The organism is Pseudomonas lalucatii (assembly GCF_018398425.1).
Classification (GTDB): domain Bacteria; phylum Pseudomonadota; class Gammaproteobacteria; order Pseudomonadales; family Pseudomonadaceae; genus Aquipseudomonas; species Aquipseudomonas lalucatii.
In genome coordinates this window covers 1-114,589 of sequence record NZ_JADPMV010000002.1, presented here as the reverse complement: position 1 = coordinate 114,589, position 114,589 = coordinate 1, and the positions used below count along the sequence as shown (strand labels likewise).

Sequence of the window (114,589 nt, the reverse complement as noted above, 5' to 3'; positions counted from 1 at the left end):
AGCAGCCCGAGCCCGTCGCTGCCCCTGTCGCACCGGCTCCGGTGGTCGAGGCTCCCGCTGCTCCGGCATCGACGGCCGAGCTGCCGGCAGCAGCGCCGGCGGTGGAGGAGCAACCGCAGCTCGGTACCCTGGACGATCTGTTGGCCAACCCCATGTTGCTGGGCGCCGCCGGTGGCGGCGCCTTGCTGGTGTTGCTGGTCGGCCTGATGATGCTGTCGCGGCGTAACGCGCAGAAGGAAGCGGAGCTGCAGGCCAGTCAGGCAGCCGCGAGTGATGAGAATATTTTCGACCAGGATATGCAGCAGGCGGCCGAAGGGTTCGAGGCGTTTCCCGATATGCCGGACGACGAGCCGAGCGCGGCTCCTGCTGAGCAGCGTGTCACCGCGCAGACCGCCGATGCCTTGGGCGAGGCGGATATCTATATCGCCTACGGGCGCTTCAATCAGGCTGCCGAGCTGTTGGCCAATGCGATCAACGACGAGCCGCAGCGTGGGGATCTGCGGCTCAAGTTGATGGAAGTCTACGCCGAGCTGGGTGATCGCGAGGGTTTCGCCCGCCAGGAAGGCGAGCTGCGTGAAATTGGCGGCGCCGCTGCCGAGGTCGATCAGCTCAAGGTCCGTTACCCGGCCATGGCCGCCTTCGCCGGCGCCGCCGTGGCGGCTACTGCCGCCGCTGGCGCCGATGACGAGCTGGACAGCTTCAGTCTCGACGACCTGACCCTTGAGGAGCCGACCGAGGCTTCTTCCATGGGCGACCTGGATGACGAATTCGATCTGAGTCTGGATGACCTGGAAAGCGAGCTCGACCGCGATCTGCAGGCGGCAGCCTTGGGGGATCAGTCTGGGGAGCAGGAGGCGTTGTCCCTGGATCTCGAACTGGATGTCGAGTCCCCGGCAGGGCCGGTGGCCGGTGACGACGATGACCTGGGCTTCGACCTGAGCCTGGATGATGCGACCGAGGAGCCACTCCAGCTGGGCGGTGAGCTGGCCGACTTCAGCCTGGACCTGGAAGCCGGGGGCGAGGCCGCGACAGCCGAAGAAGAGGAGTTCCTCCTCGGTCTTGGCGAAGAGGAGCCTGTCCCGGCGCCTGCAGCCGATGCGCTCGGCGATCTGCTAGGGGATCTTCCGGAGGCGGATGGCGAGAGCGAACTCGACTTGCCGGCCGACTTCGATTTGTCCCTGGATGACGAGCAGGTGGAGAGCCGTTCCGACGACTTCGCCGCGCAGCTCGACGAGGTGACGGCCGAGCTGGATCAGTTGTCGGCCAGCCTGGGACAGCCCGCCGAGTCCGCCGAAGCAGCCGATTCCGAGCCTCCGGCGCCGCTGGCGGATCTGGAGGAGGACGATGATTTCGACTTTCTGTCCGGCACCGATGAGACAGCGACCAAGCTCGATCTGGCTCGCGCCTATATCGACATGGGCGACGCCGAGGGTGCCCGCGACATTCTCGATGAGGTGGTCGCCGAGGGGGACGAAGGTCAGCAACAGGAAGCGCGAGAGTTGATCGCCAAATTGGTTTGATACATGTCTGACGCATTACCCGCAGCGGCAGCCGACTCGGCTGCCGTTGGCATTTTCAAGATCGCCCTGGGCGTCGAGTACAAGGGATCGCGCTATCGCGGCTTCCAGCGTCAGCGCGCCGGGGTGCCGTCGATCCAGGCGGCCCTGGAGAAGGCCCTGTCCAAGGTGGCCGGCGGCGCGCCGGTGACCCTGAGCTGCGCCGGTCGCACCGACGCCCTGGTGCATGCCAGTGCCCAGGTGGTGCATTTCGACACCACTGTCTCGCGCTCCATGCATTCCTGGGTCATGGGGGCGAATATGAACTTGCCCGCGGATATCAGCGTGACCTGGGCCAAGCTCATGCCGGCGCATTTCGATGCACGTTTCTGTGCCATGGCCCGGCGCTACCGCTATGTGATCTACAACGATCAGATCCGCCCGGCGCATATGGCCGAAGAGGTCACCTGGAATCATCGGCCGCTGGACATCGAGCCGATGCGCGAAGCGGCCAGGGCGCTGGTGGGCACCCATGACTTCAGCGCCTTTCGCGCGCGCCAGTGCCAGGCCAAGTCGCCGGTGAAGACGGTGCATCATCTGCAGCTGCTCGAGCATGGTCGTTTCATCGTGCTGGATATCCGTGCCAATGCATTCCTGCATCACATGGTGCGTAACATCGCCGGCGTGCTGATGGCCATAGGTGCCGGGGAACGGCCGGTGGAGTGGGCGGCCGAGGTGCTCGAGAGTCGGGTGCGACGCACCGGCGGCGTTACCGCCCACCCCTATGGGCTGTATCTGGTGCAGGTCGACTACCCGGAGGAGTTCGAGCTCCCCAGGCGTTATCTCGGGCCACATTTCCTGTCCGGTTTGCCGGATGTGGCGGCTGACGCCCAGGCAGTCATTTGCTAGCATCGATGCTTTGTCGGAGGTCTCGCCCGTTGCCAGTCGTTCGCAGCAAGATCTGTGGGATTACCCGCATAGAGGATGCACTGATCGCCGCCGAAGCCGGTGCGGACGCAATCGGCCTGGTGTTCTATGCCAAGAGCCCGCGCGCGGTCAGCGTGGCGCAGGCGCGGGCGATCATCGCGGCGCTGCCGCCCTTCGTGACCACCGTGGGCCTGTTCGTCGATGCCGGCTCGGCCGCGTTGAGCGAGGTACTCGGCGCGGTGCCGCTGGACCTGCTGCAGTTTCATGGCGATGAGCCGGCGTCCTTCTGCGAGGCCGTGGGGCGCCCCTATATCAAGGCCCTGCGGGTCAGGCCGGGGGATGATATCGCGGCGCGAATAGCGCCTTACGCCGGTGCCGCGGGGATTTTGCTGGACACCTACGTGGCGGGGGTGCCTGGCGGTACTGGCGAGGCGTTCGACTGGTCCCTGGTGCCCCATGATCTGGCCAAGCCGGTCGTCCTGGCGGGTGGCCTGACTCCGGCGAACGTGGCCGGGGCCATTGCCCAGGTCAAGCCCTATGGGGTCGACGTCAGCGGCGGGGTGGAGGCGGCCAAGGGCATCAAGGATGCCGACAAGGTTCGCGCCTTTGTGCGTGCGGTCAGGGGCGCCTGAGTCGATTGCACCGTTGATGTGACGGCACTGCAGGGTCGGCCGTCCATAGCCCTGTTGCAGGTGTTGTAATGAGCGCCTTTGGCGGTCGAGGTTGGCTGGCGGGTATTGGTGTATCGCCGACGGTCGTTGCTGGCTGTCGGGAGCAGGCGCCGGCCGCTGTCTGGATCGCATCCGTGAATTCGCTTGGGTATGCCGCAAAGGCCTTGTGCCACAGGCATGTTCGAGCCCACTGCTTTGGAGAGTGAAGAGCATGAGCAACTGGTTGGTAGACAAACTGATCCCATCGATCATGCGTTCCGAGGTCAAGAAGAGTTCGGTGCCCGAGGGGCTCTGGCACAAGTGCCGCTCCTGCGATGCGGTGCTGTACAAGCCCGAGTTGGAAAAGACCCTGGATGTCTGCCCCAAGTGCAACCATCACATGCGCATCGATGCACGCGTGCGCCTGGATATCTTCCTGGATGCCGAGGGTCGCGAGGAGATCGGTGCCGATCTGGAACCGGTCGATCGCCTGAAATTCCGCGATAGCAAGAAGTACAAGGACCGCCTGGTGTCGGCGCAGAAGCAGACCGGCGAGAAGGATGCGCTGGTTGCCATGCGCGGCACCCTGGAAAAGATGCCGGTGGTGGCCTGCGCCTTCGAGTTCTCCTTCATGGGCGGCTCCATGGGGGCGATCGTCGGCGAGCGTTTCGTGCGTGCGGCCAATGTGGCCCTGGAGCAGCGTTGCCCGCTGGTCTGTTTCTCCGCCTCCGGCGGTGCGCGCATGCAGGAGGCGCTGATCTCCCTGATGCAGATGGCCAAGACGTCGGCGGCGCTGGCGCGTCTGCGCGAGGAGGGCATTCCGTTCATCTCCGTGCTGACCGACCCGGTCTATGGTGGCGTGTCCGCCAGCCTGGCGATGCTCGGCGATGTGATCGTCGCCGAGCCGCGGGCCCTGATCGGCTTCGCCGGTCCGCGGGTGATCGAGCAGACGGTGCGCGAGAAGCTGCCGGAAGGCTTCCAGCGCAGCGAGTTCCTCCTCGAGCATGGCGCCATCGACATGATCATCCCGCGCGCCGAGCTGCGTCCGCGCCTGGCTCGACTGCTCGCACAGCTGATGCGCTTGCCGTCCCCGGCTGCCCTTCCGGCCACGGCATGACCGAGCGCAGCCTGGCCGACTGGCTGGCCTATCTGGAGCAGCTGCACCCCTCGGCGATCGACATGGGGCTGGAGCGTTCCAGGGCGGTGGCGCAGCGCCTGGCCCTGGCCAAGCCGGCGCCTCTGGTGATTACCGTCACCGGCACCAACGGCAAGGGATCTACCTGCGCCTTCCTCGCGGCCCTGCTGCGGGAGCAGGGGCTGCGGGTCGGGGTGTACAGCTCGCCGCACCTGCTGCGCTACAACGAGCGGGTACAGATCACCGGCGACGAAGCCAGCGATGCTGCGCTCTGCGAGGCCTTCGCCGCGGTAGAGGCGGCGCGCGGCGAGATCTCCCTGACCTATTTCGAGATGGGTACGCTGGCGGCCTTCTGGCTGTTCCAGCGGGCGGTCCTGGATGCCGTGGTGCTGGAGGTGGGGCTGGGCGGGCGGCTCGATGCGGTCAACCTGGTCGATGCCGACCTGGCCCTGGTCACCAGCATCGGGTTGGATCATGCCGACTGGCTCGGCGACACCCGTGAGTCGGTCGCCTTCGAAAAGGCCGGAATCTTTCGTGCCGGAAAACCGGCCCTGTGCGGCGATCCGCAGCCACCGCAACCCCTCTTGGATCGGGTGGCGCTGCTGGCGGCCCCGTTCTTCCTGCGGGGGCGCGATTACGACCTCAGTGTCGGCGCCGAGCATTGGGCCTGGTCCGGGCTGAACCGCCGTGGCGAACGGCTGCAGCTCGAGCGGCTACCGCTACTGGACCTGCCGATGGAGAATGCCGCCCTGGCGTTGCAAGCGTTCGCCCTGCTGGACCTGCCCTGGCAGACCGAGCGGATTGCCGGCGCCCTGGGGCGGACCCGGGTCACCGGGCGCCTGGACCGGCGAGTGCTGAATTGGCGGGGCAAACCACTGACGTTGCTGCTGGATGTTGGGCATAATCCCCATGCCGCCGAGTACCTGGCGCAACGATTGGCGGCCCGGCCAGCGCCTGGCCGGCGCCTGGCGGTGTTCGGTCTGCTGGCTGACAAGGACTTGGCAGGGGTGGTGACGCCGCTATTGGGCGAGATTGCGCACTGGGCGGTGACGCCGCTAGCCACCGCCCGTAGCCGCCCGGTTGCCGAGCTGGAAGCGCAATTGCGCAATGGCGCCGCGTCGGTGAGTGCCCATGCCGACGTGCAGTCGGCGCTGCTGGCGCAGTGCGAGCGCGCCGCTGCGGGGGATGAAATCCTCTTGTTCGGTTCTTTTTACTGCGTGGCCGAGGCCCTGGACTGGCTGGCCCGCCATGCCACGGGGGAAGTGCAGGATGGCTTTGCTGGATAAGGGGCTGAAACAGCGGATGGTCGGTGCCCTGGTGCTGCTGGCGCTGGCGGTGATCTTCCTGCCGATGCTGTTGTCGCGCCAGGACGAGCTGCGCCAGGTGGTGGTCGACGCCCCGGCCATGCCCGAGGCACCGGCCATGCCGCAGATCGAGATGCAGCCGGTCGGCGTGCCGGAGCCGCAGGTCCTGCCGGAAGAGCCGGTGCCGGAACAGGCAGAAGTACAGGGCTCCGGCGATCCGGTCGCCGTCGCGGCGCCGGCCGCGGAGCCCGAGGCTGTGGTGGCGCCCCCCGCGCCGCCTGCCGCCACGAAGGCGCCGGCCCCTGCCGGTCGCCTGGATGCCAACGGCTTGCCGCTCAGTTGGTCGGTGCAGCTGGCCAGCCTGTCCAGTCGCAGTGGTGCCGAGAATCTGCAGAAGACCCTGCGCAGCCAGGGCTACAACGCCTATATCCGCAGCGTGGATGGCATGAACCGGGTGTTCGTCGGTCCGCTGATCGAGCGCGCCGAGGCCGACCGCCTGCGCGATCAACTCAAGCGCCAGCACAAGCTCAACGGTTTCGTCGTGCGCTTTCAGCCGGAGCGCAGTTGATCCGCGGCTTACCCGAAGGCATGGGCTCTGCTAAAATGCAGCGCCTTTTGCGTCGGTAGCTGAATCGTGGCATTTACCTGGGTCGATTGGGCGATCATCGCCATCATCGCCGTATCGAGTCTGATCAGTCTGAGCCGAGGCTTCGTCAAGGAAGCCCTGTCGTTGCTCACCTGGATCGTTGCCGGCGTCGTCGCCTGGATGTTCGGCGGCGCCTTGTCGCAGCACCTCACGGAATTCATCGAAACCCCGTCGGCGCGCGTGATCGCCGCCTGTGCCTTCCTGTTTGTCGTCACCCTGATGGTGGGGGCGCTGGTCAATTACCTGATCGGTGAACTGATCCGGGTCACCGGCCTGTCCGGCACCGACCGCTTTCTCGGCATGGTGTTCGGTGCCGCCCGGGGCGGCCTGCTGGTCGTGGTGCTGGTCGGCCTGCTCAGCCTGGCGCCGGTGCAGCAGGACCCATGGTGGCGGCAATCGGCACTGTTGCCACACTTTCTAATGGTTGCGGACTGGTCGAAGAACCTCATCCTCGGGGTGTCCAGCGAGTGGCTGGCCAACGGCATCGACGCTCCGGCGCAGTTGCCGTTCAAAGAAGAGCTCTTGCAGCCTAGATTGCCGTAAGAGCCTTCAGAATCAGCGTGTTTCACTAAGTAGGGGTTGCGTCACATGTGTGGCATTGTCGGTATCGTCGGTAAATCGAACGTCAATCAGGCGCTGTATGACGGGCTCACCGTTCTCCAGCACCGCGGCCAGGATGCTGCCGGTATTGTCACCAGTCATGATGGACGGCTGTTCCTGCGCAAGGACAACGGCCTGGTGCGCGATGTCTTCCAGCAGCGCCATATGCAGCGCCTGGTCGGCCACATGGGCATCGGTCATGTGCGCTACCCGACCGCCGGCAGCTCCAGCTCCGCCGAGGCGCAGCCGTTCTACGTCAACTCGCCCTACGGCATCACCCTGGCGCACAACGGCAACCTGACCAACGTCGAGCAGCTGGCCAAGGAAATCTACGAGTCCGACCTGCGCCATGTGAACACCAATTCCGACTCGGAAGTGCTGCTCAACGTGTTCGCCCACGAGTTGGCCCAGCGCGGCCAGTTGCAGCCGACCGAGGAAGACGTGTTCGCCGCGGTCAGCGACGTTCACAAGCGCTGCCGTGGCGGTTACGCGGTGGTGGCGATGATCACCGGCTACGGCATCGTCGGCTTCCGCGACCCCAACGGCATCCGCCCGATCGTCTTCGGCCAGCGTCACACCGACGAGGGCGTCGAATACATGATCGCCTCCGAGAGCGTGTCCCTGGACGTGCTCGGCTTCACCCTGATCCGCGACCTGGCGCCGGGCGAGGCGGTGTACATCACCGAGGACGGCAAGCTGTTCACCCGCCAGTGCGCGGAGAACCCGCGCTATTCGCCGTGCATCTTCGAGCACGTCTACCTGGCGCGACCGGACTCGATCATGGACGGCATCTCGGTGTACAAGGCGCGCCTGCGCATGGGCGAGAAGCTGGCCGAGAAGATCCAGCGCGAGCGTCCCGGGCACGACATCGACGTGGTCATCCCGATCCCCGATACCAGCCGCACCTCGGCGCTGGAGCTGGCCAACCACCTGGGCGTGAAGTTTCGCGAGGGTTTCGTCAAGAACCGCTATATCGGTCGGACCTTCATCATGCCCGGCCAGGCCGCGCGCAAGAAGTCGGTGCGACAGAAGCTCAACGCCATCGAGCTGGAGTTCCGCGGCAAGAACGTGATGCTGGTGGACGACTCCATCGTGCGCGGCACCACCTGCAAGCAGATCATCCAGATGGCCCGCGAGGCCGGCGCGAAGAACGTCTACTTCTGTTCGGCGGCGCCGGCGGTGCGCTATCCCAACGTCTACGGCATCGACATGCCCAGTGCCCATGAGCTGATCGCCCACAACCGCACCACCGAGGAAGTCTGCGAGCTTATCGGCGCCGACTGGCTGGTGTATCAGGACCTGCCGGACCTGATCGAGGCCGTCAGCGGTAGCAAGAAGATCAAGATCGACAACTTCGACTGTGCGGTATTCGACGGCAAGTACGTCACCGGCGATGTCGACGAGGCCTACCTGGACAAGATCGAGCAGGCGCGCAACGACGCCACCAAGGCCAAGTCCCAGGCGGTCAGCGCGATCATCGACCTGTACAATAACTAAGTCGCGACACGCCAGGCTTGGCTTCGGCGGCGGAATCGAGGTGAGGGTCATGACGCAAGAGTGGCAAGCCGGGCGGCTGGACAGCGATCTTGAAGGTGTCGGTTTCGACACCCTGGCGGTGCGCGCCGGCCAGCATCGCACGCCGGAGGGCGAACACAGCGAGGCGTTGTTCCCCACCTCCAGCTACGTGTTCCGCACCGCCGCCGATGCGGCGGCGCGTTTCGCCGGCGAGGTGCCGGGCAATGTCTATTCGCGCTACACCAATCCCACGGTGCGCGCCTTCGAGGAGCGCATCGCCGCGCTCGAGGGGGCCGAGCAGGCGGTCGCCACGGCCTCCGGCATGTCGGCGATCCTGGCCATCGTCATGAGCCTGTGCAGCGGCGGCGACCATGTGCTGGTGTCGCGCAGCGTGTTCGGCTCGACCATCAGCCTGTTCGAGAAGTACCTCAAGCGCTTCGGCGTCGAGGTGGACTATGTGGCGCTGTCCGACCTGGATGCCTGGCAGGCGGCGTGCCGCCCCACGACCAAGCTGCTGTTCGTCGAGTCACCGTCCAACCCCCTGGCCGAGCTGGTGGATATCGACGCCCTGGCGCAGATCGCCCACGCGCATGGCGCGCTGCTGGCGGTGGACAACTGCTTCTGCACCCCGGCGCTGCAGCAGCCGCTGAAGCTGGGGGCGGATGTGGTGATGCATTCGGCGACCAAGTACATCGACGGCCAAGGCCGTGGCATGGGCGGCGTGGTGGCCGGCAGGGCGGAGTTGATGAAGGAGGTCGTCGGCTTCCTGCGTACCGCCGGGCCGACCCTGAGCCCGTTCAACGCCTGGATCTTCCTCAAGGGCCTGGAGACCCTGCGGGTACGCATGCAGGCCCACTGCGCCAGCGCCCAGCAGCTGGCCGAATGGCTCGAGCAGCAGGCGGGTGTGGAGCACGTGTATTACGCCGGGCTGCCCAGCCACCCGCAACACGAACTGGCCCGCCGCCAGCAGCGCGCCTTCGGGGCGGTGGTCAGCTTCGAGGTCGCCGGAGGCAAGGAGGCGGCCTGGCGTTTCATCGACGCCACGCGGGTGATCTCCATCACCACCAACCTGGGCGACACCAAGACCACCATCGCTCACCCGGCCACTACCTCCCACGGCCGCCTGTCGCCGGCCGAGCGGGCCAACGCCGGCATCCGCGACAACCTGATCCGCGTGGCGGTGGGCCTGGAAGACCTCGCCGATCTCAAGGCCGATCTGGCCCGCGGGCTGGCGGCGCTCTAGCCTGCACGCCGCTGTCTTCGCGAGATAAAAAAGCCTCGGCATTTGCCGAGGCTTTTTTCGTAGGGGGGGCGCTATTCGCGCAGGTCGACCGCCGGCGCCGTCGCGCGGTCGAACAGCTGGACCGGGTCGCGGGGCAGCTCGCCGGCCTGGTAGTCGTCGCGGATATCCCTGAGCACGCGGATGTCGCCGTACTTCTTGCCGGACAGGGCAGCCAGGCCGGCTGCGTCGCGGATCACGCTGGGGCGCAGGAACACCATCAGGTTGCGTTTGATGTGGGTGTCCTTGTTGGAGCGGAACAGGCGGCCGAGGAAGGGGATGTCGCCGAGCAGCGGCACCTTGGAGTCGGTTTGCGTGATGTCGTCCTGGATCAGGCCGCCGAGCACGATGACCTGGCCGTCTTCGGCGAGGATGGTGCTCTTGATCGAGCGCTTGTTGGTGATCAGGTCGACGGCGTTGACCCCCTGGGTGGTCGGCGCGATCGAGGAGATTTCCTGTTCGATCTCCAGGCGCAGGCTGGCGCCCTCGTTGATGTGCGGGGTGACCCTGAGGGTGACGCCGATATCCTTGCGTTCGATGGTGGTGAAGGGGTTGTCGGCACCGGAGGCGCTGGTGGTGAAGGAGCCGGTCTGGAACGGCACGTTCTGCCCGACCAGGATCTCCGCCTCTTGGTTGTCCAGGGTCAGCAGGCTGGGAGTCGACAACAGGTTGCTCTTGGTATTGGCCGACAGCGCGGTGACCAGCACGCCGAAGCGGTCGCTGCCCAGGCCGATGATCGCGCCGTCGGGCAGGTTGTTGAGGATAGGATTGTCGACGTTGTTCTTCTGGTCCTGAATGGCCTGCAGCACGGTGCCGACCGACAGGCCGGTGTTGCCGAAATTGACCCCGCCGAGGCCGCCCTTGTCGCCGCGGGCATCCAGCGCCCACTGCACGCCGAGGGCGTCGCTGATGTCGCCGGAGACCTCGACAATGGCGGCTTCCACCATCACCTGGGCGCGGGGTACATCGAGCTGGCGGACGATGTCCTCCAGGGTCGCCACCAGGTCCGGTTCGGCCAGCAGCACCAGGGCGTTGAGGCTCTCGTCGGCGCGGATCAGGGTGTTCTGCGGCTTGCCGCCGGTTTCCCCATCCTCCTGGTTCTTCAGGCCCTCGGAGATGTCGCCGAGGGTCTCGGCCAGGGCCTTGGCGTCGTTGTGCCGCAGGCGGATGACCCGGGTATTGGCCGAGCGGCTGGTGGGCGTGTCCAGCGATTGGGCCAGGGACACCAGCTTGGCCCGGGCCGCCGGAGGGCCGAGGAGAATCAGGCGGTTGGTGCGCGCGTCGGCGATCACCTGGATGCCGGAGGCGCCCTTGGCCTGGCCCCGGTCCAGGGCGCTGTTGAGTACCTCGGCGGCGTCCATCACCCAGGCGTGCTGCAGGTTGAGCACGCTGTAGTCGCGTTCGCCCTTCTGGTCCAGCTGGCGCAGCAGGTCCTCGATGCGCGCGATGTTGGCGCTGCGGTCGCTGATGATGATGGCATTGGCCGAGGTCACCGCGGCTAGGTGGCCATACTGCGGCACCAGCGGACGCAGCAGGGGGATCAGCTCGGTCGCCGAGCCGTGCTGCACCTGGATCAGGCGGGTCTCCAGGCGGTCCGGGGCGACGCGGCCGAGTCCCGCCTCGGCCTTGGCCTCGGCGTTGGGTACGATGCGCGCCTGCTCGCCCTGGGTGATGACGCTGAAGCCGTGGGTGGCCATCACTGAGAGAAACAGCTGGTAGACCTCGCTGAGGCTCAGCGGCGTGCTCGATACGACGCTGACCTGGCCCTTGACCCGTGGGTCGACGACGAAGGTCTGCCCGGTGATCTGCGCGACCTGGTCGATGAACTCGCGGATATCGGCGCCTTTCAGGTTGATGGTCCAGCTTTCTTCCTGCTGTCCGGTCGACGGTGTCGCCGCGCTGTTGGCTGCGCTGAGGGGCAACGGGCCGAAGGCCAGGCCGGCGGCGAGCAGGGCGAAGGTGAGTCGCGAGAAAATCGGGGACATCGGTTCATTCGCCTTCTGTGGTCTGATCGGTGATTTCGGCGTCCGGCGGCAGGGTGCCTGCCGCTTCCATCTGCTCGCGCAGGGCATCCATGCGCTCGCGCAGCTGTTCGAGGTTGCCGACCTCCAGCTCGTCGAGCTGATCGAGGTTGTCCGGCGGCGCTTCGCTCGAGACGTAGCTCGAGCCATCGTTGCCGGATTGGCTGTGGGGGAAGGTCAGGCTTTCCCGGCGGCCGTTGCGCAGCAGCTCGACGCGGTCGGCATAGACCGCGTGCAGGCGCACGCCGTTGGTCACTTCGCTGTCGACGCCGTAACGCTGCGCCTCGCCGCCGTCCTGGCGGATGATGGCACTGGAGCGCTGCGGGTCGCTGTGCACGAAGCTGCCCAGCAGGGTGAGGCGCAGGCTGGTGGCGGGGGGCGGCGCATCGTCGTCCACCGCGCTGCGGCCGAACAGCAGCTCCAGGCCCTGGGCGAGGGCAGCGGGGGCGTGGCGGGGAGAGTCGAGGGCGTCGATGCCCGGTGGCGTGCGCATCAGGCGCAGCCAGTCCGCGGTTTGCCAGGCCAGGCTGATGCTCATGGCCAAAAGGATGGCAAGGCCGGCCAGGGTGGTGGCGTGTCGATCCATCCAGCGTCGAGCAGCCGTCAGGGGCAAGGGCATCACTCCATGAGTATTCTTGTTCTGGGGTGCGTGTCGCGCACCGATGATAGACAGTTCGCAGGCATTTGACAGTCCCCCGTCGGGGTGGTGTATCCCGCTGCCGCGATGTGCTAAAGATAGCCTAATGTGTCCGTACTACAGCGGAAACTCATCACCATTAACCGACGGAACCGCGGCTGCATAATGGTCAGGAACGACCATGATACGTGCGTCACGTTACCGCCTAAGGTTCGTCCAGGATGAACGCTTTGCTCAATGACGCGCCCCTGCGCCGTCTGCCGTTCAGCTTCGCCAAGCGCCACGGCGTGGTGCTGTTGGCCGAGGCCGACCCGCCCTGTCTGGCCCACCGGCCGGGCGCCGAGTTGGTGGCGTTGGCCGAGGCGCAACGCTTCGTCGGCCGTCAGCTGGCGCTGCGCGCGCTGTCGCAGGAGGCCTTCGAGCAGGCGCTGGGCAAGGCCTATCAGCATGACTCGGCATCCATGCAATTGGCCGAGGACATCGGCGGCAGCCTGGACTTGGCGGCCCTGGCCGAACAGGTACCGGAGACCGAGGACCTGCTGGAGCAGGAAGACGACGCGCCGATCATCCGCCTGATCAACGCCATTCTCGGCGAGGCGATCAAGGAAAATGCCTCGGACATTCACCTGGAAACCTTCGAGCGGCGCCTGGTGGTGCGTTTTCGCGTCGACGGCATCCTGCGCGAGGTCCTCGAGCCCAAGCGTGAACTGGCGGCGTTACTGGTGTCGCGGATCAAGGTCATGGCGCGCCTGGACATCGCCGAGAAACGCGTGCCTCAGGATGGGCGGATCTCCCTGAAGGTCGGTGGCCGCGAAGTGGACATTCGCGTTTCCACCCTGCCTTCGGCCAACGGCGAGCGCGTGGTCCTGCGCCTGCTGGACAAGCAGGCCGGGCGCCTGACCCTGGAGCATCTGGGCATGAGCGCGCGCGATCGCCAGCTGATGGAGGAGACCGTGCGCAGGCCCCACGGCATCCTCCTGGTCACCGGTCCCACGGGCTCGGGCAAGACCACTACGCTGTATGCCAGCCTGGTCAGCCTCAACGACCGCACGCGCAACATCCTCACGGTGGAAGACCCGATCGAGTACAACCTCGAGGGCATCGGCCAGACCCAGGTCAACACCAAGGTCGACATGACCTTCGCCCGCGGCTTGCGCGCCATTCTGCGCCAGGACCCGGACGTGGTGATGGTCGGCGAGATCCGCGACAAGGAAACCGCCGAGATCGCCGTGCAGGCTTCCCTGACCGGCCACCTGGTGCTCTCGACCCTGCATACCAACAGCGCGATCGGCGCCATCACCCGCCTGGTGGACATGGGCGTCGAACCCTTCCTGCTGTCGTCCTCGCTGCTTGGTGTGCTGGCCCAGCGACTGGTGCGCGTGCTCTGTCCGCAGTGCAAGGAGGCCTACCGGGCCGATGCCGCCGAATGCGCCAAGCTCGGCGTGACGCCGGAGCCGCCGCTCACCCTGCACCGCGCGCGTGGATGCGGCGCCTGCCACCAGCAGGGTTATCGAGGCCGAACCGGAATCTACGAGCTGGTGGTGTTCGACGATCACCTGCGCACCCTGATCCACAACGTCGCCTCCGAGCAGGACATGGCCCGGCATGCCCGCACGCTGGGGCCGAGTATCCGCGAAGATGGCCGGCGCAAGGTGCTGGAGGGGGTCACCAGCCTGGAAGAAGTGCTGCGCGTGACCCTGGAAGAGTAATGGCGGCCTTCGAATACCTCGCCCTCGACCGCAAGGGGCGCCAGCAGAAAGGCGTGCTGGAGGCCGACAGTGCCCGGCAGGTGCGTCAGTTGCTGCGCGAACGTCAATTGGCGCCCCTGGAGGTGACGGCCACGCGCACCCGCGAGCAGGCCGGCGGCGGACACTTCAGCTTCGTCCGCGGCCTCTCGGCTCGCGACCTGGCCTTGCTGACCCGCCAGCTGGCCACCCTGATCCAGGCGGCCCTGCCGGTCGAGGAGGCGCTGCGCGCCGCCGCGGCCCAGGCCAGTGCGCCGCGGATCCAGGGCATGCTGCTGGCGGTGCGCGCCCGGGTGCTGGAGGGCCACGGCCTGGCCGACAGCCTGAAGGAATTTCCCGCGGCCTTCCCCGAGCTGTACCGCGCCACGGTGGCGGCCGGCGAGCACGCCGGCCACCTCGGCCCGGTGCTCGAGCAACTGGCCGACTACACCGAGCAGCGCCAGCAGTCGCGGCAGAAGATCCAGCTGGCGCTGCTCTATCCGTTGATCCTGATGTGTGCCTCGCTGTTGATCGTCGGCTTCCTGCTCGGCTACGTGGTGCCGGATGTGGTGCGGGTATTCGTCGATTCCGGGCAGACCCTGCCGGCCCTGACCCGCGGCCTGATCGCCCTGAGCGACTGGGTCAAGGGCTGGGCCTGGCTGGTGCTGATCCTGCTGGCGCTGGGCTTCTTCGCCTTGCGCTGGGCGCTGCGCGACGAGGCGGTGAAGCTGCGCTGGCATGCCCTGCTGCTGCGCCTGCCATTGTTCGGGCGGTTGATCCGCGCCACCGACTGCGCCCGCTTCGCCTCGACCCTGGCGATCCTCACCCGCAGCGGCGTGCCCCTGGTGGAGGCCCTGGCGATCGGCGCCGAGGTGATCGCCAACCGGGTGATCCGTGCCCAGGTGGTGGTGGCGGCGCAGAAGGTCCGCGAGGGCGGCAGCCTGACGCGGGCGCTGGAGGCGAGCGGGCAGTTCCCACCGATGATGCTGCATATGATCGCCAGCGGCGAGCGCTCCGGCGAGCTGGACCAGATGCTCGCGCGCACGGCGCGCAATCAGGAGAGCGATCTGGGGGCCCAGGTGGCGCTGCTGGTCGGGTTGTTCGAGCCGTTCATGCTGGTCTTCATGGGGGCGGTGGTGCTGGTCATAGTCTTGGCCATCCTGCTGCCGATTCTCTCTCTCAATCAGTTGGTGGGGTAAGCAGGTGAACAAGCGTCAGGCAGGTTTTACGCTGATCGAAATCATGGTGGTGGTGGTGATCCTCGGGATTCTCGCCGCCCTGGTGGTGCCGCAGGTGATGAGCCGGCCGGACCAGGCCAAGGTCACCGCGGCACAGAACGATATCCGCGCCATCGGCGCCGCGCTGGACATGTACAAGCTGGACAACCACAGCTACCCGAGCACCCAGCAGGGGCTCGAGGCCCTGGTGCAGAAGCCTTCCGGCAACCCGCCGGCGAAGAACTGGAGCAAGGATGGCTACCTCAAGCGCCTGCCGGTCGATCCCTGGGGCAACGTCTATCAGTACCTGGCGCCAGGTACCAAGGGGGCCTTCGATCTCTATTCCCTGGGGCGCGACGGCAAGCAGGGCGGCAGCGACCTGGATGCCGACATCGGCAACTGGGATCTCTGATGAGGCGCCGCTGAGCCATGTCGGCCGGCCGCGCTGCCGTGCCCCTGTGCTGCGCCAGGCGCGGCGCGGCGCGCGGTTTCACCCTGGTCGAGTTGCTGGTGGTGCTGGTGATCCTCGGCGTATTGATCGCGCTGGCGGTGCTCGGTAGCGGCGTCGCCGGACCGGGGCGGGAGCTGCATGGCGAGGCCGAGCGCCTGGCCGGGCTGATCGGTGTGCTGGCGGAGGAGGCCGTGCTGGACAACCGTGAGTATGGCGTGCATCTGACGGCCGGTGCCTACCAGGTGCTGCGCTACGATCCGGCCCTGCGCCGTTGGCAGCCGCTGCCGGGCAAGCCGCATGACCTGCCGTCCTGGGCCGAGCTGAGTGTCGAACTCGAGGGCGAGGCGCTGCGCTTGCCGCAACCGGTCGCCGAGCAGGGGCGCCAGGCGAGCCCCACCCCGCAACTGCTGATGCTCTCCAGCGGCGAGCTCAGCCCGTTTCGCCTGCAGCTGCGCGAGCGCCGCCGGGACGGCCTGAGCCTGTGGCTGTCGAGCGATGGCTTTCAGTTGCCCCGGGTGGAACTGGATGGCGCCAAGGGGCGTTCCAGATGAGGCGCTCGGCGGGTTTCACCCTGCTCGAAGTCCTGGTCGCCCTGGCCATCTTCGCGCTGGTCGCGGCCAGCGTGCTGAGCGCCAGTAGCCGCAGCCTGCAGACCGCCTCGCGGCTCGAGGACAAGACCCTGGCGATGTGGATCGCCGACAACCGCCTGACCGAGCTGCAGCTGGCCGACGAGCCGGTCGCCGATGGGCGCGACGCGGGTGAGCTGCAGTTTGCCGGGCGTCGCTGGCAGTGGCAGAGCGAGGTCCGGCCGACCAGCGAGCCGAGCATGCGCCGGGTCACCCTGTGGGTGGCGCCGCTTGCCCAGCGGCGCGCCAGCGCCGATCTGCGCGAGCGGGCCCTGGTCAGCCTCAGCGGTTTTCTCGGGGCGGCGCGATGAGGCGGACGCAAGGTTTCACCCTGCTCGAGCTGCTGATCGCCATCGCGATCTTCGCCCTGCTCGCGCTCGCCACCTACCGCATGCTCGACAGCGTGCTGCAGACCGACAGCACGACCCGGGCCCATGAGTTGCAATTGCGTGAGCTGGTGCGGGCCATGGCCGCGTTCGAGCGCGACCTGCTGCAGGTGATCGCGCGGCCGGCACGCGACCCCTTCGGTGAGGCGCGACCGGCCCTGCTCGGCGAGGACCTCGGCGGTGTGGCGGTGGAGCTGAGTCGCGCCGGTTGGCGCAATCCCCTGGGACGTGCGCGTGCCGGTGTGCAGCGGGTGCGTTGGCAGCTGAGCGGCGAGCAGTGGCAGCGCAGGTACTGGAACGTGCTGGATCAGGCCCAGGACAGTCAGGCCCAGGTGCAGCAAGCGCTGCACGGCGTGACGCGCCTGCAGCTCCGTTACCTGCACGGCGACGGCGGCTGGCGCGACAGCTGGCCGCCGGCGGAAGGCCGTGGCGAGGAGGCTCTCGCGGCGCTGCCGCGGGCGGTCGAACTGGTGCTCGAGCACCGGCGCTATGGCGAGCTGCGGCGCCTGCTGCGCCTGCCGGACGTGTTGCCGCAGCGCCAGGCACCGCCAAGCCAGGACGGGGCGGCGGAAGAGGCGCCCGACGTGCAGAAGGAGGCCAGCCAATGACGGCCCAGCGCGGCGTGGCGCTGATTACCATGCTGCTGGTGGTGGCGGTGGTGACCGTGGTCTGTGCCGGGCTGATCGCCCGCCAGCAGCTGGCCATTCGCAGCAGCGCCAATCAGCTGCATGTGCGCCAGGCCTGGCACTACGCCCTGGGGGGCGAGACCCTGGCCCAGGCGCTGCTGCGTCGCGACCTGCAGCAGGGCAATCCGCGGGCGCCGGTGGATCATCTCGGCGAAGCCTGGGCCCAGCCCATGGCCCCGTTCGCCCTGGACGAGGGTGGCGAGCTGCAGGTAAGCATCATCGATCCGACCGGGCGCTTCAATCTCAACAGTCTGGTGCGCAAGGGGCAGGCCAACGAGGCGGCCCTGGCACAGTTTCGTCGCCTGTTGCGCGGCCTGCAGATCGACAAGCCCTACGCCGAGCGCTTGCTCGACTGGCTGGATGCCGACCAGGAGCCGCACGGTGGCTTCGGCGCCGAGGACAATCAGTACCTGTTGTCCCAGCCGGCCTATCGTGCAGCCAATCGCGCACTCAGCGATGTCTCCGAGCTGCGCCTGCTGCTGGAGATGAGCGAGGCCGACTACCGGCGCCTGCTGCCTTTCGTCAGTGCCTTGCCGGCGGACGCGACCCTGAACGTCAACACCGCCAGTGCCCCGGTGCTGGCGAGCCTGGCCGACGGCTTGCCGCTCGCCACCGCCGAGGCGCTGGTGGCGGCCCGGGGGCGCCAGGGCTATGCCGATGTAGCCAGTTTCACCGCCCAGCTGCCGGGCTTGCAGGTGCAGAGCCAGGGGCTGGCGGTCGGTAGTCAATACTTTCAGGTGGTCAGTGAAGTCAGCGTGGGCGATCGGCGCCAGTCGCTGCGCAGTACCGTGCAGCGTGCCAGCGATGGTCGCGTCTATGTCCTAGCCCGTGATTTGGGGCAGGGCGGCATGCCGCCCGTGCCCGTCGAGGAAGTCGAGCCATGAGTCAGACGTACGTGTTTTTACCGCCGGCGGCCTGTGCCGAGGTCGACGCCGAGCTGTTGGTGCAGCGGGTCCATGGGGAGCGCCGCGAGCCGATGCCGTTCGCCCGGGTGATGGCCGCGAAGGACGAATCCTGGACTCTTGTACTGCCGGTCGAGGCGGTGACCGCCTGCGCCGTACAGCTGCCGACCCAGAAGGCCCGCTGGCTGCGCCAGGCCCTGCCGTTTGCGGTCGAGGAGCTGCTGGCCGAGGATGTCGAGCAGTTTCACCTGGCGTTGGGCGAGCCGCTGGCCGATGGGCGTCATCGGGTATTCGCGGTGCGCCGCCGCTGGTTGGCGGACTGGCTGGCACTCTGCAAGACGCCGCCGCAGGCGATTGCCGTGGATGCGGATCTGCTGCCGCGCGAAGGCACCCAGCTGCTGCCGTTGGGCGGGCGTTGTCTGGTCGGCGGAGTGGAGGTCGCGCGCCTGGCGCTCAACGCCGAGGACTGGCCGACATTGGCGCCCCTGTGTCCGCGCCCGCATGTCGCCTATCGCGTGCCCAGGCAGCCGGAGCTGGAGTCGGCGGACCAGTGCCCTGAGGTGAGAGACCCCTATGTCTGGTTGGCGCGACAGGCGGTCGTCAGCAACCTTGCCCAAGGCGAGTTTGCCCCTGCCGGAGCAGGTGGGCGGTGGCAGCGATGCTGGCCACTGCTGGGGCTGGTCGGCCTGTGGCTGGTGCTGCAATGGGGCTTCAATCTGGCCCAGGGCTGGCACCTGCAGAAGCAGGCGGACATCTATGCCGAGGCTAGCGAGGCGTTGTACCGCGAACTGTTCCCGGAAGATCGCAAGCTGATCGATCTGCGTGCGCAACTGGACCAGCACCTAGCCGAGGGGGACGCCAGCGGTCAGGGCCGGCTGCTTGGCCTGCTGGCTCAGGTGAGCCAGGCGATCACCGCGGAAGGCGCACGGGTCGAGGTCGAACAGCTGGATTTCAGCGACAGCCGTGGCGACCTGGCGCTGCAGGTCCAGGCGCCGGGTTTCGGCGAACTGGAGCGCCTGCGTGAGCGCCTGCTGGAGGCCGGTCTGGTAGTCCAGCTGGGCTCGGCCAGCCGTGAGGGGCGAGGGGTGAGTGCCCGTTTGGTGATCGAGGGATGAGCATGAGCAGTCTGAGTGAGCTGAAGAAGCCGTTTGCCGCGCAGTTGCGGGACTCCGCATTGGGCCAGCGCTGGCAGTCCCTGGCGCCGCGTGAGCGGCTGGCCCTGGCGTTGCTGGCGCTGTTCCTGTTGCTGGTGCTGCTCTATCTGTCGCTCTGGCGCCCGGCCGAGCAAGGGCGACTGGCGGCCCGGGCCGCCTACGAGCAGCAGCGCAGCCTGCATGCGTACCTGCAGGCCCAGGCGCCGCTGGCTCGCAGTCTGGCGAGCGCGCCCCGGGCCAGTCTCGATCCGGCGCGGCTGCAGGGCGTGGTCACCGCCAGCGCGGTCGAGCAGGGGTTGGTGGTCGAGCGACTGGACAGCGCAGGCGAGGGTACATTGGAGGTGAGCCTGCAGGCGGCCCCCTTCGCGCAGCTGCTGCGCTGGTTCGTGGTGCTGGAGCGGCAGGGGGTGCGAATCGCCGAGGCGGGGCTGGATCGTGGCGAGGACAATCAGGTGGCGGCGCGCCTGAGCCTGCGGGTGGCGCTCTGACGCGCAGCGCAGCCTTCCCTTGTCCGCAGGGCGCCGGCGGCTTTCCACTTTTTAAGAAAAACTTCAAACGGGGCCTTGACTTAGCTTATGCCCTTGCGTAAATTTCGCGCCTCGCAACGAGATGGGTGATTAGCTCAGCCGGGAGAGCATCTGCCTTACAAGCAGAGGGTCGGCGGTTCGATCCCGTCATCACCCACCACTCTTTGTGAAATCGGGCGTCATGCCCGGCCGACGCGCAGCGGTAGTTCAGTCGGTTAGAATACCGGCCTGTCACGCCGGGGGTCGCGGGTTCGAGTCCCGTCCGCTGCGCCATATTTTCCATGTCGGGCATGCCTGATATGAGGCGAAAGAGCCATGGAGCTTTTTCGCCAGACGAAGCAAGAGTTCCATGGACGCAAGTCCAGCCGACACGCAGCGGTAGTTCAGTCGGTTAGAATACCGGCCTGTCACGCCGGGGGTCGCGGGTTCGAGTCCCGTCCGCTGCGCCATATACGAAACCCTCAGGTAGCGATACCTGAGGGTTTTTTATTGTCCGCGAACTGCCGTCATCCTTCCGTCATAGACCCTTCATAAACTGCCTTGGCGCGGCCCGGCTCCACTCTTTGGGTCCCGCCCTGTCCGTTTGCGAGGTGCACCGATGGAAGACTATCAGGAAGAACTGCTCGAACTGCGCGCCAGCGAGCAGGATGTCGAGGAACTGGCCGAAGACGCCACCGAGTTGTAAGGGCGCCGGCAACGCCGATTGTCCTGCCGGTATCAGTCGCCCCGGCGCTGGCTGCGGCGGAACTCGCCCGGAGTCTGCCGGCTCCAGCGCTTGAATGCGCGCTGGAAGGCCTCGGCAGAGGCGAAGCCGAGCAGGTAGGCGATCTCGCCGAAGGCCAGCTCGGTGTCGCGGATATAGGCCATGGCCAGGTCGCGACGGGTGTCGTTGAGTATGGCGCGAAACTGCGTGCCCTCTTCGGCAAGCCGGCGTCTCAGGGTCCAGGTCGGCAGCTGCAGGCGGGTGGCGACCTCCTGCAGGTCCGGCTCGCGCCCGTGCAGCAGCGGCCCCAGCAACTGACTGATGCGCTCGCGCAGGCTGCGGGTGCGGGTCAGCTGTTCCAGCTCCCGCTCACAGATTTCCAGCAGATGTCGCCAGGTGCTCGGGCAATGCTCGGGGTTGCGCAGGTTGAGCGTGGCCTGGCTCAGGCGCAGTCGGTTGTGCTCGGCGGCGAACTCCACCGGGCCGTCGAATTCTTCCGCGTAGCGCTCGCCATAGTCGGGCGCCGGAAATTCAATCAGCACCTTGTCCACGGGCAGGCGCCGCTTGGCCAGATCGCCCAGTTGCTGGACCCAGCTGCTCAGGACGGAGTCGACGACGAAGCGGTTGTAGGCGTTGTATGGGCTGATCGAGTAGAAGCACAGCCAGGCGCCATCGGCGTCTTCCTGCAGGCTCGAGCTGCCGCGGTAGTTGGAGGCGTACAACGGCTCGAAGCGACTGAGTGTGCGCGCCGCTTCCCGCACGGTCGGGGCCTGGGCGGCGGTGACGCCGGCCAGGCCGGCTTGGCTCAGGCGGCTGAGGCGGCCCATCTGCAGGCCCAGGGCGGGGTCGCCGGTCAGCTGGATCGCCGCGTGGCCCAGGCGCATGTAGCGGGGGATGGACAGGCGTGCGCGGGGTTCCGCCAGGCGGGCGGCGTCCAGTCCATAGCTGTCCAGCAGGGGTTGTGGGTCCTGGCCACGGCTGCGCACGGCCTCGGCCAGGCTGTGGACGAAGCCGACCGACAGGTCGCCGAGGCGGATCCGCGGGGGCTTGCCGGTCAGCGGCGGCTCGGTTTCGTGGGCTCTCATGGATGGCGCCTGGCTGCGAGGAAGCCCCAGAGCCTAGGGCAGTCCCGGAGCCTTGCCAAGCGTTGCTGTCAGTTATGATCAGTAAGCTGTCATTTTGGGTCATTGAAGCCGCTGGGTTCGCCTTTTATTGTCTAGGCATACCGACCGTGGTCCGGCTGAGGCTGCGGCGTTCCGTGAACTGCTTGGCCCGATGTGGAGAACTCCATGACCGCTCAATACCCGCACCTGCTCGCCCCCCTGGACCTGGGATTCACCACCCTGCGCAATCGCAGTCTGATGGGCTCGATGCACACTGGCCTGGAAGAGAAGCCCAACGGTTTCGAGCGCATGGCGGCCTACTTCGCCGAGCGCGCCCGCGGCGGCGTCGGCCTGATGGTCACCGGCGGTTTCGGGCCGAACGAGGAGGGCGGGGTCTACGCCGGTGCGGCCAAGCTGAGCACCGCCGAAGAGGCGCAGAAGCACCAGGTCGTCACTCGCGCGGTGCACGAGGCGGGCGGCAAGATCTGCCTGCAGATCCTGCATGCCGGCCGCTATGCCTATAGCCCGAAGTCGGTGGCACCGAGTGCCATCCAGGCGCCGATCAATCCGTTCAAGCCGCGGGAGCTGGACGAGGAAGGCATCGAGAAGCAGATCCAGGACTTCGTCAACTGCGCCAGTCTGGCCCGCGAGGCCGGCTACGACGGCGTCGAGATCATGGGGTCGGAAGGCTACTTCATCAACCAGTTCCTGGTCGCCCACACCAATCAGCGCAGCGACCGCTGGGGCGGCAGCTACGAGAACCGCATGCGCCTGCCGGTGGAGATCGTCCGTCGGGTGCGCGAGGCGGTAGGGGCGAACTTCATCATCATCTACCGCCTGTCCATGCTCGATCTGGTCGAGGGTGGCAGCACCTGGGACGAGATCGTGGTCCTGGCCAAGGCCATCGAGCAAGCCGGCGCCACCCTGATCAACACCGGCATCGGCTGGCACGAGGCGCGCATCCCGACCATCGCCACCAAGGTGCCGCGCGCGGCCTTCACCAAGGTCACCGCCAAGCTGCGTGGCGAGATCCGCATCCCGCTGATCACCACCAACCGCATCAACACCCCGGAGGTGGCCGAGCAGGTGCTGGCCGAGGGCGACGCCGACATGGTCTCCATGGCCCGGCCGTTTCTCGCCGACCCGGACTTCGTCAACAAGGCGGCGGCCGGCCGCAGCGACGAGATCAATACCTGCATCGGTTGCAACCAGGCCTGCCTGGACCACACCTTCGGCGGCAAGCTGACCAGCTGCCTGGTCAACCCGCGGGCCTGTCACGAGACCGAGCTGAACTACATTGCCACCGCCGCCGTGAAGAAGATCGCCGTGGTCGGCGCCGGCCCGGCCGGGCTGTCCGCTGCCACCGTGGCCGCCGAGCGTGGTCACAGCGTGACCCTGTTCGACTCGGCCGGCGAGATCGGTGGCCAGTTCAACGTGGCCAAGCGCGTGCCGGGCAAGGAGGAGTTCTTCGAGACCCTGCGCTACTTCAAGCGCAAGCTGGAGACCACCGGCGTCGAGCTGCGCCTGAATACCCGTGTCACGGTCGAGGACCTGGCCCGGGGCGGTTTCGACGAGGTGATCCTGGCCACCGGCATTGCCCCGCGCACCCCGGAGATTCCCGGTATCGATCACCCCAAGGTGATCGGTTATCTGGACGCCATTCTCGAGCGCAAGCCGGTCGGCCAACGGGTCGCGGTGATAGGCGCCGGCGGCATCGGTTTCGATGTGTCCGAGTTCATCACCCATCAGGGCGAGGCCAGCAGCCTGAGCCGCGAGGCGTTCTGGAAGGAGTGGGGCATCGACGCGGGTCTCGAGGCGCGCGGCGGCGTGGCCGGCATCAAGGCCGAACCCCATGCGCCGGCGCGCCAGGTGTTCCTGCTGCAGCGCAAGAAGTCCAAGGTCGGCGACGGCCTGGGCAAGACCACCGGCTGGATCCACCGCGCCGGCCTGAAGAACAAGCAGGTGCAGATGCTCAACAGCGTCGAGTACCTGAATGTCGACGATGCCGGCCTGCACGTCCGCATCGCCGGCGGCGAGCCCCAGGTGCTGCCGGTGGACACGGTGATCGTCTGCGCCGGCCAGGACCCGCTGCGCGAGCTGCACGACGGCTTGCTGGCCGCGGGGCAGAGCGTGCACCTGATCGGTGGCGCCGACGTGGCCGCCGAGCTGGATGCCAAGCGGGCGATCAACCAGGGTTCGCGCCTCGCCGCCGAGCTGTAAGCAACTAGCGCCCCGCCCAGTGCGGGGCGTTTGTTTTCCGGCCTCGAACAATAAGGAAGCAAGCATGTCCCTCAATGCCCAACTGCAACCGGCCGCGGCCGACACGCTGCGGCGTTGGCATCAGCTGCTGGCCGCGCAGCAGCTGAGCCAGCTGCCCGAGTTGCTGCACCCGCAGGCGGTGTTCCGATCGCCGATGGCGTTCAAGCCCTACGCCGGTGCGCCGCTGGTCACGCTGATTCTCGACACCGTCAGCCGGGTGTTCGTCGGCTTCGTCTATCAGCGTGAGCTGGCCAGTGCCGACGGCCTCAGCGTGGTGCTGGAATTTTCCGCCAAGGTCGGCGATCGCGAGCTCAAGGGTATCGACCTGATCCGTTTCGACGAGCAGGGCAGGATCGTCGAGTTCGAGGTGATGATTCGGCCGATGAGCGGCCTGCAGGCGCTGGGCGAGGAAATGGCCCGGCGCCTGGCGCCCTTGCTGGCCGCGAAGCCCGCCTGAGTCTGCGACGGCGAGTGCGTCACAGTTTCGCTTTGCCGTCGAGCGGTCCCCCCGCAGCGGCAGGGCGACTGCCAACCCAGTCACATTGCCGGCGTTGCTTTTTCCCCTAGACTTTCCCGGACAGCGTGATAGCGCCCGAGCCGCAGGCGTGCCTGGGCGGCCAGGAACTTCACCCGCTCGAGCGGGTCCCACTTGGTTGGGCTAGAGGGAAACCGATGAGCATGCAGAAAAAACCGCAGATGGCCGAGGCCGTGATGTTCTTCCGCGAGCGGGGCGGCATCTGCAAGCAAATGCTCTTTCCCGAGTTCGAGGCCCTGCTCGACGGCGTGGTCAACATGCCGGAGTTCGCCGACCAGCAGGTCCGGGTCGCCTTCGTGGTGATCAATCCGCGCCTGCTGATCAAGTCCGCGGTGTTCTTCTACCTGGATTTCGACGAGAAGGGCGCGCCGGACCGGGGCTGGAATATTCCCCTGCAGCACCTGGCCGAGAAGGCCGGGCGTGGCCCCGACCTGGGCGCCGGGCCGATTCGCCTGGCCTGTCGCAGCCAGTGCCCGGTTTCCTGGCATCAGATGCACCTGTGGGACCCGAGCCTGGCGCCAGGGCAGAACGATCTGGCCTTGCTGCGCGATGCCGCCAAGCGCAACAGCCTGGGGTTGCTGGTCGAGGAAGAGGTCCAGCCGGCCGTGGCGCCGGAGCGTTTGCAGATGGCCTCCGAGGACCGCTGGTATGCCGCCGACGGCGAGGCCGCGGCCAAGCTGTCGGAGAAGCTGGACCATGAACACCGCCTGAAGACCGCGCAGCTGATCAAGCAGCAGCGCCTGCGCATCGCCAGCCTGAGCCAGCAGCGCGAGGAAGAGCTGGCCAAGCTCAAGCTGGCCAACGAAGAACAGAACAGCAACCTGCAGGCGCAGATCCTTCGCCTGCAGCAGGCCCTGCGCGAACAGCAAACCCTGAACGGCGAACTCAAGGCCGAGCTGGCCGCCCAGGCAGCCAGCTTCCAGTCCTCCCGCGAGGACATGGCCGAGCAGTTGCGCACCCTGGAACAGCATGGACGCACCGCGGGCGAGATCCTGCGTAGCCAGCTGGAGAGCGAAATCGAGGCGAGAATCGCCTCGGCGGTGGTCGAGTACAAGGAACAGGTCGCCACGCGCGACGTGGAACTGGCCTACCGTCGCGAGCAGGACGTGCAGGTGCAGCAGGAGCTGGAGCTGTTGAGGCGCGAGCGCGACGAATTGGCCGGCGAGGGCGGCGAGCAGGTTCTCGAGCGCCTGGCCAAGCTCGGCGTGGTCTTCGTGGTGTACCATCCCGGGGCCGGACATCTGACCATCCCCTTGCAGGACATCGCCCGTTATCAGGACAACCCCATGGCCTACGCCGCGGCCAAGTGCTTCGTCTCCGAAACCCAGTACCGCCAGTGGCTGGCGCACTTCCAGCAGCCGAGCTGCGAGGCGAAGCTGCCCAGTGGCGAGCGCTGCGCCATCCCCATCGACCGGGTCGACAGCCCCAGCCGTTTCGCCGGTGGCGATTCCAACTGTTGTGCCCGGCACAAGGCCAGCAGCCGGCTGCGCACCGTCGGTTAAGCCTTGCCTCTGACGCTCCCGGACTGGACGCCCAAGGCGCCGCTCGAACCCCTGCACCTCGGCTGGCTGGCGGCGGCCGGCATCGAGCTGGCGGTGTTGCGTCTGGACCTGATCGATCCGCTGATCAGCGGCAACAAGTGGTTCAAGCTCGCTCCGCACCTGCGGGATGCCGCCGCCGCCGGGGGCGAAGGCCTGATCAGCCTCGGCGGGGCACACTCCAATCATCTGCATGCGCTGGCGGCCGCCGGCCGGCGCTTCGCCTTTGCGACCGTCGGCCTGCTGCGCGGTGCGGAGCAGGACACGCCGACGGTACGCGATCTGCGCGCGTTCGGCATGCACCTGCACTGGCTGGGTTACGGCGGGTATCGGGCCCGCCACCGGACGGACTTCTGGGACCCGTGGCGCGTGCGCTATCCCTCGCTGCATCCACTGCCCGAAGGGGGCGGTGGTCTGTCCGGTGCGCTGGGTTGCGTCGGCCTGGTGGAGCAGGCTCGCGCGCAACTGGCCAGGCTCGGCTGGGAGGATTACCACGGCTGGTGGCTGGCCGCCGGCACGGGTACCACCCTGGCGGGGCTGGTGCTCGGCGAGGCTGGCGCGCACCCGGTCTACGGTGCCATGGCGGTGCCGGCCGACCACGGTGTGGCGCAGCAGGTGGCGAGTCTGCTGCGCGAGGCGGGTGCGGCGGATGCCGGCTACCGGTTGCTGGAGGCCAGTCGCGGCGGCTTCGCCAGGGTCGACGAGCAGCTGGCGGGCTTCATTCGCCGCAGCGAAGCGGAGAGCGGCATGCCGCTGGAACCGCTCTATACCGGCAAGGCGCTAATGGCATTGCGACAGTATGTCGAGTCCGGTTACCTTGCCCGTGGCAGCCGCCTGCTGTTCGTGCACTCCGGCGGCTTGCAGGGGCGCAGGGCGGGGCTGCTGGAGCGGGTGGGGGCGCAGGATGCGCCTCGGGCGGAACTCCCGGGCGTCATCATCGAATCCTGAAACCCGGACTATGGATCGCCCATGAGTGAAGCCCTGACCCTGGAACGCCTGCGCAGCCTGACGCCGCTCAATGTGCTGTCGGAACAGCAGTGGCGCGAGTTGCGCAGGCAGCTGGTGCCGCAGCCGGTATTGGCCGGTCAGTCGCTGTTTCGCCGTGGGGATAGGGCGCGACTGACCTACTACCTGCTGTCCGGCGAGCTGTTGTTGGAGGACGCCGCGGGGACTCGGCAGCGCCTGGTGGCCGGGGCCGAGGCCAGCTGCCATCCGCTGTCCCCCGGCTTGCCGCGTTTGCAGGACGCCCTGGCCCTGACCGATGCCAGCGTGCTGGTGCTGGACAGCGATGCGTTGAACCGCCTGGTGACGTGGCGCCTGGCCCATCAGGACCTGCTGCTCGAGCTCGGGCAGCTCCAGGATGAGCCGGAGTGGCTCGAGCGGCTGCTGGACAGCCCGCTGTTCGCCAAGGTGCCGCCGGCCAACGTGCGGACCATGCTCGCCCGTCTGCAGAGCGTCGAATTGCCCGCCGGTACCGAGGTGTTGCGTGAGGGCGAGGCGGGCGACTGCTGCTATTTCCTCAAGCGCGGCCGGGTCGAGGTGATTCGCGGTGCCGGTACCGAGCGCCAGGTGTTGGCCGAGCTGGAGCTCGGCGCCTGCTTCGGCGAGGAGGCCCTGCTCGCCGACTGTCCGCGCAACGCCACGGTGACCGTGGTGGAGGACGCGCAGGTGCTGCGTCTGGCCCGCCAGGACTTCGTCGCCCTGCTCAAGGCACCGGTGGTCAACGAGATCGGCCTCGGCGAAGCCGCGCGCCTGCTGGCGGCCGGGGCGCAGTGGCTGGATGTGCGCCTGCAGGGCGAATATGAGCGGGCTCACGCCGCCCAGGCGCTGCACATGCCGTTGCAGCTGCTGCGCCTGAAGGCCCGGTTGCTGGACAAGGCGCGCACCTACCTGTGCTATTGCGACAGCGGCAAGCGCAGCGCCAGCGCGGTGTTCCTGCTGTCGCAGCTGGGCTTCAGCTGCTATGCCCTGCGCGAGGGGCTCGACGCCCTGCCCGCGGTGCAACGCGATGGCCTGGTGTGCGAGAGCGGCGCCGGCTACCTGGCGCGTTCCGGCGGGCGCATCGAGCGCAGCCACTGAGCCGTCCCAGGCGGCATTCGTCACCCATGCGCTACTGTCCGGCTGGTGCGGGCGCCTGCGTCGGTGTCGGCCATTCGTCGGCCACCAGGAAGATCCGTTCGGCTTCCTGCCAGTCGCCTTCGGGATGGCGCTGCAGGCGCACCAGCAGCTGGGCATTGGCCTGTGGCGTCAGCTCGGCGAACCATGCCTGCAAGCGCCGCTCCGACCAGAGCGCGTCCGGCTCGACCCGGGCCGGAGCCAGCCAGGCGGGGCGCGGCAAGGGTTGCCAGGGGCCTGCGGGGTTCTGCTCGATGAAGCGCGGCCAGTCCCGGCGATGCAGCCAACGGCCCTTCAGGTGCTGGGGGTTGGCGCCCTGCGGGGCGCAGCAGCGGCGCGGCCAGGGATAGAACAGATAGCCGCCGAGCCACAGCGCGGCCCGGGCACTCTCCAGGTCCAGTTCGGCCAGGGCCGCGCGGGCCTCGCCGCGACCGGACATCGGCAGTTGGTGCTGGCTGAGGTGATCGAGCTTGAGGTCCAGGCGGTCATGGCTGCCGGGGCCCAGCCACTGGGCCGGCTGCTCGCCGTCGTCGTTCGCCGGGCCGAGGTAGAGCTTGACCGCCAGCTCCAGGTGGTGCTCGCCCTCGTCGTCGCGCAGCAGCAGGTCCAGCTCGCCGAGGGTATGGCCGTTCTGGCGGATCGGCAGGTTGGCCGCCAGCAGCTCGATGCCCGGCGCCGCCTGCAGGGCGAACTGCCACAGGCGTTCGTAGTACAGGCCCAGGCGGCGCACCGAGCCCTGCTCGAGCCAGGCGGTCAGCGCCAGGCTGTCGCGATCCAGGCGCAGCAGCCAGTCGGCCAGGGCGCCGGGGGTGTGCCGCCAGTGGCTGGCGCTGAGCGGGTGGCGCTGCGGCCAGGGCGTGCGGCTGAGCAGCGGCGGCGACAGCAGCACCCAGGCCAGGTCCCGCACCGCGGGCTGATGCAGGCGCTGGGGCAGGTCGGCAAGCGAGGCGAAGGGCGTCATGCTGCGAGCATAGCGCCTAATCCCCGGTGGGGCGCGGTTTGCCGCTGTTATCGGCTTTCGCCCATAATCGGGTCTTTCTAGACCCTGAGCTGCGGGAGCACCATGGAGCAATTTCGCAATATCGGCATCATCGGCCGCCTCGGCAGCACCCAGGTGCTCGATACCATTCGCCGGCTCAAGCGCTTTTTGCTCGATCGCCACCTGCATGTGATCCTCGAGGACACCATCGCCGAAGTGCTGCCGGGCCATGGTCTGCAGACCTCCTCGCGGAAGATTCTCGGCGAGGTGTGCGACCTGGTGATAGTGGTCGGCGGCGATGGCAGCCTGCTCGGCGCGGCCCGCTCGCTGGCCCGGCACAAGGTGCCGGTGCTGGGGGTCAACCGCGGCAGCCTGGGCTTTCTCACCGATATCCGCCCGGACGAGCTGGAGGTCAAGGTCGCCGAGGTGCTGGAAGGCAACTACCTGACCGAGAACCGCTTCCTGCTGGAGGCCGAGGTGCGCCGCCATGCCGAGGCGATCGGCCAGGGCGATGCGCTCAACGACGTGGTGCTGCACCCGGGCAAGTCGACGCGGATGATCGAGTTCGAGCTGTATATCGACGGCCAGTTCGTCTGCAGCCAGAAGGCCGACGGCCTGATCGTCTCGACGCCGACCGGCTCGACCGCCTACGCGTTGTCCGCCGGCGGGCCGATCATGCATCCGAAGCTGGACGCCATCGTCATCGTGCCGATGTACCCGCATACCCTGTCCAGCCGCCCGATAGTGGTCGATGGCAACAGCGAGCTGAAGATAGTCGTGTCCAAGGACATGCAGATCTACCCGCAGGTCTCCTGCGACGGTCAGCACCACTTCACCTGCGCCCCGGGCGACACCATCACGGTGAGCAAGAAGCCGCAGAAGCTCTGTCTCATCCATCCGCTGGATCACAACTACTACGAGGTCTGCCGCACCAAGCTGGGCTGGGGCAGCCGCCTCGGTGGCGGGGGCAACTGAATGCTGCTGGATCCGAGCCGTGGCTACGACCTGATCGGCGATCTGCATGGCTGCGCCCATACCCTCGAGCGCCTGCTCGATGTCCTCGGCTATCGCCAGCAGGGGGGCGTGTGGCGCCATCCGCGGCGGCAGGCGATCTTCCTCGGCGACCTGGTCGACCGCGGCCCGCGCATTCGCGAGGCCCTGCATCTGGTCCACGATATGGTCGCCGCCGGCGAGGCCCTGTGCGTCATGGGCAATCACGAATACAACGCCCTGGCCTGGAGCACCCCGGCGCCGCCCGGTAGCGGCCGCCAGCACGTGCGCGAGCACACGCCGCGGCATGCGCGGCTGATCAAGGAGACCCTCGAGCAGTTCGACGCCTACCCGGCCGAATGGCGGCAGTTCCTCGGCTGGTTCTACGAGTTGCCGCTGTTTCTCGATGCCGGGCATTTCCGTGTGGTCCACGCCTGCTGGGACGCCGGGCTGATCGAGCCGCTGCGCGCGCAGTTCGCCGACGGCCGTATCGACGAGCACTTCCTTCAGGCCTCGGCGGTCCGCGGCAGTTTCGCCAATACCGCGTTCGACCGCCTGCTGCGCGGCACCGACATGCGCCTGCCCCACGGCCTGACCCTGACCAGCGACGACGGTTTCACCCGCGCGCACTTTCGCACCAAGTTCTGGGAAGAGGATCCGCAGACCTACGGCGACATCGTGTTCCAGCCCGATGCCCTGCCGGAACTGGCCGCCCAGACGCCACTCTCCGAGTTGCAGAAGAACGAGCTGCTGAAGTACGGCGCCGACCAGCCGCTGCTGTTCGTCGGCCATTACTGGCGCAGCGGCAAGCCGGCGCCGATCCGTGCCAACCTGGCCTGCCTGGACTACAGCGCGGTGCTCTACGGCAAGCTGGTGGCCTACCGCCTGGACCAGGAGAAGCGCCTGGACCCGCGCAAGTTCGTCTGGGTCGAGGTGGCGCGGGCGGAGGCGCCGCGGTGAACCCGGTCGTCGCCTTGCGCCTGCCGCTGCACGTCGACCTCGGCGCTTTCCTGGCCCTGCTGCAGCGCCTGCAGGTGCCGCACCGGGTGACCGAGGAGGCCGGCGAACAGGTGCTCTGGGTGCCGGGCGAGCCGCTGGCCGAGCAGGTCCGCGAGCTCTACGCGCGCTATCCCCGGGGCGATGCCGGCGGGCAGGTGCCGGGGGCGGCGGCGTCGGCGGGGTTCGTCCAGAGCCTCAAGGGCAGCCCGATCACGACCGCCATGCTCGGCCTGACCCTGTTGGTCGCGGCCCTGACCCTGCTCGGCGAGAATTTCGCCGTTATCCACTGGCTGAGTTTCGTCGACTTCCGCATCCAGGGCGACTACGTCTATTTCAGCTACCTGGGCGAGACCCTGGCGAACGGCCAGTGGTGGCGCCTGCTGACGCCGATGCTGATCCACTTCGGCCTGCTGCACCTGGCGATGAACGCGCTGTGGTACTGGGTGCTGGGGCGGCGCATCGAGGCCCGCCAGGGCCCCTGGATGCTCCTGGGGCTGACCCTGGTGTTCGGCCTGGCGGCCAATTTCGCCCAGTATTTCTACGCCGGGCCCTCGCTGTTCGGCGGCCTGTCCGGCGTGCTCTACGGCCTGCTCGGGCATTGCTGGCTGTTCCAGCGCCTGGCGCCGAACGCCGAGTACCGCCTGCCGCCGGGCTTGCTGGTGTTGATGCTGGGTTGGCTGCTGCTGTGCATGACCGGCATCTTCGAGCTGCTGCGTTTCGCCGCCATCGCCAACGCCGCCCATGTCGGCGGCCTGGTCGTCGGCTGCGTTACCGGACTGCTGGGTGGCGCGCTGGCGCGCCAGCGCCGCTAGCAGGCTGGTAAACTGCCCCTTTGTCCTCGGAGTCGTCCATGTCGTCCTTTCTCGAAGCCATCGAAAACATCACCCCGGAGATCTACCAGAGCCTCAAGCTGGCGGTGGAGATCGGCAAGTGGCCGGATGGCCGCAAGCTGACCCAGGAGCAGAAGGAGCTGAGCCTGCAGGCGCTGATCGCCTGGGAACTGCAGAACCTGCCGGAAGACCAGCGCATCGGCTACATGGGCCCGCAGGAGTGCAGCTCCAAGTCCGCGCCGGTGCCGAACCTGCTGTTCAAGTCCTCGGAAAGCCTGCACTGATGATCGAGCTGGGACGTGGCTCGTTGAGCAAGATGGCGGCGCGCCTGGAAGCGCCGGTCCAATACGCCTTTCGCCTGGGCGAGCAGGAGCTGCCGGTCAATCCGCTGATCGGCCAGTCGCTGCGCCTGGAGTACCTGGGTGCCATTCACTGCACCCATTGCGGGCGCAAGACCAAGACCAGCTTCAGCCAGGGCTACTGCTACCCCTGCATGCAGAAGCTGGCGCAGTGCGACATCTGCATCATGAGCCCGGAGCGCTGCCACTACGAGGCCGGCACCTGCCGCGAGCCGAGCTGGGGCGAGCAGTTCTGCATGACCGACCATGTGGTCTACCTGGCCAACTCCTCGGGGGTCAAGGTCGGCATCACCCGCGCCACCCAGGTGCCGACGCGCTGGCTGGACCAGGGTGCGAGCCAGGCGCTGCCGATCCTGCGGGTGGCGACCCGGCAGCAGTCGGGCTTCGTCGAAGACCTGCTGCGCAGCCAGGTGGCGGACAAGACCAACTGGCGTGCCCTGCTCAAGGGCGATGCCGCACCGGTCGACCTGGCGGCGGTACGCGACCGGCTGTTCGACAGCTGTGGCGAGGGCCTGCGCGATCTGCAGCAGCGCTTCGGCCTGCAGGCGATCCAGCCGTTGAGCGATCAGCAACCGCTCGAGATCGCCTACCCGATCGAGGCCTATCCGGCCAAGATCAGCAGCTTCAACCTGGACAAGAACCCCATCGCCGAAGGCACCCTGATCGGCATCAAGGGCCAGTACCTGATGTTCGACAGCGGGGTGATCAATATCCGCAAGTACACCGGCTACCAGCTGGCCGTGTCGCAGTAGGCCGCCAGCCGGGCGGCGCAGAGCATAATCCGCAGATCGGGCCTGACCGGCCCTGAACCAGAAGGGCCACAAGCCATGCGTACCGAACAACCGAAGATGATCTACCTCAAGGACTACCAGGCGCCGGACTACCTGATCGACGAGACGCACCTGACCTTCGAGCTGTTCGAGGACCACAGCCTGGTGCATGCCCAGCTGGTGATGCGGCGCAACCCCGCATGCGCCGGCGGCGAGCTGCCGCCCCTGATACTCGACGGCCAGCAGCTCGAACTGCTGTCGCTTTCGCTGGATGGCGAGGCACTGAGCGAGACCGACTACCAGCTCGACGACAGCCACCTGCGCCTGCAGCCCAAGGCGGCCAGCTTCGTCATCGACAGCAGCGTGCGCATCCACCCGGAAAGCAACACCGCCCTGGAGGGGCTGTACAAGTCCGGCGGCATGTTCTGCACCCAGTGCGAGGCCGAGGGCTTCCGCAAGATCACCTACTACCTCGACCGTCCGGACGTGATGAGCAAGTTCACCACCACGGTCAGCGCCGAGCAGCACCGCTATCCGGTGCTGCTGTCCAACGGCAACCCCATTGCCAGCGGTCCGGGCGAAGATGGCCGGCACTGGGCGACCTGGCAGGACCCCTTCATGAAGCCGGCCTACCTGTTCGCCCTGGTGGCCGGCGACCTGTGGTGCGTGGAGGACAGCTTCACCACCATGAGCCGGCGCGAGGTGGCGCTGCGCATCTACGTCGAGCCGGAGAACATCGACAAGTGCCAGCACGCCATGGACAGCCTGAAGAAGTCCATGAAGTGGGACGAGGAGGTCTACGGCCGCGAGTACGACCTGGACATCTTCATGATCGTCGCGGTCAACGACTTCAACATGGGCGCCATGGAGAACAAGGGCCTCAACATCTTCAACTCCAGCTGCGTGCTGGCCCGCGCCGAGACCGCCACCGACGCTGCCCACCAGCGGGTCGAGGCGGTGGTGGCGCACGAGTACTTCCACAACTGGTCGGGCAACCGCGTCACCTGCCGCGACTGGTTCCAGCTGTCGCTCAAGGAAGGCTTCACGGTGTTCCGCGATGCCGAGTTCAGTGCCGACATGAACTCGCGCACGGTCAAGCGCATCGAGGACGTGGCCTACCTGCGTACCCACCAGTTCGCCGAGGACGCCGGACCCATGGCCCACCCGGTGCGCCCGGACGCCTACATGGAGATCTCCAACTTCTACACCCTGACGGTCTACGAGAAGGGCTCGGAAGTGCTGCGCATGATCCACTGCCTGCTCGGCGCCGAGGCGTTCCGCAAGGGCAGCGACCTGTACTTCCAGCGCCACGACGGCCAGGCGGTGACCTGCGACGATTTCATCAAGGCCATGGAGGACGCCAGCGGCGTCGACCTGGGCCAGTTCAAGCGCTGGTACACCCAGGCGGGCACGCCGCGCCTGGCGGTCAGCGAGGCCTATGACGCGGCCGCCCAGACCTACAGCCTGACCTTCCGGCAGAGCTGCCCGGCCACCCCGGGGCAGCGCGAGAAACTGCCGTTCGTCATCCCGGTCGCCCTGGGCCTGCTGGACACCGCGGGCAACGACCTGCCGCTGCGCCTGGCCGGCGAGTCGTCCGCGGTCGGTACCTCGCGGGTGCTGTCGGTGACCGAGGCCGAGCAGTGTTTCGTCTTCGAGGGCATCGCCGAGCAGCCGCTGTCGTCCCTGCTGCGCGGCTTCAGCGCACCGGTCAAGCTGAGCTTCCCCTACAGCCGCGACCAGCTGATGTTCCTCATGCAGCACGACAGCGACGGCTTCAACCGCTGGGAAGCCGGCCAGCAGCTGGCGGTGCAGGTGCTGCAGGAGCTGATCGCCCAGCAGCAGCGCGGCGAGGCGCTGGTCATGGATCAGCGCCTGACCGCCGCGCTGCGCAGCGTGCTGGAGGATGAGCGGCTGGACCAGGCCATGGTCGCCGAGATGCTCTCGCTGCCGGGGGAGGGTTACCTCACCGAGATCAGCGAGGTGGCCGATGTCGATGCCATCCACGGCGCCCGCGAATTCGCCCGCCGGCAACTGGCCGAGGCCCTGTTCGAACCGCTGTGGCAGCGCTACCAGGCCAATCGCGAGATTTCCCGCAGCACACCTTACGTCGCCGAGGCCGAGCACTTCGCCCGCCGCAGCCTGCAGAACATCGCCCTGTCCTACCTGATGCTCGGCGACAGGGCCGAGGTACTGGCCGCCTGCCTGGAACAGTTCGAGGTGTGCGACAACATGACCGAGCGCCTCGCCGCCCTGGCGGTGCTGGTCAACTCGCCGTTCGAGGAGGAGAAGGCCAAGGCCCTGGCCAGCTTCGCCGACTTCTTCAAGGACAACCCGCTGGTCATGGACCAGTGGTTCAGCGTGCAGGCCGCCAGCAGCCTGCCCGGCGCCCTGGAGCGGGTGCAGCGGCTGATGCAGCACCCGGCGTTCACCCTGAAGAACCCGAACAAGGTGCGCGCCCTGATCGGTGCCTTCGCCGGGCAGAACCCGGTGAACTTCCATCGGGCCGACGGCAGCGGCTACCGCTTCCTCGCCGACCAGGTGATCACCCTCAACGCCCTCAACCCGCAGATCGCCTCCCGCCTGCTGGCGCCGCTGACCCGCTGGGGCAAGTACGACGACGCCCGTCAGGGCCTGATGAAGGCCGAACTGGAGCGCATCCTGGCCTCCGGCGAGCTGTCCAGCGACGTCTTCGAGGTGGTCAGCAAGAGCCTCGCCTAGGTCCCTCCGCGTCCACGCAAGTTGACGGCACGCTGCCGAGCAGGTCCGCCTGCTCGACGATGCTTTGACTCAGCTCCGGCAGTTGCCACAGCGTAGTGCCGGCGTACGCTCAGTGTGGCCGGCGTATTCACGATGGCTGCCCGGGGGCGTCGCGGCGTATGTCCGGCTGGAAACATCCCCGAGCAAAGGCTACAGCGCACTGCCCGAGGTGGCGCAGACGCTGAGCCTGCTCCACGGGCTCAACCACGATATCGGACGGATGCCGCTGTACTGCCAGAGGGCGTCCTGCCCAGATTTCGGCGGCGGTATTGGGATACCCGACAAGCCGGTGCTCGGCGCAATGGCTGCCGGTATCGAACGAGGCTTCGCCCAGCTGACCGAGCACGACCAGGCTCTTGCGCAGGAGCTAAACGCACACTCAGGGGCTATCGATTTGTGCACGGACATTTGCTCGACCCGACTGGGAGCCGGGCACCGGACGCCGTAGCGCGCACCTTGGGCAGTGGTACGCATCGATCACGAGTGCACTTGCCGGGATTCTGCGTGGCCTTTGCTCATGACGCCGCTAGGAGGGGGCATCTGAGCGGAGGGAGATTGCTCGCTGATCAGTAGAGGCCTTGCAGCCTGGACTCCGGGCGAAGGGGGGGCAGCGCCGGATTGCTGCAATTGCCCGTATTAGGACGGCCGAAAGACAGGAGTCCAGGCGAGCTGGCAAAGGATTCCTACCCGGCCCGCTTATCGCTCCACGCGAAGGTTGAAAGCGTGCCGTCGAGGCCGAGGCGGTTCAGCCGGGGACAGCGTGGAATATCACCTAAGACGGCGGGCGAACAGGCCCGCCAGCACTCTTGCCGACGTCGCCAAGGGAACGCCGCGCAGGCTCAGGATGCCAAGTGACATGGGTGGGGGCAGCGGCGCGACGGCGAACTGCTGCAGTCCGGCCCCGAACAAGGGGTCGCTGAGCAGGGTTGTCGGTCCGAAGCCTATGTAGTCGGTACGGCGCATCAGCTCAAGCATGAGTGTCAGCGAGGCACAGGACATGATGTGTTTCGGTGCGTCGATGCCGTTGGCTTCCAGCCAGCGCACGAAGTGCTTGCCCATGCTCCCGTCGCTGAGGTTCAGGACCCAGCTTGCGTCCCTGAGCTCGGCCCAGGTCTGAGCGCCCGCCAGCGGATGACCGAGGCGGCCGGTCGGGGCGGCATGGACATCGGCCAGGGCTTCGAAAATCACCTCGTAGGGCAGGTCTCGCGGGTTGGCCAGGGCGACGGCGAAGTCGAGCCGGCCTTCCAGGAGCCCCGGCAGGGCCTGTGTCAGCAGCCCCTCCTCGAGGCTCAGGGTGGCATCGGGCTGCGTGCGGCGGAACTCGGCCAGGATCGGGGGCAGGACGGTCGCGGCCACCAGCGGTGTCAGGGCCACGGCTATGCGTGCCCCGGCGCCACCGCGCAAGGCGCGAATCTCCTCTCGCGCCTTGTCGAGTGTGGCGTGCGCCAGGCGCGCGCGAACCAGCAGCGCCTGTCCCGCGGGCGTGAAATCGATGCCCTTGTAGCTGCGCGTGAGCAACTCCGCGCCGACGTCCTCCTCGAGCTCACGCAAGGCCTTGGTCAGCGCACTCTGGCTCAGGTTCATCGCCCGCGCCGCCGCGCGGATGGAGCCGGACTCGGCGACCTGGATAAGGGCTTTGAGCTGATGGTCCTTCATGATGCAGATGATTCCTTGTAGTTGTCACCTCGGAAAAAGTACTGCCTTACGTAGATCACTGCAAATTCTATTATCGGCTCATGAATACATTCGATCTCGAACTACCCAATGAAGCCGCGATGAAGTCCTGGCGGCGCACCATTCATCAGCACCCCGAGCTCGGCTTCGGCGAGTTTGCCACCAGCCGGCTGGTGGCCGAGTGCCTGGAGCAGTGGGGCTACGAGGTGCATCGCGGCATCGCGGTGACCGGCGTGGTCGGGACCCTGCGCTGGGGCGCGGGCGGGCCGCGGCTCGGCCTGCGGGCCGACATGGACGCGCTGCCGATCCAGGAGCTGACCGGCCTGCCATGGGCGAGCCGGACGCCGGGGCAGATGCATGCCTGCGGCCATGATGGCCACACCACGATGCTCCTGGGCGCGGCGCAAGTCTTCGCGCGCATGCACCGGGAGGGACGGCTGCCGGGCAGCGGTACGTTGCACCTGATCTTTCAGCCGGCCGAAGAACTGGGCGGCGGCGGCGGGGCACGGCGCATGCTCGACGAGGGGCTGCTCGAGCGCTTCCCCTGCGACGCGGTGTTCGCGATGCACAACTACCCGGGTGTCCCGACTGGCCACTTCCGCTTTCGGGCGGGGCCCTTCATGGCCTCGTCAGACCGGGTGATGATCCGCTTCAGCGGCAAGGGCGGGCATGGGGCCTTGCCGCACCTTGCCGTGGACCCGATGTTGCCGGCCGCTGCGACCGTGCTCGCCCTGCAGGCCATCGTCGGGCGCAACATCGACCCGAACGACGCCGCGGTCATCAGCGTGGGCCGCATCGAGGCGGGCAACACCTACAACGTGATCCCCGAAACGGCCGAGATGGAACTGAGCGTACGGGCCCTGCGGCCGGAGGTGCGCGATCTGCTCGAGGCGCGTATTCGCACCCTGGTCGAAGGCCAGGCAGCCGCGTTTGGCGTCAGCAGCGAAGTGCAGTACGAGCGCGGCTATCCGGTCCTGGTCAATAGCGTACGGGAAACGCAGCTTGCCGCCGAAGTGGCGCGCGAACTGGTGGGCGCTGCCCGGGTAGTGGAGGACGCCCCACCGTTGAGCGGCAGCGAAGACTTCGCCTTCATCCTGCAGCGGGTGCCGGGTTGCTACCTGCTCATCGGCAACGGCGACAACGGTTTCGGCGCGGGCGAGCACCTCGGCCCCTGCAGCGTGCACAACCCTCATTACGACTTCAACGACGACTGTCTGGTACCCGGCGCGGCCTTCTGGGTGGCGCTAGGAGAGCGGTTCTTCGGCGAGTGAATGGCTTTCATCACTCGCTTTTATAACAACAAGTAAGCTCTATCGTGGAGATGACAACATGAGTAGGCAAAAAGCGGCTCCCCCCAAGCACCAGGTACTCGCGGCCGTGATCGGCAACGCGCTGGAATGGTACGACTTCATCGTCTTCGGTTTCCTCGCCGTGGTGATTTCGCGCCTGTTCTTTCCCAGCGAAAGTGAATACAGCTCGCTGCTCATGGCCACGGCGACATTCGGCGTGGGCTTCTTCATGCGCCCGGTCGGCGGCATTCTGCTGGGAATCTACGCCGACCGCAGGGGGCGCAAGGCCGCGCTGCAGCTGATCATCGGCATGATGACGGTGTCCATCGCGATGATCGCCTTCGCCCCGCCTTATGCCGCGATCGGTGTCGCCGCGCCCCTGCTCATCGTGCTCGCGCGCCTGCTGCAAGGCTTCGCTACCGGCGGTGAGTTCGCCAGCGCCACCTCCTTCCTGATCGAGAGCGCTCCGGCCAACCGCCGCGGACTCTATGGCTCCTGGCAGATGTTCGGCCAGGGCCTGGCGGTGTTCTGTGGCGCGGCGATCACCGCACTGGTTACCAACGGGCTAACGCCGGAGGCGCTGGACGCCTGGGGCTGGCGCATCCCCTTCATCATCGGCCTGATCATCGGCCCGGTCGGTCTGTGGATGCGCCGCCACCTGTCGGAAACCAGTGCCTTCCTCGAGGCTCGGCAGGCACCCAAGGAGAAGCAGTCGCTCGCCCGCATGCTGCGTAATCATCTGCGCGAGGTGATTACCGTCATGGGCCTCACCGTGTGTGGCACCGTCGGCTTCTACGTGATCCTGGTCTACATGCCGACCTTCGCCAATCGGCAATTGAACTTGCCGCTGACCGACGCCTTTACCGCCCAGGTCATTGCCGTCGCCCTGATGACGCTGCTGATGCCGGTATTCGGCGCGCTGTCCGACCGGCTTGGCCGCAAGGCCCTGATCATCGCCGCGACCGCCGGTCTGCTCGTCGCCTTGTATCCGTTGTTCAGCTGGGTCCACGCGGCGCCGTCCTTCGCTCGCCTGATGACCATGCAGGTCGTACTGTGCACGCTGCTGGCCGCGTACTTCGGGCCAATATCCGCGGCGATGGCCGAGCAGTTTCCCGCCGGCGTGCGTTCCACGGGACTGGCGCTCGCCTACAACCTGGCGGTGATGATCTTCGGCGGTTTTGCCCAGTTCATCGTGACCTGGCTGATCCATACCACCGGCATGGCCATCGCGCCGGTGTTCTACGTGATCTTTGCCGCGGCCCTCGGCCTGGTGGCCGCCTTCTTCCTGATCGACCGCACCCATGAGGCTAACCTCGCGGTCGTCGATGATGGCGGCCCGGTGAACGCGCAAACGCAACCGGCCAGTGCCGGGGTGCCCTCCCAACGGGCCAGTGCTCAAGGCCTGTAGGGCCAGGCCGTCGCGATCCTGAGAGCCCGCCTCTGCCGAACCGCGGGGGCGCCGCGAGCTCCTGTCTCCCGTCCGCTGGAGGAGGGGCAGGGGGGCGGCGCCCGCCCAGGCGACGCTCTATCCAAAATCACCTGTCGGAATAACAACAATGAACCACATCCAATTGCGTGGCTCGCGCCAACTCGCGCGCCTGTTTGCCCTGCCGTGCCTGCTATCCGCATCGTTGGCCATGGCAGGCGTCATCGACGAGAGCAAGGCCAGCCTGGAGCTCAGAAATTTCTACCTGAATCGTGATTTCCGCCAGGAGTCGGCGCGCCAGGCCAAAGCCGAAGAATGGGGCCAGGGTTTCATCGCCCGCTTCGAGTCGGGCTTCAGCGACGGCCCGCTAGGCGTCGGCCTCGACGCCATCGGCGAGCTGGGGATCAAGCTGGACTCGAGTCGCGATCGCCGTGGCACGGGGCTGTTGCCCTTCGGCCCCACCAGCCAGGAGCCGGTGGACGACTACAGCGAGCTGGGTTTGACCGGAAAGCTGCGTGTCTCGAAGAGCGTATTGCGTCTGGGCACCCTGCAACCCTGGCTGCCGATCGCCCTCTACAACGATACCCGTTTGCTCCCTTCGACTTTCCAGGGCGGCATGCTCACGTCCCAGGACATCGAGGGCCTGACGCTCGACGGTGGCCGGCTGACCCGCGGTAATCTGCGCGACTCCTCCGGACGCGACGAGATCGGCTACGGCAACGCCACCAGCGACGCATTCGACTTTGCCGGGGGCAGCTACGCGATCAGTCCCCAGCTCGCCGTCAGCTACTACTATGGTCGGCTCGACGAGATCTACCGCCAGCAGTACCTCGGGCTGGTGCATAACCAGCCGCTGCCCGGCGGCTTCAGCCTGCGCAGCGATATCCGCTACTTCGACAGCCGCGGCGATGGCCGGCAGCGCGCGGGGGAGATCGACAACCGCAACCTCAACGGCATGTTCAGCCTCAGCCATGGCGCCCACAGGGTCAGCGCGGCCTGGCAATCCTTGTCCGGCAACAGTGCCTTTCCCTACCTCAACGGCGGCGCGGCCTACGTCGTCAACCTGGTGACCCTGAACGACTTCACCCGCGCCGAGGAGGACTCCTGGCAGCTCCGTTATGACTACGACTTCGCCGCCCAGGGCATTCCCGGACTGACCTTCATGACCCGCTACGTCGACGGCCGCAATGCCAGGAGCGCGACAACTCGCAGCGGCGAGGAGTGGGAGCGCGACACCGACCTGGCCTACGTCGTGCAGAGTGGTAGCCTGAAGGGCGTGAGCCTGCGCTGGCGCAACCTGAGCTTCAGGTCCGGCAGTGGCCTTGCGACGGATATCGACGAGAACCGGCTGATCCTGGGCTACACCCTGGCGCTCTGGTAAGGCTCGCCATTCGCCTGCGCGAGAGCGGGGCGATCGACAGGCCCCGGCCAGTCACCCTTGGCGCAAAAGCGCCTGGCAGCGTCAGGCTGGGCGCTGGAGCTTCCCGTCGCAGCTAAGCTACAGCCTATGCCATCTGCCGAGGGCATAGGCTTGCGCTCGTTACTTCACTACTGGTTGTCGGCACTGCTGCTGGGGTTGTCGCTGCCCTTGTCGCTTTCCGCCGAACCGCTGCGGCTGTATTCCCAGGAGTATCCGCCGGTGAACTTCAGTGTCGCCGGAGAGCCCGCCGGCATGGCCGTGGAGGTGGTGCGGGAGCTGGCGCGGCGCAGCGCCCAGCCGATCCACCTGGAGGTGGTGCCCTGGGCGCGCGCCTACCGGGAGGCGCAGACACGGCCCAATAGCGGGGTCTTCGTCGCCATGCGCACCGCGGAGCGCGAGTCGCTGTTCCAGTGGGTGGGGCCGATCACCGTGAACACTACCGGCTTCTACGCGCTCACCGATGCCGCACCGCGCATCGACAGCCTGGACGACGCCCGCCATCACGGCGAAATAGCCATCCCGCGCGACTGGTACAGCCACCAGCTGCTGCGCGCCGCAGGGTTCGGCAACCTGCACCCGGTCCCCGGGCCGGACATGGTGGTGCAGATGCTCAAGCACCGGCGGGTGAAGCTGATGGTGATGGACAACCTCGGACTGTCGGCGTATCTGGCCCGTGGCGGGCTGCGCGACGATGAGGTCAAGCTGCTGTTCAGCTTCCTGCGCAGCTATAGCTACATCGCTTTTTCGCCAGAGACCGACCCCGCGCTGGTGGCCCGCTGGCAGGAGGAGCTGGACGGCATGAAGCGCGACGGCAGTTTCGCGGCGATCCACCACAAGTGGCTGCCGGGAGCGCAGATGCCTGGGCTGCGGGCGCTGCCCTGAAACCTTTGCGGCTGTTCCAGCCATGCTGGCCGCAGTGCGTGCGGAGGGCTGCAGGACTGGCCAAGGCCGCCGATGCCAGTCTCGGCGCCGACCGGCCGATGAGCGTGGCTGAGCAAGGCGTCAGGCTGTTCCGGACCAGGTGGGAAATAGCCGCGCCCCCCGCGCCTGAGCGACATTCGTCCAGGGCAGGGCGCACGCCTACCTCAGCCGGGGCGTGGACCGGCTCGAGGAGGGAGTTCCGCTTCGTGGGCAGAACCCTGCCCACTCCGCGATGGGCTCCTGAGCGGAGCAATCGCAGGATTGGGCGGGGCGAATGTTAACAGCTGGGGAGAGGGAGTGAATTGCGATTATCGAACTTTGGTTCGATAATCGCTCGATGTCTGATTATGCCCCGCCCCGGAGTCCGTATGAGTGAATCACGACCGCCCCAGTCGCCCCTGGCGCCGCCGCCCTATGTGTCGCCGGCCCAGCGGATCGCCGAATTCGCCGGCGATCCCAACTTCATGGCCTCCCTGGCCCGCGGCCTGGCGGTGATCAACGCCTTCCAGGAGCGCAAGCGCCACCTGACCATCGCGCAGATCAGCCATCGCACGGACATTCCCCGCGCCGCCGTGCGTCGCTGCCTGTACACCCTGATGCAGCTGGGTTACGCCACCAGCGACGGGCGCACCTATTCGCTGCTGCCCAAGGTGCTGACCCTGGGCCACGCCTACCTGTCCTCCACGCCCCTGGCGGTCTCGGCGCAGCCCTACCTGGACCGCCTCAGCGAGCAGCTGCACGAGGCCTGCAACCTGGCCACCCTGGAGGGCGAGCAGGTGCTCTATATCGCGCGCTCGGCGATTCCACAGCGCCTGATCTCGGTGGACCTGAGCGTCGGCAGCCGCCTGCCGGCCTACTGCACCTCCATGGGCCGGATCCTGCTGGCCGCCCTGGACGACGACAGCCTGCACGACTACCTCAATCATGCCGAGCTGCAGCCCAAGACCAGCCGTACCCTGCACACCCCGGAGGACCTCTGGGCCTGCCTGCAACAGGTGCGCCAGCAGGGCTGGTGCATCGTCGACCAGGAACTGGAGCAGGGCCTGCGTTCCCTGGCGGTGCCGGTATACGACGCGGCCGGCCACGTGCTGGCAGCGATGAACGTCAGTGCCCATGCCGGGCGGGTGTCGGTGAGCGAGCTGGAGAAACGCTACCTGCCGATCATGCAGAGCGCCAGTCGCGAGCTGAGTGGTCAGTTGTTTCCGTCGCGCTGAGCGGGCCATGGGGCAGGCGTTAATCGCACGGTTTTTGCGGCACTCGATTGACGGGACTTCGCGCCGCTTCTTATGGTGGCGGTCTGCCAAAGGCATGGGCGAGCCGTTCGTCCGTTAGCCGAGTGGCCGCCAGGCTGCCGGGTAGACTCGGAATGAGATGAGTCGCTGCAATGTCCGGACTGCCGGGCGCCAATAAAAAACAAAATGGTACTGCGTGGATGCTGCTTCTGAGTGATAAAAGCATGGTGTTCGACCATGCCGACCCCTATGCCGTGTCGGGTTACGTCAACCAGCACGTGGGGCATCACTGCATCAAGCTGCCGGCCAAGGGCGGCTTGTCCGCCAGCCTCAGTCACCGCAAGTTCGCCAACCTGGACCTGTGCCGGATCAGCTACGGCGGCAGCGTGCGGGTCACCTCGGACGCCCTGGAGACTATCTACCACCTGCAGATCCTGCTCAAGGGCCACTGCCTGTGGCGTCAGCATCACGATGAGCACTTCCTCGCCCCCGGCGAGTTGCTGCTGATCAACCCGGACGATCCGGTCGACCTGACCTATTCCGAGGACTGCGAGAAGTTCATCGTCAAGCTGCCGGTCAGCCTGTTGCAGGCCGCCTGCGAGGAGCAGCGCTGGAAGCTGCCGCAGCAGGGCATCCACTTCACCCGCAACCTCTACAGCCTGCGGGAGCTGGAGAGCCTGACGCGCCTGCTCGGCCTGGTGTGCCTGGAGGCCGAGGCGGACGACAACGCCCTGCAGACCCAGGAGCACTACAGCCGCATCATCGCCAGCAAGCTGCTGACCCAGCTCGGCAGCAACCTCTGTCGCGAACAGCCGCTGCCCCAGGCGGCGCCCTTCGAGCACCTGATCGAATACATCGAGGCCAACCTCAAGCAGGACATCAGCGCCGAGCACCTGGCCGCCTGCGCGCAGATCAGCCTGCGTTCGCTCTACGCGCTGTTCGAGCGCCACTCCGGCAGCACGCCCAAGCAGTACGTGCGCGAGCGCAAGCTGGCGCGCATCCACAGCTGCCTGAGCGACCCGAGCTGCCACGTGCGCAGCGTCACCGAGATCGCCCTGGACTACGGTTTCACTCATCTCGGCCGTTTCTCCGAGAGCTACAAGAACAGCTTCGGCGAGCTGCCGTCGGACACCCTGCGCCGCCGCGGCTGATGGCCGGCGCGGCGCGTTCTTGCGCCACGCCTCGATCTTCCTCCCTGACCTCCTGAGTCCTCCCCCTGTGTTCTGCCGCGCGCGCCCTGGCGGCTTTCGCGTGACCGTTCGCCTGCCGGGATAGCCGTTTTCTGCGGCCTGCAGAAAACGGATAGCGGTCGTGCACAAAGCGGATATTGTCCGACAAGCCGGGCTCGTAGCCTTAACCACGTTGAAACAATAACAACGGAGCCACGGCCATGACCCTGGGATTCGAATACCTCAATAGCCTGCTTGAAGAAGACAAGGACAAGGGCCTCTACCGCTGCAAGCGGGAGATGTTCACCGATCCGCGGTTGTTCGACCTGGAGATGAAGCACATCTTCGAGGGCAACTGGCTGTACCTCGCTCACGAGAGCCAGATCCCCGAGAAGAACGACTACCTCACCACCACCATGGGGCGCCAGCCGATCTTCATCGCGCGCAACAAGGACGGTGAGCTGAACGCCTTCCTCAACGCCTGCAGCCACCGCGGCGCCATGCTGTGCCGGCACAAGACCGGCAACAAGAGCTCCTATACCTGCCCGTTCCACGGCTGGACCTTCAACAACTCCGGCAAGCTGCTCAAGGTCAAGGACCCCAAGGAGGCCGGCTACCCGGCGAGCTTCAACTGCGACGGCTCCCACGACCTGACCAAGGTCGCGCGCTTCGAGTCCTATCGCGGCTTCCTGTTCGGCAGCCTCAACCCGGACGTGCCGCCACTGGTCGAGCATCTCGGCGAGTCGGCGAAGATCATCGACATGATCGTCGACCAGTCGCCGGACGGCCTGGAAGTGCTGCGCGGCTCGAGCAGCTACATCTACGAGGGCAACTGGAAGCTGACCGCCGAGAACGGCGCCGACGGCTACCACGTCAGCTCCGTGCACTGGAACTACGCCGCCACCCAGCAGCAGCGCAAGCAGCGCGAGTCCGGTGAAGAGATCAAGACCATGAGCGCCGGCAGCTGGGCCAAGAACGGCGGCGGCTTCTACTCCTTCGACAAGGGCCACCTGCTGCTCTGGACCCGCTGGGCCAACCCCGAGGATCGTCCGCTGTACGAGCGCCGTGACCAGCTGGCCGGCGAGTTCGGCCAGGCCCGGGCCAACTGGATGATCGAGAACTCGCGCAACCTGTGCCTGTACCCCAACGTCTACCTGATGGACCAGTTCAGCTCGCAGATCCGCATCGCCCGGCCGATCTCCGTGGACAAGACCGAGATCACCATCTACTGCATCGCCCCCAAGGGCGAGAGCAGCGATGCCCGGGCCAAGCGCATCCGCCAGTACGAGGACTTCTTCAACGTCAGCGGCATGGCCACCCCGGACGACCTGGAAGAGTTCCGCTCCTGCCAGCTGGGCTACCAGGGCAGCCGCGGCTGGAACGACATGTCGCGCGGCGCCGAGCACTGGATCGAGGGCGCCGACCAGGCCGCCGAGGAGATCGAACTCAAGCCCCTGCTGAGCGGCGTGCGCACCGAGGATGAAGGCCTGTTCGTGCTGCAGCATCAGTACTGGCAGCGCACCATGATCGCGGCGCTGCGCAAGGAACAAGAGCAACTGATTCACGTGGAGGGTGCGTGATGAGCATTTCCTATGACGCCGTGCGTGACTTCCTCTACCGCGAGGCGCGCTACCTGGACGACAAGGAGTGGGACAGCTGGCTGGAGCTGTACGCCGTCGACGCCAGCTTCTGGATGCCGTCCTGGGACGACAACGACGAGCTGACCGAGGACCCGCAGAGCGAAATCTCGCTGATCTGGTACGGCAACCGTGGCGGCCTGGAGGACCGGGTCTTCCGCATCAAGACCGAGCGTTCCAGCGCCACGATCCCGGACACCCGCACCTCGCACAACATCAGCAACATCGAGATCCTCGAGCAGGCCGACGGGCTGTGCAAGCTGCGCTTCAACTGGCACACCCTGAGCTTCCGCTACAAGACGGTGGACAGCTACTTCGGCACCAGCTTCTACACCCTCGACGTGCGTGGCGACAGCCCGCTGATCAAGGCCAAGAAGGTGGTGCTGAAGAACGACTACGTGCGTCAGGTCATCGACGTCTACCACATCTGATTACCCGTTCGGAGCCGGTGCGGGCTCGCATCCAGGGCAGGGGAGCCACTCGGCTTCCCGTTGGGCGAGCCCGTGCCAAGAAAGTCCGCAACCGCGTGTAACCACTGCCAAGCGAGGTGTGCCATGAGCCACAAGATCGCACTGAATTTCGAAGACGGGGTCACCCGCTTCATCGATGCCGACGCCAGCGAGACCGTCGCCGACGCCGCCTACCGCCAGGGCATCAACATCCCCCTGGACTGCCGCGACGGCGCCTGCGGCACCTGCAAGTGCTTCGCCGAGGCCGGCCGCTACGAGCTGGGCGAGGACTACGTCGAGGACGCCCTGAGCGAGGAAGAGGCCGAGCAGGGCTATGTGCTGACCTGCCAGATGCGTGCCCAGAGCGACTGCGTGGTCCGCGTGCCGGCGTCTTCCGAGCTGTGCAAGACCCAGCAGGCCAGCTTCGAGGCGGCGATCAGCGCGGTGCGCCAGCTCTCCGACAGCACCATCGCCCTGTCGATCAAGGGCGAGTCGCTGGCCAAGCTGAGCTTCCTGCCGGGCCAGTACGTCAACCTCAAGGTGCCGGGCAGCGAGCAGAGTCGTGCCTATTCCTTCAGCACGCTGCAGAAGGATGGCGAGGTCAGCTTCCTGATCCGCAACGTGCCGGGCGGGCTGATGAGCAGCTTTCTGACCAATCTGGCGCAAGCCGGCGACAGCATAAGCCTGGCCGGCCCCCTGGGCAGCTTCTACCTGCGCGAGATCCAGCGCCCGCTGCTGCTGCTGGCCGGCGGCACCGGCCTGGCGCCCTTCACCGCGATGCTGGAGAAGATCGCCGAGCAGGGCAGCGCCCATCCGCTGCACCTGATCTACGGGGTGACCAACGACTTCGACCTGGTGGAAATGGACAGGCTCGAGGCCTTCGCCGCGCGCATCCCCAACTTCAGCTTCAGCGCCTGCGTGGCCAACCCGGACAGCAGCTACCCACAGAAGGGCTATGTCACCCAGCACATCGAGCCCAAGCACCTCAACGACGGTGAAGTGGACGTGTACCTGTGCGGCCCGCCACCGATGGTCGAGGCGGTCAGTCACTACATCCGCGAGCAAGGCATCCAGCCTGCGAACTTCTACTACGAGAAGTTCGCCGCCAGCGCCTGAGAGCTCCTTTGGTCCGCCTACCCGGTAGGCGGGCCTGTTTTATTCGAGAGGCCTGCCGCGCCGCGCATCGGTGGCGTGCGGCGCCCGCACTGAACGAGGTCGGTTATGAGCAAGCGTTTCCAAGACAAGGTCGCGGTGATCACCGGCGCCGCCCAGGGCATCGGTCGGCGGGTGGCCGAGCGCATGGCCGAGGAGGGCGCGCGCCTGGTGCTGGTCGACCGCTCCGCGCTGGTGCATGAACTGGCCCAGCAGCTGCAGGGTGTCGGCCCGCTGCTGTGCCTGACCGCCGACCTCGAGCAGGTCGCCGATTGCCAGCGGGTGATGGCGGCGGCGCTCGAGCATTTCGGCCGTCTGGACATCCTGGTCAACAACGTCGGCGGCACCATCTGGGCCAAGCCGTTCGAGCACTACCGGGCCGAGGAGATCGAGGCCGAGGTGCGCCGCTCGCTGTTCCCCACCCTGTGGTGCTGCCACGCCGCCCTGCCGCAGATGCTCGCGCAGGGCAGCGGCGCCATCGTCAACGTTTCCTCCATCGCCACCCGCGGCGTCAACCGCGTGCCCTATGGCGCGGCCAAGGGCGGCGTCAACGCGCTGACCGCCTGCCTGGCGTTCGAAACCGCCGAGCGCGGCATTCGCGTCAACGCCACCGCGCCGGGCGGGACCGAGGCGCCGCCGCGGCGCATCCCGCGCAACGATGCCGAACAGAGCGAGCAGGACAAGCGCTGGTACCAGCAGATCGTCGACCAGACCGTGCAGAGCAGCCTGATGAAGCGCTACGGCAGCATCGACGAGCAGGTCGGCGCGATCCTCTTCCTCGCTTCCGACGAAGCCAGCTACATCACCGGCGTGACCTTGCCGGTGGGCGGCGGCGACCTGGGCTGAGCCCGCTCGCCGACCGCCGAGGGATAGACCCGCCTGGACGCACCCGCACTACAACAACAAAAGAGTCCCGAGCCATGAGCAAAATCGACGTCCACGACATCATCGACAACGCGGGCTTCACCCGCTTCCACTGGATGGTCATGGCGCTGTGCGCCCTGCTGCTGATCTTCGACGGCTATGACCTGTTCATCTACGGCGTGGTGCTGCCGGCGATCATGCAGGAGTGGGGCCTGACCCCGCTCGAGGCCGGCGCCCTGGGCAGCTATGCGCTGTTCGGCATGATGTTCGGCGCCCTGGCCTTCGGCACCCTGGCCGACCGCATCGGCCGCAAGAAGGGCATCGCCATCTGCTTCGCGCTGTTCTCCACTGCCACCATCGTCAACGGCTTCGCCAGCAACCCCACCGAGTTCGGCATCTGCCGCTTCCTCGCCGGCCTCGGCTGCGGCGGCCTGATGCCCAATGCCGTGGCGTTGATGAACGAATACGCGCCCAAGCGCCTGCGCAGCACCCTGGTGGCGGTGATGTTCAGCGGCTATTCGCTGGGCGGCCTGCTGGCCGCCGGCGTCGGTATCTACATGCTGCCGCGCTTCGGCTGGGAGTCGATGTTCTTCGCCGCCGGGGTGCCGCTGCTGCTGCTGCCGCTGATCTTCTGGCTGCTGCCCGAGTCGGTCGGTTTCCTGGTGCGCCAGGGCCGCCACGCCCAGGCCCGCGCCATCCTGCGGCGGGTCGCGCCGGACGCGGCGCTCGCCGACAGCGGCGAGCTGCTGATGAGCGAGGGCAAGGGCCAGGGCGTGGCCGTGTTCGAGCTGTTCCGCGAGGGCCGCGCACTGCGCACCCTGTGCCTGTGGCTGGCGTTCTTCTGCTGCCTGCTGATGGTCTACGCGCTGAGTTCCTGGTTGCCGAAACTGATGGCCGGCGCCGGCTACAGCCTGGGCTCGAGCCTGTCGTTCCTGCTGGCGCTGAACTTCGGCGGCATGGCCGGCGCCATCCTCGGCGGCTGGCTGGGCGACCGCTTTAACCTGAGCAAGGTGATGGTGGCCTTCTTCGTCGCCGCCGCCGTCTCCATCAGCCTGCTCGGCTTCAAGAGCGCGCCCGCGCTGCTCTACCTGCTGATCTTCATCGCCGGCGCCACCACCATCGGCACGCAGATCCTGCTGTACGCCGCCGCCGCGCAGTTCTACGGCCTGTCGATCCGCTCCACGGGCCTCGGCTGGGCCTCGGGCATCGGCCGCAACGGCGCCATAGTCGGGCCGCTGCTGGGCGGCGCGCTGATGGGTATCAACCTGCCGCTGCAGCTCAACTTCATGGCCTTCGCCGTGCCGGGCGCAGTGGCGGCCGTCGCCATGACCCTGTTCGCCCTCAGCAGCCAGCGCCGCCGTAATGCCGCGCCGGGTGCTGCGGTGGCGGCTTCCTGATCACACCCTGCGGAATCTGAGCCGAAATGAGCCAAGTCCTGATCGAAAGCATCGAGGCGATCATCGTCGATCTGCCGACCATCCGCCCGCACAAGCTGGCGATGCACACCATGCAGCAGCAGACCCTGGTGGTGATCCGCCTGCGCTGCTCCGACGGCATCGAAGGCCTGGGCGAGTCCACCACCATCGGTGGCCTGGCCTACGGCAACGAGAGCCCGGAGAGCATCAAGCAGAACATCGACAGCCACCTCGGCCCGCTGCTGCTCGGCCAGGACGCGGCCAACATCAACGCCGCCATGCAGCGGTTGGACAAGGCGGCCAAGGGCAACACCTTCGCCAAGTCCGGCCTGGAGAGCGCGCTGCTCGACGCCCAGGGCAAGCGCCTCGGTCTGCCGGTCAGCGAGCTGCTCGGCGGCCGGGTGCGCGACAGCCTGGAAGTGGCCTGGACCCTGGCGTCGGGCGACACCGCCAAGGACATCGCCGAGGCCGAGCAGATGCTTGAGGCGCGCCGCCACCGCATCTTCAAGCTGAAGATCGGCGCCGGCGAGGTCAACCGTGACCTCAAGCATGTGATCGCCATCAAGCAGGCCCTGGGCGACTCGGCCAGCGTGCGGGTCGACGTCAACCAGGCCTGGGACGAGTCGGTGGCCCTGCGCGCCTGCCGCATTCTCGGTGACAACGGCATCGACCTGATCGAGCAGCCGATCGCGCGGATCAACCGCGGCGGGCAGATCCGCCTGAACCAGCGCAGCCCGGCGCCGATCATGGCCGACGAGTCGATCGAGAGCGTCGAGGACGCCTTCAGCCTGGCGGCCGACGGTGCGGCGAGCATCTTCGCCCTGAAGATCGCCAAGAACGGCGGCCCGCGTGCCGTGCTGCGTACCGCGCAGATCGCAGAAAGCGCCGGCATCGCCCTGTACGGCGGGACCATGCTCGAAGGGGCGATCGGCACCCTGGCCTCGGCCCATGCCTTCCTCACCCTGCGCCAGCTGACCTGGCACACCGAGCTGTTCGGCCCGCTGCTGCTGACCGAGGAGATCGTCAGCGAGGCGCCGGTCTACCGCGACTTCCACCTGCAGGTGCCGGCGACCCCGGGCCTGGGCCTGACCCTGGACGAAGAGCGCCTGGCGTTCTTCCGCCGCCCCTAACGAGGAGATCGATCCCATGCTGTTCCACGTGAAGATGACCGTAAGACTGCCGGCGGACATGGACCCGGCCCGCGCCAGCCAGCTCAAGGCCGACGAGAAGGAACTGGCCCAGCGTCTGCAGCGCGAGGGCAAGTGGCGCCACCTGTGGCGCATCGCCGGGCACTACGCCAACTACAGCCTGTTCGATGTGGACAGCGTCGAGGCGCTGCACGACACCCTGATGCAGCTGCCGCTGTTTCCCTACATGGATATCGAGATCGACGGCCTGTGCCGCCATCCCTCGTCGATCCATTCCGACGACCGCTAAGCCCGGCGCCATAACAACAACTCGAGGTTAACCGTCATGACTATCAAGATTTCCCACACTGCCGAGATCCAGAAATTCTTCGAAGAGGCCGCCGGCCTCACGAACGACCAGGGCAGCCCGCGGGTCAAGCAAATCATGCTGCGCATCATCAACGACGCGGCGAAGATCATCGAGGACCTGCAGGTAAGCGACGACGAGTTCTGGACCGCGGTCGACTACCTCAACCGCCTGGGCGCACGCAGCGAGTTCGGCCTGCTGGTGCCGGGCCTGGGCCTGGAGCACTTCCTTGACCTGCTGCAGGATGCCAAGGACGCCGAGGCCGGCCTAACCGGCGGTACCCCGCGGACCATCGAGGGCCCGCTGTATGTGGCCGGCGCGCCGATCTGCGAGGGCCAGGCACGGATGGACGACGGCAGCGAACTGGCCGAGGCCACCGTGATGTTCCTCGAGGGCGTGGTGCGCGACACCGACGGCCAGCCGGTGGCCGGCGCGGTGGTCGACCTGTGGCACGCCAACACCAAGGGCAACTACTCCTTCTTCGACCAGAGCCAGAGCGAGTACAACCTGCGCCGGCGCATCGTCACCGACGCCGCAGGCCGCTACCGCGCGCGCAGCATAGTGCCGAGCGGCTACGGCTGCGCCCCGGACGGGCCGACCCAGGAATGCCTGGACCTGCTCGGCCGCCACGGCCAGCGTCCGGCGCATATCCACTTCTTCGTCTCGGCGCCGGGCCACCGCCACCTGACCACCCAGATCAACCTGGATGGCGATAAGTACCTGTGGGACGACTTCGCCTACGCCACCCGCGAGGGCCTGGTCGGCAAGCTGCGCTTCGTCGAGGACGCCGCCGCGGCCGAGGCCCGTGGCGTGCAGGGTCGCTTCGCCGAACTGGTGTTCGACTTCGAGGTGCAGAAGGCGCCGGCGCCGGCCGCCGAACAGCGCAGCCAGCGTCCGCGGGCCCTGCAGGACGCCTGAAGGGCAGGGGGGGAGCTGGTGCTCACTCCCCGAACCCTACGCCTGGAACCAAGGGCGGATGGCCACAGCGCCATCCACCCGAGGGTTCCCGCTTCACCCACAACAACAGCGATCCGGGCTTCTGGCCACGGATGGCGAGCTGCACCCTGACGACGAGGTCTTATGAAAACCTTGTTCCATGATTTTTCGCTGTCGGCCCTGGTGGCGGGCTGCATCGCCACGCTGATTTCCTACGCCGGGCCCCTGGTGATCATCTTCCAGGCGGCCGACAGTGCCGGCCTGTCCCATGCCGTGTTGGCGTCCTGGGTCTGGGCCATCTCCATCGGCAGCGCCGTGCTGGGCATCGGCCTGAGCCTGCGCTACCGGGTGCCGCTGGTCATCGCCTGGTCGGCTCCGGGCTCGGCGCTGTTGGTCACCCTGCTGCCGCAGATCAGCCTGAACGAGGCGGTCGGCGCCTACCTGGTGGCCAACCTGATCATCCTCCTGGTCGGCCTGTCCGGCGCCTTCGACCGCATCATCGGCCGCCTGCCGGCGGCGATCTCCGCGGCCATGCTGGCCGGCATCCTGTTCAGCTTCGGCACCGGCCTGTTCGTCTCGCTGAAGAGCCAGCCCTGGCTGGTGCTGGCGATGTTCGCCAGCTACCTGATCTGCAAGCGCCTGCTGCCGCGCTACGCGGTGATGGCGGTGCTGCTGGTCGGCTGCCTGGTGGCCCTGGCCAGCGGCGACCTGCACGGCGAGGCGCTGGTGATCGGCCTGGCCGTGCCGGTGTGGATCACCCCGGAGTTCAGCCTGGCGGCGATCCTCAACATCGCCCTGCCGCTGGTGATGGTGGCGCTGACCGGGCAGTTCGTCCCCGGCATGGCGGTGCTGCGCAACGCCGGCTACCAGACCCCGGCCAGCCCCATCATCAGTGCCAGTGCCCTGGGCAGCCTGCTGCTGGCGCCCTTCGGCTGCCACGGGCTGAACCTTGCGGCCATCACCGCGGCCATCTGCACCGGCCGCGAGGCCCATGAGGACCCGCGCAAGCGCTACGTGGCCGGCGTCGTCGGGGGGCTGTGCTACCTGCTGCTGGGCCTGTTCGGCGCGACCCTGGTGTCGCTGTTCGGCGCCCTGCCCAAGGAGCTGATCGCCGCGCTGGCCGGGCTGGCGCTGTTCGGCGCCATCGCCGGCGCCCTGGCCGGCGCCATGGCGGTGCCGGAGGACCGCGAGGCGGCGCTGATCACCTTCCTGGTCACGGCCTCGGGCATGTCCCTGCTCGGCCTGTCGGCGGCGTTCTGGGGACTGATCTTCGGCATCGCCGCCCATCTGCTGCTCGGCGCGCGACGTATCGACCAGGCGCCCCGGGCCGAGGCGCTGGGTGAACGGGAGGTGGCGCGCTAGGCCAGCCGTTCCATCGGTTATTGCCGCCTTGCCTGGGGGATACCGGGGCAGGGCGGGGGTAAGGCCACCCGCTTGCGTTGCCGTGACTCGTTGTCGGCAAGGGTGGAAGTCAACATCACGACAACAACTACAAAGAGTGAAACGATGAAGCAATCGATCCGTGCACCCCGCGTATTGCGGGCCCCCTTGTCCCTGGCCGTCGCCCTGGCCTTGCCCTCGACCCTGATGGCGGCCGAAGGCGGTTTTGTCGAGGACAGCAGCGCCACCCTCACGGCGCGCAACTACTACTTCAGCCGCGACTTCTCCGACATAGTCGGACCGAACCAGCAGTCCAAGGCCGAGGAGTGGGCCCAGGGCTTCATCCTCAACTTCAAGTCCGGCTACACCCAGGGCCCGGTCGGCTTCGGCGTCGACGCCGTCGGCCTGCTCGGCCTCAAGCTCGACAGCAGCCCGGACCGGGTCAACACCGGCCTGCTGCCGGTGACCGACGCGGGCAGGGCGGCCGACGAATACAGCCGCCTGGGGGCGGCGGTGAAGGTCCGGGTGTCGAAGACCGAACTGAAGGTCGGCGAGCAGCAGCTGGTGCTGCCGGTGCTGTACTTCGGCGACATCCGTCTGCTGCCGCCGACCTACCAGGGCGCCAGCCTGGTCTCCAACGAGATCGCCGGGCTGACCCTGCAGGCCGGCCAGCTGCGTTCCACCAGCCTGCGCAACGAGGCCGGCGACGAGGCACTGGGCGCCATGGTCGGTTTCGTCCCGCGGCGCCAGGCCGGCCAGCTGATCACCACCGACCGGTTCAACTACGGCGGCGCCGACTACGCCTTCAACGCCAACCGCACTTCGGTCGGCGCCTGGTACGCCCAGCTCGAGGACCTCTACAACCAGCGCTACTTCAGCCTCAAGCACAGCGAGCCGGTGGGTGACTGGGTGCTCGGCGCCAGCCTCGGCTACTTCGACTCGACCGAGGACGGCGAGCAGCTGCTCGGCAAGCTGGACAACCAGGCGGCCTACTCGCTGCTGTCGGCCAAGTACGGCGCCCACACCTTCTACCTCGGCTACCAGGCGATGTTCGGCGACGACGGCCTGCCACGGGTGTTCGCCAACGTCAGCCCATTGGGCAACGAAGTGCCGACCTTCACCTTCGACTCGGCCGACGAGCGCTCCTGGCAGGTGCGCTACGACTACGACTTCGCCGCCCTGGGCGTGCCGGGCCTGGTGGCCGGGGTGCGCTACCTGACGGGCGACAACGTCGACACCGGCCGTGGCTTCGAGGGCAAGGAGTGGGAGCGCGACCTTGACATCGGCTACGTGGTGCAGAGCGGCTCGCTCAAGGGCCTGGGCGTCAAGGTGCGCAACGTCACCGCGCGCTCCAACTACCGCAGCGACGTCGACGAGAACCGCCTGATCTTCAATTACACCTGGAACCTGCTCTAAGCCCCGTGCCGCTCTGGCCTGGGCGCCGGAGCGGCACGGCGGAGATCTGCGACACCTCCTATAACCTTGCGTAAATGGATAACCACGATGAACAACTATAAGAAAGTCGCTATCACCCTGAGCTCCGCCACCCTGACCCTGGCCCTGTGCGCCGGCACGCAGGCGGCCGAGCCGGTCAAGGTCGGCCTGCTGCTGCCCTATACCGGCACCTACGCGGCCCTCGGCGAGGCCATCACCAACGGCATGAAGCTGGCCATCGAGCAGCAGGGCGGTGAACTCGGCGGCCGTGCGGTGGAGTACGTCAGCGTCGACAGCGAGGCCAATCCCGGCAAGGCGGTGCCGAACATGCAGAAGCTGGTCGACGGCGCCAAGGTCGACGTGGTGGTCGGCCCGGTGCATTCCGGGGTGGGCATGGGCGCGGTCAAGGTGGCCCGCGACAGCGGCGTTCCGCTGATCATCCCCAACGCCGGCTTCAACGCCGCCACCGGCCCGCTGTGCGCGCCGAACATCTTCCGTACCTCCTTCAGCTCCTGGCAGACCGCCTACCCGATGGGCCAGGTGGCTGTCGACAAGGGCTACAAGAACGTCGTCACCCTGGCCTGGCGCTACGGTTTCGGCACCGAGTCGGTGGACGGCTTCAAGGAAGGTTTCGAGAAGGCCGGCGGCACCGTCAGCAAGGAAATCTACGTGCCCTTTCCGGACGTCGAGTTCCAGTCGCAACTGACCGAGATCGCCGCCCTGAAGCCCGACGCGGTGTTCGTCTTCTTCGCCGGTGGCGGCGCCGCCAAGTTCGTCCAGGACTACGCCGCCGCGGGCCTGCAGGGCAAGATCCCGCTGCTCGGCTCGGGCTTCCTCACCGAGGGCACCCTGGCCGCGCAGGGTCAGGCCGCCGAGGGGGTGCTGACCACGCTGCACTATTCCGACAGCCTGGATACCCCGCAGAACAACAAGTTCCGCGCGGACTACCGCCAGCAGTTCGGCAAGGAAGCGGACGTCTACGCGGTACAGGGCTACGACACCGGCCTGCTGTTGGCCCAGTCGCTGCAACAGGTGGCCGGCAATACCGCCGACCGCGCCGCCTGGCTCGCCGCCATGAGCCAGGCGCGCATCGACAGCCCGCGCGGCGAGTGGACCTTCTCCAAGGCCCGTAACCCGGTGCAGAACGTCTACCTGCGCGAGGTGCGTGACGGCGCCAACCGGGTGGCGGGCACCGCGGCCAGCGCCCTGGCCGACCCGGCGCCGGGCTGCAAGCTCTAGGTCCAGCGGCATACCCGGGCGCCCTGAGTGGCGCCCGGGGTTCACTCGTCTACGCCAGGTACTCCCGATGGATTTCCCCACAGTTCTCATCCAGACCCTCAACGGTCTGCAGTACGGCCTGCTGCTGTTCCTCATCGCCAGCGGCCTGACGCTGATCTTCGGCATCATGCACATCATCAACCTGGCCCACGGCGCCCTGTACATGGTCGGCGCCTACCTGGCCTTCTGGCTCACCGCGCTGACCGGCAACCTGTTTCTCGCCATCCTCCTCGGCCTGCCGCTGGCCGCGCTGCTCGGGGTGCTGATCGAGCGCTTCCTGATCCAGGCGCTGTACCGCCGCGACCACCTCGACCAGGTGCTGATGACCTTCGGCCTGATCCTGGTGATCGATTCGCTGCGCAGCATCGCCTGGGGCAACGACGTCCACAGCGTGGCGATTCCGGCGCTGCTGGAAGGCTCGGTGCAGCTCACCGAGACCCTCGAGTACCCGGTCTACCGGCTGTTCATCTCCGCCGTCTGCGGGCTGATCGCCCTGGCCATGTACCTGATCCTGCAGCACAGCCGCCTGGGCATCATCATCCGCGGCGGCGCCAGCAACCGCGAGATGGTCCAGGGCCTGGGCATCAATATCCGGGTCATCTACAGCCTGGTGTTCGCCGCCGGCACCGCGCTCACCGCGCTCGCCGGGATGGTCGCCGCGCCGGTGTCCTCGGTGTATCCGGGCATGGGCAACCAGATCCTCATCATCGCCTTCGTGGTGGTGGTGATCGGCGGCCTGGGTTCGATTCGCGGCGCCTTCCTCGCCGCGCTGCTGGTGGGCCTGACCGCCACCTGGGGCGCGGTGCTGGTGCCCGAGTACGCGGGCATGGCGATCTATGTGCTGATGGCCGTCGTGCTGCTGTTCAAACCGCGCGGGCTGTTCGCCTGACACCTGCCCCTCGGAGGAAACCAATCATGCGTCCCTTACCCCCTGTCATTCGCTATCTGCTGCTGGCGCTGACCCTGCTGCTGGCCGGCTTTCCGCTGTTCGGCGAGAGCCTCAGCGGCGAGCAGCACGGCTTTCACCTGCAGCAGCTGACCCACATCATGATCCTCGCCCTGGTCGCCCTCAGCCTCGACCTGCTGGTGGGCGTGACCGGCATGGTCAGCCTGGCCCAGGCGGCCTTCTTCGGCATCGCCGGCTACAGCCTGGTGCTGTTCGCCCCGGAGTTCGAGGCGGTGAACTTCTGGCTGGCCCTGGCCCTGTGCCTGGCGGTCAGCGCCGCCGCCGCTTTGCTGATGGGCCTGCTGATCATCCGCACCTCGGGCATCTTCTTCATCATGGCGACCATCGCCTTCTCGCAGATGCTCTACTACCTGTTCCACGACGCGTCCTTCGCCGGCGGCTCGGACGGCATCTACCTGTTCCTCAAGCCTGATGTGCGCATCGCCGGGGTCCAGCTGCTCGACCTGGAGAACCCGCGCAGCCTGTTCTACCTGGTGCTCGGCTCGCTGGTGCTGGTCTACCTGCTGTTGCGCAGCTTCCTGCGTGCGCCGTTCGGCCGGGTGTTGCTGGGTATCAAGCACAACGAGGAGCGGGTCCGCTCCATGGGCTACAACCCGCTGTTCTACAAGCTGGCGGCCTTCGTCATCGCCGGCACCATCGCCGGCTACGCCGGCATGCTCTCGGCCACCCAGTACGGTTTCGTCAGCCCCGGCCAGGTCAGCTGGCAGCTCTCGGCCCACGCCCTGGTGATGGTCATCCTCGGCGGCATGGGCAGCCTGTTCGGCGCCATCTTCGGCGCCTTCGCCTTCGAGGGCCTGCACCAGCTGTTCGCCGGCCTGACCCCGCACTGGGAGCTGCCCATGGGCCTGGTGGTGATCGCCATGGTCCTGCTGCTGCCCCGCGGCATCGCCGGGCTGCTGCTGCAGCTCTGCACCCCGCGCAACGCCGTATCCACCGCGGAGACGGAACCGTCCGCTCCCGACACCTTGAAGAAGGAGGCCGGCCTATGAGCACCCCTGTCCTGCAAACCCGCGGACTGAGCAAGGCCTTCGGCGGCCTGCGCGCGGTCAGCGACATCTCCCTGAGCGTGGCGCCCTGCGAGGTGCATGCGATCATCGGCCCCAACGGCGCCGGCAAGAGCACCATGGTCAACCTGCTGTCCGGCCACCTCAAACCCAGCGCCGGGCAGATCCTCTTTCACGGCCGCGACATCACCGGCCTGGCGCCCAACCGGGTGTCGCACCTGGGCATCGGCCGCAGCTTCCAGCGCACCAACATCTTCCCCAGCTTCACCTGCCTGGAGAACTGCTGGCTGGCCGCACAATCGCGGTTGAAGAACTCCTTCCGCTTCTTCCGCCGCTGCGAGGCCTACGCCGAGGTGCGCGAGCGCGCCGAGCGGGCCCTGGAGCTGTGCGGCCTGGCCCGGCACCGCGACAGCCTGGCCGATGCCCTGAGCTACGGCGAGCAACGCCAGCTGGAAATCGGCATGGTGCTGGCCACCGAACCGAGCTTCCTGCTGCTCGACGAGCCCATGGCCGGCATGGGCAAGGACGAGTCGGCGCGGGTGGTCGAGCTGCTCGCCAGCCTGTCCAAGCAGTACGCCATGGTCCTGGTCGAGCACGACATGGACGCGGTGTTCAGCATCGCCAAGACCCTGACCGTGATGGTCAACGGCGAGCTGCTGGCCAGCGGTCCGCTGGACCAGGTGCGCAACGATCCGGCGGTACAGCAGGCCTATCTGGGCGACGGCGAGGAGCAATTCTGATGAGCACACAAGCCCTGGTGCAGGCCACCGGCCTGCATACCTACTACGGCAACAGCCACGTCCTGCATGGCGTCGACCTGCAGATCCAGCCGGGCGAGACCCTGGCGCTGATGGGGCGCAACGGCATGGGCAAGAGCACCACCATCCGCTCGTTGCTGGGCCTGACCCCGGCGCGGCGCGGCGAGGTGCTGATCCGTGGCGAGCGTTGCGGCGGCCGCGCCACCCACCAGATCATCCGCCGCGGCATCGGCTACGTGCCGGAAGGCCGCGGCATGTTCCCCAACCTGAGCGTGCGCGAGAGCCTGATCATGGCGGCCCGGCCGGGCCTGGACGGACGCCGCGACTGGGACCTGGAGCGGGTGCTGGCGACCTTCCCGCGCCTGGCCGAGCGCTTCGCTCACCTGACCGGCAACCTCTCCGGCGGCGAGCAGCAGATGGTGGCCATCGGTCGCGCGCTGATGACCAACCCCGAGCTGGTGATCCTCGACGAGGCCACCGAGGGCCTGGCGCCGCTGATCCGCAAGGAGATCTGGCAGGTGATCCGGCTGATCAAGGCCAGCGGCATCGCCACCCTGGTGGTGGACAAGAACGTCAACGTGCTGCTCGACCTGACCGATCGCAGCATGATCATGGTCAAGGGGCGGGTGGTTTATGACGGCCCCAGCGCCGAGCTGAAGACCCGGCCCGAGATCCTGCAGAACCATATCGGCCTGTGAGGCCAGGGACCCCTCCATGACCCAGATAGCTGCTCAATCCCCACGCCGCTGGCAGAAACCCCTGGCGGCGCTGTTGCAACTGACGGCGGCCCTGGCCGCCGCCGGCCTGCTGCTCGATAGTCCCCTGGAAGAGGGGCTGGCCGCACTGTCGTTGGCCTGCCTCGCCCTGGCCGGGCTGCTCTATCAGCGCTTGCCGCCGACCCTGGTCGAGGTGCCGGTGTCGGTGCCTGCGCCGCTACCGCCGGCGCCGGAACCGGCGTTGCCGGCAGCGGCAGCGCCGGTCGAAGCGCCGGTCGCTCCCGTGCCTGCGCTGCGCGCCCCCCTGGCGCAGTTGCTCGAGGGCATCCAGCGCACCGAGCAGGACATGCAGTACGCCACCGACCTGGCGCGCGCCGGCGGCGAGAAGGTGCAGTTCAGCGCCGCCAGCATCCAGGCGTGCGAGGCGGCGATCCGCGAACTGGCCGGCTACATGGACAGCATCGACCGGGTGTTCGATGGCCTGTCGCAACAGTCGCTGCGCATCGGCGCCATCGTCGGCAGCATTCAGGACATCGCCAAGCAGACCAACCTGCTGGCGCTCAACGCGGCCATCGAGGCTGCGCGGGCGGGTGATCACGGCCGCGGTTTCGCCGTGGTCGCCGACGAGGTGCGCCACCTGGCCCAGCGCGCCAACGAGTCCAGTGGCGAGATTCGCCAGATCGCCGCCGGCCTGCAGCAATCGGCGCAGGAGGCAAGGGCAGGGCTCGAGCACATCGGCCAATCCACCGGCACGGGCCTGGAGAAGGCTGCCGCCGCCCTGGGCGCCATGGACGAGATGCGTGCCGGGGCCGTGGCGCGGCTGGAGATAGTCGAGCGCATCGTCCAGCGCCTGCACGCGCAGCGCACCCTGACCCTGGGCATGGCGGAGGCGCTTGCCTAGACAGTGTTCGGTAATCGCACGGATAAGCGATTATCGGATTGTTTGAGTGGGCCGCTCGGCTTACCGTTGACTCACCCGCCACCCTCAGCCGGTGGCACCGTCAACCGAGCGAGAGTAACTCCGATGGCCGAAATCATTTCCCTGGGCGAGGCGATCAAACGCTTCGTCAACGACGGCGACACCGTCGCCCTCGAAGGCTTCACGCACCTGATCCCCACCGCCGCCAGCCATGAGCTGATCCGCCAGAACAAGCGCGAGCTGACCCTGGTACGCATGACCCCGGACCTGGTCTATGACCTGCTGATCGGTGCCGGTTGCGCCAAAAAGCTGGTGTTCTCCTGGGGTGGCAACCCCGGCGTCGGCTCGCTGCACCGCCTGCGCGACGCGGTGGAGAAGGGCTGGCCGCAGCCGCTGGAAATCGAGGAACACAGCCATGCGGACCTGGCCAACGCCTATGTCGCCGGCGCCTCGGGCCTGCCGTTCGCCGTGTTGCGCGCCTACGCCGGCTCCGACCTGCCCAAGGTCAACCCGCTGATCAAGACGGTCACCTGCCCGTTCACCGGCGAAGTGCTGGCGGCGGTACCGAGCGTGCGCCCGGACGTCACCGTGATCCATGCGCAGAAGGCCGACCGCAAGGGCAACGTGCTGCTCTGGGGCATCCTCGGCGTGCAGAAGGAAGCTGCCCTGGCGGCCAAGCGCTGCATCGTCACCGTCGAAGAGATCGTCGACGACCTGAATGCGCCGATGAACGCCTGCGTTCTGCCGAGCTGGGCGCTGACCGCGGTCTGCCATGTGCCGGGCGGGGCCCATCCGTCCTATGCCCTGGGCTACTCCGAGCGCGACAACCGCTTCTACCAGGCCTGGGACCCGATCGCCCGGGATCGCGAGCGCTTCAGCGCCTGGATCGACGAATACATCCGCGGCACCGCCGATTTCTCAGAGTTCAAGGCCAAACTGGCCGCGCAGCAGGAGGCCAAGTGATGAGCGCCTACAGCACCAATGAAATGATGACCGTGGCCGCCGCCCGCCGCCTGAACAACGGCGCGGTGTGCTTCGTCGGCATCGGCCTGCCGTCCAAGGCCGCCAACCTGGCGCGCCTGACGTCCTCGCCGGACGTGGTACTGATCTACGAATCCGGCCCGATCGGCGCCAAACCGAGTGTGCTGCCGCTGTCCATCGGCGACGGCGAACTGGCCGAGACCGCCGACACCGTGGTGCCCACCGGCGAGATCTTCCGCTACTGGCTGCAGGGCGGGCGCATCGACGTCGGCTTCCTCGGCGCCGCCCAGGTCGACAAGTACGGCAACATCAACACCACGGTGATCGGCGATTATCATGCGCCCAGGGTGCGCCTGCCGGGTGCCGGCGGCGCGCCGGAGATCGCCGGTTCGGCCAAGCAGGTGCTGATCATCCTCAAGCAGTCGCACCGTACCTTCGTCGACAAGCTGGCCTTCATCACCTCGGTCGGCCATGGCGAGGGCGGCGACCACCGCCAGCAGCTGGGCCTGCCCGGCGCCGGCCCGGTGGGCATCATCACCGACCTGTGCATCATGGAGCCGGAAGCCGGCACCAACGAGTTCGTCGTCACCTCGCTGCACCCGGGGGTGACCCGCGAGCAGGTGGTGGCCGCCACCGGCTGGGCCATCCGCTTTGCCGACAGCGTCGCCGAGACCGCCGCGCCGACGGCAGTGGAGCTCGAAGCCCTGCGCGCCCTGGAGGCCCGCACCGCCGCCGCCCACGGCCAGGCCGGAGGTGAGGAATGAGCCGCGACGTCTATATCTGCGACGCCGTGCGCACCGCCATCGGCCGCTTCGGCGGCGGCCTGGCCCCGGTGCGTGCCGACGACCTGGCGGCGGTGCCGCTCAAGGCGCTGATCGCGCGCAACCCGCAGCTCGACCCGAGCCAGGTGGATGAGGTGTTTCTCGGTTGCGCCAACCAGGCCGGCGAGGACAACCGCAACGTGGCGCGCATGGCCCTGCTGCTGGCCGGCCTGCCGGACTCGGTGCCGGGGGTGACCCTCAACCGCCTCTGCGCCTCGGGCATGGACGCGGTCGGCACGGCCTTCCGCGCCATCGCCAGCGGCGAGATGGAGCTGGCCATCGCCGGCGGCGTCGAGTCCATGTCGCGCGCGCCTTACGTCATGGGCAAGGCCGACACGGCCTACGGCCGTAACCAGAAGATCGAGGACACCACCATCGGCTGGCGCTTCATCAACCCGCTGATGAAGGCGCAGTACGGCGTGGATGCCATGCCGCAGACCGCCGACAACGTCGCCGACGACTATCAGGTCTCGCGCGCCGACCAGGACGCCTTCGCCCTGCGCAGCCAACAGCGCGCGGCGGCGGCCCAGGCCGCCGGCTTCTTCGCCGAGGAGATAGTCCCGGTGGTGATCAAGGGCAGGAAGGGCGACACCGTCATCGAGCAGGACGAGCACTTGCGCCCCGACACCACCCTGGAGGTCCTGACCAAGCTCAAACCGGTCAACGGCCCGGACAAGACGGTCACCGCCGGCAACGCTTCCGGGGTCAACGATGGCGCCGCGGCGCTGATCCTGGCCAGTGCCGAGGCGGTGCGCAAACACGGCCTGACCCCGCGGGCGCGGGTACTGGGCATGGCCAGCGCCGGCGTGGCGCCGCGCATCATGGGCTACGGCCCGGTGCCGGCGGTGCGCAAGCTGTGCGAGCGGCTGAATCTCGGCGTCGCCGATTTCGACGTGATCGAGCTCAACGAGGCCTTCGCCAGCCAGGGCCTGGCGGTGCTGCGCGACCTGGGCCTGGCCGACGACGCGGCCCAGGTCAACCCGAATGGCGGGGCCATCGCCCTGGGTCACCCCCTGGGCATGAGCGGCGCGCGCCTGGTGCTGACCGCCCTGCATCAGCTGGAGAAATCCGGCGGCAAGCGCGGCCTGGCGACCATGTGCGTGGGCGTCGGCCAGGGCCTGGCGCTGGCCATCGAGCGGGTGTGAACCGCGATAGTGGATGATGGGCGACCCGGGCGCACGCGAGCCAGTTGCGCAACGCGGGTCGGCCTCCTGTAATGAATGTTCTAGTGAGGAATCGCCTAATGCCGGTTGTCCAACTCGCCGACGGTGCATTGAATTATCAGCTCGAAGGGCCGGCCGGCGCGCCGGTACTGGTCTTGTCCAACTCCCTGGGCACGGACCTGCACATGTGGGACGCGCAGATGCCGGCCTTCACCCAGCATTTCCGTGTGCTGCGCTATGACACCCGCGGCCATGGCCACTCGCTGGTCAGCGATGGCTTTTACAGCATCGAGCAGAATGGCCGCGACGTACTGGCGTTGCTCGATGCCCTGGATATTGCCAAGGCGCATTTCTGCGGTCTGTCCATGGGTGGCCTGATCGGCCAGTGGCTGGCGATCAACGCCGGCGAGCGCCTGGACAAGCTGGTGCTGTGCAACACCGCGGCGAAGATTGCCAGCCCCGAGGTGTGGAACCCGCGCATCGACAGCGTGCTGCGCGATGGCCAGGCGGCCATGCAGGCGCTGCGCGACGCCTCCATCGCGCGCTGGTTCACCGCCGGCTTCGCCGCAGCCGAGCCGGCCCGGGTCGAAGCCGTGGTGGCCATGCTGGCGCAGACATCTTCCCGCGGCTATGCGGCGAACTGCGCGGCGGTGCGCGATGCCGATTACTGCGAGCAACTCGAGTCGATTCGGACTCCGACCCTGATCGTCGCCGGTAGCGCCGACCCGGTGACCACGGTGGCCGATGGCCGCTTCATGGCCGAGCGTATCCCGGGGGCGCGGCTACTCGAGCTGCCCGCGGCGCACCTGTCCAATGTCGAGGCCGGTGAGGCTTTCACGCAGCCCGTGCTGGACTTTCTGCAGAGCTGAGCGACGCCGTGCTTCGCGGCGACATACCCGCGTTTCTCTAGAGAGCAGGAGTAATTAGTGGCCCTTGCTCGCTCTTCTGCGGCAGGGAGTGCCTGCCGCGGCAGAACCAGCGCTGAGCGTTTCGACAGGTTCGCCGGATTCGGACTTCTTCGGATTCTCTTCGCACCGGACAGCTACATGTGCCTCGGGGGAGAAACTGGCTCGAAGGTCATGCTGAAGGTCACGAAGTCGTTCTGTAACCAGCCTCATGCAGTTCGACTTCTGCCTGAAACCAGAGACTGGCGTCTGCGCTCACGGCGTTCCGCAAGCAGTGCATTTCCATCGATTCAACAGGTAGCCATGCTGATTGCAGATCTGCCGATTCGCAGAATGCCGACCATCAAGTGCTTTCCCAGTAGGCGATGGAAGTATCTGGAATCATTTGGCCCGTGAGGGGCGGTGAAAAGCTGTGACCATATCGACATATGGTGGGGCGAGTAGCCGCCACCATATTTTTGAGCGTCAACGAAGGCTGACGAACTTGCTCTTCATGTAAGCGTCCAGCGCTTCGATGCCACCCTCGACACCATAACCGCTGTCACCCCACCCACCCAGTGGTACTTCGGCAATGTGCGCCGGGACATCGTTGACACCAATGGTTCCAGCGGTCAGTTGTTCACTGAAGCGTTGTTGACGCTTCGAGTCATGGGTGAACAGGTAGGCTGCCAGGCCATAATCGACGTCATTGGCAATCCGCAGCACTTCATCTTCATCATTGAACGGCAGGATCGGGACTACCGGACCAAAGATTTCGTTGCTCATAAGGTCCGCATCCAGGCTGACGCGGGTAAGCACCGTGGGCTCGAAATAGAACCCCTGCTCACCGATGCGCCGGCCACCGATCTCGATCCTGGCTCCCTTCGATACGGCGTCTGCAATTAGCTGCTCCATAGCCTGCAGGCGACGCTCATTGGCAAGCGGCCCCATTTGCGTGGTGTGGGCGCTACCATTGCCAACGATCAAATGCTTGGCGTGCTCGCAGAACAGCGCGACAAACTGCTCATATTTGCTTTCATGGACAAAGAAACGTGTGGGGGAAACGCACACTTGGCCGGCGTTGAAGAACTTCTTGGCGACCAACATCTTCGCGAGAGGCTCGATGTCGACATCGTCGAAGATGATGACCGGGGAATGGCCACCCAATTCCATAGTGACAGGTTTCATGACTTCGCCGGCCTTCGCCGCCAGCAATTTGCCCACCGGCGAGGATCCGGTAAAGGTGATCTTGCGAACGGACGGGGCTGCGATCAGTTGGCTTGATATCTGCGCGGGGTTACCGAGTACCACGTTTAGCGTCCTGGCTGGAACGCCGGCGTCAAGCAGCGCTTTGACAAGTTCAATCGCCGCGCCGGGGGTTTCCTCTGCCGGCTTGACGACACAGGAACAGCCTGCGCCCAGCAGCCCGGCAAGTTTCTTGGCGGTCAGCACAACTGGGAAGTTCCATGGGGAAAAGGCGGCGACCACACCGACCGGTACCTTGCGAATCTCGATAGTGTTCCCGCTGTCGCGCCCACTCATCAGACGGCCAGCCATGCGCCGCGCTTCCTCGCCGCCCCACTCGATAAAGTCAGCGGCGCGCTCGATCTCGCCTACCGACTCGGCCAAGGGCTTACCCTGCTCCAGGGTCAAAACCTGCGCGATGTCCTGTTTACGCTGGCGCAATAGCTCGGCGGCACGCTTGAGAATCGCGCCTTTTTCCCATTGCGGCACCGCTTGCCAATCCTTGAGGCCCTGATCGGCTGAGGCAACGGCCCGGTCAATGTCCGAGGGCGTCGCATGACAGAAGTGGCCAATGACCTCTTCGGTCGCCGGATTAATAACTGGCTCTTTGACGCCGTCGGCGCCATCGGTCCACTGCCCGTCGATGAAAAGTTGGTATGTTTTCATGTTGCCTCCTCGATAAATGGACGAACAAATCCGTTCCACTCTAATAGCGGTTGACTGTTTTTGATGAGCGGCTTGCCGGTGTGGCCGGTGTGAAAGGTGCGTGCCCGTTGATCGACCAACTGGCTGGGTTGTGCTATTTAACCGGCTTGAACTCTGACTTCATCCACTCGGCAAATTGCATTTCTTTATTGGAAATACTGTAGTACTCCGGCTCTACGATAAAGAAATTTTCGCGGCTTTTCATATCGCCGTATTCGAGTCTCACCAAGCTTCCATCCGCAAGAAAACCATCGACCAGCGAATTTATTCCCAGCGCGATGTAATTCCCTGACGCTGCAGCCTTGTAGGCTAATAAATTGCTTTCGACATGCAGATTGCTGGCCTTGATGTGCAGGCTTCGTTGATGCTCGCTGGACCACTCCTGCCATCCAGTCTTGTTACCCATCACGGAGACCAGGGGGTGATCGAATATATCTTCAAGCTTGTTTATCGTACTGTGCGTCGCGGGTGAACAAACCGGAAAAATATTATCCTGGGTGAGTTGGTAGCATTTGGCGTCACTCCAGGTCCCGTCGCCGTAACGAATTTCTATCCCGCGTCCGATTTCACCGAAATCAGTGAGCCATAGACCGGAGTACAATTCGACCTGGGTGTCCGGGTAGCGCTTGTGGAACTCATGGATTTTTCCGGACAGCCAAGTATCGGCAAAGGAATAGTTTGACTTTATGGTGACGATGTCGGTATGCCCGGAGCCGAACAGCTGATCGGTGGTGGCGGAAATTTTTTCCAAGGCAACTTTAATGACATTGTAGTAATGCTTGCCTACGTCAGTCAGGGAAATGCCTTTCTTTCCTCTTACGATCAGGCGCGCGCCCAGATAGTCCTCCAGGGACTTGATCTGCTGGCTAACGGCAGACTGCGACACGTTGAGCCTTTCCGAGGCTTCGGTAATCGAGCCTGACTCGACGATAATCTTGAAAACGAACAACCAATTATGCGGCGGCGGTCTTTTCATCGTCTGATCCTCATTCGTCTTACCAGGTCGACCAGGGATTGCCTATGCTTGAACAACTGTTTCGCTCTGCTAGTCAGCAATCCCTGGGGCCTCAGTCGGCTCGACTCGCGAACTATTACGGTCCCCGCCACATTATTGCGCAGTTCAATGCGAGCGCCCGATTCGAGTCGCCTCGGCAGCCCGATCCTCCATCATATAGCGCATCGTGGTGATCATCATGCAGAACAGAATCAGCAACAGTGGTAGCGCGACGATCACCGATGCCGTCTGCATGCTTTTCAGCCCCCCCACGAACAACAGTGCCAGCGGCAGGATCGTGATCACGAAACACCAGAACAGGCGGTTGGCCTTTTCGGGTTCTTGACCCTCGCCGAGCTCGCTGGAGGTGGCGCAAGCCAACACATAGGCGGCGGAGTCGAAGGTCGTAGCCAGAAGCACGATGCCGGATACGGCCAAAGCGATCAGAAGAAGGGTGGCGCCTGGCAGCGTCTTGAAAATCTCGACAATGGCTGCAGCGCCGCCTTTACTGTTGACGATTTCCGACACGGCAAGGGTTTCAGTCATCTGCAGATCGATGCCATAGCCCCCCACCACGATGTAGAACATGGCGGTGCCGGCAGTGCCGAAGACGAGCATGCCGAGGATCACTTCGCGGATGGTCCTTCCCTGAGAGATGCGCGTTACAAACATGCCCATAAAGGGGGCGTAGGCGATCCACCAGGCCCAATAGAACACCGTCCAAGCCTGCGGAAAACCACTTTGACCGACACTGTCAGTCCAGGTGCTCATCTTTATGAAGTTTTCGACGGCATAACCCACGGAGTCGAAGCCAAGACCAATAATAAACTTGCTCGGGCCGACCATCAGGATGTACAGCACGATCGCCACCGTCACCACGGTCGAGAAAATACTCAGGCGCTTGATGCCCTTGGCCAGGCCCAAGCCACTGCTGATCGTGAAGACTGCCGTACAGGCGAGAATGATGGAGATGTCCATGGTCAGGCTAGGTTCGATCCCCAGCACACTGGCTACGGCCATGCCGATCATGGGCGTGCCCAAGCCGAGAGAGGTAGCGGCGGCGCCCAGGATGCCGAACAGGAACATATAGTTGATGAAAGTGCCTACGGGACCATCAACCAGGCCTCCGAGCGCGCCGCGGCACGACTCACTGAGGTTGTAAATATGCTTCTTGCGCACGTAATAGATGTAGGACATGGCGATGGCGGGCACGCAATAGATTGCCCAGGCAGAGGGGCCCCAGTGAAAGAGACCATAGGCCTGACCCACTACGTACATTTCAGTGGTTTTCGGCTCTATCCCGAAAGGCGTCCAGGCATAGTGATACGCCCATTCGGTTCCCGCCCAGAGCATCAACCCGGTGGCGATACCGGCCAGGAACACCATCATGATCCATGAGCTTCTGGAGAACTCTGCGGGTGCAGCCTGGTCCGCACTGAGCTTGATGTCGCCGTAGCGAGTGCACGCGAGATAAATCAGAAAGCCCATCGCCGCGAGCGGCAGAGATAGAAATGCAAAGTCGAAGGTATGCGTCATCGACTTGAACAGCGAGTCGATGAACCCCTTACCCTCTTCTGGCAGCAATATAAGCGGTAACGCAACGGCGATAACAATTAGAATGCTGAAGATCTGCATTCTTCTATTGCTGTTATTTCTAGTACTGGTGACGGGCTCTATAGGAGTGTCTATAGACTCTTGATAGCTGGCGTTCATGATCTACCTCTAGCTTATTTTTATAATATGCAGCGCCGAATGTCTTTCGCTACTCGACGAGGCACGTTAAGGCATTCCTTTTGCGTTGGTGTAGCGCTATGTATCCGTATGTCTATGCTTCCAGTTTGAGGGGCAGCCTAATCCAGGAGCATGTGTATTGATTGCCAGGCAGGCAGGCGGTACTGGGTTTAGCTCTACCTCCCGAATAACTTAAACATTACGCGGACTCGCTGTTTACTTTCTCCGCCGCGGCCTACTATCGGCTTGGCGGTTTTGGCAGGTCTTACTTTTTGCTATGGAACATAGTGGTCAATATGGCGGCAGAAGAAAATTCAAATTATTTCTGCTACGCAGTAGAAAAGCTTATGTTGCCCCGCCGCCTGTTCTGGCATCAGGCGACGTCGAATAAATCCAATTATTCCGCTAAATAAGCCTATCCACACAGCCTGAGCGCTATCGCGCAAGCCCCATGGGCTTTTCCAGTACCGAGTGCGCCGGCAGATGCGGACACGCCCGGCACGAGGGCTTCATTCACAGCTGTAAAACGCAGAAGCCAGGGGGTCAGCCCTGGCTTCTGTTGACACCGGTGGGCCTCCCCTAAACCGAGGACGGCCTGGCAAGCCAGCAACGGATCTCTGACTGGCTCTCCATTGCTTCAGCCGGCAGTAACCCTGTCGACGATCAACTGCGACAACCCCAGATAGGATGAAGGCGATAGCACCTTTACCAGCGCATCTTGATCGATGTATCGAGTGACATCCTGGTTTTGCGACAGCACATCGTACAAGGAGCAGTCATGGCTCTGTGCTTCGAGGCAGGCTTCATAGACGATGTCGTGAGCGGCCTGCCGGCCTACGTGTGGCGCCAGCGCCATCATGGCGGCCTCGGCGACGATAAGACCTTTGCTGATGTCGAGGTTCTTGGCCATTTTATCGGGGAACACTTCCAGGCCCTCTAGCAAGAAGACCGCCTGAGAAAGCGCACAATGTGCCAGGACAAAGGCCTGGGGCAGCCCGATCCACTCTGCGTGCCAAGGGCCTGTCGCCCGCTCGAAGTCAGCTTCCTGGGCATCCATCAGCAATCCAGCGGCCTTGATGACACCCATATTGCAGCCACGAATGACCTCGCAGGAAATTGGATTGCGCTTCTGTGGCATCGTCGACGACGCACCGCGATCCTTGACGAAGGGCTCGGCAACTTCGGATATCTCGTCCATGCACATGATCATGATGTCGAGCGCGATCTTACTCAGCGATCCGGTCATCAACGCGAGGGCGCAAGCCACTTCGGCAAACCCGTCCCGGGTCGCATGCCAAGGAGCGTCCGGGGTTACAAGGTCCAGCTCTTCGGCCACGGCGCCCGTCAGCAATTCAGCCTTGTCGCCGATGGAGGCCAGGGTACCTGCTGCACCCCATAGTTGAGCCATCAGCACGCGCGGACGCAGCTCCTGAAGACGGCTTTGAGTGCGACGAAGGCTGTCGAGCCAGACCGCCGCTTTGTAGCCAAAGGTGACCGGCAATGCATGCTGCAGATGGGTGCGCCCCGCCATTACGGTGTTGCGGTGCTCTTTGGCGAGCACGATCAGCGCTTTTTCCACCCGCTTGAGGTCCCTGTCGATCAACTCCAGTCCATCGCGAATCTGGAGTACCGATGCGGTGTCCATAATATCCTGAGTGGTCGCCCCCCAATGGACGTAGCCGCCGGACTCGCTGCCGGAGGCTTCAACCAATTGACGCACCAAGCCGAGAATGGGGTAGCCCACCGTACCGGTGTCATGGGCCAGGCGGTCCATGTCAATCTGGATAGTGCTAGCAGCCTCGTCGATCTTCCGAGCTGCGTTTTCCGGGATAAGCCCGAGTTTTGCCTGGGCGCGAGCCAAGGCCGCCTCGGTTTCCAGATAGGCCTTTACACGCGCGTCGTCATTGAAGACCGCCTGCATTTCCTGCGAGTGGAACAGTGGCGCAAATATTTTCGAATCTAGAATCGAAGACGTCATTTGGAACTCCTCAGCGGTAGCGAGTTAATTGTTGATGACCAGTGCCATATGAGAACGGCGCTGCGCAGGGGCCTGGATAGGGATCGGCAAACTGGCTGCGCTCGTGGCAGCCAACTCGCCGAGAGGCAGGCTGAGCAACCAATACGGCCTAATACTGTCTCGCTTTTACGAACCTGGGACACGGTTCCGCGCAGTGCCTGCTGGTCAATCGATATTCGGACTGTCCAGGTCCTGCTTGGCGCTTACTTCATCACGATCGAAGCACGGGTCACCTTGCGCGACATGGAGTCGGAAAGTGCCAGCTCTACGTCTTCGAGCGAGTACTCGGTATCGAGGATTTTATGAAACGGCAGTTTCTCGATGTTTTCACTCAGAAACTTCAGCGCCTTGTACAGGTAAACGGGCTGGTAGCGCATCACCGGGATGATGGTGATCTGGCTTCGGGTGATATAACCGGGGTCAATGGCAATGGTTTTGCCCGGGGTTACATTGCCCATCGTGACGAACTTGCCGCCGCTACGAACCAACTCCAATCCCTCGGCAAACGCCTCGGGCACACCAGCCACTTCCAGGCAAACATCAGCGCCACGACCATTGGTGAGTGCCTTTACCGCTTGAATTCGATCGTCTTTGGTCTGCTGCTCGCGCATGTCGATGATATGGTCGGCGCCGAACTCCTTGGCCAGTTCGAGTCGATTCTTGTCTGCGTCGATTACAATGACGCTAACCCCTTTGCGTTTGGCAAGGGCGATCGCGTAAATCCCCAATCCACCTGCGCCCTGAATCACCAGAGTGTCTTGGGTCGTGATCTCTGACAAGTCGATGCCGTAGTAAACTTGCGACAGGGCGCAGTTCGCCCCGGCAGCCAATTTGTCGGGAACGTTGTCAGGAACCTTGTAGAAAAACTGCCCGGGATGGATGTAGTAATGCGTCGAGAATGTGGTGTGGAAGTGCGGCGCTTCTTCTGGTTGCCTGGCCCAGAAGCTGTAGGCATTCTCGCAAAGGTTGAGTTTGCCCGACAGGCAGGAGGGGCAGCGCTGGCAAGCGATAAAGTAGGTGGCGGCAATACGGTCGCCCACCTTGATAGCGGCGCCGGCATTATCAGTCAAAACCCCTTCGCCGATCTGGTGGACCAAGCCCACCGTTTCGTGGCCCAGGCCGCCACTCTTCTTCGGGTGGTGGCCGCACCATATATGCAGCTCCGAGCCACAAACGTTACTGCACAGGACTTTGGTAATAATCGATCCAGGCTTGGGCGCGGGGATATCATATTCCTGGAATTCTATCTGTCCAGGCTGCTTCATTACTGCAATCTTGCCTATCATAATGATCTCACTGAGAACCTATTGATTTTATGGTCGGAAATACATTCTGGAGCTTTGCCGCCCGCCTTGAATGCTGATAGCGCAATTCGCTGTTAGGCTTGGCGATCCATCGACGCGCTTTGCAGTGTGTATTTCCACGACAGCGTCGGAGGCGATTGGCGATTCGGCAGTGGCCAATACAGCTTCAGGCAGACAGTGGGCCAGAGAGCCGAGATGCAAGCTCCCTGGGCCGCTGAGTTTGACCTCTACGGGGTGTAGAGTTGCCGTCAAACAACGCCGTTTTTGCGAGTGTCTACCGACTCGGTGATGCAGATGACTGGCTCGTCCCATGGGTGGTGCTCGAAAATGCTTGCAACCACTTTGGAAAGGAGTTCCTTATCTCGAGGGATCGAAAACTCGATCTTTGTCGAGGCGATGGAAAAAGGCTTGTCGATTTCCCCGCCATAGGTATCGGAACCGGCGCGTGGCGTGCACCTTTCTATGCCGGGGTGAGAGCACCAGGAGACGCCATCATAGTTTCCGTACTTGAGATTGGTGGCACTGGCAATAGCGTCCAGGACCTGCTCCAGGTAGTCCGCGATCACATAAACCTTGATTCGAAATGTCTCAACAAACATGATGTTGCTCACGGCCGGTCCTCTTATTCGTAGAAGCCATCAGTTGATTTTATGAGGGAGTTGAACTGCTCACTGTCATGGCCAAACCAAACATCGGAGCCGGTCTGCTTGGAAAGCTTCTGGATTCTCTCCACTGTTCTCATGTAGCCGAGCGAGTCATAAATGGTCGCGGGCAGCCTGCTCGGATTGCTGTAATTTTCTGCCGAATAGACGGCGTCGGATGCCAGAATCAACGGGCCATGGCCAGGAAGTTCGATGTGCAAGCCAAGCATGCCATAGGAGTGACCGCCACCGAAGTTCAGGATCCGGATCCCATCGAGCAGATCCAGATCGCCTTCAGCTTCCTTGACTACCCGCCAGGTCAGGTCGTTCTTGATCCAGGCATCCACATCGTCCCAAATAAACCCTTCGGCGGTTCTGTTTTGGGCGTAGTTCGAAAGGGCGGCGTTGAACTCATTCTGGTGAACGATGATTTTTGCGTTGGTGAACAACTCCAGGCAGCCCGAATGATCGAGGTGCAAGTGGGAGACGACTACATAGTCGACATCGCGCGGGTCAACGCCGATTTCCGCCAGGCGACTATGCAGGTGACAGTCCTGGCCATTGACCTCCGCCGTATAGTGAAACATGTCCTGAATTTCTTTGGGCCACCTGCCGTTCTCACCCATGCTGTTGGGGTTGCACGCAGTGTCGAACAGCACCTTGCCGTCTGGGTGGTCGATGAGCACGGTAAAAATGGGGAACTCAATCAACTCGGCGGGCTTGTTCGGATTGTCGATAGTGGCCGGGTTGTGCATGCTGATCATGAAGTTCTTATCCATCTTCATGCGGCCATTATCGAGAACGTAAACTTTGGGTATTTGCTTGATGAGATTGGACATGGTTATTCCTCGTATTGTTCTTCGTCGGTCGCCGGGTTCGTAAACCTGCTTATTACGGATTTCATACTGCGCAATATGCGGCCAGAACAAAATTCAAATATTTTCTGATAAGCAGTAGGAAAACTTATGCTGCAGGTCGGCGCCGACAGGCGACCAGCGCAGGCCTGTTCAGGCTGGCGCGGTGCGATACCGCGGCGAGAGTCCCCGGTCTCGAGGTGTGGAACCCGTGCATCGACAGCCTGCACCCGGGCGGCGCGGCTCTTCTCTGGCCTTGCGCGGTGCCGCCATTGCGTGCGGTGGATCGCTGCCGGGCAGGCTGTTGCCGTGTGCAGCGGCCAGTGCCGGGCTTGCCGAGGGGCAGGAGAGGGCGGCGCTCGCCAAGCCCGGCAGCTAGCTAGCGCCTCTTGCCGAATACCGACTTCGGCGACTTGCCGAAGAAGCTGGAGAAGGCGGCGCTGAAGTTGTTCGGGTGGCGGTAGCCCACCCGGTAAGCGGCCTGGGCGACCTGGCAGCCGGTCTCCAGCAGCGCGTAGGCTTTGCGCATGCGCAGCTCGTTGAGCATCTGGTGCGGCGTGGTCTTGAAGTGCTGGCGGAAGCCCTGTTTGAACTTGAACTCGTTCAGGCCCACCGCTGCGCTGAGGTAGGGAACGGTGAGAGGCTGGTCCATCTGCTCGAGCATCAGGTCGCGGGCCCGCTCCAGCTTCTCGATATCGGCCAGGCCGAGTTGCGGCGTGCTCCTGGTCGGCGGGGCAATGGAGCCCAGCTGTTCGGACAGCAGGGTCAGGGCGTGGATATGGGCGTCCAGCGTGCCGCCGCTGTTCTGCAGCAGGTGCTGGGCCAGGGCCCCGGCATGGGCACTGCTGGCGCGGGAGGTCTTGTGGAAGGCCAGCTGGCGGATGCGATCGGTTGCCAGCAGGGCTGCGGCCCGCTCGGCACCGAGGTAGCGACAGAGAACGCCTTCGCCGACCAGCAGGCGTAGTTGGGAGACGGTCGATCCGGCCTCGTAGCAACGCTCGCCATGGCTGCTGCGGAAGGCGGTGATGGTGGTGTAACCGGCCCGGAAGTCGAGGGAATAGCCGTCCGTGCCCGTGTAGACCGAGCGCCCCTGGATGCCATAGGTGATGACCAGCATGCGCCGATCGTGGGGATTGACCGTTTCTTCGGCCAGATTGCGCGTCGGGTGGTAGCGCGAGCGCACCACCACCAGGCCATCGTCCAGCGGGAGACGTTCGGAGTAACACTCGCCACAGGTCTCTGGCAGGCGGTGACGCTCCCAGCCGCTGTCTTGGCGTTGGCTCAAACGGGCCTGGGTCATCGCCAGGCGGTGCGACTGCAATGCTTTCTGGATAGCGGCCATGCTCTGTTTCCTCCCTTATGGATACAGGTAGATCCTGATTTCATACAAACATACATGATACTCATTCGTATTTATCTCTAAGCTTCCCCATCGTCAATAGCACGAGTCAGATGACAGGGACCCTGCGTACGGGGCTTCGCCGGGTCCATCTGCGCTTGATTCAGCGGGGAAACGATGGCTAAGCATGCTTTATCGGGCGCCGGAGTGCTGGTAATCGCCCACATTCTGGCGGTTGCGGCCAGGGCCGAGCAGGTCCTGCCGTCCGTCACGGTGACGGCCAACAAGCACGAGCAACGACAGGAGCAGGTGCCGGGCAGTCTCTCGGTGTTCTATGGCGACGATCTGCGCGCCGCGGCCGTGGAAGACCTGCAAGGTCTGGCACGGCGAACGCCGAGCTTCGCCTTCCAGCCGTTCGGCCAGTCGGGCACCAATCTCCCGGTGATGCGGGGGCTGACCTCCAGCGCCACCGCCTTCTCCTCTTCGATGCTGATGCTGGTCGATGGTGTCCCGACCCTCATGGGTCAGGGGTTCGACAGCAACCTGCTGGGTGTCGAGCGGGTGGAGGTCCTGCGTGGGCCGCAAGCGACGCTGTACGGGCGCAATGCCGAGACCGGGGTGTTGAGTCTCCATACGCGCCAGCCCGGCGACAGTCCCTATGCCCTGGTCGATGCCAGCCTGGGGAGTCGCGACAGGCGTTCGCTGCGCTTCGACCTCAGCCAGGCGCTGGTGGCGGACAGCCTGTATGCCGGCATCGCCGGCGAGTGGCTGGAGCAGGACGGCTTCATCGACAACCGCCAGCGCGGCGGCCGCGAGGACGACCGCGCGCGGCGCAACGGCCGCGCGGTGTTGCGCTGGACGCCCTCGGCGCGCAGCAGCGCCACCCTGCGCTACAGCCGCCAGGACTACCGGGACGGCGGTTCGCAGTGGGGGGGCGTGAACTCCTCCCGGCGCGAGGTGCGCTCCGGGACGTCGAACTGGAATCGCTCCAGCGGGCGTACGCTGGCGCTGGATCTCGCCCAGGAACTGGGCGACGGCCTGAGGCTGCGCTCGATCACCGCGGGCAACGACTTCCATGACCGGGTCCGCCAGGACAGCGATTTTCTGCCCGCCGACCTGCTGCGGGTGGAGCGTGACCATCACCTGAGCAACCTGTCCCAGGAACTGCGCCTGGAGGGCGAGACCGGCAGCGGCCAATGGCTCTTGGGTTTCTACGCGGATCGCGACGACCACGACCTGGATTTCCGTCAGCACTCACCCATGGGCCAGAGCCGCACCCGGGTGGACCTGGGCGGCAACTCCACCGCGCTGTTCGGCCACTGGACGCTGCCGCTGTCCACGCGCTGGTCGCTGAGCCTGGGGGCGCGCATGGAACGGAACAGGGTCAAGCTGTCGGCCCGCAGCGGCACACGCAAGAGCGACGCCTGGCAACGTCTCAGCCCCAAGCTGGCGCTGCAGTACCAGTGGTCGCCGGACGCCCAGCTCTACGCCAGTTACGCCGAAGGTTTTCGCGCCGGGGGCTTCAACGCCTTCGCCGCCGCGGCGGACTTTCCCGGCTACGGCCCGGAGCAGGTGCGCGCCTATGAAGTCGGTCTCAAGGGCTGGGGCGCGCAACACCGCCTGCGCTACGCCGCCGCGCTCTACTGGATGGATATCGACGACATGCAGGTCCAGCAGATCGTCGTGCCGGGCGCCGTTTCCATCAGCAACGCCGCCGAGGCTCGCTCCACCGGCCTGGAGCTGGAGGCCGAGTACCTGCTGGGAGACGATTGGCGGCTACAGGGCGCACTGGGGATCAATCGCACCCGCTTCGAGCGCTTCCGTGACCGCAATGCCGATCACCGGGGCAATCACAACCCCTTCGCCCCGGATCTGAACGGTCACCTCGGCCTGCGCTACGACGCCCCAGCCGGCTGGTACGCCCAGGCCGGCCTGAGCGGGGTGGGGCGCACCTATCTGGATTCCGCCAACCGTTTCAGCCGAGGCGGCTACACCCTGCTCGACCTGCGTGCCGGCTACCAGTACGCGCACTACGGCATCACCCTGTACCTCGACAACGCCACGGACAAGCGCTACGACGCGGTCGGCTTCCTCAATGGCATGGCCCGGGTGTACAGCGAGCCCCGTGAACTGGGCCTGCGCCTGAGCTACCAGTTATGAGCCGCCATCTGCCCGCTGAGGCCCGCCACCCCCTGCAACCTTACTGGGAGGTCTCCCTGGCGGCGGTACAGGCCGATGCCCTGCGCGTGGCCCTGGAGCTGCAGCTGTTCGAGCGGCTCGTCGAGCCGCTGACGGCGGCCGAGACGGCCGCGCGTCTGCAACTGCACCCGGCGAATACCGCGCAGCTGCTGGAGCTGCTCTGGAGCATGCGCCTGCTGGAGCGCCGGGGCGTGGATGCAACGCCGTGCCAGTGGCGCTATGGCACCGGGGCGGTCGCGGGGCAGTACCTGAGTCGCGTGTCCCCTGATTATTGTGGCGATGCCTGGCTGTTCCGTACCCAGGCGCTGCGCCATTTCGGCGACCAGCTGGGTGAGCAGGTGCGCAGCGGCCGGGCCAGCATCGCACCCCATCTCGCCGGGACCGGAGCCAACTGGCAGGCGGCGGCGCGCCTGCAGATCGCCCAGGAGCAGCGCGCCGTCACAGCCGCGGCGGCACTGGCGCTGGTGAGCCGCCTGCCCGAATTCGCCGCTGCCGAGCGCCTGCTAGACCTGGGCGGCGGTCCCGGCCTGGTCGCCATCGCCCTGGCCGAGGCCAACCCCGTGCTCGGTGGCGAGGTGTTCGATCTGCCGGAGGCCGCCAGCGTGGCCCAGGAGAACATCGCACGGGCGGGGTTGGCCGGGCGCCTGCGGAGCCGGGGAGGCGACCTGTCCCGCGACGCCCTGGGTGAAGGCTACGACCTGATCTGGTGCTCCTCGGTGCTGCATTTCGTGGCCGATCCCCACGTCGCCCTGTGCCGGATGCTCGCCGCACTGCGGCCGGGCGGGGTGCTGGTTTGCGCCCAGGCGGAGATCCCGCACAGCCCGGATGCGGCGTTGGCAATGCTGCCCTACTACCTGTCGATGCGCATGCTCGGGCGCCATGTGACGCGCGCGGGCGAGCTGTACCAGGCCCTGGCGCGGGCCGGCTTCGGCGGGTTGGAAACGGTTCGCGAGGTTCCGTTCCCCATGACCCCGGTCACCGCCGTGATCGGCCGCCGGAGCGTGCCATGAGCCGCGCCGCGACCCGCCTGCTGGGGCGCCAGGCGCTGTTCGGCTGGCTGAACTTCGCCCTGGCGCTGCCGAGCATCTATCTGCTGCTGGGCTTGCCGCTGGTGATGCGCCAGCACGGCTGGTCGGGCACCGACATCGGCCTGTTCCAGCTGGCCGGGCTGCCGGCGCTGTTCAAGTTCCTCCTGGCGCTGCCGGTCGAGCGCTGGCGCTTTGCCGGCGGCCACTACCGGGGCTGGGCAGTGCTGCTGTGCCTGTCGCTGGCGGCGACCCTGGTCCTGATCGGGCGTCAGGAGCTGCTCGGCAGCCGTGGGCTGCTGTTCCTCCTGGCGCTGTGTGCCGGTGTCCTGGCGACCTGGGCGGACATTCCGGTGAACGCCCTGGCGATCAAGCTGCTGCCGGAAAGCGAGCGCATGCGCGCCGGAGCGATACGCTCGGCGGCGCTGTTCCTCGCGGCCATCGCCGGTGGCGGGCTGATGCTGCTGGTGCACGCACGCTGGGGCTGGCAGGCGCCGTTCCTGCTGATGGCGGCGGCGTTGCTGCTCGGCGCCGCGCTGCTGCCGCTGCTCGGCGAGGCGGCGCTGGCGCCGCCTGCAGCATCCCCGGGGACTGCGCCCGGGGATGGCTGGCGCGGCTATTTCGAGCAGCCGGGCGCGCGCCTGTGGACCTTCCTGCTGCTGCTCAGCTTCCCCTTTGTCGGCGCCTGTTGGCTGTACCTCAAGCCCCTGCTGCTGGACCAGGGCATGTCGGCGGAGCGGGTGGCCTGGCTGGCCGGGGTGGGCGGCGGGGTGGTCGGTGCCCTGGCCAGCGTGGCGAGCGCCCGGTTGATTCGCGTCATCGGCGCCGCGCGGGCGATGCCGTTGTTCACCGGTTTCGCCTTGCTCGCCCTGGCCGGCCTGACCACGGCGGTCTGGCTGGATGCGGGTGCGTTCGGCTTGGTCGTCGGCGCGGCGTTGATCGCGGCGGCCATGGGGGCCATCTCCGCGCTGGTCTTCGGCCTGATGATGTTTTTCACCCGGCAGCAGCGCCAGGCCGCCGACTACGGCCTGCAGGCCAGCCTGTTCGTGGTTTCGCGCCTGGCGGTGCCCGTGCTCGCCGGGGTGGCCCTGGATCGCCTGGGCTACACCGGCATGCTGCTCGGCTTGACGCTGGCCATGCTCGGCGTGGCCGGCCTGGCCCTGGGCAGTCGGCGGACCCTGGCACAGGTGACGGAACAGGAGGGGGGGCGGCTGGGCGCCATGGAGGCGGACGGGCGCTGCCCTTGAAGGAGCATGATGCGCGTGACGCTGTACAGGCGCGCAAAGGGAGTCGCGGGCGACACCCGCGGCAATTGAGAAACCTGTGCAGAGGATGGATCCATGAAGGGAGTGCTGGGGATATGCCTGATCACACAGGCGCAATGGCTGTTCGAGGACGTGGCCTTCGTCGTCGAGCAGCTGCAGAGGGGGCTGGCCGTAGCAGCGGGCGAGCCCTGGAGCGCCGCCGAGTGCGTGGCGGAAATGTGTCGGGCGCTGGGCGGGCAGCCGCGTAGCGAGGCGGTGCTGGAAACGTTGATGGTCCAGGCCGAGGACTATCTGCAGGCGAGCACTGCGGCCAACCGTCAGGAGCTGTCGGTGGAGCTGCTGCATTTCCCCACGCCGGAGGTGGCGCTGGCGCAGTTGCCGCGCCACACCGCCGGCCCGCAGGTGGAGCTGTTCATCGTCGACGCCAGCGCGCTGCCGGAGGCGGGGGATGACCCGTTCGAGGCGCTGTTCGCCGCCTGTGGTCGCGGGGGCCATGGCCCCCGCCTGTCGCCCCATTCGGCGCTGCTCTACTGCTCCGCTGCGGCGCTACCGGGCTGGATGACGCGGGCCGGTGGCAACCGTCACCTGCGTGTCCCGCCGGAGGACCGCGCGGCCGGGCGTGCCGACCTGCTGCGGATCGCCGTGGACCACCTGGAGCACGGCCACTTCAACCGCATGCTGGCCCGCTCGATCAGCACGGCCTTGCCGCCAGTGAGCATCGCCACCGAGGTGGCACGCTTCATGGGCGAACGCTGGCCGGACCACTGGGACTTCCATTCCTACACCGGCTCCATGGTGGCCGGGCTGATCCAGTCCATGCAGCAGCGCGTGGCCGGCAGCGGCGTTCGCTGCCTGCACGGCTGCAACGAGCACAGCCTGGCGGTCGCCGCCCTGGCCGGCTGGCAGCTCTACGGCCGCGCCTATGTGATCGCGGTCACCTCCGGGATGATCGACGAGTTCCGCGGCACCCTGGCCAACCTCAAGCGTGCCGGCGCCCCGGGGCTGATCATCTGCGCGGACAGCCCGGACAACGCCTGGTTCGCCTTCCAGGGCACCCTGGACGCCGACCACGATGGCCGCCAGGTGATCGCCGCACGCGGCCTGGGCCACGTGTTCATCCGCAAGGTGGACGAGGTGGCGGCCAAGCTGGCGGAGGCCTTCGCCCTGCTCGCCGAGCGCGCCGAGCCGGTGTTCGTGCTGGCCACCCAGGCGGTGCTGGAGTCGCGCCCGCAGCAGCCCCTGGACGTCGGCCTGCCGTCGCCCGCCGCGCCGGCGCCGCAGCGCCTGAGCGAGGTGCAGCAGGCGGCGCTCGACGAGGCGCTGCGCCTGATCAACCAGGCGCCGCTGCACATGCTCTGGCAATGCGGCAGGCTGTCGGAGGCACAGCGCGAGCGGGTCTACCGGATCGCCGCGGCGGCCGGCATCGCCCTGGCCGACAGCATCACCCAGCCGGGCAGCGTCGGCCCCTATCACCAGGGCCAGGCGGTGCCGAACTACCTGGGGCCGCTGTCGCTGTACGGCTTCAGTCGGCGCGTCTACCGCTTCCTGCACGAGCGGCATGAAGTCGTCGGGCCGGACGCGATGTGCCTGTTCTTCCTCAAGAGCAAGGTGGACCAGGCCGCCACGCCGTTCTCCGAGGGCAAGCTGAAACGTCAGGTACGCGTGGTGCAGGTCAACCACGAGCCCCGCCACCGGTCGCCCTTCACCGACCTGGCGCTGGACATGCCGCTGGACCTGTTCCTCGACCAGGTCCAGGCCAGGCTGGCGGTGGCGCCCGAGGTGCTGGCGCTACGCCGGGCCAGGCTGGCCGCCGTAACTGCGATCAGCGAAGCGGTGCCGGTGGATCACATCGCCACCGTGCCGATGACCGCCAACTACTTCTTCCTGCGCCTGGGCAGTCTGGTGCGCGAGCTGATCGAGGACGACGGTTATCGCTATACCGGCATCTACGACGTCGGTCGCTGTGGCATCTCCGCGCTGCGCAACGTACCGCGCACCGGCCCGGGCTTCTCCGGCTGGTACGGCCGGGCGCTGATGGGCGACGCTCTGATGGCATTGCCGTATATCGCCTGCAGTGCCGCGGATAACGTGCTGGCCTTCGTCGGCGACGGCGCGCGGGCGCTGGTGCCGGACATCGAGGCCCGCCTGCTGGCCGGCCTGGCCCAGGACCCGCGCGGCGCGGCGAAGAATGTCACGCTGTTCTATCTGAGCAACGGCGTGCTGTCGATGATCCAGACCTATCTGGACAAGCGCTACGCGCACAACGGCGCGCGCCAGGTGGCGGTGACCGCGCCGGCGCCGGCGCCGGCCGTCGAGCGGGCAGGGGCGATCAGCCTGTGCCGCAGGCGGATGCTGCAGTTCGACGCCGACGGCCTGCGCAGCGCCCTGAGCAGCCCCGGGCAGCTCAACATCATCGACGTGATGCTGGCCCACAACTCCGACGGAGACGGCCTCAGCCTGGTCTCCGAAACCGCCTGGAACCGCCAGTGAAGCTGGCCACAAGGACTCTCGAACCATGAAATTCGGATTCATCGCGCACCCGACCTCGGTGGCACTCAAGCGTCACGTGAAGATCCTCGACCTGTTCGAGCGCAACCTCGCCGAACAGGACCGCGGTTACCACCCCGATCTGTGGCAGCGGCGCAACCTGGTGCCCTTCGCCGACTTCGGGCGCATCGTCAGCGCCCGTGGCGCGGTCTGCGAAGGCATCGTCCATTACCTGCCGCTGACCGCCGAGGAGATGCTCGCCCAGCCGCGTGCCATCGCCCGGCGCGTGATCGAGGGCGTGGACAGCCTCAAGGAGCAGGGCGCCCAGCTGGTCGGCCTCGGCGGTTTCACCGCGATAGTCGGTAACCGCGGCCTGCAGACCCTGGAGCGTACCGGGGTTCCGGTGACCACCGGCAATTCGCTGACCGCCTACGCGGCCTACCGCAACGTGCTGGAGGCCATGCGGCAGCTGGAGGTGGACCCGCTCGACACCGAGGTCGCGGTGGTCGGCTACCCCGGCTCCATCGCCCTGGCGATCGCCAGGCTGCTCGGCCGCGAGGGCTGCCGCCTGTGCCTGATCCACCGGGGCGGCGAAGAGCAGGCCCGCCAGGGCCTCGACTACCTGCCGGCGGAGCTGCGCGGGCGGGTACGCCTGAGCAACGACATACAGAGCTGCTACGCCGGCGTGCGCTTCTTCGTCGCCGCCACTTCCAGCGGCGGGGTCATCGACCCCTATCGACTGGCGCCCGGCTCGGTGGTGGTCGACGCCGCGCTGCCGCGGGACGTGATGCCCTACCGGCGCGACCGCAACGACATCCTGATCATCGACGGCGGGCTGGTCTCGGCCGGCTCCACGCTGCGTTTCGGCGGGGAGAGCCTGGGCATGGCGCCGAAGAAATTCCTCAATGGCTGCCTGGCGGAAACCCTGGTGCTGGGCCTGGAAGGGCGCGCGGAAGCCTTCTCCATCGGTCGCGAACTGCCGGAGGACAAGGTGCTGGAGATCGGCCGCCTGGCCGAGGGCCACGGCCTGCTGCCGACACCCATGGCCTCCTACGGCGAGCGCCTGGGCGCGGCGGATTTCCAGGGGCTGCGGCGTTTTCACCAGAGGCCCGGCCAGCCTCCGGTCCCGCTCGAGGGCCCACAGCTGCGCGCCGAGGCCCTGCGCTGCTTCGGCGAGCACATCAATCCGATCCTCCGCGAGTTCTACGCCTTCAACCACATCGAGCGGGTGTTCGGCCATGGCAGTGGCTGCTGGCTGACCGATCTGGACGGCAGCCGCTACCTGGATTTCGTCGCCGGGTACGGCTGCCTGAACACCGGGCACAACCACCCGCGGATCAATGCCGCGCTGCAGCGCTACCTGCAGCAGGAGCAGCCGACTTTCGTCCAGTACGTCTCCGTGCCGCTGCAGACCAGCCTGCTGGCCCAGCGCCTGAGCGAGCTGGCGCCGGGCAACCTGGGACGGGTGTTCTTCAGCAACTCGGGCACCGAGGCGGTGGAGGCGGCGTTGAAGCTGGCGATCGCCGCCATGGATCGCAGCTGGGCCTCGCGGCTGCTCTACTGCGACAACGGCTACCACGGCAAGACCCTCGGCGCGTTGTCCGTCACCGGCCGCGACAAGCACCGGCAGCCGTTCAAGCCGCTGTTGCCGCGCTGCGACTCGATTCCCTTCGGCGATATCGAGGCGCTGGAGCAGGCCCTGCTGCAGGGCGACGTGGGCGCCTTCATCCTCGAACCCATCCAGGGCGAAGGCGGCGTGCTGCTGCCGCCGCCGGGTTACCTGGCGCGGGTCCGCGAGCTGTGCAGCGAGCATGACTGCATCCTTATCCTGGACGAGATCCAGACCGGACTGGGACGCACCGGCAAGCTCTTCGCCTGTGAATGGGAGGGCGTGGCGCCGGACATCCTGGTGCTGTCCAAATCCCTCTCCGGCGGGGCGGTGCCCATCGGCGCCACGCTCTCGCGGGCGGACCTGTGGGACCGCGCCTACGGCAGCATCGACAGCTTCGCCCTGCACACCTCGACCTTCGGCGGCGGCAACCTGGCGGCCGCATCGGCCCTGGCCACGCTGGACGTCATCGAGAGCGAGGACCTGGCCGGCAATGCGCAGCGGGTCGGCGGGCTGTTGCAGCAGGCCTTGCGCGAGGCGGTGGCGGACTATCCCTTCATCCGCGAGGTGCGCGGGCGCGGCCTGATGATCGCCATCGAGTTCCACAGCAGCTTCGCCGGCGGCGTGGAGGCTTTCGTGCGCGAGTTCGCCAGCCGCATACCGGGCAACGCCATGGCCAGCTACCGGATGATGTCCGGCAAGGCCAAGCAGTTGCTCCGCGAGGCGGTCGACGAGCTGGAGAAGAACTTCGAGGAGATGTTCGTGCTGCGCTTCGTCACCAAACTCTCCGAGGAGCACCGCATCCTCACCTTCGTCACGGCCAACAACAACCGGGTCATGCGCATCCAGCCACCCTTGCTGCTCGACGAGGATCAGGCTCGCGCCTTCGTCGATGCCTTCGCCGCGGTCTGCCGGGACATGTCGACATTTCTCGAGTGAGGGTAGCGCGCGAAGGGGGCGAGCGGCCGCCTTCGCGCGCCTGAGCACGGTCTGTGGGGCGGGCTCCGCCGTGCATATGAATGGGTCCCGAAGGCATACGAAATCCGCCCGGCCGTCGATTGCCGGCTGGGGTGGGATATTCGAGACTCTTTCTCAACCAGTCATTCAGGGATCCGATGATGAAACTTTCCGCTTTGGTCGAACCCGTCGCCGAGCTGAGCCGGGACGAGGTCTCCCGCTACAGCCGCCATCTGCTGATTCCCGACGTGGGCGTCGAAGGTCAGCGCCGCCTCAAGAGCAGCAAGGTGCTGGTCATCGGCGCCGGCGGCCTGGGCTCCCCGGCGTTGCTCTACCTGGCCGCGGCCGGGGTCGGCACGCTGGGGATCATCGACTTCGACGTGGTCGACGAGTCCAACCTGCAGCGCCAGGTGATCCACAAGCTGTCCATGGTCGGCCGGCTGAAGGTCGACAGCGCCGAGGCGGCCCTGCGCGAGCTGAACCCGCACGTCGAGCTGCGTCTCTACCGCGAGCGCCTCGAGCCGGAGATGGCCGTGCAGCTGTTCGCCGAGTACGACCTGATCGTCGATGGCACCGACAACTTCGCCACGCGCTACCTGGTCAACGACGCTTGCGTGCTGGCCGGAAAACCCTATGTATGGGGCTCGATCTTCCGTTTCGAGGGGCAGGCCTCGGTGTTCTGGGAGGACGCCCCGGGCGGGGTCGGCCTCAATTACCGCGACCTGTATCCGGAGCCGCCACCGCCGGAGATGGCGCCGTCCTGCTCGGAAGGCGGGGTGTTGGGCATCCTCTGCGCGTCCATCGGCGCCATCATGGCCACCGAGGCGGTCAAGCTGATCACCGGTATCGGCGAGTCGCTGCTGGGCCGGCTGATGGTCTACGACGCGTTGGACATGAGCTACCGGCAGATCCCCCTGCGCCGGGCGCCCGGCCGCCAGCCGATCACCGCGCTGAGCGACTACCAGAGTTTCTGCGGCCTCACGCGCCCGCTCGGGGTGCAGGACTCGGACATGCCCTCGATCACGGCCCCGGAGCTCGCGGCGCTGCGCCAACGCGGCGAGCGCCATGAGCTGATCGATGTCCGCGAGCGCACCGAGTGGGACATCGTGCATATCGAGGGCGCCCACTTGATCAGCAAGGGGCCGGCGGCGGCCGGCGAGATCGCCGCGCGCTTCGCCAAGGACACGCCGTTGGTCCTGCACTGCAAGAGCGGCCTGCGTTCCAGGGCGGTGCTGCTCGAGCTGCAACGCCAGGGCTTCGGCGACGTGCGCAACCTGGACGGCGGCATCCTCGCCTGGATCCGCGAGGTGGACAGCACGCTGCCGACCTACTGAGCCGGTAACGGCTCCCACTCAAAGGGACTCTGGAGCAAGGACGCCATGCTGATCATCCTTTCCGAACTGCTCGACGCCATGCTCGCCATGGCGCGCGAGGACCATCCGCTGGAAACCTGCGGTGTGATAGTCGCGCCAGTGGGGTCGCCGCTGCCGACGCGGCTGATTCCGATGCGCAACGCCGCGCAGTCGCAATCCTTCTTCCAGTTCGACCCGCAGGAGCAGTTGCGCGTCTGGCGGGAGATGGAGTGCCGCAACGAAGAGCCGCGGGTGATCTACCACTCCCATACCCACTCGGCCGGATACCCCAGCCGCGACGACATACGGCTCGCCGGCGAACCCCAGGCGCACTACGTGATCCTCTGCACCGCGCAGAACTGTGGCCCGCCGGTACGCAGCTTCCGCATCGTCAACGGCCAGGTGACCGAGGAAGGCATCCAGGCGGTGGCGCAGTACCCCGCCGCGGTGGTTTCCCGCTGAGTCTTGCCGGCCGCGCGCTCACTCACCTTCATCATCAAGACCAAGGAGTCAGGTATGCCCGTTTCCGTTGCCATTCCCACCCTGTTGCGCCCGTTCACCGCTGAGCAGAAGCGCGTCGAGGCCGAAGGCGCCACCGTGCGCGAACTCATCGAGGGCCTGGAAGCGCACTATCCAGGGATCAAGGAGCGTCTGCTGGATGCCGATCAGATGCACCGCTTCGTCAACCTCTACGTCAACGACAACGACATCCGCTTCGCCGACAACCTGGAGACGGCGCTGCAGGATGGCGACAGCGTGACCATCCTGCCCGCCGTCGCCGGCGGCTGAGTTCCGGGCTTTCCGGCATTTCGCGTCCGCGCCGCCAGCCTCGAAGCGCTGGCGCGCGGGTTTTCATGGATCGATCGCGGCGTTCAACCCTATGTCCATTCCCCTGGCCGGATGCACCCTTGCCGGCGCCTTTGCCCATGTCCCACCGGCCTTCGCCCCCGTGGCTACCGCCGTTCTCAGTCAAGCCCGGGCCCTGGGCATAGAACTCGGCCCCGCCACGGGGAGCGGCGCCTCGGGGCTAGATTTTCATTTCGAGGTCCCGGGGCTCGCACCTATCGCCGCCAGCCTCTGCGGCTGGGCCGACGGCTGCAGCCACGGCGCCAGCGAACTGACGGTACAGGCCGCCTCGGGCCTGATGGCCGTGCATGGCCGCGCCAGTGGCGGGGCGCGTCCCCTGGGCCTGGACTACGTCTCGACCCTGGCCGCCTGCCTGGCCATGCAGGGCGTCTTCGCCGCCGCCGTTGGCCAGTTGCGCGGCGCCGGGCAGACGCGGGTCGAGCTGTCCCTGGCCGCCGCCGCGGCATTGGGCGTCGGCCAGTACCTGGCCGGTGCCACCGCCCCGGAAGGCGCCGAACGCTTGTTGCCGGGCTGCAGTTCGCCACGTCAGCGGCCGCCGTTCACCTCCGCCGACGGTGTGGTGTTCGAGCTGGAGACCCTGGATGCCGGGCCCTGGCGGCGTTTCTGGACGTCCCTGGGGGTGCCGGACGAACTGGCCGGCAAGGGCTGGAGCGCGTTCCTCATGCGTTACGCCAAGGCGATTTCGCCGTTGCCGGCAGAGCTGATGGAGGCCCTGGCGCGCCAGCCCTATGGGTGGATCGCCGAGCGCTGCCGGGACAGTGGGGTGGCCATCTGCCCGCTGCGCAGCCTGGCCGAGCGGCTGGCCGACGATGACCTGCCGCCCCTGCTGGAGCGGGGACCCTGGGCGTTCGGGCCGGGCCGGGCAGCGGCGGCGCCGCTTCCCGCCGTTGCCCGGGGGGCGTTGCCGTTGCACCGGGTCACCGTCATCGAGTCGTGCCGGCGCATCCAGGGCCCGCTGGCCGGCCACCTGCTGGCGCTGCTCGGCGCCGAGGTGGTGCGTATCGAGCTGCCCGGCGGCGATCCGCTGCGCGGCATGCCGCCGCTGGCGGACGGTTGCTCGGTGCGCTTCGACGCGCTCAACCGTCACAAGCGGGTGCGCGAAGTGGATATCAAATCGCCGCGGGGCCGCGCCGAGCTGCTGGAAATGGCCAGCCAGGCCGAGGTGTTCCTGCACAACTGGGCGCCCGGCAAGGCGGCCGAACTGGGGCTGGACGCGGACGACCTGGCGCGGGTCAACCCGGCGCTGGTCTACGCCTACGCGGGCGGCTGGGGCGATGACCAGCGCCTGCAGCGGATGCCGGGCACCGACTTCATGGTGCAGGCCTATTCGGGGGTGGCGCAACGGAGCGCCCGGGCCTCGGCGGGCGTCGGCGGTTCGCTGTTCACCGTGCTGGACGTGCTGGGCGGCGTGGTCGCGGCCCAGGGCGTCAGTGCAGCCCTGCTCAAGCGTGCGCTGGATGGCGAGGCGGGGCGGGTCGACAGCTCGCTGCTCGGCGCCGCGACCCTGCTGTGCCATGGCGAGTTGCAGGCCCTGCGCGCCGGCAACGCGCCGGCCCAGCCGCTGCTCGCCGGCGTCTATCCCACCGCCCGGGGACAGCTGGCGCTCGAGTGCCACGAGGCGGTGGACCTGCAGCGCCTGGCCGGCGCCCTGGACTGCCAGCTGGCGGCCGAGCCGGCCTTGCGTGACGAGCAGCTCCGCCGTTGCCTGGCGGCCCGCGATGCCCTGGCCTGGCAAGAACTCTTGCGGGAGTTCGGCCTGGCCGCTTCCGCGGTTCGAGAAGACCTGTCGGCGTTGCATGAAGACGGGCGGATTAAGCCGTGTTTGCGTACGGATACCTACACCCTGGTCACGTCTCCCTGGAGTTTCACATGAACAACTCAGGCATTATCGATCTGGTTCCCCAGTCCGTTCGCCGCGCGTGGGCGCGCGATGGGCTCTATCCGAACAAGTCGGTGTTCCAGCTGTTCCGGCAGCATGCCGAGCACTCCCCCGACAGGCTCGCGGTACTCTCGCCGGAAGGCAGCATCGCCTATGGCGAGTTGCTCGAGCAGGCCCTGCGCCTGGCTGCGAGCCTGCGGGCGCGGGGCATAGTGCCCGGCGATGTGGTCGCCTATCAGCTCACCAACAGCTGGCGCTGCTGCGCCATCGACCTGGCGGCCGCCGCCCTGGGCGCGGTGGTCGCGCCTTTCCCGCCGGGACGTGGGCGCCTCGACATCGAGTCCCTGCTGCGCCGTTGCGACGCCCGGGCGGTGATAGTGCCGGCCGAGTTCGGCGGCATCGACCTGTGCGAACTGGTCGATTCACTGCGTCCGACCCTGTTGTCGCTGCGCGTGCCGATAGTCGAGGGTGCGGCGCAGCGTGGCTGGGAGTCCCTGGAGCAGTTGCTGCAGGCCGAGCCCCTGGGGTTCGAGGCGCTGCCGCAGGTCTGCCCCAACTCGCCGGTGCGCCTGCTGGTGTCCTCCGGCACCGAGTCGGAGCCCAAGCTGGTGGCTTATTCGCACAACGCCCTGGTCGGCGGGCGCGGGCGTTTCCTGCAGCGCCTGCATGCGCAGGGCGAGAGCTTCCGCGGCATGTACCTGGTGCCCCTGGGGTCCTCGTTCGGCTCCTCGGCCACTTTCGGCTGCCTGTCCTGGCTGGGTGGCTCCATCGTGGTGCTGCCGAAGTTCGACGTGACGGCGGCGATCCAGGCCATCGAGACCCTGCGGCCCACCCATATCCTCGGGGTGCCGACCATGCTCCAGCGCATCGCCGCCGAACCGCGCTTGGCAGACGTCGACAAGTCCAGCCTGCTGGGCCTGATCAGCGGCGGCTCGCTGATCGACGAGGCCAGCGTGCGGCGCTGCGTCGAAGCCTTCGGTTGTGGCTTCATCAGCCTGTACGGCTCGGCCGACGGGGTGAACTGCCACAACACCCTCGACGACTCGCTCGAGGTGGTGCTGCGCAGCGTCGGCAGGCCCAACCCGAGCGTCTGCGAGATCCGCATCGTCGACGAGCGGGGCGCCGAGCTGCCCCCGGGGGAGGTCGGCGAGATCAAGGCGCGCGGGCCCCTGAGCCCGATGCAGTACGTCAACGCGCCGGAGCTCGATGCCCGCTACCGCGACGCCGAGGGCTGGGTGTGCACCGGTGACCTGGGCTATATCGACCGCGACGGCTGTCTGGTGCTGGCCGGGCGCAAGAAGGACATCATCATCCGCGGTGGGGTGAACATCAGCCCGGTGCAGATCGAGATGCTCGCCACCGGCCATCCCGACGTGGTCAGTGCCGCCTGCGTCGCCGTGGCGGACGCCGACCTGGGGCAGCGCGTATGCATCTGCGTGACGCTGCGCCAGGGCGCGCCGCGCTTCGCCCTCGGCGAGCTGACCGAATACCTGCGCGCCCAGGGGCTGGAGGTCAACAAGTTGCCGGAGTACCTGCGCTTCTACCGGCAACTGCCGCTGAGCCCGGCCGGCAAGGTCGACAAGAAGCTGCTCGCCGCCGAGATCGCGTTCCTCGAACGCGGCATCGGCATCGCCTGTTGAGGAGGTGCCCATGAATCAGTCACAGCCGAGCCACCTGGAGCCGGACGCGCGTGACCTGGCGCGTCGGGTCAGGGCGTTCGTCGAGACGCACATCCTGCCCCGCGAGGGTGAACTGGCCGGCCCCCGCGCGAGCGCCCAGGCCTGCCACGCCGAACTGGCCGCCCTGGCCCGGCAAGAAGGGCTGTGGGGGGCCTTCTACCCGGGCCGTCTGGCCAGCCTGGAGGCCTACCTGGCGGTGGCCGAGCAGGAGGGACGCTCGGAATACGGCCCGGCCGTCTTCGGCGCGGATGCCACCCTGGATGCCCACATGCTGGCGCGACATGCCGGGCCGGACGTACGCGCCACCTTCCTCGCGCCGCTTCTGCGCGGGGATGCGGTGTCCGCCTACGGGATGTCCGAGCCCCAGAGCATCGGTTCGATTCCGGCGACCCTGACCACCCGCGCCCGCCTGGTGGATGAACAGTGGCGACTGGAAGGCCGCAAGTGGTTCATCTGTCGTGCCGACCGGGCCAGTTTCGTCACCGTGGTGGCGCGTACCGACGAGGGCCCTCTGGAAGGGGCGTTGTCGATGATCCTGGTGCCCACCGCGGCCCATGGCTTCGCCATCGCCCGTGAGCTGGACATCCTCGGCCGCTTCCAGGGCCAGTGCGAGATCGTCTTAGATGGTGTCCGGGTGCCGCGGCACAACGTCCTGGGGCAGGCCGGCGGCGGCCTGGCGCTGATGCAGGAGCGCCTCGGGCTGGGCCGCATCCTGCGTGCGGCGCACTGGCTGGGGCTGGCGCAGCGCTGCTTCGACCAGCTCTGCGCGCGGGTCGTGTCGGCGCGCGGCGAGCAGGCACGGCTGGCTGACAAGCAGCTGGTGCGCCTGCGGATCTTCGAGGCATACCAGGCCATCGCCGGCGCCCGCGGTCTGCTGCAGGACGCCGCGCGCAAGTTCGACGCCGGGGTGGACAACGCCATAGAAGGCAATGTGGCGAAGGTCGCCGCCTCCCGGGCCCTCAGCCTGGTGGCGGACTCGGCGATCCAGATCTACGGCGCCGAGGGGCTCAGCGAGCTGTCGCCGCTCTCCGGCATCTACCGGACGGCGCGCGCCACGCACATCCTCGACGGCACCGACGACGCCTTGATCAGCGCGGTCGGCCGTCGTCTGCTGGACGTCTACCGCAGCGCCGGCACCCTGGATTTCGACTGGCCGACGCTGGCCGCGACGCGGGCCGACACTGCCCACTCCGGGGCGAAGCAGGGGGAAGCCTCGTGACGCGCGAGGCACCACCCCAGGCTGTCGCCGGCGCGCTGGAGGCGCTGTGCCTGCGTAGCGTACTGACCGGCGCCATGGCGCTGCCGATGCTGATCTTCTATGCCATCGGCACCCTCGGGCCGTTCCTCGTCGCCGACCTGGGCATCGCGCCGGGCTGGCTGGGCTACCTGACCATGAGCGCGTTCGGCTTCGCCGCGTTGCTGTCGCTGTGGGCAGGGGCGCTGGTCAACCTGCTGGGCTCGCGCCGCTCGCTGGTGCTGATGGCGCTGACCGCGACTCTGGCCTATGGGTTGATCGGCGTGCTGCCCGGCTTCGTCGGGGTGGTGCTGGCCATGGCCCTTTGCGGCGTCGCCCAGGCGCTGTCCAACCCGGCGACTAACTTGCTGATTGCCGAGCGGGTGGCGGCACCGCAGAAGGCTGCGGTGGTGGGCCTGAAGCAGGCGGGCGTACAGGTCGCCGCCTTGTTCGCCGGCCTGGTCTTGCCGGCTGTCGCCCAGGCGTTCGGTTGGCGTGCGGCGCTGTTGTTGCTGGTCCCGCTGGGGCTGCTGCTGGCGTTGGCCGCGCCGCGGGTCGCACCCAGGGCGGCGGCGCCGCCACCCGCGCGTTTCGGTTTGACGCGGCCGAGCCGGGAGTTGGCGTTGCTGATGGCGATCCAGCTGTGCGCAGGCATCGCCCTCTCGGCCTATATCACCTTTCTCGGCGTGTTCGCCCAGCAGCAGGGCCTGTCTGCGGTGCTGACCGGCGGACTGGTGGCGGTGTTCGGCGTCAGCGGCATCCTCGCACGGGTGCTGCTGACGCCGCTCGGCGGACGGATGCGTGACGAGTCCTGGCTGCTGTTGGTGTTGCTGGCCCTGGCGGCAGGTGCCATCGGCGTGACCATGCAGGCCGCTCCCGAGCGCCTCTGGGTGCTCTGGGTGGGCACCATTGGCGTCGGCCTGACGGCGGTCGCGACCAATGCCATCGCCATGAGCATGCTCCTGCGCGACAGGGTCTTCGGCTCCCCGGCCACCTCGGCGGGCCTGCTGTCGGTGGGGTTCTTCGGCGGCTTCGCGGTCGGGCCGCCGAGCGTCGGAGCCTTGTCGGCCACGAGCTACGGATTCACCGGGGCCTGGAGCGGGTTGATCCTGGTGCTGGTCGTCGGTTGCCTGCTGGCGCTGGTCCTGGTCGGCGTAAGGCGCGCCAGGGCGAGCGTCGAAGGCTCCGGCGCCCTGTCTACCAGTCCGGCGAGGGCAGAATGAACGAGTTGCTTCAACAACAACCGGCAGACGCCTCGAGTCCGGCGGAGCGTCGCAGGGCCATCGATGCGTTGCTGCAGCGTCTGGAGCGGGTCGAACGCAGCTGTCGGGGCGGTTTCCCGCTGTACTCCCCGGGGCTGTCGGATCGCTGGGTGGTATCCGCCGGCGGTTCCTGGCTGGGGGGATTCTGGGCCGGGCTCTGGTGGTTGCGGGCTCGTGTTACCGGCGCCGCCGCCGACCGCGCCAAGGCGGCGGAACTCGGCCCGCGGTTGGCGACCAAGCTGGACAGCCCGAGCCTGAACCGCAGCATGATCTTCTGGTACGGCGCCGCACCGGGGGCACTGTGGTTCGGCGATGAACAGGCGCACTTGCTGCTTCAGCGGGCGGCGGCTGCCGTGGCGCGGGCGTTCGATCGTGAGGTGGGCTGGATACCGCTGGGCACGGCCATGGGCGGCGGGACGGATGGTGACCGGCGGATCGCCATCGATACCCTGGCGCCCACCTTGCGCCTGCTGGCGCTGAGCCCGCGGTGCGATATCCGCGAGCTAGCCGGTCAGCACCTGCAGGCCAGCCTTGCCGCCTGCGGAACCTGGCAGGGCGCCTACTGCGGCAGCAGCCAGCACGTGCAGGGGCGCATCGTCCGGCATGAGCCGGCCGGGCACTGGTCCCGAGGCCAGGCCTGGGCGATGCTGGGGCTGGTGCAGGCGGCTGGTCTTTACGGCGAACCCTACTTGGACCTCGCGCGCCGGGCGTGCGACTACTGGCTCGAATCGCGCCCCGACCCTCTGCCGGCGAATCGCCTGGAGCGCCCGGAGGCCGGCGAGGACCCTGCGGCAGCGGCAATCGCCGCGCTTGCCATGCTGGGGCTGTCGTCTCTACTCGGGGGCGCCGGGCCCTGGCGCGAGCAGGCAGAAAGCTTGACCGCGGCGTTGCTGCGCAGCCGCTATTTCAGCTCGGCGGGTGCGACGCCCGGGATATTCGGCGGCATGTGCTATCGAACCGGGCCCGGGGAGGAACTGGTCGAATCTGCCTGCTCCAGCTTTTTCCTGCTCAAACTGCTTCTGGTGCTGGAGGGGCTGCTGGGACCATTGGCGTGCTAGCTAGCTGCCCGCTCAGGGGCGCGGCGAGCAGTGATAGCAGCCCTCGGTGGATTGTCTATGCTCATTGATAGCCTCTGCGCACCGTACTGGTTCGGGGCAAGACCGGCTTGGGAGATGATCGCTATGGGCAAGAATTCTCTGTTTCGTCGTTTGGCCGCCGTCCTGGCGGTGTTCCATCTGCTGATGGTGGCCCAGGTGCCGCTGGTCAACGCGGCCATGATCGGTACTGCCGAGGTCCTGGCTACGCAACAGCAGCAGGTCGACCGTCAGCAATTGCTGGGCATGCTGGAGGACCAGGGCGTACAGAAGAAGCTCGAAGCCATGGGCGTAGAGCGTACCCAGGTCGAGGAACGCATCAACAGCCTGACCAACGCCGAGCTGGCGCAGTTCAATCAACAGCTGCAGGAAGCCCCGGCGGGCAGTGGCGTGCTTGGGGTCATAGTGCTGTTCTTGGTGATCTTCATCATCACGGATATGCTCTGCGCGACCAATATCTTCAGTTTCGTCAAATGCATAAATCGTTGAGTGGCTGGCGTTTCCTTCCTTTCTTATTGCTTCTTCTGCTGGTTGGGTGTGCGAGGTCTCCGGTGTTGTCGCCGGAGGCCTCGCTTCTACCTGAGCGGGTGGAGCTCGCCGGCGTGCCGTTCTTTGCGCAAACCGCCTATCAGTGTGGTCCGGCGGCTCTGGCGACCATGCTCAACCAGCGTGGCGTGACGACCAGCCCGGGGCTGCTCAAGGATCGGGTCTTCATCCCGGAGCGCGAGGGCAGCCTGCAGGTGGAGATGGTGGCGGCCGCGCGGGCGCATGACCTCCTTGTGTATCCGCTGGAGCCGCGTCTGGAGGCTTTGCTGGCGGAGATCGCGGCGGGGCATCCGGTACTGGTCCTGCAGAACCTGGGACTCGACTGGTACCCGCGCTGGCACTTCGCCGTTTTGGTGGGGTATGACCGGCGCGAGCGCACGCTGATCCTGCGCTCGGGTACCGAGCGGCGCCGCCTGACCGCTTTCGCCAGCTTCGACAGCACCTGGGCGCGTGGCGGACGCTGGGCGGTGCTGACCCTGCCGGCCGGCGAGTTGCCGGCGCGGCCCGCACTGCGCCCCTGGCTCAAGGCCGCCAGCGACCTGGAGGAGACTGGTCATGGCGCGGCGGCGCAACGTGCCTATCGCGCCGCCACCCAGCAGTGGCCGGAAGAGTCGCTGGGCTGGTTCGCCCTGGCCAACAGCTATTACGCCAGTGGCGACAAGGCGAGGGCCGAAGAGGCCTTGCGCACCAGCCTGACCCGCCAGCCGGATTTCGCCGCGGGCTGGTTCAATCTCTCCCAGCTGTTGGGCGAACGCGGCTGTCGGCAGGCGGCGGTACAGGCGCAAAGCTGTGCCCGGCGTCTGGAACCCGGCGAGGCGCGCTATGCGACCGCGGCCAGGCCAGCATCCGGGGCGGCAGAGCAGTGCGCGGCGCCGCCGGCATGTCCAGTGACGGAGTGAGGACGATACGAAAACGGCGCCCGTGGGCGCCGTCTTACTGTCTGTGATCCTTATACGCCGAGCCGGTCGCGCAGGCTGTAGTACCAGGCGCCCATGGCGGTGAAGGGGACGCGCAAGAGCTGGCCGCCGGGGAAAGGGTAGTGGGGGAGTTCGGCGAAGGCGTCGAAGCGCTCGGCCTGGCCGCGTAACGCCTCGGCCAGGACTTTGCCGGCAACATGGGTGTAGGTCACGCCGTGGCCGCTGCAGCCCTGGGAGTAGTAGATGTTGTTGCCGAGACGGCCGACCTGGGGCAGGCGCGACAGGGTCAGCAGGAAGTTGCCGGTCCAGGCGTAGTCGATCTTCACATCCTTCAGCTGCGGGAAGGCCTTGAGCATCTTCGGCCGAATGATCGCCTCGATGTTCGAGGGGGCGCGAGCACCATAGACCACGCCGCCGCCGAAGATCAGGCGCTTGTCGCCGGACAGGCGGTAGTAGTCGAGCAGATAGTTGCAGTCTTCCACGCAGTAGTCCTGCGGCAGCAGGCTCTTGGCCAGTTCGTCCGACAGCGGTTCGGTGGTGATCACCTGGGTGCCGCAGGGCATCGACTTGGCCGATAGCTCCGGAATCAGGTTGCCCAGGTAGGCGTTGCCGGCGACCACCACGAACTTGGCCCTGATCCGCCCGTTGGGGGTGTGAACCACCGGGTTCTCGCCGCGCTCGATGCGCGTGGCCGGGGACTGCTCGTAGATCACCCCGCCGAGGGACTCCACCGCCGCCGCCTCGCCCAGAGCCAGGTTGAGCGGGTGGATATGCCCGCCGCTCATGTCGAGCATGCCGCCTATATAGTTGTCGGTAGCCACCACCTCGCGGATGCGCTTGGCATCCATCAGCTCCAGTTGGGTATGACCGTAGCGCTCCCACAGCTTCTTCTGCGCCTCCAGGTGGTCCATCTGCTTGCCGGTGAGGGCGGCGAACACGCCGCCGTCCTTGAGGTCGCACTGAATGCCGTACTTGGCCACCCGCTCGCGAATGATGCGTCCGCCCTCGAAGGCCATCTGGCCCAGCAGCTGGGCCTGCTTGGGATCGACCGTGCGTTCGATGACATCGATGTCGCGGCTGTAGCTGTTGACGATCTGCCCACCGTTGCGCCCCGAAGCGCCGAAGCCGACCTTGGCGGCCTCGACGATGCTTACCTTGAAGCCGCTCTCGAGCAGGAACAGGGCGGTGGACAGGCCGGTGTAGCCGGCGCCGACGACGCACACGTCGGTTTCGACCTCACCGTTCAGCTCGGGGCGTGCTGGGACGGGGTTTGCCGATGCGGCGTAATAGGATTGTGGATATGCCGTGTGCGCCATTTTGCAACCTCTGTTCTTTATTTTTTACGAATGGTCCGATGCTACCCGAGTTGAAAATACTCGGCTAGTGCCCTGTGCGAAATATTAAACGTCGCGCTCGGCGGTAAAAAATTCAGCTATTCAGTCAGTTAGCGAAAAAATGTGTTGACTCCTTCGCGCGGCTCCGTAGAATGCGCACCCATCGAAGGCACATAGCTCAGTTGGTTAGAGCACCACCTTGACATGGTGGGGGTCGTTGGTTCGAATCCAATTGTGCCTACCAAATTCGATAAAAAAGGGTCGCCCAGGCGACCCTTTTTTATTGGGCGGCTTGCCAGCTAATCGGCTTTCTGGAAGCATCCCCGCTTTGTTCGTTGCACAGACCTCCAGTGACTCTGGTCCGGTTTCGGTTGGCTCGCAAGCTCCTGTCACTGTAAGGCAGGCATACCGCCGGATCGCTTACTGGCTCATCCCAACCCACGTGGCCTTTGGTAGAGGTCACCACTAGGAGAGGAGGCGCCATGCCCATCATTACTCTTCCCGACGGCAGTCAGCGTTCGTTCGATCACCCGGTCACCGTGGCCGAGGTGGCGCAATCCATTGGCGCGGGTCTGGCCAAGGCCACCGTGGCCGGCAAGGTCGACGGCAAGCTGGTCGATGCGTGCGATCCGATCAGCGCCGACGCGACGCTGCAGATCATCACCCCGAAGGACGAAGAGGGGCTGGAGATCATTCGCCACTCCTGTGCGCACTTGATCGGTCATGCGGTCAAGCAGCTGTTTCCGACGGCGAAGATGGTGATCGGTCCGGTCATCGAGGAAGGCTTCTATTACGACATCGCCTACGAGCGCCCCTTTACCCCCGATGACGTGGCCGCCATCGAGCAGCGCATGCAGCAGCTGATCGAGAAGGACTACGACGTCATCAAGAAGGTCACTCCGCGCGCCGAGGTCATCGAGGTCTTCAAGTCCCGTGGCGAGGACTACAAGCTGCGTCTGGTCGAGGATATGCCGGACGAGCAGGCCATGGGCCTGTACTACCACGAAGAATACGTCGACATGTGCCGTGGCCCGCACGTGCCGAACACCCGTTTCCTCAAGTCGTTCAAGCTGACCAAGCTGTCCGGCGCCTATTGGCGCGGCGATGCCAAGAACGAGCAGTTGCAGCGCGTCTATGGCACGGCCTGGGCCGACAAGAAGCAGCTGGCGGCCTACATCCAGCGTATCGAGGAGGCCGAGAAGCGCGATCACCGCAAGATCGGCAAGCGCCTGAACCTGTTCCATACCCAGGAAGAGGCGCCGGGCATGGTGTTCTGGCACCCCAATGGCTGGACCCTGTATCAGGTGCTCGAGCAGTACATGCGCAAGGTGCAGCGTGAGCACGGCTATCTGGAGATCAAGACGCCCCAGGTGGTCGATCGCTCGCTGTGGGAGAAGTCCGGGCACTGGGCCAACTACGCCGAGAACATGTTCACCACCGAGTCGGAAAGCCGCGACTACGCGATCAAGCCGATGAACTGCCCCTGTCACGTGCAGGTGTTCAATCAGGGCTTGAAGAGCTATCGCGAGCTGCCGATGCGCCTGGCCGAGTTCGGTGCCTGTCACCGCAACGAGCCGTCCGGCGCTCTGCACGGCATCATGCGGGTGCGTGGCTTCACGCAGGACGATGCGCACATCTTCTGCACCGAAGAGCAGATGCAGGCCGAGTCGGCTGATTTCATCAGGTTGACCCAGGCGGTCTACGCCGACTTCGGTTTCTCGGATATCCAGCTCAAGTTGTCGACCCGTCCGGAGAAGCGCGTGGGCTCCGACGAACTCTGGGATCGCGCCGAGGCGGCGCTGGCTGCCGCCCTGGATGGCGCCGGACTGCCGTATGACTTGCAGCCGGGCGAGGGCGCCTTCTACGGGCCGAAGATCGAGTTCTCCCTGAAAGACTGTCTCGGCCGGGTCTGGCAGTGTGGTACCCTGCAGCTCGATTTCAACCTGCCGGTCCGCCTGGGGGCGGAATTCGTCAGCGAGGACAACAGCCGTAAGCATCCGGTGATGCTGCACCGCGCCATCCTCGGTTCCTTCGAGCGCTTCATCGGTATTCTGATCGAGCACTACGAGGGTGCGTTCCCGGCTTGGCTGGCGCCGACGCAGGCAGTGGTGATGAATATCACCGACAAGCAGGCCGAATTCGCCCTCGAAGTCGAAAAAACACTGGCTCAAAGCGGTTTTCGTGCCAAGTCTGACTTGAGAAACGAAAAAATCGGCTTTAAAATCCGCGAGCATACTTTGCTCAAGGTTCCCTATCTCTTGGTTATTGGAGATCGGGAGGTTGAGACGCAAACTGTCGCCGTGCGTACCCGCGAAGGTGCTGACCTGGGCTCCATGCCCGTCGCCCAATTCGCCGATTTCCTTGCGCAGGCGGTTTCCCGGCGTGGTCGCCAAGATTTGGAGTAATCATTATTAAGCGTGAAATGAGACAAGATAAACGAACTGCACCGAAAGCCCCGATCAACGAGAATATCTCGGCACGCGAGGTTCGGTTAATTGGTGCGGATGGCGAGCAGGTTGGCATCGTCTCTATTGAAGAAGCGCTTAGCGCGGCTGAAGAAGCCAAGCTAGATCTGGTGGAAATCTCCGCCGATGCCGTGCCTCCGGTCTGCCGGATCATGGACTACGGCAAGCACCTGTTCGAAAAGAAGAAGCAGGTCGCCGCGGCGAAGAAGAATCAGAAGCAAGTCCAGATCAAAGAAATCAAGTTTCGTCCAGGGACGGAGGAAGGGGATTACCAGGTAAAACTACGCAACCTGGTACGTTTCCTGAGTGAGGGGGACAGGGCCAAGGTATCCTTGCGATTCCGTGGCCGTGAGATGGCCCATCAGGAGCTGGGCATGGAGTTGTTGAAGCGGGTCGAAAACGACCTCGCCGAATACGGCTCGGTCGAACAGCATCCGAAGATGGAAGGACGCCAACTGATAATGGTCATCGCCCCCAAAAAGAAGAAGTAACCTCCAGGGCACGGCAGGCCTTGCGGTTATGTTTATCAACTGAATGCGGAGTATCCGAACATGCCAAAGATGAAAACCAAGAGCGGTGCAGCGAAGCGTTTTTTGAAAACCGCTTCCGGCTTCAAGCACAAGCACGCTTTCAAGAGCCACATCCTGACCAAAATGTCCACCAAGCGTAAGCGTCAACTGCGTGGTAGCAGCTTGCTGCACCCGTCTGACGTGGCAAAGGTGGAGCGCATGCTGCGCGTTCGTTAATTCGGTCAAGATTTAGAGGAAATTACTCATGGCTCGTGTAAAGCGCGGCGTTATTGCTCGTAAGCGTCACAAAAAAATTCTGAAACTCGCTAAAGGCTACTACGGTGCGCGTTCGCGCGTATTCCGCGTCGCCAAGCAGGCAGTGATCAAGGCAGGCCAGTACGCCTACCGCGACCGCCGTCAGCGCAAGCGTCAGTTCCGTGCCCTGTGGATCGCTCGTATCAACGCTGGTGCGCGTATCAACGGTCTGTCCTACAGCCGTCTGATCGCTGGCCTGAAAAAAGCGTCCATCGAGATCGACCGTAAGGTTCTGGCTGATCTGGCAGTGAACGAAAAAGCGGCGTTTGCTGCGATTGTCGAGAAAGCGAAAGCCGTACTGGCTTAAGTCCCCGACAATCACCGGGCCGTGCCCGGTGCTAAACGTCACCAATAGGGGAAGAGCCTTCGAGCTCTTCCCCTATTTCGTATCTGGAGTCTGTAAATGGAAAATCTGGATGTGCTGGTCTCGCAAGCGCTTGAGGCCGTTAGCCACACCGACGATGTGAGCGCCCTGGAGCAGCTGCGGGTTCACTATCTGGGCAAGAAGGGCGAGCTGACCCAGGTGATGAAGACCCTGGGCAGCCTGTCCGCGGAAGAGCGCCCACAAGCCGGGGCCTTGATCAATGCGGCCAAGGACAGGGTCCAGGACGCACTGAATACTCGTAAGGCGGCACTCGAGCAGGCCGCGCTGAGCGCCAAGCTGGCGGCCGAACGCATCGACGTGACCCTGCCGGGGCGCGGTCAGGCTTCAGGCGGCCTGCATCCGGTGACCCGGACTCTGGAGCGGGTCGAGCAGTTCTTCACTCGGATAGGCTACGGCATCGCCGAAGGCCCCGAGGTGGAAAACGATTACCACAACTTCGAGGCGCTCAACATCCCCGGCCACCATCCGGCGCGGGCGATGCATGACACCTTCTATTTCAACGCGAATATGCTGCTGCGCACCCACACTTCGCCGGTTCAGGTGCGTACCATGGAATCGCAGCAGCCGCCGATCCGCATCGTCTGCCCAGGGCGGGTGTATCGCTGCGACTCCGATATCACCCACTCGCCGATGTTCCACCAGGTCGAAGGCCTGCTGGTCGACGAGGGCGTCAGCTTCGCCGACCTGAAAGGCACCATCGAGGAGTTCCTCCGGGTGTTCTTCGAGAAACCGCTGGGTGTGCGCTTCCGCCCGTCCTTCTTCCCTTTCACCGAGCCTTCGGCGGAAGTCGATATGCAGTGCGTGATGTGCAGCGGCAAGGGTTGCCGCGTGTGCAAGCAGACCGGCTGGCTGGAGGTGATGGGCTGCGGCATGGTCCACCCGAACGTGTTGCGCATGTCCGGTATCGACCCCGAGAAATACCAGGGCTTCGCCTTTGGTATGGGGGTGGAGCGCCTCGCCATGCTGCGTTACGGCGTCAACGACTTGCGCCTGTTCTTCGATAACGACCTGCGATTCCTGGCGCAATTTCGCTAGAGCCGCACGACCGTAACCGAATTGTTTTAGGAGAGCAGGATGAAATTCAGCGAACAATGGCTGCGCACCTGGGTTAACCCGCAGGTTTCCCGTGATGAACTGGTGGCGCGCCTTTCCATGGCCGGTCTCGAGGTCGACAGCGTCACCCCGGCCGCCGGCGAATTCAGTGGCATTGTGGTGGGCGAGGTGCTGGCCACCGAGCAGCACCCGGATGCCGACAAGCTGCGCGTGTGCCAGGTCAGCAACGGTGCGGAGACTTTCCAGGTGGTGTGTGGCGCACCGAACGTGCGTCCCGGCTTGAAGATCCCCTTCGCCATGATCGGCGCCGAACTACCGGGCGACTTCAAGATCAAGAAGGCCAAGCTGCGCGGCGTCGAGTCCAACGGCATGCTCTGCTCGGCGTCCGAGTTGCAGGTCAGCGAAGACAATGACGGTCTGCTCGAGCTGCCAGCCGATGCGCCGGTGGGCCAGGATATCCGCGCCTATCTGCAGTTGGACGATGCCAGTATCGAGGTCGACCTGACCCCGAACCGCGGCGACTGCCTGTCGTTGGCCGGTCTGGCCCGCGAGGTCAGCGCCCTGTACGGCGCGCCCGTCACTCGTCCGGCGATCGCCGCCGTACCCGCCGCCCATGATGAGGTGCGTCCGGTCGAGGTTCTCGCAGCGCAAGCCTGTCCGCGCTACCTCGGACGGGTGGTGCGCAATGTCGACCTGTCCCGGCCGACGCCGCTGTGGATGGTCGAGCGCCTGCGTCGTGCCGACGTGCGCAGTATCGACGCCGCAGTCGACGTCACCAACTACGTGATGCTCGAGCTCGGCCAGCCGATGCATGCCTTCGACCTGGCGGAGATCAATGGCGGCATTCGCGTGCGCATGGCCGAGGAGGGCGAGAAACTGGTGCTGCTCGACGGCCAGGAAATCAGCCTGCGTGCCGACACCCTGGTCATCGCCGACCACCGGCGCGCCCTGGCCATCGCCGGCGTAATGGGTGGTGAGCACAGCGGGGTGAGCGCGAAGACCTGCGACCTGTTCCTCGAAAGCGCCTTTTTCGACACCATCGCCATTGCCGGCAAGGCCCGCTCCTATGGCCTGCACACCGACTCTTCGCATCGCTTCGAGCGGGGGGTGGACTGGCAGCTGGCGCGGGAGGCCATGGAGCGGGCTACTGCCTTGTTGCTGGAAATCGTCGGTGGTGAGGCGGGACCGATCATCGAGCAGGTGGCCCCGACTCAATTGCCGAATGTGGCGCCGGTCACCCTGCGTGCCGAGCGAGTCGAGCAGATGCTCGGCCTGAAGATGGATGACGCAGAAATCGAGCGGCTGCTGACGGCGCTGGGTTTGGGCGTCAGCGCTAACGGTGCAGGGCAGTGGCGGATCGAGGTACCCAGCCATCGTTTCGATGTCAGCCTGGAGGTCGACCTGATCGAGGAGCTGGGTCGCCTGTATGGCTACAATCGCCTGCCGGTCCGCTACCCGCAGGCGCGCCTGGCGCCGCAGCCGAAGTCTGAGGCGGCAGTCGAACTGCCCGGCCTGCGTCGACTGTTGGTCGCCCGCGGCTACCAGGAAGCCATCACCTACAGTTTCATCGATCCCAAGCTGTTCGAGTTGTTCAGCCCGGGCGTCGAACCCTTGCTGCTGGCCAATCCGATTTCCGCCGACATGGCGGCGATGCGTTCTTCGCTGTGGCCTGGTTTGGTCAAGGCGCTGGAGCACAACCTCAATCGTCAGCAGTCGCGTGTGCGCCTGTTCGAGAGTGGTCTGCGCTTTGTGGGGCAGCTGGAAGGCTTGAAGCAGGAAGCCATGCTGGCTGGGGTGGTTAGTGGCAGCCGAATGCCGGAAGGCTGGGCGCATGGCCGTGACGGTGTCGATTTCTATGACGTCAAGGCCGATGTCGAGGCGTTGTTGGCCAGTGCCGGTGCGGCGGATGTCTTCGCGTTCGTGCCTGGCGAGCACCCGGCGCTGCATCCAGGGCAGACCGCGCGCATCGAGCGCGAGGGGCGGCTGGTTGGCTTCCTAGGGGCGATTCATCCAGAGCTGGCCAAGGCGCTGGGTCTCGACCAGCCCGTGTACCTGTTTGAGTTGTTGTTGAGCGAGCTGACCGATGGCCGACTGCCGTCGTTTCGCGAGCTGTCGCGTTTTCCGGAGGTGCGCCGTGACTTGGCTCTGCTGGTCGATCGCGAGGTGCCCGCAGCGGCACTGCTCGAGTGCATTCGAGAGTCAGCGGGCGAATGGCTGACCGACCTCAGGCTATTTGACGTGTATCACGGTAAAGGCATTGATCCGCATAGAAAAAGCCTGGCTGTCGGCTTGACCTGGCAGCATCCATCGCGCACTCTTAATGATGACGAGGTGGGTAGCACAACGGAGAACATCCTCACCTCCCTGGAACAAAGGTTCAACGCCACGTTAAGGAAGTAGCGTATGGGGGCTCTGACGAAAGCTGAAATGGCGGAACGTCTCTATGAAGAGCTAGGCCTGAATAAACGGGAAGCCAAGGAGTTGGTCGAACTGTTCTTCGAAGAGATCCGCCAAGCGCTGGAGCTCAACGAGCAGGTCAAGCTCTCGGGGTTCGGCAACTTCGATCTGCGCGATAAGCGCCAGCGCCCCGGTCGTAATCCAAAAACAGGGGAGGAGATTCCGATCACGGCACGCCGTGTGGTGACTTTCCGTCCAGGCCAGAAACTTAAAGCCAGGGTTGAGGCTTATGCTGGAACCAAGTCATAACGACGAATTACCTGCCATACCCGGCAAGCGGTACTTCACGATCGGCGAGGTTAGCGAGCTATGTGCGGTCAAGCCGCACGTCCTGCGCTATTGGGAGCAGGAATTTCCGCAGCTCAACCCAGTCAAGCGCCGCGGCAATCGGCGATATTATCAGCGGCAGGACGTGCTGATGATTCGCCAGATTCGCGCGTTGTTGTATGACCAGGGCTTTACCATCGGAGGGGCGCGGCAGCGTCTTTCCGGGGATGAAGCCAAGGACGACTCCACTCAGTACAAGCAGCTCATCAAGCAGATGATCACTGAGCTGGAGGACGTATTGATGGTCCTTAGGAAATAGCGAACGCTGAAAAAAGTTTCCACATTTCAGAAGCTTAGTGTATAGTTCGCGACGTTTTCTAATCAAAGAAAACGGTTACAAGCCTAGTCGGGGCGTAGCGCAGCCTGGTAGCGCACTTGCATGGGGTGCAAGGGGTCGAGTGTTCGAATCACTCCGTCCCGACCAAAAAACCCTAAAAAATCCAGTCACTTAGCGGTGACTGGATTTTTTTATGGGTGCGTTTTTTCAACCTAACTCCTGAAGACCACTTGTGGTGACCGTTTGGTGACCGTTTGTGCGGAGCTTGCACTGATCTTGTCCGTACGGGGGACTGTATTCGCCTTGTTTCCTGCGGAGCCATTTTGATAATGCTCACCAGCTCATATATGGCTGGTTGCTTCAGCTCAGCAGGCCACTGTCTGATTTCCTATGGCCGTATCCTGTCCTTCAAAGCAAGCGATGGCTTTATGCGTGCTTACAGAGCTTTAGCTACAAGTAGATCTGTCCACCGTGTGGTATAGGCGGGTGACAGGAACTCTCTGCGCATTGACCACTCCGCGGGCTTGGCCGTTCTTCCTGGCTGCAATGTGCCCCGCCCCCAGCGGCTGTTGATCGCATCCAGGGTGCTCATCAGTCGCTCGGTTCTGATGGGCTGCTCTGGGGCGAACAGATCCGGTGTGTACTCATTCTTTCGGCAGAGATCCAATAGCAGCACCTGCGCCTTGGCGTAGCTGAAGCCCCCGCGGTACACCTCCTTCAGCCCAGTCTGAACGGCCTGGATGATCAGCCGGCTGTCATCGGTAGGGTAGGGCAATTGGCAGAGGATGCCGTTGGCATATTTGACTTCAGCGGGGTTGAACATCCCCGTGCGCAGGCTGACGCGCACTTGCCGGCAAAGTGATTCCTGCTTGCGCAGTTTTTCGGCGGCACGCATGGCATAGGCGGCGACGGCCTCCTGTATAGGTTGTAACTCGCGCAGTCGCTTGCCGAACGAGCGGCTGGAGCAGATCTCCTGCTTGGGTTCGATCTCGCTCTCAATCTCCAGGCAGGCTATTCCGCGCAGTTCTCGCACGGTCTTCTCCACCACCACGTTGAACCGCTTACGCAGCGTCCAGGCGTCCATCTGCGCCAGCTCCCAGGCCGTTTTGATCTGCATGCTTTCTAGGTGCGTGCGCAGGCGCGGGCCGATACCCCAGACCTCTTCAACCGGCATAGCCTTGAGCAGCTTGTCACGCCGAACAGAGTCGCGAATATCTACGACGCCCCCTGTCTGTTTTTGCCAGCGCTTGGCGGCGGCATTGGCCAGCTTGGCGAGTGTCTTGGTAGTGGCGATGCCAATACCTACGGGAATACCGGTTTTCTGTTTCACCTCCGCTTGTACCTGACGGCCTATCGACTCCAGAGGTTCGGGAAGGCCGGTCATATTGGCGAAGGCTTCATCGATGCTGTAGATCTCGACGCTCGGGAAGCGGGCCTCCAGGATGGACATCACCCGTTCGCTCATGTCGCCATACAGTGCGTAGTTGCTGCTGAAGGCCACGATGTCGTGGCGCTTGAGGTCGCCACGAATCTCGTGAAAGAGCGCGCCCATCTTCACGAACGGTTTGGCATCGGCAGACCTGGCAATGACGCAGCCATCGTTATTGCTGAGCACCACGATGGGTGTGCGCTGCAGATCGGGGCGAAAGACCCGCTCGCAGCTGGCATAGAAGCTGTTGCAATCAATCAGTGCGTAGACCGGCTCAGCCATAGTTCAGGTGATTGCGCAGGCTATGGGTGACGACTCCCCAGATCATCAGCTCATCCTGGTCCAGAATGTAGCGTGGCGAGTAGGCGGGATTCTCCGAGCGCAATACGAATTGCCCTTGATCCTGCGCCAGGCGCTTCACAAACACATCGCCGTTGAGGCATGCCACCACCACATGTCCGGGGCGGGCTTGCAGCGCGCGACTGACGATCAGGTGGTCGTTATCGAAGATGCCGGCGCCGATCATGCTGTCACCGCTGACGGCGACCACATAGGTGTGCGGGGCCTGCAGATCCAGCAGTACATCGAGCGAAAGCTTGTGCTCCATGTGATCAAGCGCAGGGCTGGGAAAGCCGGCTGGGACGCGTGCATCGAAGAGAGGGAGGGCGGTGCCGCTGCGCTGCAGCGGGCCGAGGATAAGGGCGTTGCTCATGACGGGGTGACCGATAACTGTATTTATATACAGTAATGAGTGCTCCGTCATTTCGACAAGGTGCGTTCGTCGCCAACGTGTGGGGTCTGCACGGATTGTTTACAGTCGAAAGTAGACAGATCGCCCTGGCGGGCGGTTCTCGCTAGGTTGGGGGTAACCGACCAGGAGGACCTCCTATGATCTTGCTGCCCACCCTTAGCGATCTTTTCCCGCTGGCGCTGGTGCTGCCCGCACTGATCGGGTTGGCCAGGCTGGCCTATGGCGGTACTGCGGATTAAGCGCTAGCGGGTCTTGGCAGCGCTGGCCTCAGCCCCAGAAGTTATTGCAGATCCGCTGCACCGCTGCGTTGGCGGCGCGTCGGTCAAACAGCTCGGGATCAAAGCTGCCGCCTGAAGCCAAGAAGTCCAGGTAACCCGGCACGCCACCTACATCTTCCGGCGGGCAGGCACGGGCGCCATCTAGCACTTCACACCAGGTGCCGGTGATATCACTGGGCTCGATGCTCTCTACGGCAATCACGTGCTGCCAGCTATCGCCGAAGTCGTAGAGATAGCGCAGCCGGTCCGCCTCCTTGAGTACGCGGCGCAGTTTGCTTTTACGGTCATCCAGCGCATCCTCGTACATGTACATCAGCTCGGCATCCAGCGGCAGGTAGCGATGGATGCCGTCGCTGAACTCATGCAGGTGGCTGCTGTGCCAGCCAAAGGCCGCCTGAATGAAGTGGTGCAGCTTGCGCAGGGTGCAGTCGCCGTTCACGCGCAGGCGGCGCCAGACCGGAGGATTGAAGTTCAACGGCTCCAGCTGAATGTGCAGGGTATACAGCAGCGGTTGAGTCGCCATGCTGGCTCCGTCGGTCAGTGATACAGCCAGGGCTGCAGTTCATCGAGGTTGGTGACGACGATCTGCTGCGCCGTAGCTTTGGTGTGCACCTTGGTCGGGTCGATCTGATAGCGCTGCAGCACGTACTGCACCAGGGCACCACGGGTCTCGATCACCAGCTGCCCATCACGCATACCGTAGTCGGCCTCGATGATCGCGCGCTGCTCCGGCTTGAGGCGCGAGTCCGGCGCGATAACCACCGTGAGCGGGGTGTTCCAGCCCTTGTCGAGCGCGCGAGTGTGCTCCGAGGGGGCATCCATCAGGTCGGGCTCACCGCGAAAGCGGCTCAGCACGAAGTCGCGGTAATCGCGGTTCTTCTCGCAGTAAGCTCGCACATGCCAGCGCATGCCGGTGTAGATCAGTGTGTGTGGTGCGATCAGGCGAGTTTCGCCGTCCGGCGTGGTGAAGGACACATACTCGCACTCCAGTCGCAGCCCCTCGCGGCAGGCCTTGAGCAGCGGGCGCAGCACCTCCGGACGCACTGAGCGATCCGGCACGTCCAGTACCTCGGTGTGCGCATAGGCCAGCGCCAGACCTTCGATGTGCGGTGCCCGGTCGTAGTTTTGATTAAGCAGATGCAGGTAGGCGCTGGCGCTGTCATCGATAAACAGCGGTTTGAAGTGGCGGCTCGGCACATACCCCTTCAAATGCTTGTCGTATTCCAGGTTCTTCGGCGCGTAGTCGGTGATGTAGGAGTTGATGTCTTTCGACGCCTGCTGCCGGCTGATGCCGAAGCTCTGCATCAGATGGCCAGTGGTCAAACGGCCCTCCCACCAGGCGATGGTCTCGATCAGGCGGTAGCGCAGGGCCAGATCCCAGCGCACTGACTCGATTTCCTGTTTGCGTTTCATCCCGACCTCACTTGCTCGAAAACTTTACCTGTACGAACGCACACTCTAGATGCGTCAAGCCACGCTACATATCTTGATCCTGACAAACAAGCCGGCCTATCCAGGCGAGCTCAGGAAGTGCAATCAAGGAGTAGTGAAATGGCATTGATCAACTGCAGCGAGTGCGACCGCATGGCCAGCGACCAGGCTGCTGCCTGTCCACATTGTGGCGCGCCTATCGCCAAGCAGGTTGCCGCCGTTCAAATGCATCCCGCCCAAGCCATTAGCCGTAATGTCGGTTTCTGGCTGGGCGTCGGGATTTTTCTTTTTCCCATCATTTTTGTTTGGTTCCTGCTGCGCCAGGGGCATAGCACTACCAGCCGGATTGTCGGTTTTGCATGGCTGGCGCTGATGCTGGTTGCGATGGCTTCGGGGGAGCGTCCATCCGGCAAGGCTGCTACGCCCTCGACTAACCAGAGTCAGCCAGCAAGAGTGGTTGCCCCGGTTGCGCCTATGTTTGAAGTGAGCGCTCAGCAACTGGCTCAGGCGTATGACCGCAACACGGTCGCAGCGGATCACCAGTTCAAAGCTAAGCGCTTCAAGGTCACTGGCGTGGTGGAGTCGATCAATACCGATCTGTTCGGTAACCCTTATGTCACCCTGCGTGGCGGGGTAAACCAGTTTATGGAGCCGCAATTCGAGCTCGATGATGCCCATGCCACCTACGCCGCCGGACTTCAGAGTGGCATGCGCATCAGCTTGATCTGCACGGGGCACGGTGATGTGGCGAAAACGCCCATATCGAAGGGGTGCGCGCCGATCAACTGAAAACAAAACTGATGCTCAACAACGAGGCTCTGGCTCGATTCGCTTTAGACGGTTAAGGTTCAGCATCGCACCGTATCTTCTTATAGCTATTAATGATTTTTCGCTCAGAGCCAAGAAATCCAATTTTTTAATAGCCATTTTGCTGACTTCAAAATTGAACGGAATCACCAATGAGTAATTCAGACACAGCGGTCAGTCACTTGCCTCGGGTTGGCATGCTAGCCACCGTCCGTAACCGCCGCGGTGTGATCTCATCCGTAGAGCCCTTCAGTGATAGCAAGACGTCTGCTTTGCTGCACTTGGTTACCATCGAGTTCAGTGATGCCGATGGTGATGCGGAAGAGTCCCTGCTGTGGGAGCGCGAGCGCGATCCGGTGGTGTTGGAGCCGAATGCGCTGCCCAAAATTGATCGCGAAGCACCTATGCAGCAGGGCGAGTTCCTGGCTTTGCAGCGTGCCGCTCGCTGGAGCGCCCTCACTCCGTTCTTGTCGGCAAGTGACCCTCATGAGCGGTCCGAGCCAGTGCCGACTGCGCCGGTATATGGGGCGGTCAGCGTCGATGACTTCCAGCTCGTACCTCTGGCGCGAGCGATGCGCATGCCCCGCGTCTCTCTACTGCTGGCCGATGATGTGGGTTTGGGTAAAACCGTCGAGGCCGGTCTGATTCTGGCTGAGCTGATCCGGAAGCGTCGTATCCGTCGGGTGCTAATCATCACTCCTGCGGCATTGCGCACCCAGTGGCAGCAGGAGATGGAAGAGAAGTTCTCTTTGGGCTTCGATATCGTCGACAAAGCCGCCACTCACAAGCTGCAAAAAGAGATGGGGCTTGATGCCAACCCCTGGCGGGCGCTACCGCGAATCATCACCTCGTATCACTATCTACGTCAGCCTGATGTGCTGGAGCAGTTCATCGCCAATTGCGAATCTATTAAGCAACGGGGTGGGGCACAGCTGCCGTGGGATTTGTTGATTGTCGATGAAGCCCACAACCTGATGCCGTCCAATTTTGGTGAGGACAGCGATCTGGCCAAAATGCTGCGGCTAATCACGCCGTATTTTGAGCACCGCCTGTTCCTGACTGCCACGCCTCACAATGGCCATACCCGCTGTTTCTCGGGCCTGCTGCAGCAGCTTGATCCGGTCCGTTTCACTCAAACGCCAGACTTTACCGACAAAGAGCGCAAGATGATCGGCGATGTGTTGATCCGCCGACTTAAAAGCGAGATCAACGATCAGGATCGTCAGGCAGGACGAGTACCGCGTTTTGCCAAGCGTTATCTGGAGCCGCTGCCGCTTTATATGTTCAAACCGGAACAGGAGCTGGCGGCTGCCGTTCGCAAGTTTTGCACGCAATTGAAAGGCATCATCCGCACCGCTCCAGAAGCACGCATGGTGCTCAACTTCGCTATCGAAATTCTGCGCAAGCGCCTCTTATCCTGCCCAGTGGCTTTTGCCGACAGCTGGTTGCGTTTCAAGGAGGGCTTGGCCGCCAAAGAGGCGCTTCAGGCTGCTGAGGTCGCGGCGGCCCGCCGCGCCAGTGAAGAAGATATCGATGATGACCAGGAGCGTGAGAGCCGCAGCCGGCATGCCGCTCAGGTTGTTGGCGCCTGGATGCACCCCTATGTGGATGTACTGCAGCCTGAGATTGATGCAATTGATGCTGCGCTCAAGTCTTTGGGTCTCGACAAGCAACCCGTTGTTCAAGCCAAGCCTAAATCTGATGCTCGCTTTGATCGCTTGCGTGAGCTGATCGGCAAGGAGCTGCGTAATGCAGAGCAGTGGAAGATCGATGAGCGTCTGATCATTTTCACCGAGTACAAGACCACACTCGATTACCTGGTCAACCGGTTGAATGCAGAATATGGGGCTGAGCCCGGTAGCATCTGTCAGCTCTATGGTGGCATGCATGAGGAAGAGCGCGAGGCGGTAAAACGCGCCTTCAACGACCCGGATGCGCCGGTGCGCATTCTGGTCGCGACCGATGCTGCTTCTGAAGGTCTTAACCTGCAGCACACCGCTCGCTTGTTGATGCATTACGAGATCCCGTGGAACCCATCGCGTCTTGAGCAGCGTAACGGCCGTATCGATCGTCACGGTCAATCTCGGGATGTCACCATCTTTCACTTCACCAGCGAAGATGACAGCGACCTGCAGTTCGTTGCCCGTGTACTCAGTAAGGTCAACGACATCCGTGAGGATCTGGGCTCGGTAGGAGAATTGTTCGATGCCGCGTTCCAGCGTCGAATGATGGAGATGAATGAAGATCGTGATGTGCTAGGTGATCTCGATCATCAGATAACCAGTCGTAGGAGTGCCACCGAAGACGCTCAGGTACACACCCAGGAGAGAGGTGAGGACGAAAAGCAGCGCCTTCAGCAACTCTTGGCCGATCTTGACCTGAGCCCTGAAACGCTCAAAGACACACTCGGCGTTGCCATGAGCCTAGGCGCTTCGCGTGAAGTGCTCGATGGCCCAGATGCCAAGGGGCGCATGCGCTTGCGTACACCGCTACCTATGCGTTGGCAGGCAGTGGTTGATGACAGCCTGCGCTTACCTTCTCAGAGAGGTATCAGCGGCGCTATGCCCTGGCTGGTGTTCGACAACCACTTCTTTATCCACAACATCAATGGACGCCCAGTCTTCCGTCCATCTCCAGATACTGTGCTGTTGCACCTGGGGCATCCGTTGCTGCGTCAGTCGCTCAATGCCTTTGCGCGTCTGCGTTTTCCAGGAGGCCAAACCGACTTTCAGCCGCCTAGCCGGTGGCTGGTTACGCGCGGCCAGGTGCCGGCTGGCGTCGAGGCGTTGGTGTTGTTCACCGTAGAAGAAATGGCGGTCAACAATTTGCGTGAAACCTTTCACCATTGGACCCGCACCCTGGCTTTGCCATTGAGCAACAACACCTTGGGTGAGCCTTTGCCTTATCAGGGGCCAAACCACGGTTTGTTGGCGGAGCAAAGCGTTGCCGACGTAGCTGCTGCACGCGAGCTATGGGACGAGGTTGAAGATGATATCAGGGCTCTATTGAGCAATTACCGAGCTGAGCTGACTCAGAGCCTTCGTACTCAACTCAAGACAGCGTACGAGCAAGCGAAGGAGCATGAAAAGGAAGCGTTCGAGCAACGCATTCGTGAAGTCGCCGCGCTGCAAAAAGCACAGAGTATCGAGAAGTTGAAGCGAGAGATTGAAGAGCAGCGCGTTGCCAGCATCCAGCACCAACTGTTTGACGATGCCGATGCGCTGGCGGAAAAGCGTCTGCGTGATCTGGAGGATGAGCTCAAGCGTCGTCAGACCCAGTTCGGTGATTTGCAGGAACGCTTGACCGAAGAGAAGCGTCGCATTTTGGAGCAGGTGCTACCTCGTCGCTTTGATCTACGCGGTGAAGCCCAGGTTTTCCCGGTCACTATTGAAATTCGTTTTCCGGAGGTAGGGGCATGAGCCTGCACGCAGAAGGTTGGGCGCAGCTCAAGCACGGTGGCTTGTTGATTGCACCATCCAAGCTGGATGAATTTTTCCCTCGTGCAGCGGCGGAGATGTCCGATTACCAGGCTGAGAAGCTGCGTCGAGCACTCACAGCCTTTGACGGCAGCAATGAAAGCCTGAGCAGCCTGTTGGATTACATACTGCAGGATCTTTCAGGCCTGCCCGCAGATGAATGGCAAAAGGCCCAGGGTGTCGACAGCCGTTGGGCCATAAGGAGCTTTACCGGCGCCCAGATTAAGCCGCGTCGCCTTTGGCTTGGGCCTAACGGCGAGACGCTAGCCGTGTTCGTGCCTGACGATGGTGGCTCGCGCCAGTTCGCCAGCCGATTGGGGGTAGGGCGGTCACGGCAGTTGTTGGGCCGTGTGGTGGAATGGCTGCGCCGTACCGGGCAGGCGCTGGCTCTGGTCACCAATGGTCGCCAATGGCGACTGGTGCACGCCGGTGCCGCTTACGACGCTTGGTGTGAATGGGATATCGATCTTTGGTTCAACGAAGGTCAGCCATCTGCCCAGACCATCGTCTGGCGTACCTTGCTCAATCGCAGCACACTGCTGGCGGAGCAGGGCCAAAGCCAATTCCTGCTGGCCATCAGCGCCTCCCGTAAGGGACAGGCTGAGCTCTCCAGCGTACTGGGTGAGCGCGTTCGCCAGGGTGTAGAGGAGCTGATCACCGCTTCCCATATCGCCATCGAGCAGGCTCAACAGCAAGGACAGGCTCACGATTACAAGGATCTGTATGTTGCAGGCTCGCGCATCATCATGCGCTGCATCATCACCTTGTTTGCCGAAGCCCGCGGCCTGATGCCTGTCGACAACCCGATTTACCAGCAGGCTTACAGCCTGGAGGGGCTTCGTCATCAGTTGGATCGCCGAGCCGGTGGCCGGGGCAACGAACGACTGAGC

The 114,589-nt window shown here is 65.5% G+C and carries 99 protein-coding genes and 5 tRNA genes (1 of these 104 cut by a window edge); 86 read left to right on the top strand and 18 right to left on the bottom strand.

What is annotated here, in order from left to right:
* The 9 genes from I0D00_RS13760 to I0D00_RS13720 form a co-directional block, all read left to right on the top strand.
* Positions 1 to 1,520 carry the 3' portion of a motility hub landmark protein FimV gene (locus I0D00_RS13760; RefSeq protein ID WP_213640416.1) on the top strand. The gene continues 1,309 nt to the left of window position 1, outside the view, so only the last 1,520 of its 2,829 coding nucleotides appear in the window; its start codon lies off the left edge, out of view; the stop codon is at positions 1,518 to 1,520.
* 3 nt (positions 1,521 to 1,523) lie between these two features.
* The gene (gene truA, locus I0D00_RS13755) at positions 1,524 to 2,405 is read left to right on the top strand and encodes a tRNA pseudouridine(38-40) synthase TruA (RefSeq protein WP_213640415.1); all 882 of its coding nucleotides are present in this window, start codon (positions 1,524 to 1,526) and stop codon (positions 2,403 to 2,405) included.
* Between the two features lie 29 nt (positions 2,406 to 2,434).
* Positions 2,435 to 3,055: a phosphoribosylanthranilate isomerase gene (locus I0D00_RS13750; protein ID WP_213640414.1), complete on the top strand. Its 621-nt coding sequence runs from the start codon at positions 2,435 to 2,437 to the stop codon at positions 3,053 to 3,055.
* A 250-nt stretch (positions 3,056 to 3,305) separates the two neighbouring features.
* A complete protein-coding gene (accD, locus tag I0D00_RS13745) occupies positions 3,306 to 4,190 on the top strand; it encodes an acetyl-CoA carboxylase, carboxyltransferase subunit beta (RefSeq protein WP_213640413.1) in 885 nt (294 codons plus the stop codon).
* A complete protein-coding gene (folC, locus tag I0D00_RS13740; protein WP_213640412.1) occupies positions 4,187 to 5,494 on the top strand; it encodes a bifunctional tetrahydrofolate synthase/dihydrofolate synthase in 1,308 nt (435 codons plus the stop codon). The genes accD and folC overlap by 4 nt, the downstream gene beginning before the upstream one ends.
* A complete protein-coding gene (locus tag I0D00_RS13735; protein WP_213640411.1) occupies positions 5,478 to 6,080 on the top strand; it encodes an SPOR domain-containing protein in 603 nt (200 codons plus the stop codon). The genes folC and I0D00_RS13735 overlap by 17 nt, the downstream gene beginning before the upstream one ends.
* A gap of 66 nt (positions 6,081 to 6,146) precedes the next feature.
* Positions 6,147 to 6,701: a CvpA family protein gene (locus tag I0D00_RS13730; RefSeq protein WP_213640410.1), complete on the top strand. Its 555-nt coding sequence runs from the start codon at positions 6,147 to 6,149 to the stop codon at positions 6,699 to 6,701.
* A gap of 45 nt (positions 6,702 to 6,746) precedes the next feature.
* A complete protein-coding gene (purF, locus tag I0D00_RS13725) occupies positions 6,747 to 8,255 on the top strand; it encodes an amidophosphoribosyltransferase (RefSeq protein WP_213640409.1) in 1,509 nt (502 codons plus the stop codon).
* 49 nt (positions 8,256 to 8,304) lie between these two features.
* Positions 8,305 to 9,516, top strand: a complete 1,212-nt coding sequence (locus I0D00_RS13720) for an O-succinylhomoserine sulfhydrylase (RefSeq protein WP_213640408.1) — start codon at positions 8,305 to 8,307, stop codon at positions 9,514 to 9,516.
* A 71-nt stretch (positions 9,517 to 9,587) separates the two neighbouring features.
* Here I0D00_RS13720 and gspD read toward each other — a convergent pair whose 3' ends face one another.
* A complete protein-coding gene (gene gspD, locus I0D00_RS13715) occupies positions 9,588 to 11,537 on the bottom strand; it encodes a type II secretion system secretin GspD (RefSeq protein ID WP_213640407.1) in 1,950 nt (649 codons plus the stop codon).
* Between the two features lie 4 nt (positions 11,538 to 11,541).
* Positions 11,542 to 12,192: a type II secretion system protein N gene (locus I0D00_RS13710; protein ID WP_213640406.1), complete on the bottom strand. Its 651-nt coding sequence runs from the start codon at positions 12,190 to 12,192 to the stop codon at positions 11,542 to 11,544.
* A 239-nt stretch (positions 12,193 to 12,431) separates the two neighbouring features.
* Here I0D00_RS13710 and gspE point away from each other — a divergent pair, with 239 nt between their 5' ends.
* The 12 genes from gspE to I0D00_RS13650 all read left to right on the top strand — a co-directional run bounded on the left by gspE (position 12,432) and on the right by I0D00_RS13650 (position 20,332).
* Positions 12,432 to 13,919 carry a type II secretion system ATPase GspE gene (gene gspE, locus I0D00_RS13705; protein ID WP_213640405.1) on the top strand — a complete coding sequence of 496 codons (1,488 nt, stop codon included), beginning with the start codon at positions 12,432 to 12,434 and terminating at the stop codon, positions 13,917 to 13,919.
* A complete protein-coding gene (xcpS, locus tag I0D00_RS13700; RefSeq protein WP_213640404.1) occupies positions 13,919 to 15,133 on the top strand; it encodes a type II secretion system inner membrane protein GspF in 1,215 nt (404 codons plus the stop codon). The genes gspE and xcpS overlap by 1 nt, the downstream gene beginning before the upstream one ends.
* A 4-nt stretch (positions 15,134 to 15,137) precedes the next feature.
* Positions 15,138 to 15,563 (top strand): type II secretion system major pseudopilin GspG, encoded by a 426-nt coding sequence (gene gspG / locus I0D00_RS13695; protein ID WP_213640403.1) that lies wholly within the window; start codon positions 15,138 to 15,140, stop codon positions 15,561 to 15,563.
* Positions 15,564 to 15,580: 17 nt separating this feature from the next.
* Positions 15,581 to 16,153, top strand: a complete 573-nt coding sequence (gene gspH / locus I0D00_RS13690) for a type II secretion system minor pseudopilin GspH (protein WP_213640401.1) — start codon at positions 15,581 to 15,583, stop codon at positions 16,151 to 16,153.
* Positions 16,150 to 16,539 carry a type II secretion system minor pseudopilin GspI gene (gene gspI, locus I0D00_RS13685; RefSeq protein WP_213640400.1) on the top strand — a complete coding sequence of 130 codons (390 nt, stop codon included), beginning with the start codon at positions 16,150 to 16,152 and terminating at the stop codon, positions 16,537 to 16,539. Before gspH ends, gspI begins: the two co-directional genes overlap by 4 nt.
* Positions 16,536 to 17,222, top strand: a complete 687-nt coding sequence (gene gspJ, locus I0D00_RS13680; protein ID WP_213640399.1) for a type II secretion system minor pseudopilin GspJ — start codon at positions 16,536 to 16,538, stop codon at positions 17,220 to 17,222. Before gspI ends, gspJ begins: the two co-directional genes overlap by 4 nt.
* Positions 17,219 to 18,184, top strand: a complete 966-nt coding sequence (gene gspK, locus I0D00_RS13675; RefSeq protein WP_213640398.1) for a type II secretion system minor pseudopilin GspK — start codon at positions 17,219 to 17,221, stop codon at positions 18,182 to 18,184. Before gspJ ends, gspK begins: the two co-directional genes overlap by 4 nt.
* Positions 18,181 to 19,317, top strand: a complete 1,137-nt coding sequence (gspL, locus tag I0D00_RS13670) for a type II secretion system protein GspL (protein WP_213640397.1) — start codon at positions 18,181 to 18,183, stop codon at positions 19,315 to 19,317. The genes gspK and gspL overlap by 4 nt, the downstream gene beginning before the upstream one ends.
* 2 nt (positions 19,318 to 19,319) lie before the next feature.
* Entirely contained in the window at positions 19,320 to 19,844 is a 525-nt protein-coding gene (locus I0D00_RS13665; protein ID WP_213640396.1) for a type II secretion system protein M, read from the top strand.
* 123 nt (positions 19,845 to 19,967) lie between these two features.
* Positions 19,968 to 20,043, top strand: a tRNA-Val gene (locus tag I0D00_RS13660).
* 36 nt (positions 20,044 to 20,079) lie between these two features.
* Positions 20,080 to 20,156 (top strand) — tRNA-Asp (locus tag I0D00_RS13655).
* Between the two features lie 99 nt (positions 20,157 to 20,255).
* Positions 20,256 to 20,332: transfer RNA gene (locus tag I0D00_RS13650), tRNA-Asp, on the top strand.
* A gap of 268 nt (positions 20,333 to 20,600) precedes the next feature.
* Here I0D00_RS13650 and I0D00_RS13645 read toward each other — a convergent pair.
* Complete coding sequence (locus I0D00_RS13645; RefSeq protein ID WP_213640395.1) at positions 20,601 to 21,671, bottom strand: AraC family transcriptional regulator; 1,071 nt, start codon at positions 21,669 to 21,671, stop codon at positions 20,601 to 20,603.
* A 204-nt stretch (positions 21,672 to 21,875) separates the two neighbouring features.
* On the opposite strand from I0D00_RS13645, the gene I0D00_RS13640 reads away from it, so the two are divergent.
* The 5 genes from I0D00_RS13640 to I0D00_RS13620 all read left to right on the top strand — a co-directional run bounded on the left by I0D00_RS13640 (position 21,876) and on the right by I0D00_RS13620 (position 28,100).
* Positions 21,876 to 23,909 carry an NADPH-dependent 2,4-dienoyl-CoA reductase gene (locus I0D00_RS13640; RefSeq protein WP_213640394.1) on the top strand — a complete coding sequence of 678 codons (2,034 nt, stop codon included), beginning with the start codon at positions 21,876 to 21,878 and terminating at the stop codon, positions 23,907 to 23,909.
* A 64-nt stretch (positions 23,910 to 23,973) separates the two neighbouring features.
* The gene (locus I0D00_RS13635) at positions 23,974 to 24,405 is read left to right on the top strand and encodes a nuclear transport factor 2 family protein (protein WP_213640393.1); all 432 of its coding nucleotides are present in this window, start codon (positions 23,974 to 23,976) and stop codon (positions 24,403 to 24,405) included.
* A 215-nt stretch (positions 24,406 to 24,620) separates the two neighbouring features.
* Positions 24,621 to 25,985 carry a chromosome partitioning protein ParA gene (locus I0D00_RS13630; protein ID WP_213640392.1) on the top strand — a complete coding sequence of 455 codons (1,365 nt, stop codon included), beginning with the start codon at positions 24,621 to 24,623 and terminating at the stop codon, positions 25,983 to 25,985.
* A gap of 3 nt (positions 25,986 to 25,988) precedes the next feature.
* Positions 25,989 to 26,969, top strand: a complete 981-nt coding sequence (locus tag I0D00_RS13625) for a 1-aminocyclopropane-1-carboxylate deaminase/D-cysteine desulfhydrase (protein ID WP_213640391.1) — start codon at positions 25,989 to 25,991, stop codon at positions 26,967 to 26,969.
* A 21-nt stretch (positions 26,970 to 26,990) separates the two neighbouring features.
* Positions 26,991 to 28,100 carry a cyclic nucleotide-binding domain-containing protein gene (locus I0D00_RS13620; protein WP_213640390.1) on the top strand — a complete coding sequence of 370 codons (1,110 nt, stop codon included), beginning with the start codon at positions 26,991 to 26,993 and terminating at the stop codon, positions 28,098 to 28,100.
* Between the two features lie 31 nt (positions 28,101 to 28,131).
* Here the strand turns inward: I0D00_RS13620 and I0D00_RS13615 are convergent, their stop codons facing one another.
* Positions 28,132 to 29,097: a DUF1853 family protein gene (locus I0D00_RS13615; RefSeq protein ID WP_213640389.1), complete on the bottom strand. Its 966-nt coding sequence runs from the start codon at positions 29,095 to 29,097 to the stop codon at positions 28,132 to 28,134.
* Positions 29,098 to 29,199: 102 nt separating this feature from the next.
* On the opposite strand from I0D00_RS13615, the gene I0D00_RS13610 reads away from it, so the two are divergent.
* From I0D00_RS13610 to pepN, 6 genes are all read left to right on the top strand, one after another.
* Positions 29,200 to 30,090, top strand: coding sequence for an NAD(+) kinase (locus I0D00_RS13610; protein WP_213640388.1), 891 nt, complete (start codon positions 29,200 to 29,202; stop codon positions 30,088 to 30,090).
* Complete coding sequence (locus I0D00_RS13605) at positions 30,091 to 31,065, top strand: metallophosphoesterase (protein ID WP_213640387.1); 975 nt, start codon at positions 30,091 to 30,093, stop codon at positions 31,063 to 31,065.
* Positions 31,062 to 31,916 carry a rhomboid family intramembrane serine protease gene (locus I0D00_RS13600; RefSeq protein ID WP_213640386.1) on the top strand — a complete coding sequence of 285 codons (855 nt, stop codon included), beginning with the start codon at positions 31,062 to 31,064 and terminating at the stop codon, positions 31,914 to 31,916. The genes I0D00_RS13605 and I0D00_RS13600 overlap by 4 nt, the downstream gene beginning before the upstream one ends.
* 38 nt (positions 31,917 to 31,954) lie before the next feature.
* Entirely contained in the window at positions 31,955 to 32,218 is a 264-nt protein-coding gene (locus I0D00_RS13595; protein WP_213640385.1) for a YeaC family protein, read from the top strand.
* Positions 32,218 to 33,045, top strand: coding sequence for a DUF2797 domain-containing protein (locus tag I0D00_RS13590; RefSeq protein WP_213640384.1), 828 nt, complete (start codon positions 32,218 to 32,220; stop codon positions 33,043 to 33,045). The genes I0D00_RS13595 and I0D00_RS13590 overlap by 1 nt, the downstream gene beginning before the upstream one ends.
* 75 nt (positions 33,046 to 33,120) lie before the next feature.
* Positions 33,121 to 35,781, top strand: coding sequence for an aminopeptidase N (gene pepN, locus I0D00_RS13585; RefSeq protein ID WP_213640383.1), 2,661 nt, complete (start codon positions 33,121 to 33,123; stop codon positions 35,779 to 35,781).
* Between the two features lie 807 nt (positions 35,782 to 36,588).
* Here pepN and I0D00_RS13580 read toward each other — a convergent pair.
* Positions 36,589 to 37,476 (bottom strand): LysR substrate-binding domain-containing protein, encoded by an 888-nt coding sequence (locus I0D00_RS13580; RefSeq protein WP_213640382.1) that lies wholly within the window; start codon positions 37,474 to 37,476, stop codon positions 36,589 to 36,591.
* A gap of 80 nt (positions 37,477 to 37,556) precedes the next feature.
* On the opposite strand from I0D00_RS13580, the gene I0D00_RS13575 reads away from it, so the two are divergent.
* The 26 genes from I0D00_RS13575 to pcaD all read left to right on the top strand — a co-directional run bounded on the left by I0D00_RS13575 (position 37,557) and on the right by pcaD (position 65,188).
* Entirely contained in the window at positions 37,557 to 38,765 is a 1,209-nt protein-coding gene (locus I0D00_RS13575) for a M20 aminoacylase family protein (protein WP_213640381.1), read from the top strand.
* A gap of 58 nt (positions 38,766 to 38,823) precedes the next feature.
* Positions 38,824 to 40,191 (top strand): MFS transporter, encoded by a 1,368-nt coding sequence (locus I0D00_RS13570; RefSeq protein ID WP_213640380.1) that lies wholly within the window; start codon positions 38,824 to 38,826, stop codon positions 40,189 to 40,191.
* 148 nt (positions 40,192 to 40,339) lie between these two features.
* Positions 40,340 to 41,590 (top strand): OprD family porin, encoded by a 1,251-nt coding sequence (locus tag I0D00_RS13565; protein ID WP_213640379.1) that lies wholly within the window; start codon positions 40,340 to 40,342, stop codon positions 41,588 to 41,590.
* Between the two features lie 126 nt (positions 41,591 to 41,716).
* Positions 41,717 to 42,511, top strand: a complete 795-nt coding sequence (locus I0D00_RS13560; RefSeq protein ID WP_213640378.1) for a substrate-binding periplasmic protein — start codon at positions 41,717 to 41,719, stop codon at positions 42,509 to 42,511.
* A gap of 407 nt (positions 42,512 to 42,918) precedes the next feature.
* Positions 42,919 to 43,764: an IclR family transcriptional regulator gene (locus I0D00_RS13555; RefSeq protein ID WP_213640377.1), complete on the top strand. Its 846-nt coding sequence runs from the start codon at positions 42,919 to 42,921 to the stop codon at positions 43,762 to 43,764.
* Positions 43,765 to 43,982: 218 nt separating this feature from the next.
* Positions 43,983 to 44,933, top strand: a complete 951-nt coding sequence (locus I0D00_RS13550) for an AraC family transcriptional regulator (protein WP_213640376.1) — start codon at positions 43,983 to 43,985, stop codon at positions 44,931 to 44,933.
* A 239-nt stretch (positions 44,934 to 45,172) separates the two neighbouring features.
* Positions 45,173 to 46,531 carry a benzoate 1,2-dioxygenase large subunit gene (gene benA, locus I0D00_RS13545; RefSeq protein ID WP_213640375.1) on the top strand — a complete coding sequence of 453 codons (1,359 nt, stop codon included), beginning with the start codon at positions 45,173 to 45,175 and terminating at the stop codon, positions 46,529 to 46,531.
* Entirely contained in the window at positions 46,531 to 47,019 is a 489-nt protein-coding gene (gene benB, locus I0D00_RS13540) for a benzoate 1,2-dioxygenase small subunit (RefSeq protein WP_213640374.1), read from the top strand. Before benA ends, benB begins: the two co-directional genes overlap by 1 nt.
* A 123-nt stretch (positions 47,020 to 47,142) precedes the next feature.
* Positions 47,143 to 48,153 carry a benzoate 1,2-dioxygenase electron transfer component BenC gene (gene benC, locus I0D00_RS13535; protein ID WP_213640373.1) on the top strand — a complete coding sequence of 337 codons (1,011 nt, stop codon included), beginning with the start codon at positions 47,143 to 47,145 and terminating at the stop codon, positions 48,151 to 48,153.
* Positions 48,154 to 48,258: 105 nt separating this feature from the next.
* Positions 48,259 to 49,035, top strand: coding sequence for a 1,6-dihydroxycyclohexa-2,4-diene-1-carboxylate dehydrogenase (locus tag I0D00_RS13530; RefSeq protein WP_213640361.1), 777 nt, complete (start codon positions 48,259 to 48,261; stop codon positions 49,033 to 49,035).
* Positions 49,036 to 49,109: 74 nt separating this feature from the next.
* Positions 49,110 to 50,450 (top strand): MFS transporter, encoded by a 1,341-nt coding sequence (locus I0D00_RS13525; protein ID WP_213640360.1) that lies wholly within the window; start codon positions 49,110 to 49,112, stop codon positions 50,448 to 50,450.
* A 26-nt stretch (positions 50,451 to 50,476) separates the two neighbouring features.
* Positions 50,477 to 51,598 carry a muconate cycloisomerase family protein gene (locus tag I0D00_RS13520; RefSeq protein WP_213640359.1) on the top strand — a complete coding sequence of 374 codons (1,122 nt, stop codon included), beginning with the start codon at positions 50,477 to 50,479 and terminating at the stop codon, positions 51,596 to 51,598.
* A gap of 16 nt (positions 51,599 to 51,614) precedes the next feature.
* On the top strand, positions 51,615 to 51,905 hold the full coding sequence (catC, locus tag I0D00_RS13515; protein ID WP_213640358.1) for a muconolactone Delta-isomerase: 291 nt from the start codon (positions 51,615 to 51,617) through the stop codon (positions 51,903 to 51,905).
* 36 nt (positions 51,906 to 51,941) lie between these two features.
* Complete coding sequence (gene catA, locus I0D00_RS13510) at positions 51,942 to 52,880, top strand: catechol 1,2-dioxygenase (protein WP_213640357.1); 939 nt, start codon at positions 51,942 to 51,944, stop codon at positions 52,878 to 52,880.
* 162 nt (positions 52,881 to 53,042) lie between these two features.
* A complete protein-coding gene (locus I0D00_RS13505; RefSeq protein ID WP_213640356.1) occupies positions 53,043 to 54,260 on the top strand; it encodes a benzoate/H(+) symporter BenE family transporter in 1,218 nt (405 codons plus the stop codon).
* Between the two features lie 144 nt (positions 54,261 to 54,404).
* Positions 54,405 to 55,694: an OprD family porin gene (locus I0D00_RS13500; RefSeq protein ID WP_213640355.1), complete on the top strand. Its 1,290-nt coding sequence runs from the start codon at positions 54,405 to 54,407 to the stop codon at positions 55,692 to 55,694.
* Between the two features lie 87 nt (positions 55,695 to 55,781).
* The gene (locus I0D00_RS13495; RefSeq protein WP_213640354.1) at positions 55,782 to 56,951 is read left to right on the top strand and encodes an ABC transporter substrate-binding protein; all 1,170 of its coding nucleotides are present in this window, start codon (positions 55,782 to 55,784) and stop codon (positions 56,949 to 56,951) included.
* Positions 56,952 to 57,018: 67 nt separating this feature from the next.
* Positions 57,019 to 57,879, top strand: coding sequence for a branched-chain amino acid ABC transporter permease (locus tag I0D00_RS13490; RefSeq protein WP_213640353.1), 861 nt, complete (start codon positions 57,019 to 57,021; stop codon positions 57,877 to 57,879).
* Between the two features lie 26 nt (positions 57,880 to 57,905).
* Positions 57,906 to 58,946, top strand: coding sequence for a branched-chain amino acid ABC transporter permease (locus tag I0D00_RS13485; RefSeq protein WP_213640352.1), 1,041 nt, complete (start codon positions 57,906 to 57,908; stop codon positions 58,944 to 58,946).
* Complete coding sequence (locus tag I0D00_RS13480) at positions 58,943 to 59,701, top strand: ABC transporter ATP-binding protein (protein ID WP_213640351.1); 759 nt, start codon at positions 58,943 to 58,945, stop codon at positions 59,699 to 59,701. Before I0D00_RS13485 ends, I0D00_RS13480 begins: the two co-directional genes overlap by 4 nt.
* A complete protein-coding gene (locus I0D00_RS13475; RefSeq protein ID WP_213640350.1) occupies positions 59,701 to 60,417 on the top strand; it encodes an ABC transporter ATP-binding protein in 717 nt (238 codons plus the stop codon). Before I0D00_RS13480 ends, I0D00_RS13475 begins: the two co-directional genes overlap by 1 nt.
* Before the next feature lie 16 nt (positions 60,418 to 60,433).
* Entirely contained in the window at positions 60,434 to 61,336 is a 903-nt protein-coding gene (locus I0D00_RS21675) for a methyl-accepting chemotaxis protein (RefSeq protein ID WP_213640349.1), read from the top strand.
* A gap of 123 nt (positions 61,337 to 61,459) precedes the next feature.
* Entirely contained in the window at positions 61,460 to 62,317 is an 858-nt protein-coding gene (locus I0D00_RS13465; RefSeq protein ID WP_213640348.1) for a CoA transferase subunit A, read from the top strand.
* Positions 62,317 to 63,099 (top strand): CoA-transferase subunit beta, encoded by a 783-nt coding sequence (locus tag I0D00_RS13460; RefSeq protein WP_213640347.1) that lies wholly within the window; start codon positions 62,317 to 62,319, stop codon positions 63,097 to 63,099. Before I0D00_RS13465 ends, I0D00_RS13460 begins: the two co-directional genes overlap by 1 nt.
* Positions 63,096 to 64,301 carry a 3-oxoadipyl-CoA thiolase gene (pcaF, locus tag I0D00_RS13455; RefSeq protein ID WP_213640346.1) on the top strand — a complete coding sequence of 402 codons (1,206 nt, stop codon included), beginning with the start codon at positions 63,096 to 63,098 and terminating at the stop codon, positions 64,299 to 64,301. Before I0D00_RS13460 ends, pcaF begins: the two co-directional genes overlap by 4 nt.
* Before the next feature lie 98 nt (positions 64,302 to 64,399).
* Positions 64,400 to 65,188: a 3-oxoadipate enol-lactonase gene (pcaD, locus tag I0D00_RS13450; protein ID WP_213640345.1), complete on the top strand. Its 789-nt coding sequence runs from the start codon at positions 64,400 to 64,402 to the stop codon at positions 65,186 to 65,188.
* 501 nt (positions 65,189 to 65,689) lie between these two features.
* Here pcaD and I0D00_RS13445 read toward each other — a convergent pair.
* The 8 genes from I0D00_RS13445 to I0D00_RS13410 all read right to left on the bottom strand — a co-directional run bounded on the left by I0D00_RS13445 (position 65,690) and on the right by I0D00_RS13410 (position 76,036).
* Positions 65,690 to 67,114, bottom strand: coding sequence for an NAD-dependent succinate-semialdehyde dehydrogenase (locus I0D00_RS13445; RefSeq protein ID WP_213640344.1), 1,425 nt, complete (start codon positions 67,112 to 67,114; stop codon positions 65,690 to 65,692).
* 133 nt (positions 67,115 to 67,247) lie between these two features.
* A complete protein-coding gene (locus I0D00_RS13440; RefSeq protein ID WP_213640343.1) occupies positions 67,248 to 68,129 on the bottom strand; it encodes a LysR family transcriptional regulator in 882 nt (293 codons plus the stop codon).
* Positions 68,130 to 68,273: 144 nt separating this feature from the next.
* A complete protein-coding gene (locus I0D00_RS13435; RefSeq protein WP_213640342.1) occupies positions 68,274 to 69,782 on the bottom strand; it encodes a BCCT family transporter in 1,509 nt (502 codons plus the stop codon).
* Between the two features lie 733 nt (positions 69,783 to 70,515).
* Positions 70,516 to 71,856, bottom strand: a complete 1,341-nt coding sequence (locus I0D00_RS13430) for a class-II fumarase/aspartase family protein (protein ID WP_213640341.1) — start codon at positions 71,854 to 71,856, stop codon at positions 70,516 to 70,518.
* A gap of 242 nt (positions 71,857 to 72,098) precedes the next feature.
* Entirely contained in the window at positions 72,099 to 73,181 is a 1,083-nt protein-coding gene (locus I0D00_RS13425) for a zinc-binding dehydrogenase (RefSeq protein WP_213640340.1), read from the bottom strand.
* 266 nt (positions 73,182 to 73,447) lie between these two features.
* Positions 73,448 to 73,810 (bottom strand): YqfO family protein, encoded by a 363-nt coding sequence (locus I0D00_RS13420; RefSeq protein ID WP_213640339.1) that lies wholly within the window; start codon positions 73,808 to 73,810, stop codon positions 73,448 to 73,450.
* Positions 73,811 to 73,821: 11 nt separating this feature from the next.
* Positions 73,822 to 74,679 carry an N-acyl homoserine lactonase family protein gene (locus I0D00_RS13415; RefSeq protein ID WP_213640338.1) on the bottom strand — a complete coding sequence of 286 codons (858 nt, stop codon included), beginning with the start codon at positions 74,677 to 74,679 and terminating at the stop codon, positions 73,822 to 73,824.
* Positions 74,680 to 75,073: 394 nt separating this feature from the next.
* A complete protein-coding gene (locus I0D00_RS13410; protein WP_213640337.1) occupies positions 75,074 to 76,036 on the bottom strand; it encodes a helix-turn-helix domain-containing protein in 963 nt (320 codons plus the stop codon).
* A 174-nt stretch (positions 76,037 to 76,210) separates the two neighbouring features.
* Here I0D00_RS13410 and I0D00_RS13405 point away from each other — a divergent pair, with 174 nt between their 5' ends.
* From I0D00_RS13405 to I0D00_RS13335, 15 genes are all read left to right on the top strand, one after another.
* Positions 76,211 to 78,193 carry a TonB-dependent receptor gene (locus I0D00_RS13405; RefSeq protein WP_213640336.1) on the top strand — a complete coding sequence of 661 codons (1,983 nt, stop codon included), beginning with the start codon at positions 76,211 to 76,213 and terminating at the stop codon, positions 78,191 to 78,193.
* A complete protein-coding gene (locus tag I0D00_RS13400) occupies positions 78,190 to 79,242 on the top strand; it encodes a methyltransferase (protein ID WP_213640335.1) in 1,053 nt (350 codons plus the stop codon). Before I0D00_RS13405 ends, I0D00_RS13400 begins: the two co-directional genes overlap by 4 nt.
* Positions 79,239 to 80,504: an MFS transporter gene (locus I0D00_RS13395; protein ID WP_213640334.1), complete on the top strand. Its 1,266-nt coding sequence runs from the start codon at positions 79,239 to 79,241 to the stop codon at positions 80,502 to 80,504. The genes I0D00_RS13400 and I0D00_RS13395 overlap by 4 nt, the downstream gene beginning before the upstream one ends.
* Before the next feature lie 93 nt (positions 80,505 to 80,597).
* Positions 80,598 to 83,012: a thiamine pyrophosphate-binding protein gene (locus I0D00_RS13390; protein ID WP_213640333.1), complete on the top strand. Its 2,415-nt coding sequence runs from the start codon at positions 80,598 to 80,600 to the stop codon at positions 83,010 to 83,012.
* Between the two features lie 25 nt (positions 83,013 to 83,037).
* Complete coding sequence (gene pigE / locus I0D00_RS13385; protein ID WP_213640332.1) at positions 83,038 to 85,557, top strand: prodigiosin MAP biosynthesis aminotransferase PigE; 2,520 nt, start codon at positions 83,038 to 83,040, stop codon at positions 85,555 to 85,557.
* Positions 85,558 to 85,736: 179 nt separating this feature from the next.
* Positions 85,737 to 86,909 carry a molybdopterin-synthase adenylyltransferase MoeB gene (gene moeB, locus I0D00_RS13380; protein ID WP_213640331.1) on the top strand — a complete coding sequence of 391 codons (1,173 nt, stop codon included), beginning with the start codon at positions 85,737 to 85,739 and terminating at the stop codon, positions 86,907 to 86,909.
* Positions 86,910 to 86,954: 45 nt separating this feature from the next.
* A complete protein-coding gene (locus I0D00_RS13375; protein WP_213640330.1) occupies positions 86,955 to 87,389 on the top strand; it encodes a M67 family metallopeptidase in 435 nt (144 codons plus the stop codon).
* Positions 87,390 to 87,443: 54 nt separating this feature from the next.
* Positions 87,444 to 87,716, top strand: coding sequence for a MoaD/ThiS family protein (locus tag I0D00_RS13370; RefSeq protein WP_213640329.1), 273 nt, complete (start codon positions 87,444 to 87,446; stop codon positions 87,714 to 87,716).
* Between the two features lie 91 nt (positions 87,717 to 87,807).
* Positions 87,808 to 89,667 carry a CoA transferase gene (locus tag I0D00_RS13365; RefSeq protein ID WP_213640328.1) on the top strand — a complete coding sequence of 620 codons (1,860 nt, stop codon included), beginning with the start codon at positions 87,808 to 87,810 and terminating at the stop codon, positions 89,665 to 89,667.
* Positions 89,664 to 91,313 carry an AMP-binding protein gene (locus tag I0D00_RS13360; protein ID WP_213640327.1) on the top strand — a complete coding sequence of 550 codons (1,650 nt, stop codon included), beginning with the start codon at positions 89,664 to 89,666 and terminating at the stop codon, positions 91,311 to 91,313. The genes I0D00_RS13365 and I0D00_RS13360 overlap by 4 nt, the downstream gene beginning before the upstream one ends.
* A gap of 10 nt (positions 91,314 to 91,323) precedes the next feature.
* Positions 91,324 to 92,571, top strand: a complete 1,248-nt coding sequence (locus tag I0D00_RS13355) for an acyl-CoA dehydrogenase family protein (RefSeq protein WP_213640326.1) — start codon at positions 91,324 to 91,326, stop codon at positions 92,569 to 92,571.
* Positions 92,572 to 92,645: 74 nt separating this feature from the next.
* Positions 92,646 to 93,809, top strand: a complete 1,164-nt coding sequence (locus I0D00_RS13350) for an MFS transporter (RefSeq protein WP_213641783.1) — start codon at positions 92,646 to 92,648, stop codon at positions 93,807 to 93,809.
* On the top strand, positions 93,806 to 94,906 hold the full coding sequence (locus I0D00_RS13345; protein ID WP_213640325.1) for a glucuronyl hydrolase: 1,101 nt from the start codon (positions 93,806 to 93,808) through the stop codon (positions 94,904 to 94,906). The genes I0D00_RS13350 and I0D00_RS13345 overlap by 4 nt, the downstream gene beginning before the upstream one ends.
* 123 nt (positions 94,907 to 95,029) lie before the next feature.
* A complete protein-coding gene (locus I0D00_RS13340; protein WP_213640324.1) occupies positions 95,030 to 95,431 on the top strand; it encodes a PA2779 family protein in 402 nt (133 codons plus the stop codon).
* Positions 95,416 to 96,387, top strand: coding sequence for a PA2778 family cysteine peptidase (locus I0D00_RS13335; protein WP_213640323.1), 972 nt, complete (start codon positions 95,416 to 95,418; stop codon positions 96,385 to 96,387). The genes I0D00_RS13340 and I0D00_RS13335 overlap by 16 nt, the downstream gene beginning before the upstream one ends.
* A 50-nt stretch (positions 96,388 to 96,437) precedes the next feature.
* Here the strand turns inward: I0D00_RS13335 and I0D00_RS13330 are convergent, their stop codons facing one another.
* Positions 96,438 to 97,721 carry an NAD(P)/FAD-dependent oxidoreductase gene (locus I0D00_RS13330; protein WP_213640322.1) on the bottom strand — a complete coding sequence of 428 codons (1,284 nt, stop codon included), beginning with the start codon at positions 97,719 to 97,721 and terminating at the stop codon, positions 96,438 to 96,440.
* A 185-nt stretch (positions 97,722 to 97,906) separates the two neighbouring features.
* Between I0D00_RS13330 and I0D00_RS13325 the strand changes: the two genes are divergently transcribed.
* The 10 genes from I0D00_RS13325 to I0D00_RS13280 all read left to right on the top strand — a co-directional run bounded on the left by I0D00_RS13325 (position 97,907) and on the right by I0D00_RS13280 (position 105,674).
* Positions 97,907 to 97,983, top strand: a tRNA-Val gene (locus I0D00_RS13325).
* A 238-nt stretch (positions 97,984 to 98,221) separates the two neighbouring features.
* Positions 98,222 to 100,144, top strand: coding sequence for a threonine--tRNA ligase (gene thrS / locus I0D00_RS13320; RefSeq protein WP_213640321.1), 1,923 nt, complete (start codon positions 98,222 to 98,224; stop codon positions 100,142 to 100,144).
* Positions 100,144 to 100,695 carry a translation initiation factor IF-3 gene (infC, locus tag I0D00_RS13315; protein WP_213641782.1) on the top strand — a complete coding sequence of 184 codons (552 nt, stop codon included), beginning with the start codon at positions 100,144 to 100,146 and terminating at the stop codon, positions 100,693 to 100,695. Before thrS ends, infC begins: the two co-directional genes overlap by 1 nt.
* 60 nt (positions 100,696 to 100,755) lie before the next feature.
* Entirely contained in the window at positions 100,756 to 100,950 is a 195-nt protein-coding gene (gene rpmI / locus I0D00_RS13310) for a 50S ribosomal protein L35 (protein ID WP_009394045.1), read from the top strand.
* Between the two features lie 28 nt (positions 100,951 to 100,978).
* Positions 100,979 to 101,335: a 50S ribosomal protein L20 gene (rplT, locus tag I0D00_RS13305; RefSeq protein ID WP_213640320.1), complete on the top strand. Its 357-nt coding sequence runs from the start codon at positions 100,979 to 100,981 to the stop codon at positions 101,333 to 101,335.
* A 96-nt stretch (positions 101,336 to 101,431) separates the two neighbouring features.
* Positions 101,432 to 102,448, top strand: a complete 1,017-nt coding sequence (gene pheS, locus I0D00_RS13300) for a phenylalanine--tRNA ligase subunit alpha (protein ID WP_213640319.1) — start codon at positions 101,432 to 101,434, stop codon at positions 102,446 to 102,448.
* A 39-nt stretch (positions 102,449 to 102,487) separates the two neighbouring features.
* Positions 102,488 to 104,866 carry a phenylalanine--tRNA ligase subunit beta gene (gene pheT, locus I0D00_RS13295; RefSeq protein WP_213640318.1) on the top strand — a complete coding sequence of 793 codons (2,379 nt, stop codon included), beginning with the start codon at positions 102,488 to 102,490 and terminating at the stop codon, positions 104,864 to 104,866.
* Between the two features lie 3 nt (positions 104,867 to 104,869).
* Positions 104,870 to 105,172: an integration host factor subunit alpha gene (gene ihfA / locus I0D00_RS13290; RefSeq protein ID WP_003243414.1), complete on the top strand. Its 303-nt coding sequence runs from the start codon at positions 104,870 to 104,872 to the stop codon at positions 105,170 to 105,172.
* Complete coding sequence (locus tag I0D00_RS13285; RefSeq protein ID WP_213640317.1) at positions 105,153 to 105,509, top strand: MerR family transcriptional regulator; 357 nt, start codon at positions 105,153 to 105,155, stop codon at positions 105,507 to 105,509. The genes ihfA and I0D00_RS13285 overlap by 20 nt, the downstream gene beginning before the upstream one ends.
* An 88-nt stretch (positions 105,510 to 105,597) precedes the next feature.
* Positions 105,598 to 105,674 (top strand) — tRNA-Pro (locus tag I0D00_RS13280).
* Between the two features lie 289 nt (positions 105,675 to 105,963).
* Here I0D00_RS13280 and umuC read toward each other — a convergent pair.
* From umuC to I0D00_RS13260, 4 genes are all read right to left on the bottom strand, one after another.
* A complete protein-coding gene (umuC, locus tag I0D00_RS13275; protein WP_213640316.1) occupies positions 105,964 to 107,238 on the bottom strand; it encodes a translesion error-prone DNA polymerase V subunit UmuC in 1,275 nt (424 codons plus the stop codon).
* Positions 107,231 to 107,668 carry a LexA family protein gene (locus tag I0D00_RS13270; protein ID WP_213640315.1) on the bottom strand — a complete coding sequence of 146 codons (438 nt, stop codon included), beginning with the start codon at positions 107,666 to 107,668 and terminating at the stop codon, positions 107,231 to 107,233. The genes umuC and I0D00_RS13270 overlap by 8 nt, the downstream gene beginning before the upstream one ends.
* A 306-nt stretch (positions 107,669 to 107,974) precedes the next feature.
* Complete coding sequence (locus I0D00_RS13265) at positions 107,975 to 108,508, bottom strand: plasmid pRiA4b ORF-3 family protein (protein ID WP_213640314.1); 534 nt, start codon at positions 108,506 to 108,508, stop codon at positions 107,975 to 107,977.
* A 14-nt stretch (positions 108,509 to 108,522) separates the two neighbouring features.
* A complete protein-coding gene (locus I0D00_RS13260) occupies positions 108,523 to 109,398 on the bottom strand; it encodes a WYL domain-containing protein (protein WP_213640313.1) in 876 nt (291 codons plus the stop codon).
* A 138-nt stretch (positions 109,399 to 109,536) separates the two neighbouring features.
* Here I0D00_RS13260 and I0D00_RS13255 point away from each other — a divergent pair, with 138 nt between their 5' ends.
* From I0D00_RS13255 to I0D00_RS13245, 3 genes are all read left to right on the top strand, one after another.
* Positions 109,537 to 110,205 carry an OB-fold protein gene (locus I0D00_RS13255; RefSeq protein ID WP_213640312.1) on the top strand — a complete coding sequence of 223 codons (669 nt, stop codon included), beginning with the start codon at positions 109,537 to 109,539 and terminating at the stop codon, positions 110,203 to 110,205.
* A gap of 170 nt (positions 110,206 to 110,375) precedes the next feature.
* A complete protein-coding gene (gene drmD, locus I0D00_RS13250; RefSeq protein ID WP_246533282.1) occupies positions 110,376 to 113,642 on the top strand; it encodes a DISARM system SNF2-like helicase DrmD in 3,267 nt (1,088 codons plus the stop codon).
* Positions 113,639 to 114,589: hypothetical protein (locus tag I0D00_RS13245; protein ID WP_213640311.1), on the top strand; the 951-nt coding region annotated here is incomplete at its 3' end. The genes drmD and I0D00_RS13245, both read left to right, overlap by 4 nt.

Coding starts and splice junctions, on each gene's coding strand:
- truA (WP_213640415.1), top strand. CDS start 1,524: ATGTCTGACGCATTACCCGCAGCGGCAGCCGACTCGGCTGCCGTTGGC.
- accD (WP_213640413.1), top strand. CDS start 3,306: ATGAGCAACTGGTTGGTAGACAAACTGATCCCATCGATCATGCGTTCC.
- folC (WP_213640412.1), top strand. CDS start 4,187: ATGACCGAGCGCAGCCTGGCCGACTGGCTGGCCTATCTGGAGCAGCTG.
- I0D00_RS13735 (WP_213640411.1), top strand. CDS start 5,478: ATGGCTTTGCTGGATAAGGGGCTGAAACAGCGGATGGTCGGTGCCCTG.
- purF (WP_213640409.1), top strand. CDS start 6,747: ATGTGTGGCATTGTCGGTATCGTCGGTAAATCGAACGTCAATCAGGCG.
- I0D00_RS13720 (WP_213640408.1), top strand. CDS start 8,305: ATGACGCAAGAGTGGCAAGCCGGGCGGCTGGACAGCGATCTTGAAGGT.
- gspD (WP_213640407.1), bottom strand. CDS start 11,537: ATGTCCCCGATTTTCTCGCGACTCACCTTCGCCCTGCTCGCCGCCGGC.
- I0D00_RS13710 (WP_213640406.1), bottom strand. CDS start 12,192: ATGCCCTTGCCCCTGACGGCTGCTCGACGCTGGATGGATCGACACGCC.
- gspE (WP_213640405.1), top strand. CDS start 12,432: ATGAACGCTTTGCTCAATGACGCGCCCCTGCGCCGTCTGCCGTTCAGC.
- xcpS (WP_213640404.1), top strand. CDS start 13,919: ATGGCGGCCTTCGAATACCTCGCCCTCGACCGCAAGGGGCGCCAGCAG.
- gspH (WP_213640401.1), top strand. CDS start 15,581: ATGTCGGCCGGCCGCGCTGCCGTGCCCCTGTGCTGCGCCAGGCGCGGC.
- gspI (WP_213640400.1), top strand. CDS start 16,150: ATGAGGCGCTCGGCGGGTTTCACCCTGCTCGAAGTCCTGGTCGCCCTG.
- gspJ (WP_213640399.1), top strand. CDS start 16,536: ATGAGGCGGACGCAAGGTTTCACCCTGCTCGAGCTGCTGATCGCCATC.
- gspK (WP_213640398.1), top strand. CDS start 17,219: ATGACGGCCCAGCGCGGCGTGGCGCTGATTACCATGCTGCTGGTGGTG.
- gspL (WP_213640397.1), top strand. CDS start 18,181: ATGAGTCAGACGTACGTGTTTTTACCGCCGGCGGCCTGTGCCGAGGTC.
- I0D00_RS13665 (WP_213640396.1), top strand. CDS start 19,320: ATGAGCAGTCTGAGTGAGCTGAAGAAGCCGTTTGCCGCGCAGTTGCGG.
- I0D00_RS13645 (WP_213640395.1), bottom strand. CDS start 21,671: ATGAGAGCCCACGAAACCGAGCCGCCGCTGACCGGCAAGCCCCCGCGG.
- I0D00_RS13640 (WP_213640394.1), top strand. CDS start 21,876: ATGACCGCTCAATACCCGCACCTGCTCGCCCCCCTGGACCTGGGATTC.
- I0D00_RS13635 (WP_213640393.1), top strand. CDS start 23,974: ATGTCCCTCAATGCCCAACTGCAACCGGCCGCGGCCGACACGCTGCGG.
- I0D00_RS13630 (WP_213640392.1), top strand. CDS start 24,621: ATGAGCATGCAGAAAAAACCGCAGATGGCCGAGGCCGTGATGTTCTTC.
- I0D00_RS13620 (WP_213640390.1), top strand. CDS start 26,991: ATGAGTGAAGCCCTGACCCTGGAACGCCTGCGCAGCCTGACGCCGCTC.
- I0D00_RS13615 (WP_213640389.1), bottom strand. CDS start 29,097: ATGACGCCCTTCGCCTCGCTTGCCGACCTGCCCCAGCGCCTGCATCAG.
- I0D00_RS13610 (WP_213640388.1), top strand. CDS start 29,200: ATGGAGCAATTTCGCAATATCGGCATCATCGGCCGCCTCGGCAGCACC.
- I0D00_RS13605 (WP_213640387.1), top strand. CDS start 30,091: ATGCTGCTGGATCCGAGCCGTGGCTACGACCTGATCGGCGATCTGCAT.
- I0D00_RS13595 (WP_213640385.1), top strand. CDS start 31,955: ATGTCGTCCTTTCTCGAAGCCATCGAAAACATCACCCCGGAGATCTAC.
- I0D00_RS13590 (WP_213640384.1), top strand. CDS start 32,218: ATGATCGAGCTGGGACGTGGCTCGTTGAGCAAGATGGCGGCGCGCCTG.
- pepN (WP_213640383.1), top strand. CDS start 33,121: ATGCGTACCGAACAACCGAAGATGATCTACCTCAAGGACTACCAGGCG.
- I0D00_RS13580 (WP_213640382.1), bottom strand. CDS start 37,476: ATGAAGGACCATCAGCTCAAAGCCCTTATCCAGGTCGCCGAGTCCGGC.
- I0D00_RS13575 (WP_213640381.1), top strand. CDS start 37,557: ATGAATACATTCGATCTCGAACTACCCAATGAAGCCGCGATGAAGTCC.
- I0D00_RS13570 (WP_213640380.1), top strand. CDS start 38,824: ATGAGTAGGCAAAAAGCGGCTCCCCCCAAGCACCAGGTACTCGCGGCC.
- I0D00_RS13565 (WP_213640379.1), top strand. CDS start 40,340: ATGAACCACATCCAATTGCGTGGCTCGCGCCAACTCGCGCGCCTGTTT.
- I0D00_RS13560 (WP_213640378.1), top strand. CDS start 41,717: ATGCCATCTGCCGAGGGCATAGGCTTGCGCTCGTTACTTCACTACTGG.
- I0D00_RS13555 (WP_213640377.1), top strand. CDS start 42,919: ATGAGTGAATCACGACCGCCCCAGTCGCCCCTGGCGCCGCCGCCCTAT.
- I0D00_RS13550 (WP_213640376.1), top strand. CDS start 43,983: ATGCTGCTTCTGAGTGATAAAAGCATGGTGTTCGACCATGCCGACCCC.
- benA (WP_213640375.1), top strand. CDS start 45,173: ATGACCCTGGGATTCGAATACCTCAATAGCCTGCTTGAAGAAGACAAG.
- benB (WP_213640374.1), top strand. CDS start 46,531: ATGAGCATTTCCTATGACGCCGTGCGTGACTTCCTCTACCGCGAGGCG.
- benC (WP_213640373.1), top strand. CDS start 47,143: ATGAGCCACAAGATCGCACTGAATTTCGAAGACGGGGTCACCCGCTTC.
- I0D00_RS13530 (WP_213640361.1), top strand. CDS start 48,259: ATGAGCAAGCGTTTCCAAGACAAGGTCGCGGTGATCACCGGCGCCGCC.
- I0D00_RS13525 (WP_213640360.1), top strand. CDS start 49,110: ATGAGCAAAATCGACGTCCACGACATCATCGACAACGCGGGCTTCACC.
- I0D00_RS13520 (WP_213640359.1), top strand. CDS start 50,477: ATGAGCCAAGTCCTGATCGAAAGCATCGAGGCGATCATCGTCGATCTG.
- catC (WP_213640358.1), top strand. CDS start 51,615: ATGCTGTTCCACGTGAAGATGACCGTAAGACTGCCGGCGGACATGGAC.
- catA (WP_213640357.1), top strand. CDS start 51,942: ATGACTATCAAGATTTCCCACACTGCCGAGATCCAGAAATTCTTCGAA.
- I0D00_RS13505 (WP_213640356.1), top strand. CDS start 53,043: ATGAAAACCTTGTTCCATGATTTTTCGCTGTCGGCCCTGGTGGCGGGC.
- I0D00_RS13500 (WP_213640355.1), top strand. CDS start 54,405: ATGAAGCAATCGATCCGTGCACCCCGCGTATTGCGGGCCCCCTTGTCC.
- I0D00_RS13495 (WP_213640354.1), top strand. CDS start 55,782: ATGAACAACTATAAGAAAGTCGCTATCACCCTGAGCTCCGCCACCCTG.
- I0D00_RS13490 (WP_213640353.1), top strand. CDS start 57,019: ATGGATTTCCCCACAGTTCTCATCCAGACCCTCAACGGTCTGCAGTAC.
- I0D00_RS13485 (WP_213640352.1), top strand. CDS start 57,906: ATGCGTCCCTTACCCCCTGTCATTCGCTATCTGCTGCTGGCGCTGACC.
- I0D00_RS13480 (WP_213640351.1), top strand. CDS start 58,943: ATGAGCACCCCTGTCCTGCAAACCCGCGGACTGAGCAAGGCCTTCGGC.
- I0D00_RS13475 (WP_213640350.1), top strand. CDS start 59,701: ATGAGCACACAAGCCCTGGTGCAGGCCACCGGCCTGCATACCTACTAC.
- I0D00_RS21675 (WP_213640349.1), top strand. CDS start 60,434: ATGACCCAGATAGCTGCTCAATCCCCACGCCGCTGGCAGAAACCCCTG.
- I0D00_RS13465 (WP_213640348.1), top strand. CDS start 61,460: ATGGCCGAAATCATTTCCCTGGGCGAGGCGATCAAACGCTTCGTCAAC.
- I0D00_RS13460 (WP_213640347.1), top strand. CDS start 62,317: ATGAGCGCCTACAGCACCAATGAAATGATGACCGTGGCCGCCGCCCGC.
- pcaF (WP_213640346.1), top strand. CDS start 63,096: ATGAGCCGCGACGTCTATATCTGCGACGCCGTGCGCACCGCCATCGGC.
- pcaD (WP_213640345.1), top strand. CDS start 64,400: ATGCCGGTTGTCCAACTCGCCGACGGTGCATTGAATTATCAGCTCGAA.
- I0D00_RS13445 (WP_213640344.1), bottom strand. CDS start 67,114: ATGAAAACATACCAACTTTTCATCGACGGGCAGTGGACCGATGGCGCC.
- I0D00_RS13440 (WP_213640343.1), bottom strand. CDS start 68,129: ATGAAAAGACCGCCGCCGCATAATTGGTTGTTCGTTTTCAAGATTATC.
- I0D00_RS13435 (WP_213640342.1), bottom strand. CDS start 69,782: ATGCAGATCTTCAGCATTCTAATTGTTATCGCCGTTGCGTTACCGCTT.
- I0D00_RS13430 (WP_213640341.1), bottom strand. CDS start 71,856: ATGACGTCTTCGATTCTAGATTCGAAAATATTTGCGCCACTGTTCCAC.
- I0D00_RS13425 (WP_213640340.1), bottom strand. CDS start 73,181: ATGATAGGCAAGATTGCAGTAATGAAGCAGCCTGGACAGATAGAATTC.
- I0D00_RS13415 (WP_213640338.1), bottom strand. CDS start 74,679: ATGTCCAATCTCATCAAGCAAATACCCAAAGTTTACGTTCTCGATAAT.
- I0D00_RS13410 (WP_213640337.1), bottom strand. CDS start 76,036: ATGGCCGCTATCCAGAAAGCATTGCAGTCGCACCGCCTGGCGATGACC.
- I0D00_RS13405 (WP_213640336.1), top strand. CDS start 76,211: ATGGCTAAGCATGCTTTATCGGGCGCCGGAGTGCTGGTAATCGCCCAC.
- I0D00_RS13400 (WP_213640335.1), top strand. CDS start 78,190: ATGAGCCGCCATCTGCCCGCTGAGGCCCGCCACCCCCTGCAACCTTAC.
- I0D00_RS13395 (WP_213640334.1), top strand. CDS start 79,239: ATGAGCCGCGCCGCGACCCGCCTGCTGGGGCGCCAGGCGCTGTTCGGC.
- I0D00_RS13390 (WP_213640333.1), top strand. CDS start 80,598: ATGAAGGGAGTGCTGGGGATATGCCTGATCACACAGGCGCAATGGCTG.
- pigE (WP_213640332.1), top strand. CDS start 83,038: ATGAAATTCGGATTCATCGCGCACCCGACCTCGGTGGCACTCAAGCGT.
- moeB (WP_213640331.1), top strand. CDS start 85,737: ATGAAACTTTCCGCTTTGGTCGAACCCGTCGCCGAGCTGAGCCGGGAC.
- I0D00_RS13375 (WP_213640330.1), top strand. CDS start 86,955: ATGCTGATCATCCTTTCCGAACTGCTCGACGCCATGCTCGCCATGGCG.
- I0D00_RS13370 (WP_213640329.1), top strand. CDS start 87,444: ATGCCCGTTTCCGTTGCCATTCCCACCCTGTTGCGCCCGTTCACCGCT.
- I0D00_RS13365 (WP_213640328.1), top strand. CDS start 87,808: ATGTCCATTCCCCTGGCCGGATGCACCCTTGCCGGCGCCTTTGCCCAT.
- I0D00_RS13360 (WP_213640327.1), top strand. CDS start 89,664: ATGAACAACTCAGGCATTATCGATCTGGTTCCCCAGTCCGTTCGCCGC.
- I0D00_RS13355 (WP_213640326.1), top strand. CDS start 91,324: ATGAATCAGTCACAGCCGAGCCACCTGGAGCCGGACGCGCGTGACCTG.
- I0D00_RS13350 (WP_213641783.1), top strand. CDS start 92,646: ATGGCGCTGCCGATGCTGATCTTCTATGCCATCGGCACCCTCGGGCCG.
- I0D00_RS13345 (WP_213640325.1), top strand. CDS start 93,806: ATGAACGAGTTGCTTCAACAACAACCGGCAGACGCCTCGAGTCCGGCG.
- I0D00_RS13340 (WP_213640324.1), top strand. CDS start 95,030: ATGGGCAAGAATTCTCTGTTTCGTCGTTTGGCCGCCGTCCTGGCGGTG.
- I0D00_RS13335 (WP_213640323.1), top strand. CDS start 95,416: ATGCATAAATCGTTGAGTGGCTGGCGTTTCCTTCCTTTCTTATTGCTT.
- I0D00_RS13330 (WP_213640322.1), bottom strand. CDS start 97,721: ATGGCGCACACGGCATATCCACAATCCTATTACGCCGCATCGGCAAAC.
- thrS (WP_213640321.1), top strand. CDS start 98,222: ATGCCCATCATTACTCTTCCCGACGGCAGTCAGCGTTCGTTCGATCAC.
- rpmI (WP_009394045.1), top strand. CDS start 100,756: ATGCCAAAGATGAAAACCAAGAGCGGTGCAGCGAAGCGTTTTTTGAAA.
- rplT (WP_213640320.1), top strand. CDS start 100,979: ATGGCTCGTGTAAAGCGCGGCGTTATTGCTCGTAAGCGTCACAAAAAA.
- pheS (WP_213640319.1), top strand. CDS start 101,432: ATGGAAAATCTGGATGTGCTGGTCTCGCAAGCGCTTGAGGCCGTTAGC.
- pheT (WP_213640318.1), top strand. CDS start 102,488: ATGAAATTCAGCGAACAATGGCTGCGCACCTGGGTTAACCCGCAGGTT.
- ihfA (WP_003243414.1), top strand. CDS start 104,870: ATGGGGGCTCTGACGAAAGCTGAAATGGCGGAACGTCTCTATGAAGAG.
- I0D00_RS13285 (WP_213640317.1), top strand. CDS start 105,153: ATGCTGGAACCAAGTCATAACGACGAATTACCTGCCATACCCGGCAAG.
- umuC (WP_213640316.1), bottom strand. CDS start 107,238: ATGGCTGAGCCGGTCTACGCACTGATTGATTGCAACAGCTTCTATGCC.
- I0D00_RS13270 (WP_213640315.1), bottom strand. CDS start 107,668: ATGAGCAACGCCCTTATCCTCGGCCCGCTGCAGCGCAGCGGCACCGCC.
- I0D00_RS13265 (WP_213640314.1), bottom strand. CDS start 108,508: ATGGCGACTCAACCGCTGCTGTATACCCTGCACATTCAGCTGGAGCCG.
- I0D00_RS13260 (WP_213640313.1), bottom strand. CDS start 109,398: ATGAAACGCAAACAGGAAATCGAGTCAGTGCGCTGGGATCTGGCCCTG.
- I0D00_RS13255 (WP_213640312.1), top strand. CDS start 109,537: ATGGCATTGATCAACTGCAGCGAGTGCGACCGCATGGCCAGCGACCAG.
- drmD (WP_246533282.1), top strand. CDS start 110,376: ATGAGTAATTCAGACACAGCGGTCAGTCACTTGCCTCGGGTTGGCATG.